Origin of the sequence: Sphingomonas endolithica (assembly GCF_025231525.1) — a bacterium.
Taxonomy (GTDB): domain Bacteria; phylum Pseudomonadota; class Alphaproteobacteria; order Sphingomonadales; family Sphingomonadaceae; genus Sphingomonas; species Sphingomonas endolithica.
Genome location: NZ_CP103057.1, coordinates 1,915,851 through 2,030,079, shown reverse-complemented (window position 1 = coordinate 2,030,079; position 114,229 = coordinate 1,915,851). Strand labels below are relative to the sequence as shown.

The 114,229-nt window shown below is 62.1% G+C and carries 103 protein-coding genes and 6 pseudogenes (1 of these 109 running past the window's edge); 53 read left to right on the top strand and 56 right to left on the bottom strand.

All coding sequences use genetic code 11. The features are described from left to right. Together NV382_RS09520 and NV382_RS09515 are read right to left on the bottom strand one after the other, a co-directional pair. Window positions 1–285: the beginning of a sensor histidine kinase gene (locus NV382_RS09520; protein ID WP_260600373.1), read on the bottom strand. Its footprint begins 1,191 nt before the window's first position; only the first 285 of its 1,476 coding nucleotides appear in the window; its start codon is at window positions 283–285; its stop codon lies beyond the left edge, outside the window. Window positions 286–435: 150 nt separating this feature from the next. Next, a complete protein-coding gene (locus NV382_RS09515; RefSeq protein ID WP_260600246.1) occupies window positions 436–1,071 on the bottom strand; it encodes a sensor histidine kinase in 636 nt (211 codons plus the stop codon). Between the two features lie 284 nt (window positions 1,072–1,355). On the opposite strand from NV382_RS09515, the pseudogene NV382_RS19765 reads away from it, so the two are divergent. Continuing rightward, window positions 1,356–1,580 (top strand): annotated as a pseudogene (locus NV382_RS19765) (IS6 family transposase); the annotation flags it as partial. A 66-nt stretch (window positions 1,581–1,646) separates the two neighbouring features. Here NV382_RS19765 and NV382_RS09510 read toward each other — a convergent pair. After that, window positions 1,647–3,020, bottom strand: a complete 1,374-nt coding sequence (locus NV382_RS09510; protein WP_260600245.1) for a sensor histidine kinase — start codon at window positions 3,018–3,020, stop codon at window positions 1,647–1,649. 20 nt (window positions 3,021–3,040) lie between these two features. Beyond that, entirely contained in the window at window positions 3,041–3,763 is a 723-nt protein-coding gene (locus NV382_RS09505; protein ID WP_260600244.1) for a response regulator, read from the bottom strand. 153 nt (window positions 3,764–3,916) lie between these two features. Between NV382_RS09505 and NV382_RS09500 the strand changes: the two genes are divergently transcribed. Beyond that, the gene (locus tag NV382_RS09500; RefSeq protein WP_260600243.1) at window positions 3,917–4,903 is read left to right on the top strand and encodes a hypothetical protein; all 987 of its coding nucleotides are present in this window, start codon (window positions 3,917–3,919) and stop codon (window positions 4,901–4,903) included. 624 nt (window positions 4,904–5,527) lie between these two features. On the opposite strand, the gene NV382_RS09495 is transcribed toward NV382_RS09500, so the two are convergent. After that, window positions 5,528–5,731 (bottom strand): hypothetical protein, encoded by a 204-nt coding sequence (locus NV382_RS09495; RefSeq protein WP_260596614.1) that lies wholly within the window; start codon window positions 5,729–5,731, stop codon window positions 5,528–5,530. 166 nt (window positions 5,732–5,897) lie between these two features. On the opposite strand from NV382_RS09495, the gene thpR reads away from it, so the two are divergent. Beyond that, window positions 5,898–6,455, top strand: coding sequence for an RNA 2',3'-cyclic phosphodiesterase (gene thpR / locus NV382_RS09490; protein ID WP_260600372.1), 558 nt, complete (start codon window positions 5,898–5,900; stop codon window positions 6,453–6,455). Window positions 6,456–6,774: 319 nt separating this feature from the next. Here the strand turns inward: thpR and NV382_RS09485 are convergent, their stop codons facing one another. After that, window positions 6,775–8,331, bottom strand: coding sequence for a CYTH and CHAD domain-containing protein (locus tag NV382_RS09485; protein ID WP_260600242.1), 1,557 nt, complete (start codon window positions 8,329–8,331; stop codon window positions 6,775–6,777). A 528-nt stretch (window positions 8,332–8,859) separates the two neighbouring features. Here NV382_RS09485 and NV382_RS09480 point away from each other — a divergent pair. The 4 genes and pseudogenes from NV382_RS09480 (at window position 8,860) to NV382_RS09465 (ending at window position 14,793) form a co-directional block, all read left to right on the top strand. Next, window positions 8,860–12,084: an amidohydrolase family protein gene (locus NV382_RS09480; RefSeq protein WP_260600371.1), complete on the top strand. Its 3,225-nt coding sequence runs from the start codon at window positions 8,860–8,862 to the stop codon at window positions 12,082–12,084. A gap of 72 nt (window positions 12,085–12,156) precedes the next feature. Continuing rightward, window positions 12,157–12,780, top strand: a pseudogene (locus NV382_RS09475) (IS6 family transposase); the annotation flags it as partial. Between the two features lie 446 nt (window positions 12,781–13,226). Then, window positions 13,227–14,330: a Na/Pi cotransporter family protein gene (locus NV382_RS09470; RefSeq protein WP_260600240.1), complete on the top strand. Its 1,104-nt coding sequence runs from the start codon at window positions 13,227–13,229 to the stop codon at window positions 14,328–14,330. A gap of 82 nt (window positions 14,331–14,412) precedes the next feature. After that, window positions 14,413–14,793, top strand: a complete 381-nt coding sequence (locus NV382_RS09465) for a hypothetical protein (RefSeq protein WP_260600239.1) — start codon at window positions 14,413–14,415, stop codon at window positions 14,791–14,793. A gap of 329 nt (window positions 14,794–15,122) precedes the next feature. Here NV382_RS09465 and NV382_RS09460 read toward each other — a convergent pair whose 3' ends face one another. The 10 genes from NV382_RS09460 to NV382_RS09415 form a co-directional block, all read right to left on the bottom strand. Beyond that, entirely contained in the window at window positions 15,123–16,070 is a 948-nt protein-coding gene (locus tag NV382_RS09460) for an SGNH/GDSL hydrolase family protein (protein ID WP_260600238.1), read from the bottom strand. A 260-nt stretch (window positions 16,071–16,330) separates the two neighbouring features. Beyond that, a complete protein-coding gene (locus NV382_RS09455) occupies window positions 16,331–17,380 on the bottom strand; it encodes an alpha/beta hydrolase (RefSeq protein ID WP_260600237.1) in 1,050 nt (349 codons plus the stop codon). A gap of 4 nt (window positions 17,381–17,384) precedes the next feature. Continuing rightward, a complete protein-coding gene (locus NV382_RS09450) occupies window positions 17,385–20,006 on the bottom strand; it encodes a glycoside hydrolase family 95 protein (protein WP_260600236.1) in 2,622 nt (873 codons plus the stop codon). Continuing rightward, complete coding sequence (locus NV382_RS09445; protein ID WP_260600235.1) at window positions 20,003–20,905, bottom strand: glycerophosphodiester phosphodiesterase family protein; 903 nt, start codon at window positions 20,903–20,905, stop codon at window positions 20,003–20,005. Before NV382_RS09445 ends, NV382_RS09450 begins: the two co-directional genes overlap by 4 nt. A 72-nt stretch (window positions 20,906–20,977) precedes the next feature. Continuing rightward, window positions 20,978–23,950: a TonB-dependent receptor gene (locus NV382_RS09440; protein WP_260600234.1), complete on the bottom strand. Its 2,973-nt coding sequence runs from the start codon at window positions 23,948–23,950 to the stop codon at window positions 20,978–20,980. Between the two features lie 81 nt (window positions 23,951–24,031). Continuing rightward, the gene (locus tag NV382_RS09435) at window positions 24,032–25,021 is read right to left on the bottom strand and encodes a FecR family protein (protein ID WP_260600233.1); all 990 of its coding nucleotides are present in this window, start codon (window positions 25,019–25,021) and stop codon (window positions 24,032–24,034) included. Then, window positions 24,984–25,592, bottom strand: a complete 609-nt coding sequence (locus tag NV382_RS09430; protein ID WP_260600232.1) for an RNA polymerase sigma factor — start codon at window positions 25,590–25,592, stop codon at window positions 24,984–24,986. The genes NV382_RS09435 and NV382_RS09430 overlap by 38 nt, the downstream gene beginning before the upstream one ends. A gap of 460 nt (window positions 25,593–26,052) precedes the next feature. Continuing rightward, window positions 26,053–27,132 carry a ferritin-like domain-containing protein gene (locus tag NV382_RS09425; protein WP_260600231.1) on the bottom strand — a complete coding sequence of 360 codons (1,080 nt, stop codon included), beginning with the start codon at window positions 27,130–27,132 and terminating at the stop codon, window positions 26,053–26,055. 58 nt (window positions 27,133–27,190) lie between these two features. Then, the gene (locus NV382_RS09420; RefSeq protein ID WP_260600230.1) at window positions 27,191–28,195 is read right to left on the bottom strand and encodes a ferritin-like domain-containing protein; all 1,005 of its coding nucleotides are present in this window, start codon (window positions 28,193–28,195) and stop codon (window positions 27,191–27,193) included. Between the two features lie 177 nt (window positions 28,196–28,372). Next, window positions 28,373–28,576, bottom strand: a complete 204-nt coding sequence (locus NV382_RS09415) for a hypothetical protein (RefSeq protein WP_260600229.1) — start codon at window positions 28,574–28,576, stop codon at window positions 28,373–28,375. A 172-nt stretch (window positions 28,577–28,748) separates the two neighbouring features. Here NV382_RS09415 and NV382_RS09410 point away from each other — a divergent pair, with 172 nt between their 5' ends. The 3 genes from NV382_RS09410 (at window position 28,749) to NV382_RS19685 (ending at window position 31,088) form a co-directional block, all read left to right on the top strand. Next, entirely contained in the window at window positions 28,749–29,273 is a 525-nt protein-coding gene (locus NV382_RS09410) for a PEPxxWA-CTERM sorting domain-containing protein (protein WP_260600228.1), read from the top strand. A gap of 666 nt (window positions 29,274–29,939) precedes the next feature. Then, a complete protein-coding gene (locus NV382_RS09405) occupies window positions 29,940–30,620 on the top strand; it encodes an IS6 family transposase (RefSeq protein WP_260600227.1) in 681 nt (226 codons plus the stop codon). 207 nt (window positions 30,621–30,827) lie between these two features. Continuing rightward, the gene (locus NV382_RS19685) at window positions 30,828–31,088 is read left to right on the top strand and encodes a DUF6894 family protein (RefSeq protein WP_418066783.1); all 261 of its coding nucleotides are present in this window, start codon (window positions 30,828–30,830) and stop codon (window positions 31,086–31,088) included. 47 nt (window positions 31,089–31,135) lie between these two features. Here the strand turns inward: NV382_RS19685 and NV382_RS09400 are convergent, their stop codons facing one another. From NV382_RS09400 to NV382_RS09390, 3 genes are all read right to left on the bottom strand, one after another. Next, the gene (locus tag NV382_RS09400; RefSeq protein ID WP_260600226.1) at window positions 31,136–31,381 is read right to left on the bottom strand and encodes a DUF6894 family protein; all 246 of its coding nucleotides are present in this window, start codon (window positions 31,379–31,381) and stop codon (window positions 31,136–31,138) included. Between the two features lie 284 nt (window positions 31,382–31,665). Beyond that, on the bottom strand, window positions 31,666–32,073 hold the full coding sequence (locus tag NV382_RS09395) for a nuclear transport factor 2 family protein (protein ID WP_260600225.1): 408 nt from the start codon (window positions 32,071–32,073) through the stop codon (window positions 31,666–31,668). Between the two features lie 61 nt (window positions 32,074–32,134). Then, a complete protein-coding gene (locus tag NV382_RS09390) occupies window positions 32,135–32,716 on the bottom strand; it encodes a TetR/AcrR family transcriptional regulator (RefSeq protein ID WP_260600224.1) in 582 nt (193 codons plus the stop codon). Window positions 32,717–32,830: 114 nt separating this feature from the next. Between NV382_RS09390 and NV382_RS09385 the strand changes: the two genes are divergently transcribed. The 4 genes and pseudogenes from NV382_RS09385 to NV382_RS09370 form a co-directional block, all read left to right on the top strand. Next, entirely contained in the window at window positions 32,831–33,229 is a 399-nt protein-coding gene (locus tag NV382_RS09385) for a RidA family protein (RefSeq protein WP_260600223.1), read from the top strand. Between the two features lie 66 nt (window positions 33,230–33,295). Then, on the top strand, window positions 33,296–33,997 hold the full coding sequence (locus NV382_RS09380; RefSeq protein ID WP_260600222.1) for a CPBP family intramembrane glutamic endopeptidase: 702 nt from the start codon (window positions 33,296–33,298) through the stop codon (window positions 33,995–33,997). 168 nt (window positions 33,998–34,165) lie between these two features. Beyond that, entirely contained in the window at window positions 34,166–34,504 is a 339-nt protein-coding gene (locus tag NV382_RS09375; protein WP_260600221.1) for a hypothetical protein, read from the top strand. A 413-nt stretch (window positions 34,505–34,917) separates the two neighbouring features. Then, window positions 34,918–35,127, top strand: a pseudogene (locus NV382_RS09370) (IS6 family transposase); the annotation flags it as partial. Window positions 35,128–35,168: 41 nt separating this feature from the next. Here NV382_RS09370 and NV382_RS19680 read toward each other — a convergent pair. Next, window positions 35,169–35,228 (bottom strand): annotated as a pseudogene (locus NV382_RS19680) (Atu4866 domain-containing protein); the annotation flags it as partial. Window positions 35,229–35,257: 29 nt separating this feature from the next. Further along, complete coding sequence (locus NV382_RS09365) at window positions 35,258–35,980, bottom strand: SDR family oxidoreductase (RefSeq protein WP_260600219.1); 723 nt, start codon at window positions 35,978–35,980, stop codon at window positions 35,258–35,260. A 95-nt stretch (window positions 35,981–36,075) separates the two neighbouring features. Between NV382_RS09365 and NV382_RS09360 the strand changes: the two genes are divergently transcribed. Both NV382_RS09360 and NV382_RS09355 read left to right on the top strand, forming a co-directional pair. Beyond that, window positions 36,076–36,972: a LysR family transcriptional regulator gene (locus NV382_RS09360; protein ID WP_260600218.1), complete on the top strand. Its 897-nt coding sequence runs from the start codon at window positions 36,076–36,078 to the stop codon at window positions 36,970–36,972. Between the two features lie 159 nt (window positions 36,973–37,131). Then, window positions 37,132–37,848, top strand: a complete 717-nt coding sequence (locus NV382_RS09355) for an IS6 family transposase (protein ID WP_260600217.1) — start codon at window positions 37,132–37,134, stop codon at window positions 37,846–37,848. On the opposite strand, the gene NV382_RS09350 is transcribed toward NV382_RS09355, so the two are convergent. Further along, window positions 37,845–38,135: a hypothetical protein gene (locus NV382_RS09350; protein ID WP_260600216.1), complete on the bottom strand. Its 291-nt coding sequence runs from the start codon at window positions 38,133–38,135 to the stop codon at window positions 37,845–37,847. The two genes, NV382_RS09355 and NV382_RS09350, sit on opposite strands and share 4 nt — an antisense overlap. A 418-nt stretch (window positions 38,136–38,553) precedes the next feature. Here NV382_RS09350 and NV382_RS09345 point away from each other — a divergent pair, with 418 nt between their 5' ends. Beyond that, window positions 38,554–39,705 (top strand): glycoside hydrolase family 68 protein, encoded by a 1,152-nt coding sequence (locus NV382_RS09345; protein ID WP_260600215.1) that lies wholly within the window; start codon window positions 38,554–38,556, stop codon window positions 39,703–39,705. Between the two features lie 24 nt (window positions 39,706–39,729). Here NV382_RS09345 and NV382_RS09340 read toward each other — a convergent pair whose 3' ends face one another. Next, window positions 39,730–40,827 carry an alpha/beta hydrolase gene (locus tag NV382_RS09340; protein ID WP_260600214.1) on the bottom strand — a complete coding sequence of 366 codons (1,098 nt, stop codon included), beginning with the start codon at window positions 40,825–40,827 and terminating at the stop codon, window positions 39,730–39,732. Window positions 40,828–40,946: 119 nt separating this feature from the next. On the opposite strand from NV382_RS09340, the gene NV382_RS09335 reads away from it, so the two are divergent. The 3 genes from NV382_RS09335 to NV382_RS09325 all read left to right on the top strand — a co-directional run bounded on the left by NV382_RS09335 (window position 40,947) and on the right by NV382_RS09325 (window position 45,816). Further along, complete coding sequence (locus NV382_RS09335; protein ID WP_260600213.1) at window positions 40,947–42,320, top strand: hypothetical protein; 1,374 nt, start codon at window positions 40,947–40,949, stop codon at window positions 42,318–42,320. A gap of 91 nt (window positions 42,321–42,411) precedes the next feature. Continuing rightward, a complete protein-coding gene (locus tag NV382_RS09330) occupies window positions 42,412–43,464 on the top strand; it encodes a LacI family DNA-binding transcriptional regulator (RefSeq protein ID WP_260600212.1) in 1,053 nt (350 codons plus the stop codon). A 165-nt stretch (window positions 43,465–43,629) separates the two neighbouring features. Beyond that, the gene (locus NV382_RS09325) at window positions 43,630–45,816 is read left to right on the top strand and encodes a TonB-dependent receptor (protein ID WP_260600211.1); all 2,187 of its coding nucleotides are present in this window, start codon (window positions 43,630–43,632) and stop codon (window positions 45,814–45,816) included. Window positions 45,817–45,860: 44 nt separating this feature from the next. On the opposite strand, the gene NV382_RS09320 is transcribed toward NV382_RS09325, so the two are convergent. After that, the gene (locus NV382_RS09320; protein ID WP_260600210.1) at window positions 45,861–46,763 is read right to left on the bottom strand and encodes a GDSL-type esterase/lipase family protein; all 903 of its coding nucleotides are present in this window, start codon (window positions 46,761–46,763) and stop codon (window positions 45,861–45,863) included. A 412-nt stretch (window positions 46,764–47,175) separates the two neighbouring features. On the opposite strand from NV382_RS09320, the gene NV382_RS09315 reads away from it, so the two are divergent. Then, window positions 47,176–48,240, top strand: coding sequence for an SGNH/GDSL hydrolase family protein (locus tag NV382_RS09315; protein ID WP_260600209.1), 1,065 nt, complete (start codon window positions 47,176–47,178; stop codon window positions 48,238–48,240). A gap of 15 nt (window positions 48,241–48,255) precedes the next feature. Here NV382_RS09315 and NV382_RS09310 read toward each other — a convergent pair whose 3' ends face one another. Beyond that, entirely contained in the window at window positions 48,256–49,560 is a 1,305-nt protein-coding gene (locus NV382_RS09310; RefSeq protein WP_260600208.1) for an MFS transporter, read from the bottom strand. A 138-nt stretch (window positions 49,561–49,698) separates the two neighbouring features. Between NV382_RS09310 and NV382_RS09305 the strand changes: the two genes are divergently transcribed. From NV382_RS09305 to NV382_RS09270, 9 genes are all read left to right on the top strand, one after another. Next, window positions 49,699–50,763 carry an alpha/beta hydrolase gene (locus NV382_RS09305; RefSeq protein WP_260600207.1) on the top strand — a complete coding sequence of 355 codons (1,065 nt, stop codon included), beginning with the start codon at window positions 49,699–49,701 and terminating at the stop codon, window positions 50,761–50,763. A gap of 29 nt (window positions 50,764–50,792) precedes the next feature. Further along, window positions 50,793–51,701, top strand: coding sequence for an ROK family protein (locus NV382_RS09300; protein ID WP_260600206.1), 909 nt, complete (start codon window positions 50,793–50,795; stop codon window positions 51,699–51,701). A 281-nt stretch (window positions 51,702–51,982) separates the two neighbouring features. Further along, the gene (locus NV382_RS09295; protein WP_260600205.1) at window positions 51,983–52,354 is read left to right on the top strand and encodes a DUF485 domain-containing protein; all 372 of its coding nucleotides are present in this window, start codon (window positions 51,983–51,985) and stop codon (window positions 52,352–52,354) included. Next, window positions 52,351–54,054, top strand: a complete 1,704-nt coding sequence (locus NV382_RS09290) for a cation acetate symporter (protein ID WP_260600204.1) — start codon at window positions 52,351–52,353, stop codon at window positions 54,052–54,054. The genes NV382_RS09295 and NV382_RS09290 overlap by 4 nt, the downstream gene beginning before the upstream one ends. A gap of 74 nt (window positions 54,055–54,128) precedes the next feature. Beyond that, window positions 54,129–54,323, top strand: a complete 195-nt coding sequence (locus tag NV382_RS09285; RefSeq protein WP_418066782.1) for a hypothetical protein — start codon at window positions 54,129–54,131, stop codon at window positions 54,321–54,323. A gap of 24 nt (window positions 54,324–54,347) precedes the next feature. Further along, window positions 54,348–55,064 carry an IS6 family transposase gene (locus NV382_RS09280; RefSeq protein ID WP_260600203.1) on the top strand — a complete coding sequence of 239 codons (717 nt, stop codon included), beginning with the start codon at window positions 54,348–54,350 and terminating at the stop codon, window positions 55,062–55,064. A gap of 188 nt (window positions 55,065–55,252) precedes the next feature. Continuing rightward, window positions 55,253–55,546 carry a hypothetical protein gene (locus tag NV382_RS09275; RefSeq protein ID WP_260600202.1) on the top strand — a complete coding sequence of 98 codons (294 nt, stop codon included), beginning with the start codon at window positions 55,253–55,255 and terminating at the stop codon, window positions 55,544–55,546. Window positions 55,547–56,024: 478 nt separating this feature from the next. After that, window positions 56,025–56,402 carry a glutathione S-transferase family protein gene (locus NV382_RS19675; protein ID WP_418066791.1) on the top strand — a complete coding sequence of 126 codons (378 nt, stop codon included), beginning with the start codon at window positions 56,025–56,027 and terminating at the stop codon, window positions 56,400–56,402. A 24-nt stretch (window positions 56,403–56,426) separates the two neighbouring features. Then, window positions 56,427–57,143 (top strand): IS6 family transposase, encoded by a 717-nt coding sequence (locus tag NV382_RS09270; protein WP_260600201.1) that lies wholly within the window; start codon window positions 56,427–56,429, stop codon window positions 57,141–57,143. Window positions 57,144–57,228: 85 nt separating this feature from the next. Here NV382_RS09270 and NV382_RS09265 read toward each other — a convergent pair whose 3' ends face one another. Both NV382_RS09265 and NV382_RS09260 read right to left on the bottom strand, forming a co-directional pair. After that, a complete protein-coding gene (locus tag NV382_RS09265) occupies window positions 57,229–57,579 on the bottom strand; it encodes a hypothetical protein (protein WP_260600200.1) in 351 nt (116 codons plus the stop codon). A 467-nt stretch (window positions 57,580–58,046) separates the two neighbouring features. Continuing rightward, on the bottom strand, window positions 58,047–59,834 hold the full coding sequence (locus NV382_RS09260) for a serine hydrolase domain-containing protein (protein ID WP_260600370.1): 1,788 nt from the start codon (window positions 59,832–59,834) through the stop codon (window positions 58,047–58,049). A 428-nt stretch (window positions 59,835–60,262) separates the two neighbouring features. Here NV382_RS09260 and NV382_RS09255 point away from each other — a divergent pair, with 428 nt between their 5' ends. Continuing rightward, window positions 60,263–60,823, top strand: a complete 561-nt coding sequence (locus tag NV382_RS09255; RefSeq protein WP_260600199.1) for a TetR/AcrR family transcriptional regulator — start codon at window positions 60,263–60,265, stop codon at window positions 60,821–60,823. Between the two features lie 25 nt (window positions 60,824–60,848). On the opposite strand, the gene NV382_RS09250 is transcribed toward NV382_RS09255, so the two are convergent. The 6 genes and pseudogenes from NV382_RS09250 to NV382_RS09230 form a co-directional block, all read right to left on the bottom strand. Next, on the bottom strand, window positions 60,849–61,556 hold the full coding sequence (locus NV382_RS09250; RefSeq protein WP_260600198.1) for a class I SAM-dependent methyltransferase: 708 nt from the start codon (window positions 61,554–61,556) through the stop codon (window positions 60,849–60,851). A 3-nt stretch (window positions 61,557–61,559) separates the two neighbouring features. Beyond that, window positions 61,560–62,453 (bottom strand): NAD(P)/FAD-dependent oxidoreductase, encoded by an 894-nt coding sequence (locus tag NV382_RS09245; RefSeq protein ID WP_260600197.1) that lies wholly within the window; start codon window positions 62,451–62,453, stop codon window positions 61,560–61,562. Continuing rightward, the gene (locus tag NV382_RS09240) at window positions 62,443–62,907 is read right to left on the bottom strand and encodes an Rrf2 family transcriptional regulator (protein ID WP_260600196.1); all 465 of its coding nucleotides are present in this window, start codon (window positions 62,905–62,907) and stop codon (window positions 62,443–62,445) included. Before NV382_RS09240 ends, NV382_RS09245 begins: the two co-directional genes overlap by 11 nt. Window positions 62,908–63,050: 143 nt before the next feature. Beyond that, window positions 63,051–63,140, bottom strand: a pseudogene (locus tag NV382_RS19670) (short-chain dehydrogenase); the annotation flags it as partial. A 325-nt stretch (window positions 63,141–63,465) separates the two neighbouring features. Next, on the bottom strand, window positions 63,466–63,894 hold the full coding sequence (locus tag NV382_RS09235; protein ID WP_260600195.1) for a GNAT family N-acetyltransferase: 429 nt from the start codon (window positions 63,892–63,894) through the stop codon (window positions 63,466–63,468). A 325-nt stretch (window positions 63,895–64,219) separates the two neighbouring features. Then, a complete protein-coding gene (locus NV382_RS09230; protein ID WP_260600194.1) occupies window positions 64,220–65,005 on the bottom strand; it encodes an AraC family transcriptional regulator in 786 nt (261 codons plus the stop codon). 92 nt (window positions 65,006–65,097) lie between these two features. On the opposite strand from NV382_RS09230, the gene NV382_RS09225 reads away from it, so the two are divergent. Then, window positions 65,098–65,382 (top strand): hypothetical protein, encoded by a 285-nt coding sequence (locus NV382_RS09225; RefSeq protein ID WP_260600193.1) that lies wholly within the window; start codon window positions 65,098–65,100, stop codon window positions 65,380–65,382. Between the two features lie 163 nt (window positions 65,383–65,545). Here NV382_RS09225 and NV382_RS09220 read toward each other — a convergent pair whose 3' ends face one another. Together NV382_RS09220 and NV382_RS09215 are read right to left on the bottom strand one after the other, a co-directional pair. Further along, window positions 65,546–66,859, bottom strand: a complete 1,314-nt coding sequence (locus NV382_RS09220; protein WP_260600192.1) for an FAD-dependent oxidoreductase — start codon at window positions 66,857–66,859, stop codon at window positions 65,546–65,548. A 28-nt stretch (window positions 66,860–66,887) separates the two neighbouring features. Beyond that, window positions 66,888–67,466, bottom strand: coding sequence for a TetR/AcrR family transcriptional regulator (locus NV382_RS09215; RefSeq protein ID WP_260600191.1), 579 nt, complete (start codon window positions 67,464–67,466; stop codon window positions 66,888–66,890). On the opposite strand from NV382_RS09215, the gene NV382_RS09210 reads away from it, so the two are divergent. From NV382_RS09210 to NV382_RS09200, 4 genes and pseudogenes are all read left to right on the top strand, one after another. Beyond that, window positions 67,451–68,173, top strand: a complete 723-nt coding sequence (locus tag NV382_RS09210; RefSeq protein ID WP_418066781.1) for an IS6 family transposase — start codon at window positions 67,451–67,453, stop codon at window positions 68,171–68,173. The genes NV382_RS09215 and NV382_RS09210 overlap by 16 nt on opposite strands. A 187-nt stretch (window positions 68,174–68,360) precedes the next feature. After that, window positions 68,361–69,082 (top strand): annotated as a pseudogene (locus NV382_RS09205) (IS6 family transposase). A gap of 139 nt (window positions 69,083–69,221) precedes the next feature. Continuing rightward, window positions 69,222–69,662 (top strand): UvrD-helicase domain-containing protein, encoded by a 441-nt coding sequence (locus NV382_RS19665; protein WP_418066779.1) that lies wholly within the window; start codon window positions 69,222–69,224, stop codon window positions 69,660–69,662. Next, window positions 69,556–71,097: a UvrD-helicase domain-containing protein gene (locus NV382_RS09200; RefSeq protein ID WP_418066778.1), complete on the top strand. Its 1,542-nt coding sequence runs from the start codon at window positions 69,556–69,558 to the stop codon at window positions 71,095–71,097. The genes NV382_RS19665 and NV382_RS09200 overlap by 107 nt, the downstream gene beginning before the upstream one ends. A 386-nt stretch (window positions 71,098–71,483) precedes the next feature. Here NV382_RS09200 and NV382_RS09195 read toward each other — a convergent pair whose 3' ends face one another. Next, the gene (locus tag NV382_RS09195; RefSeq protein WP_260600189.1) at window positions 71,484–72,722 is read right to left on the bottom strand and encodes a histidine-type phosphatase; all 1,239 of its coding nucleotides are present in this window, start codon (window positions 72,720–72,722) and stop codon (window positions 71,484–71,486) included. A gap of 226 nt (window positions 72,723–72,948) precedes the next feature. On the opposite strand from NV382_RS09195, the gene NV382_RS09190 reads away from it, so the two are divergent. From NV382_RS09190 to NV382_RS09180, 3 genes are all read left to right on the top strand, one after another. Next, complete coding sequence (locus NV382_RS09190) at window positions 72,949–75,744, top strand: TonB-dependent receptor (RefSeq protein WP_260600188.1); 2,796 nt, start codon at window positions 72,949–72,951, stop codon at window positions 75,742–75,744. Between the two features lie 322 nt (window positions 75,745–76,066). Then, window positions 76,067–78,727 carry a TonB-dependent receptor gene (locus NV382_RS09185; protein ID WP_260600187.1) on the top strand — a complete coding sequence of 887 codons (2,661 nt, stop codon included), beginning with the start codon at window positions 76,067–76,069 and terminating at the stop codon, window positions 78,725–78,727. Next, window positions 78,727–79,821 (top strand): phosphatidylinositol-specific phospholipase C1-like protein, encoded by a 1,095-nt coding sequence (locus NV382_RS09180; RefSeq protein WP_260600186.1) that lies wholly within the window; start codon window positions 78,727–78,729, stop codon window positions 79,819–79,821. Before NV382_RS09185 ends, NV382_RS09180 begins: the two co-directional genes overlap by 1 nt. Window positions 79,822–80,186: 365 nt before the next feature. On the opposite strand, the gene NV382_RS09175 is transcribed toward NV382_RS09180, so the two are convergent. Further along, window positions 80,187–82,412: a S9 family peptidase gene (locus tag NV382_RS09175; RefSeq protein WP_260600185.1), complete on the bottom strand. Its 2,226-nt coding sequence runs from the start codon at window positions 82,410–82,412 to the stop codon at window positions 80,187–80,189. Between the two features lie 245 nt (window positions 82,413–82,657). Here NV382_RS09175 and NV382_RS09170 point away from each other — a divergent pair, with 245 nt between their 5' ends. The 6 genes from NV382_RS09170 (at window position 82,658) to NV382_RS09145 (ending at window position 89,707) form a co-directional block, all read left to right on the top strand. Further along, window positions 82,658–84,967, top strand: a complete 2,310-nt coding sequence (locus NV382_RS09170) for a VIT domain-containing protein (protein WP_260600184.1) — start codon at window positions 82,658–82,660, stop codon at window positions 84,965–84,967. Beyond that, window positions 84,967–85,218, top strand: a complete 252-nt coding sequence (locus tag NV382_RS09165) for a hypothetical protein (protein WP_260600183.1) — start codon at window positions 84,967–84,969, stop codon at window positions 85,216–85,218. The genes NV382_RS09170 and NV382_RS09165 overlap by 1 nt, the downstream gene beginning before the upstream one ends. Before the next feature lie 73 nt (window positions 85,219–85,291). Further along, window positions 85,292–86,122: a 23S rRNA (adenine(2030)-N(6))-methyltransferase RlmJ gene (locus tag NV382_RS09160; protein ID WP_260600368.1), complete on the top strand. Its 831-nt coding sequence runs from the start codon at window positions 85,292–85,294 to the stop codon at window positions 86,120–86,122. A gap of 425 nt (window positions 86,123–86,547) precedes the next feature. Then, the gene (locus NV382_RS09155; protein ID WP_260600129.1) at window positions 86,548–87,354 is read left to right on the top strand and encodes an ATP-grasp fold amidoligase family protein; all 807 of its coding nucleotides are present in this window, start codon (window positions 86,548–86,550) and stop codon (window positions 87,352–87,354) included. Between the two features lie 218 nt (window positions 87,355–87,572). Beyond that, window positions 87,573–88,955 carry an RNB domain-containing ribonuclease gene (locus tag NV382_RS09150; protein WP_260600182.1) on the top strand — a complete coding sequence of 461 codons (1,383 nt, stop codon included), beginning with the start codon at window positions 87,573–87,575 and terminating at the stop codon, window positions 88,953–88,955. 227 nt (window positions 88,956–89,182) lie between these two features. After that, a complete protein-coding gene (locus NV382_RS09145; protein ID WP_260600181.1) occupies window positions 89,183–89,707 on the top strand; it encodes a DUF937 domain-containing protein in 525 nt (174 codons plus the stop codon). A 155-nt stretch (window positions 89,708–89,862) separates the two neighbouring features. Here NV382_RS09145 and NV382_RS09140 read toward each other — a convergent pair whose 3' ends face one another. Continuing rightward, window positions 89,863–90,081 carry a hypothetical protein gene (locus tag NV382_RS09140; protein WP_260600180.1) on the bottom strand — a complete coding sequence of 73 codons (219 nt, stop codon included), beginning with the start codon at window positions 90,079–90,081 and terminating at the stop codon, window positions 89,863–89,865. Window positions 90,082–90,667: 586 nt separating this feature from the next. On the opposite strand from NV382_RS09140, the gene NV382_RS09135 reads away from it, so the two are divergent. Beyond that, a complete protein-coding gene (locus NV382_RS09135; protein WP_260600179.1) occupies window positions 90,668–91,375 on the top strand; it encodes a PEPxxWA-CTERM sorting domain-containing protein in 708 nt (235 codons plus the stop codon). A 334-nt stretch (window positions 91,376–91,709) separates the two neighbouring features. Here NV382_RS09135 and NV382_RS09130 read toward each other — a convergent pair whose 3' ends face one another. Both NV382_RS09130 and NV382_RS09125 read right to left on the bottom strand, forming a co-directional pair. Beyond that, complete coding sequence (locus NV382_RS09130; protein WP_260600178.1) at window positions 91,710–92,093, bottom strand: DoxX family protein; 384 nt, start codon at window positions 92,091–92,093, stop codon at window positions 91,710–91,712. 279 nt (window positions 92,094–92,372) lie between these two features. Next, complete coding sequence (locus NV382_RS09125; protein ID WP_260600177.1) at window positions 92,373–93,308, bottom strand: hypothetical protein; 936 nt, start codon at window positions 93,306–93,308, stop codon at window positions 92,373–92,375. Between the two features lie 720 nt (window positions 93,309–94,028). Here NV382_RS09125 and NV382_RS09120 point away from each other — a divergent pair. Further along, window positions 94,029–95,255: a M48 family metallopeptidase gene (locus tag NV382_RS09120; protein WP_260600176.1), complete on the top strand. Its 1,227-nt coding sequence runs from the start codon at window positions 94,029–94,031 to the stop codon at window positions 95,253–95,255. A 461-nt stretch (window positions 95,256–95,716) separates the two neighbouring features. On the opposite strand, the gene NV382_RS09115 is transcribed toward NV382_RS09120, so the two are convergent. The 5 genes from NV382_RS09115 to NV382_RS09095 form a co-directional block, all read right to left on the bottom strand. Further along, complete coding sequence (locus NV382_RS09115; RefSeq protein WP_260600175.1) at window positions 95,717–96,121, bottom strand: ImmA/IrrE family metallo-endopeptidase; 405 nt, start codon at window positions 96,119–96,121, stop codon at window positions 95,717–95,719. A gap of 573 nt (window positions 96,122–96,694) precedes the next feature. Beyond that, the gene (locus tag NV382_RS09110) at window positions 96,695–98,359 is read right to left on the bottom strand and encodes a recombinase family protein (protein WP_260600174.1); all 1,665 of its coding nucleotides are present in this window, start codon (window positions 98,357–98,359) and stop codon (window positions 96,695–96,697) included. Then, window positions 98,356–98,748 (bottom strand): DUF2924 domain-containing protein, encoded by a 393-nt coding sequence (locus tag NV382_RS09105; protein WP_260600173.1) that lies wholly within the window; start codon window positions 98,746–98,748, stop codon window positions 98,356–98,358. Before NV382_RS09105 ends, NV382_RS09110 begins: the two co-directional genes overlap by 4 nt. A 20-nt stretch (window positions 98,749–98,768) precedes the next feature. Further along, window positions 98,769–99,290, bottom strand: coding sequence for a DUF3489 domain-containing protein (locus tag NV382_RS09100; RefSeq protein WP_260600172.1), 522 nt, complete (start codon window positions 99,288–99,290; stop codon window positions 98,769–98,771). Window positions 99,291–100,490: 1,200 nt separating this feature from the next. Then, the gene (locus NV382_RS09095) at window positions 100,491–101,414 is read right to left on the bottom strand and encodes a LysR family transcriptional regulator (RefSeq protein ID WP_260600171.1); all 924 of its coding nucleotides are present in this window, start codon (window positions 101,412–101,414) and stop codon (window positions 100,491–100,493) included. A 95-nt stretch (window positions 101,415–101,509) separates the two neighbouring features. Here NV382_RS09095 and NV382_RS09090 point away from each other — a divergent pair, with 95 nt between their 5' ends. The 4 genes from NV382_RS09090 to NV382_RS09075 are packed head-to-tail and all read left to right on the top strand — an operon-like array spanning window position 101,510 to window position 104,407. After that, entirely contained in the window at window positions 101,510–102,706 is a 1,197-nt protein-coding gene (locus NV382_RS09090; RefSeq protein WP_260600170.1) for an MFS transporter, read from the top strand. A 51-nt stretch (window positions 102,707–102,757) separates the two neighbouring features. Next, complete coding sequence (locus tag NV382_RS09085) at window positions 102,758–103,216, top strand: ester cyclase (protein ID WP_260600169.1); 459 nt, start codon at window positions 102,758–102,760, stop codon at window positions 103,214–103,216. 57 nt (window positions 103,217–103,273) lie between these two features. Next, window positions 103,274–103,705, top strand: a complete 432-nt coding sequence (locus NV382_RS09080; RefSeq protein WP_260600168.1) for an alcohol dehydrogenase catalytic domain-containing protein — start codon at window positions 103,274–103,276, stop codon at window positions 103,703–103,705. A 36-nt stretch (window positions 103,706–103,741) separates the two neighbouring features. Then, a complete protein-coding gene (locus NV382_RS09075) occupies window positions 103,742–104,407 on the top strand; it encodes a zinc-dependent alcohol dehydrogenase family protein (RefSeq protein ID WP_260600167.1) in 666 nt (221 codons plus the stop codon). A 141-nt stretch (window positions 104,408–104,548) separates the two neighbouring features. On the opposite strand, the gene NV382_RS09070 is transcribed toward NV382_RS09075, so the two are convergent. The 8 genes from NV382_RS09070 to NV382_RS09035 all read right to left on the bottom strand — a co-directional run bounded on the left by NV382_RS09070 (window position 104,549) and on the right by NV382_RS09035 (window position 110,163). Further along, window positions 104,549–105,232 (bottom strand): glutathione S-transferase family protein, encoded by a 684-nt coding sequence (locus NV382_RS09070; RefSeq protein ID WP_260600166.1) that lies wholly within the window; start codon window positions 105,230–105,232, stop codon window positions 104,549–104,551. Then, complete coding sequence (locus NV382_RS09065) at window positions 105,229–105,612, bottom strand: hypothetical protein (protein ID WP_260600165.1); 384 nt, start codon at window positions 105,610–105,612, stop codon at window positions 105,229–105,231. Before NV382_RS09065 ends, NV382_RS09070 begins: the two co-directional genes overlap by 4 nt. Before the next feature lie 129 nt (window positions 105,613–105,741). Further along, window positions 105,742–106,116: a DUF427 domain-containing protein gene (locus tag NV382_RS09060; protein ID WP_260600164.1), complete on the bottom strand. Its 375-nt coding sequence runs from the start codon at window positions 106,114–106,116 to the stop codon at window positions 105,742–105,744. A 66-nt stretch (window positions 106,117–106,182) separates the two neighbouring features. Further along, window positions 106,183–106,818 carry an NADPH-dependent F420 reductase gene (locus NV382_RS09055; RefSeq protein ID WP_260600163.1) on the bottom strand — a complete coding sequence of 212 codons (636 nt, stop codon included), beginning with the start codon at window positions 106,816–106,818 and terminating at the stop codon, window positions 106,183–106,185. An 81-nt stretch (window positions 106,819–106,899) separates the two neighbouring features. Continuing rightward, the gene (locus NV382_RS09050) at window positions 106,900–107,871 is read right to left on the bottom strand and encodes a zinc-binding dehydrogenase (RefSeq protein ID WP_260600367.1); all 972 of its coding nucleotides are present in this window, start codon (window positions 107,869–107,871) and stop codon (window positions 106,900–106,902) included. A gap of 68 nt (window positions 107,872–107,939) precedes the next feature. Further along, on the bottom strand, window positions 107,940–108,752 hold the full coding sequence (locus NV382_RS09045; protein WP_260600162.1) for an SDR family NAD(P)-dependent oxidoreductase: 813 nt from the start codon (window positions 108,750–108,752) through the stop codon (window positions 107,940–107,942). 56 nt (window positions 108,753–108,808) lie between these two features. Next, on the bottom strand, window positions 108,809–109,477 hold the full coding sequence (locus NV382_RS09040; protein ID WP_260600161.1) for a glutathione S-transferase family protein: 669 nt from the start codon (window positions 109,475–109,477) through the stop codon (window positions 108,809–108,811). A gap of 35 nt (window positions 109,478–109,512) precedes the next feature. Then, window positions 109,513–110,163: a peroxiredoxin-like family protein gene (locus NV382_RS09035; protein WP_260600160.1), complete on the bottom strand. Its 651-nt coding sequence runs from the start codon at window positions 110,161–110,163 to the stop codon at window positions 109,513–109,515. A gap of 131 nt (window positions 110,164–110,294) precedes the next feature. Here NV382_RS09035 and NV382_RS09030 point away from each other — a divergent pair, with 131 nt between their 5' ends. After that, window positions 110,295–111,191, top strand: a complete 897-nt coding sequence (locus NV382_RS09030; protein ID WP_260600159.1) for a LysR family transcriptional regulator — start codon at window positions 110,295–110,297, stop codon at window positions 111,189–111,191. A 69-nt stretch (window positions 111,192–111,260) separates the two neighbouring features. Here NV382_RS09030 and NV382_RS09025 read toward each other — a convergent pair whose 3' ends face one another. Further along, window positions 111,261–111,638 (bottom strand): winged helix-turn-helix transcriptional regulator, encoded by a 378-nt coding sequence (locus NV382_RS09025; protein WP_260600158.1) that lies wholly within the window; start codon window positions 111,636–111,638, stop codon window positions 111,261–111,263. Between the two features lie 95 nt (window positions 111,639–111,733). Between NV382_RS09025 and NV382_RS09020 the strand changes: the two genes are divergently transcribed. Then, on the top strand, window positions 111,734–112,654 hold the full coding sequence (locus tag NV382_RS09020; protein ID WP_260600157.1) for an MBL fold metallo-hydrolase: 921 nt from the start codon (window positions 111,734–111,736) through the stop codon (window positions 112,652–112,654). Window positions 112,655–112,828: 174 nt separating this feature from the next. Here NV382_RS09020 and NV382_RS09015 read toward each other — a convergent pair whose 3' ends face one another. Continuing rightward, complete coding sequence (locus NV382_RS09015; RefSeq protein ID WP_260600156.1) at window positions 112,829–113,602, bottom strand: alpha/beta fold hydrolase; 774 nt, start codon at window positions 113,600–113,602, stop codon at window positions 112,829–112,831. A 32-nt stretch (window positions 113,603–113,634) separates the two neighbouring features. Further along, window positions 113,635–114,060: an organic hydroperoxide resistance protein gene (locus tag NV382_RS09010; protein WP_260600155.1), complete on the bottom strand. Its 426-nt coding sequence runs from the start codon at window positions 114,058–114,060 to the stop codon at window positions 113,635–113,637. Window positions 114,061–114,229 lie beyond the last annotated feature (169 nt).

The following is a 114,229-nucleotide window of genomic DNA, read 5'->3' as shown; positions in this document are numbered from 1 at the left end:
GGCCGTGATCTGCCGCACGCACAACAAGCTGGTGGTCACGATCGTGATCAGACTGACGCCCAACCTGACGGCGGGCGATCCCAGGGGAACACCACCATGGCTAATACCGTAGCCGAGAAGCGCGAGCGCCCCGCAGCTACCGCCGGTTTTCAGCACCAGGCTGCGGACCTGAGCCCGCGCGGAAATAAGAATAACGATGGTGTACAGCACGGCCACTGCTCCTTGCAGCGGACTGAGCACGTCGAGCGCGAAGATACCGAGCGCCAACGCCGCCGCAGCCGGCATCTGCAAAGCGGCTACCCACCGTTTCGCGGCTACATCATCCTGCATTTGTCCCCCGAGCGATCTTTAATCCTCATAAGGGATCCGCTGGTCCGATTGGCGAAATGGTTCAACTCAGAAGGGAGACCACCCGGTGAAATTACCCCTGCGTCCTCACAAGCTCAACGTCATACGGAAGCGCGTGCCCGGCTGCGCGTCCTCCCAAACCGCCGTTCCGCCGAGCCGCGCGACCGTGGCGGCGATAAGCCGCGCACCCAAGCCAGAGGCTGGCGGTGCGCCATCCAGGCCGCGCCCGCGATCTTCGGCGACGAACTCGTACACCCCGTCGGCCAAGCGGTGCAGGCTGACGATGACACTGGCCGGGGCGCCGGCCGCATAGGCGTGCTTGAAAGCGTTGGTGGCTAGTTCGACCGTCAGAATACCGATCGAAGAGGCCGTCTGGCAGTCGGTGTGGACCGGCTCGGCAGCGACGATGACTCGCCTGTGATCGGCGCCACCAAGCACGATCTGTTCGCCCAGGGTTCGAAGATAGCCACCAAGGTCAAAAGTTGACGTGTCTGTGCCGAGGTACAGGTGCCGATGGACGCCCCCTACCGCAGCAATCCTGAGGCGCATCCGCTCCAGAACCGCGACCGCAGCCGGATCGGTGACGTCACGTGCTTCCATCGCGAGCAACGCGGTAAGCAACTGCAGGCTGTTGGCGACTCGGTGGTTGGTCTCGTCCGAAGTGCTCGGTAGCACTGCCGCGCCCGCAATCGCCGCTTCGCGACTCAGAGTGGTAAGGTACATGATGCCTCCCGTGGATTACAGCTATACCCCGCTTTTTGCCGATCCTTCAGTCCGCAACTATTATACGGAAGTTTGTAAGTATCCGCCTCCGAGCAATGCGCATCATCACCCTCGATGTCACCGATGACGTTAACACCAATATACGAGGGGGCTCTGTCAGAGCAAATGCACCGATCGTTAGGCGGGGCAGGCAATAGGGCGAATGCCATGCCCCGCCCCCGCACACCTGCCAGCCCATTCCGCTACTTCAATTCATCAGCCGAGGTGATCCGCCTGGTGGTAATGATGTAGGACGCTGGTCAAACAACCGGTCTAGAACAGCCATCTATCGTTTCGAAGACGGGAGCGAGCGATGCTCAGGTTCAGGCGGATGAAGACGCTCCGAACGTTTGCCAGCGTGCGCCAACGTCCACAACCACTTCAACCTCGAACGCCATCTCGTCGACCGTGAGACCTACAAGGAACGTCGCTCAGCCGCGCTGGCTGAGTGGGGTCAGATCGCGAGCTAGGCTGTCGTGCTCAATGAGGACAGTCCGGAATAACAAATGAGCGCTGTCAGCACGTATCCTCTTGGATCAGCAGTCAGACCGTTTCGGCGTCCTGAATGTCACACTTGGCGAGGCAGCAGGAAGATCGAGGACGGCCAGCGTACCGCCGCCCGGAGCGTCGGTCAGCGTTAGGTCTCCTCTGAAACGCGTAGCGAACTCGCGGACAATGCTCAGGCCTAGACCAGCCCCTCCCGTGTTGCGGTTGCGCGATGCTTCGCCGCGCTCAAATGGACGGAGCAACCGCTCCCGATCAGCAACCGGAATACCGGGGCCTGAGTCGGCAATCGCAATGCGCACCAACGTCGCGACGCGCTCCAATGACACTATACCGCCGCCTGCGTAATCAATTGCGTTCTGGAGCAGGTTCTCGATGGCGCTGCGAAGAGCGGGAGCGGGTGCTGAAACACGCGCATCGTCGCCGTCCAACAGGCACAACGCAGTCCCTTGTCCCTGCATCTCTCGGACGACCTCGGCCAACAACGGCCGCACATCGAGTAGTTCGGCCGGCACTGCTGCGTCTCGCGCGAAGGTCAGGACCTCGCCAATCATCGCCTGCATGCGTTCGACATCAGCGACCATGCGGGTGCGCTGAGGCTCAGGTGCGGCCTCGATGCGTAAGCGGAGCCCGGTCAGCGGCGTCCGCAGGTCGTGCGCGATCGCCGTCAGCATGCGCGCGCGTTCCCCCGCCTCGCTTGCTAGGCGGTTGCGCATCGCGTCGATTGCGGCGGCGGCCTCGCGCAGTTCGCGCGGTCCTTCTTGCGGAAGGGCCTCGGGGCGATCGCCCAGCGCGTCCGCAAGAGCGCGGAAAGGCCGGGTCAGACGCCGGGCAAAGATCCAGGCTAGCGGCATGAGCATCAGGAGCGTGACACCTAGCGAGATCAGGATGTTCCGCCGCCAGACGCTGAGTAGTGGCCGCTCTGGCGCAACGGTCAACCATTGCTTATTCTTCTGTCGAACACTGACAGCGAAGGCAGGCCGGGCGAGCTCAATCTGCGACTTTCTAAACGCCGCGTCGGTGTCTGAGCCGATCATTTCGAAAAGATTTGGCCCACGTTGTTTGAAGGTGATTGCCTCACCATCGGGCAACGCGGGGCGAGAAGGCTTTCCCTTGAACGCATCTATGGCGGATGAGCTTAAGTCCTCCGCCCACGTAACCCTGACGGAAGCGGGCGTTCTGTGCAGTTCCGAGGCGATGAGTTTCTCAATGCTGCGTATGCGCATGCCCGCCGGGGGGAAGGCTACGATGCTGCGTTCGAAACCGGGCGTGGGATCGCGCAGCGCCGCAATCGCGTCGCGGGCGCTCATCCGAAGTGCCGGCGGTGACGGCGACAGAACAACGATCGTCGCAGTCGTGGCGACGCTAAGCATCGCCACGGCGACTCCAAAGCCGCCGATCAACATCAGAGCGCTCGGCGCACGCCTCATGCCGAGCGGACCGTTGGAGTGAAACGATAGCCAACTCCGCGCACCGTCTCGAACAGCGGGGTAACATCTCTGTCCGCGAGCTTTCGACGCAATCGGCTGATAGCGATGTCGATCGCCCGATCGTAGGAAACCGCGTCCACGCCGCGCGCTTGGTCGAGCAGCGCGTCACGTGTCAGAATCCGACCCGGCCGACGGACGAAAGCCGCAAGCAGCGCATGCTCACCTTCGCTGAGCGAGACTAAGCGTCCGGCGGGATCGCGTAGCCGCCGCTCCCCAGCGTTGAACCGCCAGCCGGCGAACGTCACGTCGCCACCAGCTTGCCTGTCGTTCGCCTTGTCGGCTGTGGGGCGACGCAGCAGTGCGCGAATGCGCGCCAGCAGTTCGCGCGGCTCGAACGGCTTTGTCAGATAATCCCAGGCACCGACTTCCAGCCCGACGATCCGATCAGTGACATCGTCCAGCGCACTTAGCATCAAGATGGGAACGCCGGCAGGTGCGAGCCGGCGACAAAGCGATACGCCGTCCTCGCCCGGCATCATCACGTCGAGCACGATCAAGTCGGTGGGGGCATGCGCCAGTTCACGCTCGCAGGCCGCAGCATCGCTGGCGGTGCGGACAGCAAAGCCATGGCCGCCTAGAAAGTCCGCGATCGCATCACGGATGCTCGCGTCGTCATCGACGACGAGGATTGTGCTGCCGACAATGACTCGATGATCCATGACAAGGGCTTACCAACCTTATGTAGCATTTGCGTATCGTCGATCGCTACCGTGCGGTCATCAGGACGCTACCGGACCCCGCTTGAAGGCACCCGAGGCATTTATTTTCGGGAACCCGCTGACTGGGTTTGAGTCCTAAGACAAGGATCGTGTATGTTGACTGCGTCGTTCGCCATGGCCGGGATGGTCGTGCATCCGCTGCCCGAGATGAAGTTTGTTGCGGAGGCTCGCGTTGCGTGTGCCGCTCCCGTCGGCAAACGCCCAAAAATAAAAGGTATTCGCATCGAGCGCGTCATCGCGTCTGCCGGCGACCTGCCCAAACTGCGGATCACCGACGTGGAAAGTGGAGGGTGGATGTATGCGTATTACGACGCCACATCCGAGCGGGCCGCCTGGGCGCGGGCGGCTTGCCTTGGGGCTCAACTCAGGCTGCTCGATGCTGAGCTCAGCGGCGCTCGACGGAGTGCTCAGTGGTACGGTGCTGTATTCGCCGCGGTCGCCGCATACGTGCCGCCTGCGAGCGAGACCGTGACTCGCTGGCATGTACCGATTCGATCGGATGGCGCTTTGCTTGAAGAAGGTCAGGACATGGTGGTGCTCACCATGCCGCACGAGCAGCTCCACGGCTTCCAAATGCGAGCCGGGGCTCAAGGACCCCGCTGGTTCAGCGAAGGGCATGCCGAATGGCTCAGCCGCTCTGTAAAGCAGGCGATTGCGCCAGCAGCGGCGCAGAAAGATGCGCTTGGATACGAAGCAGACCTCGCCGCAGCGACGATGCCGGTGGCGCTGGAAAGTTGGGGAGGGCTGAAAATCAAGCGCGAAGCCATCTTCCGGCAGGTCAGCAAGGAGGAGCGACGCAAGATGGAGGCTGACCTGCGTTACTATCCCCCTATGAACGCGCGAAGCTTCAAGTTCGGGCCGAACGATTTGACGGGAGACGAAAGCGATCCGAGCTTCAACAGAGCGCGCTACGAAGCCGCATGGCGGACCTTTCGTGACCTTGAGGCTGCTCACGGTAAGGCGGCTGTACAAAGATGGGTAATGAACCTGACATCTCAGGCGGGAAGTGTTCCCGCCACCAGGATAAAGGAAGAGGCGCAGTCGCAGATGGGCGAGGATCTTTCCGCTCGACTCAAGTGAGCTGCAGACGCCTCACCTCGCTTGGCTGCTCTGTTAGAGCAAATGCACGCTTCAGAAGGTATGCTCGGGTAAGGCGATCGGCATGGCCTGCCACCCACAGGCCTGCCAGTCCGTTTCTCTGCTTCAACGGATCACCTGAGGTGATCCGTCAAGTAGTGATGATATACGTGCGTGTCCTGCCATCACTGCGCAACATCGAGGATCTGCCGTTCAAGCGCGATAACATCACTGGGCAGAATGTAAATTGCTCGATTCGGTAATCGTCCTTGAACTCTGGCCTCGTGTGGTCATCGGTAACCGCGTCATCTCTACCATCTCGGGCATGGTTTCTTCTGGCACAGTGCAGCATGTGCACTGTCGGCTCGCCGCAGGCTTTGTTTGCGCCGCAAGCGCGCGGCGTTCCTGTCGACTCATCCCTTTGGTCACCCTTCCTTCTGGTGTGCTACCAACCCGGGTAGCCTGATGCGTATGTGCGAATACCGGGATCGATGATCGCTTCGACACAATCTGTGCAGACCTGCCAGGATCTGACTACGCCGGTTTTGCTATCAGCGTAGTCACCGATCATCGACCCTAGCACGTGGCCTGAGGAAACGAAGGCCGATCGCTGCAACCGGTCTGCGGTCAGCCGCGACCCCTTAGGCTGTTCATCACGGCGATCGCAGCCACGCCGAGGAAGGCAGCGCTCGTCCACGGGCGCGCCTTGGCGAAGTTCGTCGCCTTCTCGGTGATCGGCGCGTCGCCAGCGAAATGCGTTCGGAACGCGTCAGACAGACCAGTCTTGCCGTTGCTCGTTGAAGCCTCAGGTGTGGCAGCGGTATCGGTCATGTTTATCTCCATCAGGTCGCTTTATGCGCCTTGCGGCAGGTTAACGCGCAAATTCCTTAGGCGGTCCGGGGAGCGCGAAAATATCCCGCTCCGTGGAATCCGCCCCTTCTCCTCTCTTCTTGCTAAAGGCATTAGCAGGTCGGGTTTAGCGTGTTAGGTGGCGAAGATGTCCCACCGCTTGTTCATCGGCATCCGGCCACCCGCCCATGTGCGAGAAGCGCTGATCGACACGATGGAAGCGCTGGAAGGCGCACGCTGGCAGGACGACGAGCAACTGCACCTGACGACGCGCTTCGTCGGCGAAGTCGAGCGCGAGGCCGCAAACGACCTTGCCGCCGCCTTGGCGAGTATCGCATTGCCGTCCTTCGAATTGGAGCTTGAGGGGGTGTCGCACTTCGAGCGCAAGGGTATGCCGACCGCCATCTGGGCGCGGGTTCGGCCCGCGCCCGAGCTTGAGCGGCTCCGGGCGAAGATCGAGCGGGCGTGTGATCTGGCCAGACTTGGTGGCGAAACCCGGCGCTTCACGCCACATATCACGATCGCGCGCCTGAACAGTCACACCGGCCCGATTGTCGATTGGTTGACGCGCAACTCCGACTTGCGGGCGACCTGGCGAGTTGACGGATTTAGCTTGTTCGAGAGCCACTTGTTGGCGTCCGGCGCGCAGTATGAAGTCGCTATGCATTATCCGCTTCAGGACACCGCCCTCTCAACGACTTTTTAGAATTCTACTGGCTTCTCCCACTTCTCACCGTCGATGGTGACCATGGCCGCGCGACGTCCGCTACTTTCCTACGACATGCCCCAATGATGTGTCGTGGAAGGGCAAGGTGGATCACGCCGCGCGAGCACATCGTTCGACCAGTCACCGGTTCTTCGGTTCTTCTTAGTGGAGTCCATCTTCAACGTCACAGAGGCGTAGCTATAGTCGGCCGGCCTTAGCAATGCCAGAATGTCGTTCTGCCTCAGGCGCGGGAAGACGGCCGCAGACCATTCTGATTTCAAGCCATCCTGGCCGAGCGGCGACTTGTTCAGTGCGATGGTTAGCCGCGCCAAAAGCGTTTACTGTCCATCAGCTCGGCATAGGCATAAACCGAGTGTTCGAGCAGAGGACCGTGCAGCGTCAGGTCTGGCCGAAGGGCGTCTGCCGTGGGCGTGCCAATGAGGTTCAGTTCGGCCAACACCGCTGTCGCGGTAGCTAGATCGTTCAGATCGCCAAGATGCGCCTGCAGCTTTTCCAGCGCGTCATGAAATCCCCGGTGGCGCCGAGTGGCCTTCTTGCCTTGAAACAGGCTGGCGAAGAACTCGGTCGCGTAGCGCAGCTTCTTCGCCTCGATCCGGGCCTCGTGCCGTTCTTCGTCCCCCACCTTGTCGAGCTTGCGGCCAAGTCTCTTCAGTCGGCGCCGATGTTTCTCCAGAGCATCCGCGGCAAATTGTTCAATTGGCTGCGCCCGTGCCTTGGTATGAGCCGCGTTGGAAGACCAGGGGCCCATTGCCGTCCATTCGGACACATCCAGCATCAACGCGCGCAATCGATCGGATGCGAGGGCCGTCTGTACGGCAGCATATGCCTTCTTGCGCGCTGCCCGAAGCGGCTTCGCTGCCTCCTTGCCTGACACCCGCTCGAGCAAGACATCGAGATTGCGAGCCTGGCCGAGCTCCGCGGCAATCCAGCGCAGCTCTGCCCGGATGTTATCGTACCGTTCGTCGCGCACGACGCCCTTGAACGTCGACAAGGCGGAGCGCAGCCGTCGTAGCGCCACGCGCGCCTGATGGAGTGCGCCGGCGCTCCCGGTACGTACCAGGATAGCCTCGTTCAGGCGAAACTGACGCATGCATGCACCGACGATCGCCTGGAAGCCCGCGGCGGTCGACATCCCCACCTGCAGTTCAAGCGGACTGGTTTTTACCGGCTTATCTGGAGCAGTGGATGCCAGTCTATACCCGCGCTGGGACTTGGTGAGCACGCCCAGCCGCATGGGCGCGGATTGATCAAGTTCCCTCGCCAAGGAGAATAATGCCGCAGGAGCGCCGCCCTTCAATTCCAGTTCGATCTCGTGGACGCGATCCGAGCGATCGCCGGCTAGAATTTGGCCGCGGTCAAGCACGACTTCGATGATCGCGTCTTCCCGCGACACCAAGGCGACCGTCCGGACGACCTTGACCTGGAAGACGGGTTCAAGCCGGTCGAGCTCGGCGTGCGGGATCAAGCTGCGAAGAGGAGAGGCATCATCATCCAGCGTCGGTTCCGCGCCATCGATCACGCGCTCCCATTCGGGACGGACGAACAGCCCGGCTGCGGCCGCGCTCTCCGCCTTCATGGTCTGGATCCGGTTGTCTCCGACCGTGCGGACCCGCAGCGAGAACCCTGCCTTGCGAAGGAATTGCTCCGGCGTGTCGAAGTAGACCGAGTCCTGCTCACGATCGACCGCCTCGTCGCTGCCCAGAGGCGAGGCACCGAGGAGCGCGGCGAGGTTCGCCGGATCGACCTCCAGCTTCAGTTCGAATTCCTCGCTCGGCGGGATGCTCTCAAATCCGTTTGCGTTAGCGTCCTCGGGGATCGTCGACCCACCGCGGTCACGCTTCGTCCTCTTTCCCAACACGGCCTCCAGTCACAGACGAGCACTCGCTCGTACCAAGGCCACATACAACTAACGGTGCTCGGCGTGGGGTCCGTGCAGTGCTGCGGACTGCTTCAGCTTGTTCCCGGATGTGCTGACGATTGCTTGCCAAAGGGCAAGCAATCAGGGGTAAAGCTTGCCTGGCTTTCGGCCGGAGCGGTTGCTCTGACAAGACCCTCAATAGATATGGTCAGATCTCATCCGCGCTCTCTCCGATCGCACCGGACCCCCGCACCGTCGATGAAGCAGGTGTATTTTGGCGGGTGACGGCGACGGTCAATCGGCTAGGTTGCGGCCAGCAAAGGGGAACCATCTGTGAATCACCGCGCCTTAACTGCCGTCGCACTCTGTCTCTGCGCCAGCCAGCTGGTCGCGCAAACCGCGCCGCCGACGCAGAAGCCGGTTCAGGATAGTCAAGCGCCGGAGGACAAGGTTACGGCGCCAATCCCCAGCGCCGCCGAGCCGCTCCCGCCGACGGGGCCCGCGCCGGACGTCGCCGCCACGCCGATGACGCCGTCCGCCGCGGCTGCGAAGCCGCCCAAGTGGGACGTCAACAAACCGCGTGGCCTGCGCACCCGCGACGTGTCGATCCAGGTCGACGAAGGCAGCTGGATGAACGTCGACGTGTCGCCCGACGGCCGGTTGATCGCGTTCGATCTGCTCGGCGACATCTATACCATGCCGATCGCCGGCGGCACGCCGACGCGCATCGCCGATGGCCTCGCCTATGAGCATCAGCCGCGTTTCTCGCCCGACGGGCGACGCATCGCCTTCACGTCCGATCGTGGCGGCGGCGACAATATCTGGGTGATGAACGCCGATGGGCAGGACAAGAAGCAGGTGACCAAGGAGGACTTCCGCCTGCTCAACCAGCCGACCTGGAACCCGGACGGCCGCTTCATCGCCGCCAAGAAGCATTTCACCACCGGCCGCTCGCTCGGCACCGGCGAAGTGTGGCTGTACCACGTGTCCGGCGGCGGCGGCGTGCAATTGGTCAAGCGCGCCAGCGAGGAGCTGCAGAAGGAATTGGGCGAGCCGATCTACGCGCCCAACGGCAAGAGCATCTATTATACGCGAAACGTCACGCCCGGGCCCGTCTTCGAATATGCGCAGAATTCGCGCACCAACCTGTTCAATATCGAGCGCTACGACGTCGACAGCGGTGAGGTGACGACGGTCGTGTCGGGCGTCGGCGGGTCGGTGCGGCCGACGCCTTCGCGCGATGGCAAGCGTATCGCCTTCGTGCGGCGCGAGAACAACGTGTCGAAGCTGTGGGTGAAGGACTTCGCCACCGGCATCGAGCGCATGGTCTATGGTCCGCTCGACCGCGACGTGCAGGAAACCTGGGCGGTGACCGGCGTCTATCCGAACATGGCATGGACCGCCGACGACAAGGCGGTGGTGTTCTGGGCCGGCGGCAAGCTACGCCGCGTGACGGCGGATGGCGCGGCGACCGCCGCGGTGATTCCGTTCCGCATCAACGATACGCGCGTGGTGGTCGACGCGGTGCATCCGCAGATCGAGGTCGCGCCGGATCGCTTTGCCACGCACATGCCGCGCTGGGCCAGCGTGTCGCCTGACGGACGCATCGTGGTGTTCGAGACATTGGGCAAATTGTGGCTGAAGCCCGCCGCGGGGGGGGCGGCACGGCGGCTGACGCGTGGTGGCGACGAGCTGGAGCTGTTCCCGACCTGGTCGCGCGACGGGCGGCAGATCGCCTTTGTCGGCTGGAGCGATGCCGGTCTGGGGCAAGTCCGCACCGTGGCGGCAGGCGGTGGCGCGGCGCGCAACGTTACGACGGTCGCCGGCCATTATGCCCGGCCGCGTTTCTCGCCCGATGGCAAGACGATCGCGTTCGAGCAAGGTGAGGGCGGGGGGCTGACCGCGTCGCGCGGCAATCCCGGCACCGGCGTGTACCGCGTGTCAACGAGCGGCGGCGCGCCGATCCGTCTCATGACGGACGCCGCTGGCCCGCAGTTCGGTGCGGCCAACGACCGCGTGTTCGTGATGGCCAACGACAAGGGCAAGCGCCAGTTGGTCAGCGTCGATCTTAGCGGCCAGGATCGCCGCGTCCACGCTACCGGCGAACTGGTCAACGATTACCAGGTCGCACCGCGGGGCGATTATGTCGCGTTCCGGCAGAATTACGAAGCGTTCGTCATGCCGTTGATGCCAGGTAAGCAGGCGATGGAGATCGACACCAAGGGCACCGCGATGCCGGTAACCCGCGTCAGCGGCGACGGCGCCGATTTCATCAACTGGTCGAACGACGGGCGGCAGATCCATTGGAGCGCCGGACCGACGCTGTTCACCGCGGAGACGGCGGCGTTGTTCCGCCCGGCACCGGCGGGCGAGGATGCGCCGAAATTCCCCGCGCCGCGTACCGGCGTGTCGCTGTCGATGGATGTCACCGCCGACAAGCCGACCGCCACCGTCGCGCTGACCGGCGCACGCGTCGTCACCATGGCGCGCGCCGATGGGGGAATCATCGACGACGCCACGGTGCTGATCCGCGGCGATCGCATCGTTGCGGTCGGGCCGCGCGCATCGGTCACCGTGCCGGCGGGCGCGATCACGGTCGACGTGCGGGGCAAGACGATCATCCCCGGGCTGGTCGATGCGCATGCGCACGGGCCGCAGGGTGAGGACGAGCTCGTGCCGGAACAGAACTGGTCGGCAATGGCCAATCTGGCGCTCGGCACCACGACGATCCACGATCCTTCGTCCCGTTCGGCGGAGATTTTCCCGGCGGCGGAAATGCAGCAGGCGGGGATGCTGCTCGCCCCGCGCACCTTCTCCACCGGCGAGGTGATCTACGGCGCCAAGGCGGCCGACGTGTACGCGCAGATCGACACCTACGAGGATGCGCTGGCGGTGGTGCGGCGGCTGAAGGCGCAGGGCGCGCATAGCGTGAAGAACTATAACCAGCCGCGCCGCGAACAGCGCCAGATGGTCGTTGCCGCGGCGCAGGCCGAGAATATGGAAGTGGTGCCGGAAGGCGGGTCACTGTTCACGCTCGACATGTCGCTGGTTCAGGACGGCAATGCGACGGTCGAGCACAATGTGCCGCTCGAGCATTTCTATGCCGATGTCGTCAGCCTGTGGTCGCAGACGACGGTAGGCTACACCCCGACCCTGGTGGTGGCTTATGGCGGCCCGGCGGGCGATCCCTATTGGCGCGCACATAGCGATGTGTGGCGGCATCCGCTGCTCAGCCGTCACGCGCCGCCCGCCTTGCTCGCCGCGCAGAACGCCCGGCGGGAGATCGCACCGGAGGAGGATTATGCCGATGCCGCCACTGCACGCGAGGCGAAGAAGCTTGCCGACAAGGGTGTTCCCGTCGCGATCGGCGCGCATGGTCAGCAGCCCGGGCTCGGCGCGCACTGGGAGATGTGGAGCTTTGCGCGCGGCGGGTTCAGCCCGATCGAGGCTCTGGGCGCGGGCACGATCGCCGCGGCCAGATCGCTCGGCTATGCCAAGGATGTTGGCTCGCTAGAACCCGGTAAGCTCGCCGATCTTGTCGTGTTGGATGCCGATCCGATCACCGATATCCGCAACAGCGACAAGGTGTCACAGGTGATGCTCGGCGGACGGCTATACGATGCGGCGACGCTGAATGAAGTCGCCACCGGGACGCGGAAGCGCAAACCCTATTGGTGGGAAAACGGAACGGGCGGCGCGGACACCGGCTCCCGGCTTACCGTCGGCCACGGCTTTGGCGACGTAGACTGATCAAAATATGGGAGCGGGACTCTGTCAGAGCAAATGCACCTTTGATTAGGAGGGGGAGGGTAGGGCGTTGGCATGCCCCGCCCCCGCAAGCCTGCCAGCCCGTTTCGGTACTTCAATTCATCACCCGAGGTGATCCGCCTGGTGGTCATGATGTACGTGCGTTTTCCGCTGTCGCTCCGCAATGTCGAGGACCTGCTGTTCGAGCGCGGTATCGACATTTGTCACGAGACGGTACGGATGTGGTGGAACCGGTTCGGCCCGATGTTCGCCGGCGACATCCGCCGCCAGCGTATCTCGCGCATGCGCGGCTTTCGTCACTGGCGCTGGCACCTGGACGAGATGTACGTGAAGCTGAATGGCGAGATGGTCTACCTCTGGCGAGCGGTCGACCACGAGGGCGAGATCCTCGAGAGCTACATCACCAAAACCCGCGACAAGGAGGCAGCGCTGCACTTTATGAAGAAAGCGCTGAAGCGTCACGGTAGCCCTGAGGCGATCACGACCGACGGTCTGCGGTCTTATCGTGCAGCGATGAAAGAGCTCGGTAACGCCAACAAGCAGGAGGTCGGGCGCTGGGCTAACAACCGGGTGGAGAACAGCCACCTTCCGTTCCGACGAAGGGAGCGGGCAATGCTCAGGTTCAGGCGAATGAAGTCCTTACAGAAGTTCGCCAGCGTGCACGCCAACGTCCACAACGGCACTGTCAGACCAAATGCACCAGGCGAGAATGGTGGGGTTGCTAACGGTAGCTTTAGACCTCGGTCCTACTCTGAACTGGCTGTCAGTGCTGCGGACTCCTTCGGCTTGTTCCCGGATGTGCGTACGATTGCCTGCCGAAGGGCAAGCAATCGGGGGTAAAACTCGCCTGCGTTTCGGCTGGTGCGGTTGCTCTGACAACACCGTCGGGATCTCATCCCGACCTGGAAGCACAGCGAGAACATAGGCGGATCTTGCCCTGAACAAAGTGATAGCGACGGTGATCAACTTGCTGTCCTAACCAAATGGGAAATCAGTGGTGCATTGGGTTTGACAATGCCCTTAAAAGCATAAGCGGCAGTTTTTGGTCTTCTCTACGTGACATACTTCCGTGGGCGGCATTTTGTTGTCATTAGCGAGTCATATCACGATGCGACTTAGCGTTCATGAGCAAGGCTTATGACTTCGTTTCGTCCCGCGCGGCTGTGTTCTCCGCCGCTATAATGGCGGCGATGCTACTGGGGGTGCCCCACGCGAGCGCGCAGCAGCATCAGGCGTCCACATCGATCGACTGGGTTGCATTGGCCATGGGCGCGATCGGCGGGCTCGCGCTGTTCATGTACGGGGTCGGCATCCTTGCTGAGAGCCTGAAGCAGGCCCAGGGCGGACGCTTTCAGGCGCTGCTGAAACGATGTTCCTCGAACCGCTTCGCGGCTTTGGCCAGCGGCACTGCCGCCACGGTGGTGCTAGATTCCTCATCGGTGGTGATCATCCTCCTTATCACGATCATCGATGCAGGCCTGATGCCATTCGCCAATGCCCTGCCAGCGATTCTTGGCGCCAATATCGGCACGACGTTCTCGAGCCAGGTCTTTGCCTGGAATATCGACATTTATGCGCCTGTCGCCATCGCGGCCGGTCTGCTGTGGAAAGTTCTGGGTAAGTCGGACAAGGCAAAGCAGCGGGCCGACATCCTGCTGGGGCTGGGGCTGGTGCTGTTCGGGCTCAACATCATTGGCACCGCGGCCGAGCCTCTTCAGGACCATCCCGAGATCATCGCGCACCTGAAGCAGCTGGAGAATCCTTTGCTCGGCGTCGCTGCAGGTGCGCTTCTGACGATTGCCATCCAGTCGTCGTCCGCGATGATGGGCATCGTCATTACCTTGGCCGGGGGCGGATTGATCACGCTGCCCGCGGGCGTGGCGATCATGCTGGGCGCCGAGATTGGCACCTGCGCCGACACGCTGATTGCAACGGTCGGACGTTCTCGGTCTGCCGTCAAGGCAGGGATCTTTCATCTCGGCTTCAACGTGGTCTCTGTCGCGTTCGGCGTTCTCCTGATCGATCAACTCGCCAAGTTCGGCGCGGCGACCGCGACCGACACTGGACAGCGCATCGCCAACGCGCATGTGCTCTTTAACGTCGCTGGTGCGTTAATCGCGTTGCCGTTTGTTGTCGGCTTGTCTCGGCTGCTCGATCGGATCGTGCCGGAGCGGGCCGGGGAAGATACGCCAGGTGACGCCGAAGAGGCGATAGTGCAGGGGGCTTGAAGAACTTAGTATGTCTAGATACCTGAAGGCGTTACTTATCTTTACTGCCGTTATGCCAGGCGCGGCGAGTGCTGGATGCGTAATGAGCAGCATTGTGTCCATGGGCCCGGAAAAGCTTTACATGGATACTATGAAGCACGCGGATATCGTCGGGTTCGCGCGTATTATTCCCTCATCTCCTGATGAGCCATATCGGCAAAAATTAGAGATCGTAGACGCCGTTAAAGGAGGTCGTGGTATTATATCAATGGCGCCATGGCGTAATGATGTCGCCGAGTTTGGGGGTGAAGTAGGCTATCGGTTTTCTGAAACGAATAAATCTCCGTTCCTCGTAGCATTGACCCTCAGTGACAAAGGATATTATGTCCAGGAGTGTGTTCAGCTTCAGGCGGATGAACTAGAGAAAAGAGGATTGCTTCGGCTTAGGGAGCGTGGGATCAAACCTTTGAGCCGATCGCGGTGAGCAAGCGCAGATCAACGAGCGGACCGCGTCCGATTTGCGCGATATCGATTATCGGCTAGGTGCAGGGCCGACCTGCTGGACCGCCGCCCGCGATTAGCTGAAACGCACGCAGGTCGCGTCCCAGCCACCAGAACGATGGTGGGTTTTCACGGCCGAAGGCGTGGTCGCGCCTGCCAAAAAGCTGATGGATATTGTGCCAGACTATACGCCACTCTGTTATCCAAGCACCGGCCGCGCCTGAGGCTGCTGACGGCCTTGGGACCGGCCAGCGCACGTTGCGCGGCGTGGCCAGCCTGTCCGCTTAAACTTTCTTTCGTAGATCCACCACTTTAGCGGAATAGGTTCAGGTTGATCGCGTTCGCCATGGCCAAGAAGCCTTGGTCGTTCGGGTGAAGTTTATCGGTACCGTTGAACTGCTTGGCAATGGCCTGGGGGTTGGCCGGGTCGGAGACCGATTTGTCGAAATCGACGAACCCGTCCGCCTCCTTGTTCTCGCGGATCCAGCCGTTCACCGCCTGCCGCACCTTCTCGCCATCTTCGCTCCAGTAGCGCGCGCCCTTGTACGGCGTGATCGTTGCCAGGATGACCTTGACCCCGCGGGCATGACCAGCCGCAATCATCTGGCGATAGCCCGCGATCATCTGCTCAGACGTGGGCAATGGGAGCTTGGCATAGGCAGCGATGCCTAGATCATTGACACCTTCCAGCACGATGACATGGCTGACGCCCGGAACGTTCAGGGCATCACGCTCAAAGCGATTGACTCCGCTTAGCGCTCCGCCGTCGCGCAGTAGTTGATTGCCGCCAATCCCGGCATTGGCAACGCCGATATTTCGCTTGTTCTGCTGCAGGCGCCGGGCGAGCAGATCGGGCCAGCGTCGGTCGAGGTTCAGCGTGGCGTGAGCCCCGTCAGTTATCGAATCGCCAAACGCAACGATGGTCCTGACAGGCTTGCCATTTTCGACATCAATTCCGGCGAGGACGGCCATCGAGATGAACAAGCTGGGATCGCGCAGCTTTGCCGCCGCCGTTTGATCGCCGGGGGCGATCCAGTGCGTGGCATTGGCATAATCGTGATATGTCGGTGCGGCGATTTCATCTGGGAAATAGATGCTGACGGCGACCCGATCGAACGGTGCGGTCTTCATATCGATCGCATCGCCGAGTACCGTGCCGTTCGCCGGCATCGTCGCACCCCCCTGACCAGAGAAATAAACCACCCGCTCCGTGCCAGGCACGATCGTGCCCCGCTCATCTACTTTCGCGATGCGGACCACGCCAAGCCGGGTCGGCGTCGGCGTAAGCTCGTTGGAGAAGCGTAAGCGAAGATGATCGCCACCAATGCTGAGCCGCACGATCTGGCGCAGCGTGTGGTCCTTAAACTGCGGGTGAGCACGGGCGAGCGACCGCGGCGCCGACTGCATCGCCACTTCCCAACTCCGCGTCCAATGCTGCGCCGCCGCGGGGCCGGCAGCGGCAAGCGCCATACCGATCGCCGCTAATGCGAACCGAATTTTCTTCATGCTTGTTGCTCCGATCACTTGGCGAGATTGCTGTTGAAGAAGGTCGCGATGTCCTTCAGCGCCGTCTTGGTCTCTTCGAAATCGGGACCTGCGATGTAGCGGCCGTGGCTCAGCCCTTCGTAGACGATCAGTTCGCTATGACGGCCCGCATCGCGCAACTTGCGATCCACACGGATCGTGTTCGACAGGAACAGGTCGCGGGTTCCGGTGAGTAGCAACGTGGGCGGGAAGCCGGTGAACGAGCCGTAGATCGGCGAGACCCGCGGATCCTTGAGGTCGATGCCGTGCGCGTACTGCGCGGCCGAGATGCTCAGGCCGTCCTGATACACCATCGGATCGACATACCGGTTGAGGAAATAGCTGTCTCCGGTTTCGGACAAATCCGACCAGGGAGTTCCCGCCATGATCGCGCCAGGGACAGGCAGCCGCTCGGTGATCGCGCGCTGCACTGCCGAAAGCACCAGGCTGCCGCCGGCCGAGGTGCCGAACATGCCGAGCTTGTTCGCAGGCATCTTCGCGCTGACCGCTTTCCACACGGCGATCGCGTCGTCCACCGGCACCGGATAGGGGAAGTCCGGCGCCATGCGGTAATCGACCGCGATCGTTTTCATACGCGTGGCACCGGCGACGAAGATCGCTTCGCCGACTGCCGCCTCGCCCGCACCAGAGGTGTAGCCGCCGCCGTGGAAATGGACGAGCACCCGTCCATGGTTGGTTTTCGGAGCATCTGTGGGGGTCAGGACGTAGCAGTGAACCCCGGCTATCGTCTCCTCCCGCATCGCAAGCTTGTAGCGCGCGAGAAGCATCTCGACCGTCTGGTGTTTTTTAGCGGGGTTGGGGTTCGATCGCTTGTTCCACCCTTCGTTGGTGGTCGGCACGCTCGCTGGCGCCTTGGACGGGCCGGACAGAGAGATTACCTTCTGCATCGCCGGGCTGGCCGTGGTGGGCACGGGCAGATCATGCGCGGGGATGCTGCGTGTGGGCAGGCTCTGCGCGGCGCACACCATGGGGGTCAGCAGGGTTGCTAGCGACGCCCCCAGCATGGCGGAAGAAACAAACTTCATCGGGTTACTCCTGGGAGGCACGTGCGATGCGAACCCGCTCGCCTTTGTTGGTGTCGAAACGGAGATAGTCGCCTGCCATGCGCACATCCGGGCGGCCCGCGCGTCGCACGACGGCCGGAGCGTCGAACGGATTGCGCAACGTGCAGCGCGCTCCCGCCTGTGACAGGATGGCGAGAGCATCGATCTTGCCGCCCGCGATTGTCGCCTCGACGACGAAGCCCCCGCGTGCCGCCAGTTTGAAACTAGCGTCCCAGCCCCTCGGCAGAGCAGGAACGAGGTGGAGCACCGGATCCTCTCCGGGTGCCGGCGGGTTGCTTTGGAGCAGCGCCATCTGGAGCGCCTGCGACGCGCGGCCGAGATGCTCCGCTGCGAGCGCCTGCGCGCCCTCCATCATGCTCATCCGGTTTCGCAGGGCCGCGCCGTTCTTGTAGGTGCGCGACTGTGGGAAAGCCCTAGGCTCCATCTGGTTGGGTACCAGGATAGCGACCGCTTGCGCACGTCCGAGCGTGGCGGCCGCGATGCCGAGCTTCGACAGAACCCCAGGGGACGCGCCGGGCTTCGGCCCATCCGCCGTGACCAAAGCATCGAACGTCGCCTGTCCGATGTCGCGCACGACGCCGTCGGCGGCCTCCACGCCGCACGTGTCGAAGAACCAACTCGGCAGGCTGTTAACGTCGGGACGCAGGAAAACGGGGTTTGCTTTCACCACTGGCGTCCGCGCCGCAGCGAAGGTCGCGGGGCCGGGCGCTTCCTTGCGACCGAGCGCGTCGGAATCAGTCGTCAGCGGCAACGGCGCGAGATGATCGAGGAACTCGCGCCAAGTGGCCCGCATCCCCGTGTCCGATCCCAGCAGTTGCGACGCGCGGAGCAGCGCGCCCAAGACTCCGCGGATCGCGAACATGTCTTCATTGGTGTCGCGCGCACCACGCACGGGCTCGCTGTTGTTGGCGCCGCTCAGATGGTAGCGGCCGTCCGCGCCCTTCTGCATGCGCGGATGGTGACGATAAAATTCCACCGCGCCGCGCAGCATCGGATAGGCGCGCTTCTCCAGCCAGTCGCGGTCGAGCGTGAATTCATACTTCTGCCAGAAGAGGTAGGCGACCTTGGCGGTTGCCGCGAAGATGTGGCTGGTCGGGCCGTAGCAGCCGTCGCCGCGCTCGGGCACCACATAGACCCCGTCCTTCCACTGGCCCGTCGCCTTCCAGTTCCATACGCTGGAATGGGCGTGCTTGGTGGCGCCATAATCGAGGAACGCCTTGGATCGCTCCGACCACGGCTGGCGCTCGAGATAGAGGTCCTGAAGCTCGGCCGCAATTGTCGGGGGTAGCGGTTCGAGGCCGTCGAAGTAGACGGTCTCGGGGATGAAGATGCCCTGCGATCCCCATTGTTGCTTCGCAGCGGTGGCGCAGGAGTCGAACATCGCCGAGTACATCGCGAACATTGGCTCCATCAGCTCGAACCGGCCGGTACCTGGCATCGTTTCGTAGTAACAGCTGAGATTGGTGAACCAATGCTGCGCGCCCCAGGCGCGCACATCCCCGCCAGTATTCCACAGCATACCGTTGAACTTGGGCGGGTATGGGCCACCACAGGAGGAGGACGCCATCAGGTAGAGGAAGTAGTGATAGCCGGCCTGGGCACGTTCGGCGCGGCCATCGGCACTGCGCAGTTCGATCGAGCCCTGATCCCAGAAGCGGTGCCACCAACCCTGTGTTTCGGCCGCGACAGCGGCGAACCCCTGTGTCCGCACGGCCTGTACGGCACTCCACGTCGTGGCGAGTACATCCGCCTTGGGATCAAAGCTGGCGGACGAGCCAACGAAAAGCGTTATGGCGCCGGTACGCGTAGTGGTGAGCGATACGCCTGTTTCGTCGATCAACTCGCTCGCTGCACCCACGTCGTCAAACGTAAGCCCGACGGCGGAGCGGCAGCTATGACCAGCCTCACTGAAATCCTGGGTCAGCGCGATGCGCCCCGGCATTGCGTGGCGGGTCGATGTCGCACGATGATTGCGCGTCTGCACGGTGCTGGCTTGGCAGACCGCATCCGTCTCGCTTTGGGCGCCAAGATATTTGGATTCATAGCGCAGCATGCGCAGCACCGCCGAGACGCGTGCCGGGTGGGCGCGACGGTCGTTGATCGCGATAGCGAACACATCGTGGGTACGGCTCGGCACGATGCGAACAGTGATGCCTTCACCTTCGATCGTCATCACGCCGTCGTAAACTGACAGGTGCTGCTTCGGGCTGGCGAACGGCTGCCCGTCGAAGGCAATGTCCAGAAAGGCGCAGCCGCCGCAATAATCGTTGTGTGGCTCGAAGAAGCTGTTGGACGCCCTGTTGCTGGGGTAGACGTCGACCCGGTTGATCTGCAGGCGCAACCGCGACGGTGTCGTCCAGACCAGACTGCCCATGCGGCCGTTGCCGATGGGTATGCCTTCCTCGCTCCGCGTGACCGGATCCGTGTAGTGTAGATCCGACAGGGCGATACGACGACCGATCGCGCTGGCGGGTGGCCGGGGCTCCGACGAGTTGAAGTTTTCAGCGGCAACCGGAGCAACGGACAGCCCGGTGGCAACTGCGCCGGCGGACTTGATGAAGGTCCGACGCGAGAGCGGATCGGTCACTGGCGCGCTTCCTTTTGCTGAGCAACGCGACTGGCGCGCCATGCGAGCAGTGCCTCCGGCTCGTCGGTCTGAAAGATGGTGATGCCGGCCTCGGCCATTCGGCCCCACACGGCTTGAGGGTCGCGCAAGGCGGCCTTGTCGCCGCCCCAGCCCTGGATGAAGCCAGACCACAAGGTATTGACCCAAAGCGGCACGCGCCCACGCTTGGCCATCGCCGTAACGGCAGGCAGCTGTTCCGGACGCATCGACGGCAGTTCGATGGCGACCGGTTTTGCGCCATTGATCTGCCGAGACAGGATAGCTGGTAGATCAGCGCTTGTGTCGGCATTCGTCAGGATCACGCCGAACGGCACGAGATCATAGGGCGCTAAGCCGGCCAGCGCCGGGGTGGTGGGGCCGGCGACGTTCTTCACTACCACCTGGTCCTGCATGCCGGCACGGCGCACGGCATCCACCACTTCGGTATAGATACCGTCTTTGATGTCGAGGTTGAGCAGGATGCGCCCGTGCGCTGCTCGCAACATCTCCCCCAGTGTCGGGATACCATGTTCCGTCTGCGCTACGTTGCGGCCGCCCAGATTGTCGCGCAGCCGCAGCGTCCGCAGCTTGGCGAGCGATGTCGCCGACACATAGCCTTGTCCAGTGGTGGTCCGGTCCAAGGTTTCGTCGTGCAGCATCACCAGTTCGCCGTCGGACGTGCGCCGTACGTCTACTTCCGCCATATCGACGCCAAGCCGGATGCAGTTCTCAAGCCCGGCAAGCGAGTTCTCGGGCGTGGCCGGCAGGCCGTGTACCGGTGCCGCGTTGTGGCAACCACGGTGAGCGACGACGACAAACTGCCGGTTATCGACCGAAAGTCGCTTACGCGCTGACTGGGCTGCGGCAGCCGCCGGATCCAACAGCCCGAAGCAGAGGACGCCGCACAGCAGCCAGGATCGCTCTCGAAACATGCCAAAGCCTCTCTAGTCAGCTCAAAAAGCGAAGCGTAGCGCGGCGGAGAAGGTGCGCCCTTCGTAGTAGACGCGGTCGACAAACTGCGGTGTGCCGTAATAACCGTGCTGGGGCATGTTCAGCAGGTTGGTGCCGTCTATCGTGATCGACGTTCCAGGCATGATCTTGTATCCGACCGAAAAGTCGAGACGCTCGATTGGATAGTAATATTGGTCATATGGCCGGCTTGCCGTGTTGTAGGCGAGCAGGAACTTGCTACGCTTGGCATAGGCGATACGGATACGTAGCCGGCTATCGTCGTAGAAGGCCGCTGCGTTGAAGCTCGTCTTTGACACACCGGCGATCGGGCCCTCCGTCCCAACGTTGGTCTTCGTCGTCGGCAGGACCTGATGGCTGTCCGCGTAGGTGAAGTTCGCCGACACGCCGAAATTGCGAAGGATGCCGGGCGCAAAATCGAAGAACGTGCTCCCGCTGATCTCTACCCCCTTCACCGTTCCTTTTCCGGCATTGATGGGCTGAGTGACGTCAACCGCGCCCAGCGCCCCCTCCAGATCCTGCCTTTCCTGCGTGCTGACGATGAAGCCATCGATGTCTCGCTTGAAGCCAGCCACGCTCAGCGCACCCGCCCGACCGAAATACCATTCCAACGAGGCATCCCAGTTCTGCGACCGCACCGGCTGAAGGTCGGGATTTCCCTTTGTGGCAAATCCCACATAGGCGTCGCCGTTCTTCGCTTCGGTCAGCGTGGTGCTAGGATTGAGCTGGGAGAAGTCGGGGCGCGAGAACGTCTTGGTCCAGGTCAGCCGCATCTGCACGTTGTCCGCGAAATGCGCCACCGCGCTCGCCGACGGATCGAAATCCAAATAGTTCTGTCGGCTGTGGATCGGTTCGTAGACGATGGGGTTCGCGGGCGCGGGATTTAGCCGCGTGGTCCGACCCCGTGTGCCGTCGATCGCCAGTTGAGTGTTGACGATGCGTGCGCCGATCACGCCATCGACGGGGATGCTCGCCAGCGACAGGTTATACTTGAACTGGCCATAGGCGGCGTAGCTGGTTTCCTTCCCGTCAAAGGTCTGGATGGGATTGATCGCCGGGTTCTGCGTGGCGAAAAGCGGGAAAGACGTCGTCAGGTAGCGGTTCAGCGCTTCGGTGGTGGTGCTGCGACCAAGCAGGCTACCGTCATAACCGATCCAGCTGGAGGGCACGTCCGCATTGTCTCCGCCGAACCCGGAGGCGACTAGCTTAAGCGCATCGCCGCCGGGGATCGCCGACAGCGGCAGCCGAGCCGCTGCCGTGGTCGGGAACGCCGCCGTCCGCGAACCCGAGCGAAAATGCGCGGAGCGATCTGCATAGCGAAAGCCGGCTTTGATGTTGCTGAAGAAGCCCGCATCGGGGGTCAGTTCGAGGTCAGTCCGCCATTGCAGGCCGCCGCCCTTGTTGCGGGTAACTCCGTCGGCATAGGACGCCAGATAGAAATTCGCCGGATCTTCCAGATCGACGCCGAGGTATTGATAGGCGAGCCCACCATATTGCGCATCGCTCTGGAAGTCTGCGCGAACCCTTGGTGCCGTCCTGAAGGCAAGCTGCACGTTCTGAGCATAGGTGTCGTTCACGGACGTCGTGTACACCGCGCGCGTGCTAAGCTTCGCGATGCCGGTGCGCCAGGCGGCGCCAATATCGACCTGCGTCGTTTTGATATCGAGCTTGGTATGTGATGAGTAAGGGCCGCGCGCATTCGACGGCGTGAAGGTCGCGCTTTTCACGATGTTCGTGTCAGGCACCAACACGACGTCCGAAAGCACCGTCTGGGCCATGAGCGATGTCGCGAGGTAGTTGTCGGTATATTCGTTCTTGTCGATGACATGCGTGACACGGGCATCGACATCGAAATTCGGCGCCGGCCGCCACTGCGCCGCTGCTGTAAGAACCGGGCGCCGGTAATTGCCCTCATTGTGCCGGATGAGCATCCCCACCGGGATAATGAGCCCCTTGGCCAGCCCTGCCGGAGAGGCAGGGGCAACAGTGGTCGCGGTGGGACTCAGGTTCTGCCGATAGGATTCGAGATAATCACGGCGCATGTAAGACGCATTCACAAGCACACCGAGTTCGCCGATGCCGGTGTCCCAACGGCCGTTCAGCAGCACATCGCCGTTGTAGTAGAATTTGTGGTCCTGGTCCTCGGTGGTGCCACGCAACGTGCCGGCGACGGTGAGGCCGCGTTTGTAGTCCAGCGGGCGACGAAAGTTGATGTTCACCGCGCCGCCAAGGCCGCCCTCGATGAGATCCGGGGTCAGTGCCTTGTACACCTCGGCGGACGCGATCAAGCTGGCGGGATAGCTGTTGAGCAGGCTCTGCCGGGAGGTGCCGTAATAGGCTTCCTGACCATTCACGGTGGTCAACACCTGCGACAATCCGCGCACGGTGAAGCCTTGCGCCTCACCGCGAAACCGCAAAACCTGCACGCCGGGCAGGCGGGCGAGCGCTTCCGTTGCGCTATTATCCGGCAGCTGGTTTAGATCCTCGGCCGCCACGGCGTCTACGACGGCGTCGGAGTTGCGTTTGATCTCGCGCGCCGTCTGAAGGCTGGCGCGCAGGCCTGTGACGACGATGTCGTCTCCGGCTCCGGTTTGCGCCTCACTCGACGTCCGCGACGTCGTCTGCGAGGCCGCTGGCTTCGGTGCTGCAGGACGCGTTACCTGGCGCAGGACGATCTGGCCTCCGCTTTCCGAGGCGATCGCAAGGCCAGTGCCCGCGATCAAGCGGCGGACTGCGGTGCCGGCGTCCATGCGACCGCGCACCATGTTGCTGCGGACGCCGCCCATGCCGTCGGCTGGTGCGATGATCTGCAGGCCGGACTGCCGGCCGAACGCCGCGATGGCGGAAGGCAGCGGCCCCGCCGGAATGTTGAACGACACCTGCTGCGCGCTGGCCGACGCAGGCGACAGAAGAGCGGCCGCGGCAACGCCGCAGCCCAGCAACAACTTGGCATTCATGATCTTCGACCCCCGGAACGCACGGCGCCCCGCGCCGCATTCACCACCTAGATGCAGTTCGGTCGAAGTTCCTCTATCACCCTACGAGATTTTTTCGCCGGGCAACGGCGCGCGCAATTGGACAGCGCCATCTTCCTGTGAGGCCGTAAGCCCGAGGCCGAGCGCTACGGCGCGCGCGAAGCCAAGGGGGTCGCTGGTGGAATAGACGCCAGCTACTCGCCGAGAGGCTACCGCCGGGTCGGCAATCATGATGCGCTGGTCGGAATAGCGTGCGAACTCGGCCGCGGCCTCGCCGAGCGTCATCCCAGTCAGATCGAGCCGACCATCACGCCACGCCATCGATCGCTCGAGTTCCTGATCGGGAATCTGACGTGCTGCAAGCGGTCGACCGGCCTCGGAGAGCGCGTATTCGCCCCGCCGCAGGCGCAAGGACGGCTGCGCTCCTCGCGTCACCTCGACAATACCTTCACGTACCGAAACGGCCACGCCGCCTTGTTCGTGTAAGCGCACGTTGAAGCTTGTGCCGACGGCACGGACACGAGTGTCACCAGCATAGACAACGAACGGGCGCGCCGGATCCTTTGCAACATCGAAGAGTGCTTCGCCGCGCACAAGGTTTACTCGCCGAAGCTCGGCGCTGAGTAGCGGTTCGATCGCGGAGTCGGTATTCAGCGTGACAGCCGATCCCTCCGCCAGCGGCACGCGACGGATGTCTCCCTTGATCGTCGCAAGACGCGCTGGGTGTGGGAGCAGGCGGAGACCGAAGACGCCCGCGACGATTGACGCTGCCAGTGCCCCGCCAGCGGCAGCTAGCATTCGGCGGCGACCCATGGACGCCAGCAGCGGGACACGCGCGGGCTGGTAGTGCGCACCCAGCGCGGCGGTACGGTCCAGATACGCGTTGGCCGCCATCGCCCGGGCGAAGGCTCCGGCTCGGCGCGTGTCTTGGGCCACCCAAGCGTTGAGTTCAGCTTCTTCCTGGTCGTTCAGTGATCCACGATCGACGCGCGCCGCCCAGACCAGAGCAGCCTGCTCAATGGATTGCGCGCTCTCGCGATTGGTGTCGAGCATGGCGGTCGTTCTTCTGTTCACGCGCAGTAGATGCATCAACGGCTCGTTTTCCGCCACGCCCAATCGCGTGAGTAAGGATGCCAAGAGCCTTGATGACGTGCTTCTCTACCGTACTTTCGGATAAACCCAGGGTTTGTGCGACGTCCCGCTGTGACAAGCCCTGGATCTTGCGGAGCAGGAAAACCTCGCGACACCTGCTGGGTAGTGTCGAGATCACAGCTTCGACCCGCCCCAACTCCTGCCGATCGGCCGCGATCTGCTCGGGGTCCGGATCGTTCGACGGAATCTGCAGGGCGTCGGCATCGGCCAGCGCATCGAGCGAGACCATGCGGGAGCGGCGTAGAGCCTGCAGCACGGCGGATTTCGCTACCTGAAAGAAATAGGTCCGCGGCGTGCAGATATGATCGACCCGATCGAGGCCCGCGAGGATCGCGTAGCTTTCCTGTATGACATCATCGATGTCGAGCACATGGGTCAGCGCCCGCCGCGATAACCAAGCGCGAACCGCCGCCTCATGCGGAAAGATATGCTGGCCCAACCAAATGGCCCGATGGCGAGAAACCGGCTTCATGCAAGGCGGCCTAGCCGCGCTTCATGACAATCTTCGTACAGCAGCGCCTTTCCCCTAGGCGTATTGTGAAAGTGGCGTCGCTTAGACGGTTTGCCATCCGCGCCCGAACGGGGCTGTGCAATTTGAGGTCAAGCTCTTTGCCCGCCGGCCGCAGCACCGTCGCCCGTACAGCTAACCGATGCGCCGGCTCCCTCAGACCAAACACACCGCTGATCTCCTATTTGGTTAGAGGGGCAAGTTGATCAGTTTACAGTCGATTTGTTCCGTCAAGGACCCGTCTATGTTCGCCTTGCGGCGCCGGCGCGGGACCGAAATTACCACCGATCGCCGTCCAGACTAACCAGATCTGGTTAGTCTGGCAGTACCCCACTAAGCTACCCGCGACGTGCCATCCCTGATTTGCCAGTGTTACAAAGACCTGCACGAGGGACTTACTCGTGCAGGTCTTTGTTTGAACATCTCAGGCGTTTGCGCTGCTGGTTTTAAACGCTGCGAGATTGGCGTTCAGCCCGTTGGGGAAGAACGCTCCCATCGAGGCCCCCGCCGTTTTTGCCGCAGTGTTGAGATAGACGATGTTGAGCACCTGCGAAACGCTGCGGCTGTACGCGATCGCGTTGCTGTCGGCCGGAACCAGATTCGCCGAACCGTCGGCATTCGTGATCCCCTGATCGTCATCAGCAGCTGATACGGTTGCCGTGGCTGGCGTATTGGCTGGGCTGACGGCGGTGCCATCGACACTGTCCCGGGCATCCGAAATCTTGTTGGCGTTCGTGATAAGCACCGGTGCCGCGATACCCTTATTGTATAGGACGGTGCGAACCAGGCCGGCATGGTATGCCTCGGCCGCAAGGATACCCGCCGCCGCCTCAAGATACGTCTTACTGGTGATTAGCGGGGCCGCGCCCTTGTAGGCCGATACGCCGACATCCTCGAAAATGAACGCGCCAAGTAGGAACGCTTCTGGTGAAGAATACGGATTAAAAGCTCCTGCCGTCTGGTCGATCCCCGCAGCCGTGGCGAGCGCACCAAACACCGCAGGGCTGATGTTGATGTTGGGCATAGCAACTGCGGCAGAGCCGATCGCCTGGCGCAAGAACGTAACGTGTGCGGCCTCGTCCGCTGCGATCTCGCGGGCGTACGCAGCAACAAGAGCGTCACCCGAAAAGTTGACCGCTGCTCCGCCCGTGACCGTGCCACCAGCGCTCGTACCGGCGCCATTTGCCGTCATCGAAGCCGGCAGCCCCGCACCGCTGACCGCATAGACGTAGTATTGCGCCTCGAGATATTCGAGATTCAGCGCGAAGTTCAGGATGTCGAGATCTAGGTTCGCAGCGCTTGGCGTCGGAGAGGGGGAGGCAGTTGGTGTAGGTGTAGGAGTCGGAGCTGGATTGTTATTGTCATCGCTGCCGCATGCGGACAGCATGGCCAAGCCACCGATCGCAGCGGTACCGCCGCCAGCGATTTTGATGAAGCGGCGGCGCTCTTCGCGTCGCTTCTCAACGGCGGCGAAGATGTCGATGGCGTTGTTTTGATCGATCATGTGAAGATCCCTTGAATGCGGTGATGAACTGATTGGGGAAAGAAGGCGTCAACGCGCCTCAAGCATTCGCCTTGAATGTTCCATTCACACCGTTGGGGAAAAACAGGCCGGACGGCGTCGTCGTGTTGCCATAGACGATATTGAGCACTTGCCCGGTCGAGCGGCTAAAGGCCAAGCCGTTGGAGTTGAGCGGCACGATGTTTGAGCCAACACCGTAGGCACCCGCAATGTTCGCCACGCCCTGGTCGTCGTCCGGGCCAATTCCCTTGACCAGATCAGCTGTCGGACTGCCATCTAGTGTGTCGCGTAAGTTCGAAATCGCCTCGGTCGCTTCAATCAGCATCTTGGCCGGGGCGGCGATACCCTTTGAATATAGCGACGTGCGCACGATCGAGGCGTGATACGCCTCGACTGCCAGGATGCCAGCGGCGGCCTCGAGATAAACCTTGCTGGTCAACAGCGGGGCGGCGCCTTTGTAGGCGGTGACCCCAACGTCTTCGAAAATAAACGCGCCAAGCAGGAAATTCTCCGGTGACAAATAGGGATTGAACGGTGCTGCAGCGGTGGCGATGCCGGCAGCAACGGCGGCCTTGTTAAAGGCAGCGGGGCTGACGTCGATGTTAGGCATCGGCACGCGAGCGCCGTTCAACTGCGCACGCAGAAAACGAACATGCGCTAGTTCGTCCGCCGCGATTTCCTTGGCGTAGGACGCGACGACCGCGTCGCCGCTAAAGTCGACCTTTTGACCTGCGACTACAGTACCGCCGGCCACGAGCGTGCCAGCGGTCAGGTAGCCGTCAGTATCGGCAGCGGCGAGGCCCGATCCATTCAGCGCGAACAGATAGAACTGTGCTTCAAGGTATTCGAGGTTCAGCGCAAAATTCAGGACATCAGCATCGGTAATGGTCTGCGCAACGGCCGGCCCGGCGAGCGTCACTGCCGCCACACCTGCGCCAGCCACTGCTGCGGCGCCTAACGCGGCCTTGAAGAAGTCACGGCGCTCGTTGCGTCGCTCGACACGATTGTCGAAGGCCTCGATTACATGCTGGTCCGTATCGGTCATGCCCGTCTCCCTTTTGCGCGACGGATCATCGATATCGGCGCACCCTGAGCCGTCGCACCAGGGGCATCTGCATTCTCCGGCCCTTGAGTTTCGAAGCAAAATGATTGGAAACTGAGAGGCTTTCATAGATACGTTCAGAAAACGCATTAGTTGCGCGAAAATGCACACGAAAAAGTGTTATGATCGGTTCTGCGTGGCGCTTTCCACCACGATCGAGTCATGCATCGGGCAGCCGTTGAACTGCCCGCGGAGATCGGCCGACATCTCGTATTCCTGACGTCGCGCTCGGTTCACGGAGCCGAGCGGCTGATGCGCGGCCAGCCCATGCCATGCACTAAAGTACGTTTGATCGTCGACCTCTCCGGCAAGGTCGGTGCCCATCGACAGTCGGGGTTGGGTTCCGTCCTCGCGCCTTGCGCCGTGTCAGATCAGCCGATCCAAATGGAACCGCGGCTTAAATCGGTTAATACGTGTGCAACCTTTTCCAGACTGCGCCGTATCTCAACATGTCATCGCGCCTGCGAAGTGCGGCTGTGAGAGGCAGGGAGTAGACATGAAGAAGATAGCACTTGGGATGGCGGCTGCGATGGTCGTGGCTACCTCACCAGCATACGCAGCACCGCTGCTGTTCAACTTTTCCGGTCCTTCGGGCACGGCGATCTTCCAACTCGACTCGAACCCGACGCCCGACTTTTCGCAGACATTCATTGGATCGGATCAATTCTCGTTCAGTAACGTCGCCGGTACATTCGCCGGAATTGCTGGAACGGCGTCGACGGTCAGCTTTGGCAATGGTATCTTTTCGAGCCTGAGCATTGCCGCTACCAACCTAGGCTTCACGCAGTTCAATTCTCCGACGTTGTTTACGGGCTCACCCAGCAATCCGATCTTCTTGACCGGCTCTTTTACGCTGGTCAATCCGTTCTTCGGTGATGGAACGCTGACCATTTCCCCGGCCGCTGTCGCCGGTGCGGTCCCCGAACCAGCCACATGGGCGATGATGCTCGTGGGCTTTGGCGGGATCGGCTTTTCCATGCGTCGTCGATTGAAGGTCCGTACGACGGTTTCTTACACATGACGCGCTTGAGGTTGTTCGCTTGATGCACCTTGCGAACACTACGAAAGGTCGCCAGCTGACGCTGGCGGCTTCTTCGTTCACCTGAATGCCGATTACGCAACTTCCTCCTAGGGCTCAAACCGGCTTTATCAGAGAAAATGCAGCTCTCGTCGGAGATGGTGGGTAGCCGTTGCTAAGCGACCGGCAATGACCAGTTTAATGGTTAAGTGCTCGTTAGCTGTGGCCCGAGCTTCGGGCACAGACAGGTGTGCTACTGTCCAACTGCTTCTCATTCGTCATGACGCTACATATCGAGCAGCTAGCCCGCGACCTGCACGTACAAAGGCCTCGTTGCTCTACAACATGGCGCGGTCGCGAAATCAGGGCCGAGACGTTGGCGCGGTGTAACCGGACCTCTAATCTCGCGCGACGTTCCCGGCGCAATAGCCGGAAGCCTCAAGACGACCCGCCCGGCGAGTCCGCGCGCCGAACGGGTCGCCCCTGTTCGGCAGCGGGGCTACTTGGGGGAGACCTTCGCTGCCGCCCTGAGTGGAGCACGCAGTGAACCTGAAATCAACAGCGGCAGTGGTCGCTCCATTGAGTGCGGCCCGCGCGCCGACTAAGGGTAAAGGGCTTTGTCAAAGCAAATGCACCAATCGTTAGGCGGGGCGGGGTAGCGCCATCGGCATGCCCCGAGCACGCGAGCCTGCCAGCCCATTTCGTTACTTCAACTCATCGCCCGAGGGGATCCGCCTGGTGGTGATGATGTACGTGCGGTTCCCGCTATCGCTGCGCAACGTGGAGGATCTGCTGTTCGAGCGCCGGATCGACATCTGCCACGAAACGGTGCGGATGTGGTGGAACAGATTCGGGCCGATGTTCGCGGGCGACATCCGCCGGCAGCGTATCTCGCGCATGCGCGGCTTCCGTCACTGGCGTTGGCATCTCGACGAGATGTACGTGAAGCTGAACGGCGAGATGGTCTACCTCTGGCGAGCGGTCGATCACGAGGGCGAGATCCTGGAGAGCTACATCACCAGGACCCGCGACAAGGACGCGGCGCTCCGCTTCATGAAGAAGGCGCTGAAGAGGCATGGTAGCCCTGAGGCGATCACTACCGACGGTCTACGTTCCTATGGTGCTGCGACGAAAGAGCTCGGCAACACCGAGAAGCAGGAGGTCGGACGCTGGGCTCACTACAGGGTGGAGAACAGCCACCTGCCGTTCCGACGACGAGAGCGAGCAATGCTAAGATTCAGACGAATGAAGACGCTAGAGAAATTCGCCAGCGTCCAAGCTAACGTTCACAACGGCACTGTCAAACCACATGCACCGCTGATTTCCTATTTGGTTAGAGCCGCAAGTTAATCAGCCTTGGTGTTGATTTGTTCCGCCAAAGGGCCGCCCATGTTCTCACCGTCGGACCGGCTCGGAATCGAGATTACGGTCGGTCGCCGCCCAAACGAACCAGATTCTGGTTAGTCTGACGGTACCCTGATCAATGTTAGTAAGATAATCGGTGGGCCTTGATGTGGAGAAATAGGCTTCGTTGGTGTTAGCTGATAACTCTGAAGAATGCCTCTGTTCTACTTCGACTTGGACGAGTGTGGGTCACTGACGTGCGATCGTGAAGGTCGTGTCTTTTCCGATCTTGAGGCCGCCAAGGGGGCGGCTATCGCGGACGCGCGGTCGATAATGCGGGAGGATATCGCTGAAGGAGCGCTCTGCGTCTCGTGCCATATCAACATTTCGAACGCGGATGGAACTCAAATTGCGCGGGTGCCGTTTTGCGAAGCAGTAGAAATTTTCGGCCTGCCGGTTGGGTCGTACGGATAGTCGGAAGTGCCGAAATGGGTGCTTGAGCAACGATGACGGCGACTAGCTCAACCTGCAGGGAAGATCTCGATCTCAGCGTTTGCCCTGACGACGGCTACTTTGGTCCCGTCGCTCCGCTCGACTGTCACTACAGCCCGCGGATCCGGCCGGCTTAAAGCGAGTTCCTCCATAAGGACTTCATCGGCCGACTTGCCAGCTTCGTGCATCGCCGTGGCGTCATCTGCCAGTTCACGATCGCCCACGTTACCGCTGGTGCCGGAGTTGCTTTCCAGGTGGAAGTGGTAACGGGGCATAGTTATCGCCATTACGTAATTTATCTGAGTAAGGTGAACCACCTGCTGCGGTCCCGTCAGACTAACCAGAATCTGGTTAGTCTGACGGCGACAGGTCGTAATCTCGGCTCCCAGCCGGCCCCACGGCGAGAACATAGCCGGACCTTTCGCTGAACAAATTTGACAGTGATGCTGATCATTTTGCCGCCTTAACCAAATAGGAAATCAGCGGTGCATTTGGTTTGACAGAGCCTCCCCGAGCGGTGCAGATCGTGGACAGATCCTGGTCAGGGCGGAATCCGTGATCAGAACATGTCGTTATCGTTCTCCGCTTGCGCCGGCACTATCTGAAGGACGTCCCAATGCTCGACGATCCTGCCATCGTCATCAAGCCGGAATATATCCATCCCGGCATAATCTGAAGCGTTTGGCCAGTGCTGAAAGCAGTGAAGAACAACGAGATTGTCCTCAGCAATAGCTCGCTTGATATCAACACGCTTGCCGGGATATTCCCGTGCCATTCGTTCGAAATACTCGACAAACGCATCTTTACCCGTCGCAACACCGGGATTGTGCTGAATGTAGTCGGCACCGGCGTAGAGCTCCAACGCTTCTCGCGGCTGGCAGGCGTTGAACATCATCTCGTAAAACGCGACAACGGTCTTCTTGTTTTTCTCCAGATTTTGCAGGTTCGCCTCCCTTAGAAGTATCAAACAAGTCTCCGAACGTGCACGCTACGCCGATCCCCAATCAATCTAGTATGGGCTCACCGAGCTATCGCGCGATCAATCCGCTGGCCAGACGGATAAAGGCATCGATGGCCCTTTGCGCGACTGTTGCTGGCTCGTCGGACGCGGCAATCCACATCGCGGCGTCGAGGACTGCTCCGTCAAGCAGGCGGGCGGCCGCCTCCGCGTCCACCGGAGCGATTTCACCGGCGTCCACCAGTTGCTCTATCCTCTCGATCGTGCCGGCGAGGCACGCATTCTGACTAGGCCAGTGCATGGGCGCCCCTAGCACCGCCGGACCGTCGCGGAGGACGATCCGCTGAAACTCCGGCTCCAGAGCGAGCTTGATGTAGGCCACCCCCTCGTCAAGCAGCGCCTGCCGCTTGTCAGTCGAGCCCTTGAGCGCCTCTCGCAACCGTGAAGCCATTTCCGTATCGATCTGCTCGACGACGGCTTCCATCAAGCCCCGCTTACTGCCGAAATGATGGTAGAGCGCGCCGCGGGTCAGGCCGACCTCGGCGGTCAGCTGATCCATGGACGCGGCATGGTAGCCGTCCCGCGCGAACGCCTTGCGTGCTGCCGCTATCAGCTTTCGCCGGGTCTGCTCGATCGTTTCCGCGCGTTTCACGCCACCTACATAGTCAATTCTATCTCTATTGACATACGGGACGTATCACTTATTTAGCATACGCGTCGTATGTCTCTGTCAGCAGGTGGCGGGTTTCACAAATGGAGATTTTTCATGGCCCAGCACACCGCCATCTTTCCTCCCGGTCGGCATGACCTCTACACTTCGCAGACCTACTCGGCCGCGATTCGATCCGGCGACCTATTGTTCGTGTCCGGTCATGTCGGCAGCCGCAGCGACGGATCGCCCGAACCCGACTTCGAAGCTCAAGTCCGTTTGGCTTTCGCCAATCTTAAGGCGACACTGGCGGCCGGTGGATGCGGGTTCCACGACGTCGTCGACGTGACGACCTTCCATATCGATCCCGAGACTCAGTTTCCCTTCGTCATGACCGTCAAGGCGGAGACGTTCTTGGACGAGCCATACCCGAACTGGACGGCGGTCGGCGTGAACTGGCTCGCCGGCTTCGACTTCGAGATCAAGGTCATCGCGCGCATCCCGACAGCGAGCTGAACTTCACTCGCAGCAACGTCACGTCGGGGTGATGTCTATCCACCGAACGCGAGAGGAAATCTGGTGATGGCCGGGCAAGTTGCTGAGGGCGAACCGGAAGTCCAGTCCTGGCGCCCCGGCTGGCCGGAGTTGACGGCCGGCTTGGCGGTTACGGCGATCGTCGGCTTCGGGCTCGGATCGCAGATCCAGCGTCTGGGGCTTGGGGCGATGGCATACGGTCTTGTTCTCGCGGCTTGGTCGGGGCTAGCGTGCCTCGCCGGCTTCGCGGGCGCCTGGCTAATTCGGAAGGCTCCCTTGGCTTCATTCGGCGTGCAGGCGACATCGCGGCGATGGCTGCTTATCGGGTTCGGCGCCGGCGTCGCCACCTTCGCGGCCAAGGGGGTCGTCGTCCTCGGCTTCACCGCGCTGACGGGCATTGGCGACAGCCCACAGGGAGTCTATGCGGCGGGCGGCAGTGGCGGAGCGCTGTCGCTGGTGACCGCCACGTTCCTAATCGGCATCATCGTTCCCATCGGTGAGGAGCTCCTGTTCAGGGGCGTCGTGACAACTGTTCTCCTTCGCTACGGCGCTGTCGTGGGCGTGGTAGGCGGCGCCCTTCTATTCGCATTGCTGCATGGAATAAGCATCGTCTTCCCTGTGGCGGTGTTGCAGGGGCTGGTGGCAGGGGAACTATATCGCCGCTCCGGATCGCTCTGGCCTCCCATCGTTGTGCACATGATGTGCAATCTGCCGACAGTCCCGGTGCTGGTTCTCACAGCCGCTTCCTGACGCCGGGTCGCAGTAGAAAATCTAGAGCAATGGCAGAGCGACCCCGCGCCCAAGCCATGTTCGCGTAACTTCCCAATGCTTTTTTTGCGCGCCTGATTTCGCGGCATTGCATCCGGGAGCGTCTCTCGTCGCTACGGACGACCCCACAGTTGAAAGAGGAAAGCTAATATGATCACGGACCGTTTCGATCGCATGCGTCCAGCTCTGATCTCGCTGGGCCTGCTCGCCATATTTGCTTCCGGCGCTGTGGTGAGCCCGGCGAGCGCTCAAAGCAAAAAGCACCACAAGGACGCGCGCACCTGCGAGAGTTTTGGAGCGAGTTACGGCACGCCCGCTTTTAGCAATTGCATGCTAGACCAGCAGCGCCGACGCGACATCAAGGAGCGGGACACGCTGGAGAAGATGGCGCTGACCTCGCAACTCGCCAAGGACGGTCAAATTATGGCTGATCGAGCCCGCAGGCAGCGCTGCGACCGAAATCCGGCGCGGCGCGAATGCCGTCGCTGAAGACGAGCCGGTGGCTTGCGACTAATCCCACGACGGCCTTCAACGATATCGTCAAGGAGCATCTTGTCGCAGCAAACGTCCATCTTGTGGAGGCCGGTGCGCCTGAGGAAAATACCCGATTGTCGGTGGTGACGCATTTTGATTTTCTGGGGTCAGGGAAACTAACATCCGGAAATCGTGAAGGTGATCCCCGGTTCCTAGCGCGGCCCACGGTAGCCTCCTTGGTCGCGATACGAGCCGAGACACATTTTGCAGATGTTATGACGATCCGGTTCGAGCGAAGCAGCGGCGGCCAGCGCGTCGCTGAACGAACGATAGCCCGTCCAGCTTCCATGTTTTCCGCCGCTACGCTCTGGCTGGCTATGTCAGAGCAAATGCACCGATCGTTTGGCTAGGCCGGGTAGGGCAGTGGCATGCTCCGTACCCGCAAACCTGCCAGCCCGTTTCGCTACTTCAATTCATCGCCCGAGGTTATCCGCCTGGTGGTGATGATGTACGTACGATTTCCCCTGTCACTCAGGAACGTCGAAGACCTGCTGTTCGCGCGCGGTATCGACATCTGCCATGGGATGGTGCGGAAGTGGTGGAACAGGTTCGGTCCGATGTTCGCCGGCGACACCCGGTAACGTCCCTGGTAGGCGTGTGCGCGGCCATCCCGAGCCTCGTCGTAACGACCATCTGGACGCAGTTCGTGGCGAATGCCGCGATCGGCTGTGACCCACATGCCGACCTAGGGGTGGGGTGCCACAATGGTCACGCCGGGTTGCCGACCGGGCGGACCACGATCTCGGTCGTATCGACGTCAGCCGGCTGCGTTATTGCATGAAGGATGGCGCGACCGATCGCCTCGGGCTTGAGTGCGACTGCGCGGAAGCTCGCCATCTCGCGACGTGCTGCTTCGTCCGAAATGCTGTCGGCCAGTTCGGACTCGACGACACCGGGGCAGACGCTGGTCACACGGATGCGATCATTCTCCTGACGCAACCCGTCCGAGATCGCACGTACCGCGAATTTGGTGGCGCAGTAGACGGCAGCTGTGGGCGAGACCTGAAGACCGCCGATCGAGGCGATGTTGATGATGTGGCCCGAGCCTTGTGCGTTCATCGTCGGCAGGACCGCGGCGATGCCCCACAAGACGCCCTTAATGTTGACGTCGACCATCCGTTCCCACTCGTCGACCTTCAGCGAGGCCATCGGCGACAGCGGCATGACGCCTGCATTGTTGATGAGGACGTCGATACGTCCGAACGTTTCGACGGCGTCGTGGGCGAAGGCAGCGACATCGGCGCGGTCGGTAACGTCGAGTTTGGACACGCGCGCGGTGCCACCGGCGGCCGTGATCTCGGCCCCAAGGCGGTCAAGACGGTCGGTCCGTCGCGCACCAAGGACAACGGTCATGCCGGCCTCTGCCAATATACGGGCAGTGGCCTCGCCGATGCCGCTGCTTGCTCCAGTGATGAGTACGATCTTGTTCATGAGCTTCACCTTTCTTGCTGGAACACAAGATAGATGGGCGCTGAGCAGCCGACTATTGCGTCAATGCTGCATGGCTTGGTAAGCTGGGCTGTACAATGCAAATTGACCTGAACGCTCTTGCCACCCTAGCGGCAGTCGCACGCGCCCGCAGCTTTCGCGTGGCAGCGGAGCAACTCGGCGTCACTCGGTCTGCCGTGAGTCAGGCCGTCCGCAAAGTGGAAGACTCGCTCGGCGTAGCGGTACTGCGTCGAACGACGCGCAGTGTCACGCTGACCGAAGCAGGCGAGGCGCTGCTCGACCGGCTTGGGCCTGCGCTTGCTGAGATCCGCGCGGCAACAGAAGCGGCGGCGGACGCCCAGGCTCGGCCAACCGGTGTGCTGCGCGTCGCAGTGTCTTCCATCGCCGAAGGCTTTTTGTCAGGCGACCTGCTTGCATCGTTCCGGGCAGCGCACCCGGGTGTTCGGCTCGACATCCTGGTGACCGATGAGGAGTTCGATATCGTCGCGCACGGCTTTGATGCTGGCGTACGGCTGGGTGAGGTGATCGAGCACGACATGATCGCGGTGCCGGTCGGCACCGATCAGTGCCAGATCGTTGTCGCCGCGCCTGCTTATCTGGCAGCAGCGGGGACGCCGCTCCACCCACGCGACCTGACCCAGCACGCCTGTATTGGCTGGCGATCCGCTACCGATGTTGCGCCTTACCGCTGGGAGTTCACGGAGGAAGGGCGTGAGTTCGCCGTCGCGGTCGACCCGGAAGTGACCACCAACGACATGGGTTTGATGGTCAGGATGGCACTCGCTGGCGCGGGGCTGACGGTCGGCATGGCGGATACGTTCGCGCCGTGGTTGAAGGATGGTCGGTTGTGCGCGGTGCTGGACCCGTTCTGTCCATCGCTGCCCGGATTTTTCCTGTTCTACCCAAATCGCCGCCATCTCGCACCCAAGCTGCGGGCGATGGTCGACCATGTAAAGGACTGGCGCATACGCTGAGCCGCCCTAGTCATGCCGATGGCCCAATATTGCGCATCCTCGGTTTCGAACGTCTCGATTACCGTCACTCCAAAGCTGCAGCTAGGTGGCGATGGCTTTTGAGGGCTCTGTCAAAGCAAATGCACCGATCGTTAGGCGGGGTGGGGTAGGGCGCTTGGCATGCCCCGTCTCCGCAAGCCTGCCGGCCCGTTTCGCTACTTCAACTCATCACCCGAGGTGATCCGCCTGGTGGTAATGATGTACGTGCGGTTTCCGCTGTCACTCAGGAACGTTGAGGATCTGCTGTTCGAGCGCGGTATCGACATCTGCCACGAGACGGTGCGGATGTGGTGGAACAGGTTCGGGCCGATGTTTGCCGGCGACATTCGCCGGCAGCGTATTTCGCGAATGCGCGGTTTTCGGCACTGGCGCTGGCACCTGGACGAGATGTACGTGAAGCTGAATGGCGAGATGGTCTACCTCTGGCGAGCGGTCGATCACGAAGGCGAGATCCTCGAGAGCTACATCACCAGGACCCGCGACAAGGAGGCAGCGCTACGCTTCATGAAGAAGGCGCTGAAGCGTCACGGCAGCCCTGAGGCAATCACCACCGACGGCCTGCGCTCTTATCGTGCAGCAATGAAAGAGCTGGGTAACGAGCAGAAGCAGGAGGTCGGACGCTGGGCCAACAACCGGGTTGAGAACAGCCACCTGTCGTTCCGAAGAAGGGAGCGAGCGATGCTCAGGTTCAGGCGGATGAAGTCGCTACAGAAGTTTGCCAGCGTGCACGCCAACGTCCACAACCACTTCAATCTCGAACGCCATCTCGTCGACCGCCAGACCTACAAGGAACGCCGCTCAGCCGCACTGGCTGAGTGGGGTCAGGTGGCGAGCTAGGCGATCGCGCTCAAAGACCAAAGTGCATCGTGTGGAGAGCGGTTCGCATTAGACTGACAGCACCGCGCGAACCGCTCGTCGCCATCGCTGCGCCAGGCAGGACCTGTGGTCAAGCCGACCACCTCATCGACCAGCTTGTGCTTCAGCAGGGCAGGGAGTGCCTTTGTGATCCGATCTCCCTGATCGGCGATGGTCGCCGCCACCGGCAGTACGTTGCCGTTATCGCGCTGTGTGGCGGTCGACAGCAGGATGAGGTGAAGGTCGTCTAGCTTCAAGGTGCGTGCCATGGGGGCTCCTGTGATCGGAGCAGCACCGCGCTGCTCCCACCACCCACAGCCCCGCCGGGCGCACCCGGTTCAGGGCTGCCGCCGGACTCCTCCGGCGGCGTTCACGAGCACACCAATGCTCGGCTTCCAGCGGAAGTCGAATGGTATCTGCTCGGCGGTCGGAAGCCTCCGCTATGCGCCACTGGGTAGGTTAACGCCTACAGGCCGCCTCCCGCGACGCCGTCTATTCATATTTGTCTCACGTGTCATGGTACGTGCTAACGTTGGCGATCAATGATCACGAATTTTAGCCAGCTTGCACGCATCTTCAGCCGTACGCGCTTTTAACGTCTTGATGTTTCTGCAATCGTTTGCCACGGCAGCCTCTGCTCGCAGAAAACCTAAGACGCAGCTGCAAGCGAGAGGAGGGCGCGGAGCCATGTCAGTCAGTGCGATCATTCATCAGAGCGCTTTCTCGCCGACCTTCTGGCGACAAAATCATGTCGTTCGAATCCCTCTACAAAACTGGGCAGTGGCACCGGTGATCAAAGCCGAGGCCGTGCGGCGCATCGCGCCTGAGCTCGACATCTGGGATGCATGGCCCATCCAGGACGACAATGGCACCCCGGCCAGCTTTGCTAACGGCGAGACTTTGTGGATGGCGCTCGGCGCACCTCGCTTCGAGGACCCGGATGAGCGCCATGCCCATGCGCGCATTCACCTTTTACAAAAGACGTCCCTTGGCTGGCGGCATCTTGGGCCGGCGATGCCAAATGGCTTCTCTCCCGGCAGCCGCGAATGGTCGGGCTCCGCCCTGCTTGATGCCGATCGTAGCACGCTCACACTGTTCTTCACCGCGACAGGGCGTCTTGGCGAGGAAACACCGACGTTCGAGCAACGCTTGTTCAGCGCGACTGCAACGCTCGTGGCGGATGGTCAGACGGCTCGTCTGTTAGACTGGCGCGACCTGCAGGAGATCGTGCAGCGCGATCCGACTTACTACATGGCCGGTGAGGCGGGCGGCGGAAAGGTCGGGACGATCAAGGCGTTCCGTGACCCAGCCTATTTTCGAGATCCAGAAAGTGGCAAACGGTACCTTTTTTTCGCTGGTTCGCGTGCGCATACCGACAGCGAGTTCAATGGTGTCATCGGCGCGATCGAGGCTGATCCAAACGGCGCTCCTGCCTGGTCGCTGCTCCCACCCGTGATCGACGCTACAGACGTTAACAACGAGCTCGAACGGCCTCACGTCGTCATATTTGAAAAACTTTACTACATGTTCTGGTCGACCCAACAGCATGTGTTCTCTCCAGCGCATGGATCATTGCCGACCGGTCTTTACGGCATGGTAGCGTCCAGCCTCAATGGCGATTGGCGTCCGCTCAACGGCACGGGATTGGTGTTCGCCAACCCCGCTGCCGCACCGCATCAAGCGTATAGCTGGCTTGTTCTGCCCGACCTTACCGTCATAAGCTTCATCGATGACTGGGGGGATGACCGCCCAGCAGGTGCGTCGAGACGCTTCGGGGCCACCTTCGCGCCTCTACTGCACCTGCATCTTTCGGGCGATATCGCCAGCCTAACAGAATAGGTCGATCCGCCCGGCTTCTTCCGACTATCGCGTCATGTGCTTGTTGAAAAATGCGGCCATGACCGCGTATGCGTCCCGGGATTCCGGCAGCTCGGAATTGTAGAAGAAGCCGTGGAACATGCCGTCCCAAGCGTGGAACTGCGTCTCCACCCCCGCCTTGGCGAGCGCATTGTGCGAGTTTAGTGCCGCACTCATCTCAAACGCGCGGGTGCCGCTGACGAACAGCGTCGGCGGAAAGGTGCGCAGCGTCTCCAGCGAGGTCAGCGGATAGGCAAGAGGGTCGGTCGGCGATGCTTTCGCGAGATAGCTCATCGTCGGAATCGCCATGCGACGACCATCGGACGGTGGTAGTTTGATTCCGCTGAGCGGCGCTGCGATAACTGCCGAGTCACCCGCCGTCAGCGCCCCGAGCGTGGCACAGAAGACGCCCGCCGCGGCCGGCATCGGCAACCCGCGGCGATGCAGGCGCGCCAGCACCTCGGCCGTCAGCATGCCGCCTGCTGAACAACCGTATATCACGATATGCTGCGGCTGATAGGATTTGAGCATTTCGCGATACACCGCCTCGACATCTTCGCTGGCTGCGGGAAACAGATGCTCGGGCGCCATGCGATAGTCGATCGACACGACTTTGATGCGCATGATCGCGGCGAGCGGCACCGATTCCACCAACGATGCCGATCTGCCGCCGGTGGTGAAGCCCCCGCCATGGAGGTTGATGAGCACGCGATTGCGATTTTCCGGTGAAATGCCGCCTGCCGGCGTTACCACGTCGGCGACGACACCGCCGATCCGCTGTTCGGTAACGTCAACCTTGTAGCGGCGCCTCATCGGTTCGAGGAAGCCGCGCATGATCGTGTCCTGTCGTGCCCGTTCGGCGGTGATGTCGGGCAGTGGCGCACCGAACGGCCGATCGACGATCAGGTGTCGGAGATACGCTTGAGCCTCCGGGCTCATCAGGTCGGACGGCGGTACGCGGAGGCCGTCCATCGATACAGTTCCGTCGTCCGGTGCCCCGGCCGACGCGGTTTGCGCTCCGGCATTGTTCGCCAGCATCGCAGCTAGTGCCAGTGCCAACAGCGGCCGATCCTTCCGCCCATAGCGTCGTGCTACATTCCCCATGTCTCTCTCCATCGCTCGCAAGGTGACCGCGTCCTAGATCTCGTATCACTCCGTGTTCCGTCATTGCAATCGATTGTCGGAAGGCTATGCTGATCCAAACGATAACTAGGAGAGGCACTTTGAAACACGTTTGGCTGGCCGCCGTAGCTACCTTCGCAACCGCGCAAATACCCTTGGCTGCAAGGGCTCAGCAGACGCTTGCCTCTCCCACGCAGATCGCGTCGGCGTTCCGCGCTGGCGCGGCTAAGGTAGACATCACCCCTAACAAGAACGCGCTTCCTAAAGGGTTCGAGGGCGTTAACGATCCGATATATGCGCGTGCCGTCGTGCTAGACGATGGCATGACCAAGGCGGCGCTCGTCACCGTCGATGCTGGCGCGATTGGCGATGACACGTGGACCGCGGTGTCGCTGGCGGCGCAGAAAGAACTGGGGATCGCCCCGGAACGCTTGCTGATAACGGCGACGCACACGCACAGCGTGCCGTTCCGCATGGACCCAACCGCTCAGATCCTGAAAGCGCTCCGTCAGGCTGCGGGTGCGCTTCAGCCGGCGCGCGTCGCCTTCGGCCAAGGCGTTTCGTATATCAACGTGAACCGCAATCTCATCGATCCGGCGACGCATCGGTGGTGGGAGGGGCCCAATTACGAGGGGGCGTCGGATAAGACCGTTGGCGTCGTTCGGATCGAAACACCCGTAGGGCAGCCAATCGCGATTTACTATAATTACGCGGTCCATGCTGTCATCAACGGGCAACTGGACCAAGTGAGCGGTGACATTCCAGGTGCGACGTCGCGCTATATCGAGAACGCACTGGACGACAAAGCGGTCGCGCTGTGGAGCGAAGGTGCGGCTGGCGACCAGAACCCGATCTTCTTCCAGCAGACGTACGACCTGCGTACGATACGCATCGCTGATTACGCAAAGCGCGGGCAGGACATCAGCAATACGATGCCACCCGGAGGGCAGGGACTTAACAAGCGCGATCCCCAGGTGATGAAGCTGATGACTCAACAGCGGCAACTGACGAATTCGATGGGGCAAATGCTTGGCGAAGAGGTCCTACGAGTCAACCGCGACACGCTCGACCGGCCAGAGGTGAGCCCCCGACTGTTCGGCGCGACGAAGACGATAACATGTCCCGGCCGGACGCGCACCGACCAAGGCCGGGCCGGTTATCCCGGCACCTATGTGGATGGGGATCCCATCCCGATCCGACTGAGCCTGTTGAAAATCGGCAACATCGAGATCGGCGGCGTCAATGGCGAGGTTTTCAACCCCATCGCACAGCGATTCAAGGCGCGGTCGGCCTCGAGTCGTACGATGATGGCAACGCTGACCAACGGCATGGCGCCGTCAGGCTATATCCCAAACGACGAAGCTTTTACGCAGAACACTTTCGAGGTCGTATCATCGCGACTAAAGCAGGGCTGCGCCGAGGGAAGCATCATCAACGGCCTGCTCGATCTCGAGCAGGCATCCGAGCGCCCGTAGCCGCCGACGGCGCCCGATCGCGGTGGCGACGTCTTGACGGACACGCCGCCATCGCCTTGGGTATGCCGATACTCACGTATGAGGCTCCTTCTTGACCCGTAAGTCCGCCCCACCTCCTGCCGCGGCAACTGGCCGGGCCAAGCCGCAGAATATCCAGGAACTGGCGCAGATCGCGGGGGTCTCTACTGCCACGGTGTCGCGCGCACTGGCGGGTACGGGTAATCTGTCGGCGAAAACCAGAGAGCGGATCCGCAGCCTCGCGGACGAGCTTGGCTTCAAGCCCAGCAACATGGCGCGCAACCTGCGCACCGGGCGTACCGGAGCCATCGGTGTCGTCGTGCCCCTCGGGCATGAGCGGACGCAGCATATATCCGATCCGTTTTTCATGACTCTGCTCGCCAACATCGCTGACAATCTTGTCGAGCGCGGCTTCGATCTGCTGCTCATTCGGGTCGTTCCCAGCGATCCGGCTTGGCTTGATACGATCATTGATGCCGGTCGCATCGACGGGATGATCGTCGTCGGCCAGTCGGATCAGGCCGAAGTTCTTGACGCGGTAGCCCAACGCTACCGCCCGATGGTCGTGTGGGGCGCTATACTCGAGGACCAGCATTACAGCGCAGTCGGTAGCGACAATTATGCCGGTGGAATGCTCGGTACCGAACATCTCCTGGCACAAGGGTGCCGCAAGCTTGCGTTCTTCGGTGACCCGCGCGTGCCCGAGGTCGAGCAGCGCTTACAGGGCTTCCGCGCCGCGATCCGTGCGGCTCAGCCCGGCCCAATCGGTGCTTTGTTGCCGGTCCATTTCACCCCCCAGATGGCGCTGGAGGCGATTTCGGAATATCTCGCCCTGGCCGAAGGCATCGACGGCATTTTCGCCGCTTCGGATACCATAGCGATGATGACGATCCAGGCGCTTGCCCACTTTGGCCGTAGCGTGCCCGGAGAGGTCAAGGTGTTGGGCTTCGATGATCTCGATCTCGCCCGTCACACGCTTCCCCCACTTACGTCGGTTCGGCAAGACCTCGCACGCGGTGCGGAGGCGCTGGTGGACTCCCTGCTCCGCCGCATGGCGGGCGAACCGGTACAAGCGGTCAAGCTGGAACCGACATTGACCGAACGCGCCTCCACCCGCCCGCGCTAAGCGGCGGCACAGCACGCTGCATCCGGCGGACGCCTCCGGAAGCACACATCAAGGCTCCACTTCGCAATCGTTTGGTAGATTTGCCTTATCTGGCTTGATTCACGTCGTAAAACGTTTAGGCAATCGATTGTACAAGCTCGATCAAGGGCGATGGGGAGAGGAACGATGCGTTTCGACGTTGGAGTGGCTACACTCGCGATCGCTGCAGGACTGTTTGCGGGAGGCGCCTCGGCGCAGACGGGTGGGAACACGGTGCCCGAGACGGTGACCGGACAGCCGGTATCGAACGGCGCCACCGCGCAGGAGACGGCGCCTGCGACACCGGAGGAGCGCCCCAGTCTTACTACTGAGCAACAGGATATCGTCGTCACCGCGCAAAAGTCCGGCGCCACCACGCTGCAAAAGGTCCCGCTCGCGATCCAGGCGTTCAGCGGCGAAGATCTGAAGGAGCGCAACATCAACTCGGTTGCGGACCTCATCTCCAACATCCCGGGTGCGTTCGAGAGCCAGCGCCAGTCGGTCGCGTCGCGTTCGTACAGCATCCGTGGCGCTGGCGCGGGCGCCGCCAACGGCGACTCGCCTATCGGCTATTACATCGACGACGTGCCGTTCGTCGTCACCAACTTCGGCATTGCACCGCCGATCCGCTTTCTCGACATCGACCGGGTCGAGGTGCTGCGTGGGCCGCAAGGCACGCTTTATGGGCAGGGGTCCGCAGGCGGTGTATTCATCTTCCACACCCGCGATCCGGATCTAACAAAGATCGAGGGCGCGTTCGAGGCCGAGATGTCGAGCACCCGCGGTGCGGAGGGCCTCAACTACGGCATTGCTGGAGTCATCTCCGTACCCATCATCAAAGATGTGCTAGCAGTACGGATTAGCGGCGGCCATTCGTTTAACCCCGGCTGGGCAGACGAATATTATGGCGCATTCGACGGCATCCCCGATCGCAAGGGCGTCAACAAGGTGCGTAACGATGACATCCGCGTTGTCGGATTGCTCAAGCCCACAGACAATTTAAGTATTCGAGCACAATATTGGCATTTCCGCCCGCGCCAGCAGTTCCTTGGTGGGCTTCAGTCGGTTAGTCCGCCCTATTACGACGATACAGCCGCACAGCCGAGCTTTGGCAACGGCAATTTTAAGCTGTACAGTCTGTCCGCAACCTGGGATCTTGACGCCCTGTCGATCACCAGCGCGACGAGCAAGATTGATGGTAATTTTGGTATCAACGTTCCGCTTTCGCCAGCCGGGTTCTTTTCCAGCCAATTCTACCCAACGATGTTCAGTCAGGAAGTGCGGGTTAATTCCAACTCAGCAGGCCCGTTTCACTGGCTGGCCGGGGGCTCTTATCAGAATGGCAAGGGCCCACAGGCGAACCAGCTCGAGATCGTACCGGTCGTGTCGATCAACGCCGACAACAACACGATCACGAAGAACTATGCGCTGTTCGGCGAGATCAGCTATGAACTGTTTGACGGCAAGCTTGTGCCGCTAGGTGGTCTCCGTTTCTACCACGACAAGCGCACGTTCGAGGATGCAACCACCTCGAACAGCAACATCAGGAACGTGACCACTTGGCGCGCCAACCTCTCGTATCTGCCCAGTGATGCGCTGACCGCGTTCGTGACCGCGTCTACTGGGTTCCGCGCGGGTATCGTCCAATCGCAGGTTCAGGCGGACCTTCTCGCGCAAGTTGGCGTACCCGCCGGCACGCAGACCCAGCCGGAGCGTTCGCGCAACTATGAGATCGGCGTGAAATGGCGAAGCCCGGACCGGCGCGTGTCGATCGGACTGAACGGCTATATCACTCAGTATAAGGATCTGCTGACTCCGACACCGACGCTCAACACGAACGTGTCTGGCTTTTCTAACTTCGGTGACGGTACAACGAGAGGCGTCGACATCGACATCCACTGGAACACGCCGGTCGTCGGCCTGAAGCTCGGCGCTGTCGCGAACTTCAACAAGGGCGAGTACGATCGGGTTGATCCCGCAGTGCAAGCCGCCTTGCCCTATCTTCAGAAGGGCGGCCGCCTGGTGAACACCATCCAACAGAACTGGCGCCTCGATGCCTCCTACGATCACCAGATCAGCGGCGACTATAACGGGTTCTTCAATATCGCCTGGAGCCACACGGGCAACCGACTGCAAAGCCTAAATCTGGTCGCCGACCCGTACGAGAATTTCACCGCGACATTCGGCGTGCGCAATGGCCCGTACGAGCTCGTGCTCTTTGGCGACAACCTGTCGAACGTGAAGGGGCCAACCATCATCCAGACCATCCCGACTGCGGGCGTGCGTCCGGTGCCGCGGACGATCGGGCTGCGGCTCCGCGCCAATTTCCAATGACCTGAGGGCCGGCCGCCGCACAATGGCGGCTGCCGGCCAACGGTTCAGCGTCGCGCGGCGAGCACATTGGTCAACGTGCGCTGCGCCAAGGGCTCCATAACAGCGTAGCCGCTGCGGGTCGGATGCACGCCGTCATTGGCATAGCGTGGATCAAATGCGCCATCGGGCTGCGCCAGCGGCGTGTAGTAATCCACGAACGCAATGCCGCGTTCGGTCGCTAACCTCCGCAAGCGCGCATTTAATGCGCGCACCACCGGTCGCAGGTTGAACTCGGGGCGCGGTAGCAGCCGCGACATCGGCGGAATCGCCGCCAGTACGACGCGGATGCCGTTCGCCTGCGCCAGATCAATCATCGCGCGTACGTTGTCGATCGACTCGTCCTCGGTGATTGGTCCCGTGGCTCCCCCGATGTCGTTGGTCCCGGTCATGATGTGGACGACGCGTGGATGGAGCGCCACTACGTCGGCGTAGAAGCGTGCCACCATCTGACTGCTGCTTTGCCCGCTGATCCCACGATCGACATAGCCGTTGCGCACGAAGAGCTGCGGATCGGCATTGATCCACCCCTCGGTAATTGAGTCACCCATGAACACGACGGACGGCCGCTGCCCTGACGCCTTCAGTGCGGTGTTTGCATCACGATAGCGGCACAGGAATGGCCAGTCGGTTGCACGCTGTTCAGCCTGCTGCTTACGGAACTCCGTACCAGCAGGATTGGTCGGATCCATCATGCCCTTAACTATCGTAGACAGCGCATCAAGATCCTGAGGACGCGTGTCGAACTGTCTACCCATCTGTTCGGGTGACGGTGGTAAAGGCACCGGGCACCGGATCGTGGTGCCGTTGACCGCCGGATAGGCACGGCCCAGTTCCGGACCGCTGGGGCGCACCTGCGCGGCCGTTGGTAATGCGCTGAACAGGGCAGCGGTGAGCGCGATCGTCCTCATGGTCATCCTCCCGTAGGGTTAATCAAAGCATAGACGAGGTCCGCTCAACTGCAATGGATTGTCACGACATCAAGCGAGGTGCTCGTGTACCTGGACACTTGGATCACGCAAATGATTGCAGAAGGTGGAGAAGCGCGATTATACTGAAGAAAGGGAGAGAACCGACATGAAGCACCGTCTCGGGTCCTTATTGGCAGCAGTGATAATGCTGCCGCTGTCCGCATATGCCCAGTCCGCTCCGGCGCCACGCTGGATCGAAACGTGGGGTACGGCGCAGCCCCTGGCCGTTCCACCTCCGACTCCTGCCTTTCTGCGGACTACCGCCCCTGTGCAACCCGAGCCAAAACGCCCTGCGCCGCCGCCGTCTCCGATGGTCCCGTTTCCCCCCACACTGTCGGCGCAAACGGTAAGGATGATCGCACGCGTCAGTACGGGCGGGGCGCAGATCCGCTTCGCTTTTCGCAACGCCGCAGGAGGCGATGCCGTAACCTTCGGGGCGGTTCACGCGGCGCTCGCCAGGACGGATGCAGCTGCGCTCGCTGACGGCGCGATCGATCCATCCAGCGATCATGGCGTGACGTTTGGAGGAAAACCGACCGTCACGTTGTTCCCCGGCGCAACGGTGTGGAGCGATCCGGTGGCACTCGCCGTCCCGCCGCTCGGCTCTGTCGCGGTATCGGTCTACCTGCCGCACCCGACCGCCACGAACACGGTGCACGCACTTGGCCTCAGCCCCGCGTTCGTCGTTGCCGGGGATGCCACCTCCGCCCCGCGCCTCGCATCGCCACAGCGGCTCCGGTCCTATTTCTGGCTGGAGGGAATGAGCGTGCCCGCAACCGATCCTTCTGCCGGCACGCTGGTAGCGCTCGGTGACTCGATCACCGACGGCTATGCGACGACGCCGGGGCTGCATCAAGAATGGCCAGCGTTGCTTGCCGAACGACTGCAGCGCGAGGGCAAGGGTGGCTTGTCGGTCGTGAATGCCGGCATATCGGGCAACCGCATCCTGAAGACCGGAGCGGGGGAGAGCGCGCTGCAACGTTTCGACACCGACGTGTTGGCCCGACCGGGTGTCCGATGGGTGCTGTTGATGGAGGGCATCAATGACATCAACATGAGCATCATCCCCGGCGTGCCCGCGTCCGAGGGCGTTGAGGCTAGGCAGATCATCGCCGGTATGAAGCAGTTGATCGAGCGCGCGCACCTGCACGGCATACGTATCGCCGGCGCTACGATCCTTCCGACCAAGGGGCTGCCCTTCTATTCGGCCGGAGGCGAGGCGATGCGCAGCACGGTCAATCAGTGGATCCGAACAAGCGGCTGGTTCGATGCCGTCATCGACTTCGATGGCGTAGTGCGCGACCCCGCCGACCCCATGCAGCTGCGGCCAGCCTTCGATCCAGGGGATCACGTCCATCCCAACGATGCTGGCAATCGAGCGATGGCGGAGGCGATCGACGTGTCGCTGTTTCCCTAAAAAACGCCCCCAGGATTAGGCCGAGGGCTGGGAGGCAAGCTCCTCGTTAGATGCCGCGGCATAATCCGCGCGGTTGCGCTCCACCAATCGCGCTGCTGCAGGCTTAGCTAGGGCGTTCCACACGCACATCCCGGCGAGCAGTGTCGCGAACACCCCGCCTAGTACGATGCTGAACACGCTGGTTCCCATCAGATCGCCGATCAGCCCCATCGCCAACGGCGCAAGAACCGCGCTGATGCATGTGAAGAACAGGAGAAGCCCGGCAATCGACCCGTGCCGTTGCCGCGGGAAACAGCTGATACCGGTCGAATTGATCGTTGGATAAAGGACCGACATGAACAATCCCGTAGCCGGCAGCGCAAACGCCGCAACATCGCGCCCGAACAGGACCGCGAGCCAGAACAACAATGCGACTGCGCTACTGCAGCTCGCCAGAACGATCATCCAGTCGAACTGTTGGAGCAACCAAGCGCCGAGGAACCTTCCGCCTGCGCGCAGCACAAAGAACAGCGACACGGTATACCCGACCAACCACGCGTTGGTGCCTTCATAGCCCGCGAAATAGGTCGGCGCCCAGACATAGATCGCCGCTTCCGCCCCGACATAGAGCATCAGCAGCACCGCGAAGAACAGCGCCATCGGGTCACCCAGCAGGCGCAGGCTAGTGCGCATGCTGGTCCTTTCCTGACGCCCGGAATCCTGGTCCTGGATTCGCGACGTCGCGGGGAAGCGCGTCAGCAGCGCTCCGGCGATTAACAGCGCACACAATGCGGCCGCGAACAGGTATACCAGCTTCCAGCTCGCGCCATATGCTAGCGAGCCCGCGACGATCGCGGGCCCGACGATCGCACCGACCCCAAAGAACGCTTCGATCAGGTTCATCGTGCGCGCATGTTCGCGCGTGGACGTGGAGATGTCGCCGATCAGTGCAAGCGCGGCTGCCTTGAATATCCCAATTCCAATACCGCCGACGAACAGCAGCAGAGCGAAGAAGCCGAAATCATGTCCGAACGCGAACAATGCGCAGCTCCCGCAGAACAGCACCAGTCCCGCCAAGATCGCATTGCGCCGACCAATGCGGTCGGCGAGAAAGCCGAGCGCGATGGCTGACAGTCCGATACCGGACATTGTGGCATATTGGAACGTCCCTGCCGCGGTGAGGCCTAGGCCGAAGTCGCGGATGATCTGCGGGATCACGGTACCGACGGAATCGGTCGTCATCGCGAAGGCCGCGAACATCAGGAAGACGAGCGCTTTCAGGGTCGCCGTCGTGCTTTCGGTCGTTCCGCCGGAGGTGTGTCGTGTCGCTGCCTTCGCCATGTATCCCCGCCCGTTTGTCGCCTCCAGCACATTCTTGGCCGTTGCGAACCATGAAAGCAATCGGTTGCTTTGTTTCTGCTCGAGGTTAGACCGGGCTGTGCCGTTCGTAGAAGACGGCGGCTCTGTGGGGGTAGTATCATGGACATGACTAGGCGGACGTTCGCGGGGCTGGGAGGGATTGCGGCGCTGAGTACGCTACCGCAGGCGCGCGCTTCAGTTGCGATCGGCCAGCCTGCAAAAATGCCGGCCCGCGCTCTCGCACACGTCGCCCCCGAGTTGCGTCCGGCCGCGCTGCGGATGCTGGCGATGGGGCAATTGCCGACGCTGACCGCGGCATCCCTGCCCGGCGTGCGTGCCGGCGCCGTTCGGTTCACGACCGCACCACTCGCTCAGCCCTCGGTTGAGGAGCGGATGGTCCCCGTACGGCCAGGCTCGAGCGAGGTGCGCGTGTACGTGGTGAACGCCAAACCGGGCACGCGGCGTGGCGCGATCCTGCACACGCACGGCGGCGGCTTCATTCTCGGTTCCGCGCAGCAAGAAGTGCCGCGTCTGCAAGCAATGGCGTCCATGCTCGATTGCGTTATCGTCAGCGTGGACTATGCGCTCGCGCCTGAGGCGCGCTACACGACGTCGGTCGAACAGAATTACGCTGCGTTGCGATGGCTGCATCGCCATGCCGATACGATCGGTGCCGACCCGGCTCGGATTGCTTTGATGGGAGAAAGTGCGGGCGGTGGCCATGCCGCGATGCTCGCCTTCGCCGCCCGCGATCGCGGGGAGGTGCCGGTTTCTTTTCAGTTACTGGTTTATCCGATGCTGGACGACCGGACCGGCAGCACGCACCATCTGCCAGCCGCGTTCGGATCGATCGGGTGGGATCCTGTGTCCAACGTCTTCGGCTGGAGTGCGCTGCTGGGGATTGAACCGGGCAGTACAGGGGTACCCGCCACCGCAGTGCCGGCGCGTCGTACGGATCTTAGCGGGCTTCCGCCGACCTTCATCGGTGTTGGCGGTATCGACCTGTTCGCCAGCGAGGACATCGAGTTCTCGCGCCGGCTGCTCGAGGCCGGCGTACCGACCCAGTTGGTCGTCGTGCCGGGCGCGTTTCACGGCTTCGATGCAGCGGCGGCGGACACGGTGCTCGCGCAGGATTTCAACGCGGCCAAGATCAAAGCGCTGCGTCGCGCCTTCGTTATCGTCTGATGCCGGACGCGGCGCCTGAGGTCTCGTCGTTGGCGAACGCCGCTCGTACTCGGCCGCTGTTCGGCTGCATCGAAGCGGGCGGAACCAAGTTCGTGCTCGGAGTCGCGCGCGGTCCGCGCGCGATCCTTCGGACCGCACGCATACCCACCACGACGCCTGCGGAGACGCTTGACGCCGCTCTAAGCTATTTCGAGACCGCCCGTGAGGAGCTCGGACGCTTCGATGCATTTGGCATCGCCTCCTTCGGTCCAGTAGACCTAGACCCCCATTCGCCTGGCTACGGCTCCATCACGAACACACCCAAACCCGGATGGAGCGACACCAATCTTGCGGGCGTATTCGCGCACAACTTTGACTGTCCGGTAGGCTTCGACACCGACGTGAACGGCGCCATATTAGCAGAAAGCTTGTGGGGCGCGGCTGCGGGCGCAGGGGTCGCGATCTATGTCACCATAGGTACTGGCATAGGCGGCGGTGCCGTGGTTGATGGGCGCCCGATACATGGATGGCGCCATCCGGAAATGGGGCACGCCCTGCTGCGCCGTCACAGCGATGACTTAGACTTCGCAGGCATCTGCCCCTTTCATGGCGACTGTCTGGAGGGACTGGCAAGCGGTCCCGCAATACAGGCGCGATGGGGCGCATCCTTGTCTGAGCTTACGCTCGACCATCCGGCTCATGACATCATAGCTTACTATTTGGCGCAACTGGTGGTCGCGCAGCAAGCGCTACTGTCGCCGGAAAAAATTGTACTCGGCGGCGGTGTGATGGCAACGCTAGGACTCATCGAGCGTGTTCGTTCGGAGGCGCAGCGGCTCGGGGCCGGCTACTTCGGCAAGCAGGACTATGCTGTTCTCGTAGTATCGCCCGGTCTCGGTGAACAAGCCGGCTTGTTCGGCGCGTTGGCGCTGGCACAACTGCGCTTAGAAAAGAAATAAACCTACTTACGGCTGGGCAAGGCCAGGATGTTTGCGAGATAAGCAGAATGATTGCGCGTTCGACAAGCCGCAGAGCAACCGCTTTCCTGCTTCGCCGAGTCGGAACTCGACTGTCAGCTTACGGCCGGTTCAGGCCAAAGGCAGGCGCCTGAATTAACGGCCGCTTTCAGGAGAGGCAAGACCACGACTGTTCAATAAAAAACAATCCTTCTCAAATCAAGGAATACGCCGATGCAAATAGGATGGTGCGTTTTTGTCCGCGCGCAGGGCTGGGATCGGGCTTGCGCAATGTTGCCATCCGGCGCTGGCTCGTGGATGAAGAAACAATGTCGATAACTCCCACACTTCAAAATGCGATTGAGACACGTGTGGCCGCCGATCCGCGGTACTTGGCGCTGGTCCGTGACCGGCAGCGATTCACCTGGCTGCTGACGGCGATCACCGTGATTGCTTATAGTAGCTTCATTTCGTTGATCGCGTTCGACAAGCCGTTCATGGCGCAGCCGATAGGTGACGGAACGATCGGCATCGCGGTGGTGCTGGGCTTGGCGATGTTGATCGGCACAGTGGGTATCTGCGCCGTCTATGTGCGGCGCGCGAATGGTGAATTCGACAGCCGCATCGCCGCCTTGCTCGCGGACGTTGCCTCGTGACGCGCAGTATGGTGCGCAGCGCAGCGCTGCTCGCATTGCTAGGCTGGGCAACGGGTGCAAACGCGGCGATCGCTGGCGCGGTGCAGCAGCAATCGACCAACTGGACCGCGATCCTCATGTTCGTTGGCTTCGTCGCAATCACCCTGTGGATAACGGGCGCTGCTGCAAGGCGGACGCGCACCGTTTCCGACTTCTATACCGGCGGCGGGATCACCGGCTTCCAGAATGGCCTCGCCATGGCCGGCGACTATTGCTCGGCCGCCTCGTTCCTCGGCATTACCTCGCAAATCTTCAATGACGGCTATGACGGATTGATCTACGCGATCGGTTTCCTTGTCGGCTGGCCGATCGTGCTGTTCCTGGTGGCGGAGAAACTGCGCAATCTCGGCCGTTTCACTTTCGCGGACGTAGCGTCCTACCGATTCCTGCAAGGGCCGGTGCGCAGCTTTTCGGCGATCAGCACCTTGTTCGTGGTGTCGTTCTACCTGATCGCGCAGATGGTGGGCGCTGGGCAATTGATCCAACTGCTGTTCGGGCTGCCCTATCTCTATGCGATCATCGTCGTTGGCGGCCTGATGATGGTTTATGTGCTGTTCGGCGGGATGCGTGCGACCTCCTGGGTGCAGATCATCAAGGCCGTGATGCTGCTGTGCGGCGCGACCTTCCTCGTGATCGGCGTGATGGCGCATGTCGGTTTCTCGTTCGAAAGTTTGTTCGCCCAAGCGGTCGCTGTGAAGACAAAGCTTGCGCTCGACAGCGGCTTGTCGGCAGGGGATGCCGCCGCCAAGGGCCGCGCCATCATGGGACCGGGCGGGTTCATCAAGGATCCGATTTCCGCGCTGTCGTTCGGCTTCGCGCTGATGCTGGGTACGGCCGGCCTGCCGCACATCCTAATGCGCTTCTTCACCGTTCCAGACGCGCGCGAAGCCCGCAAGTCGATCATGTGGGCGACGGTGTGGATCGGCTATTTTTACGCGCTTACCTTCGTGCTCGGTTTTGGCGCGATCGTGATGATCTCGTTCAACCCCGATTATGTCGATGCGGCAGGTGCGCTGCGTGGCGGCAACAATATGGCCGTGATGCACCTTGCGCACGCGATCGGCGGTAACCTGTTCCTAGGCTTCATCTCGGCAGTAGCGTTCGCCACGATTCTCGCCGTCGTGGCGGGGCTTACGCTGTCCGCCGCCTCGGCGATTTCGCACGACATCTATGCCAGTGTGATCCGCAAGGGCGCCGCTGATCCTTCCAAGGAACTGCTCGTCTCACGGATCACCACGATCCTGCTTGGTATTGCCGCGATCGTTCTCGGCATTGTGTTTCAAGAGCAGAATGTCGCGTTCATGGTCAGCCTGGCTTTCGCGCTGGCAGCATCAGGCAATTTCCCTGTGCTGGTCATGTCTCTGCTGTGGAAGGGATGCACTACCAACGGGGCGGCGTGGGGCGGGGCCATCGGGCTGGTCGCTGCTCTCATGCTGACCATCCTGTCGCCGGTGATCTGGGTAGCGGTGTTCGGGTTTGCGCAGCCGGTCTTCCCGTACAGCTCGCCCGCGCTGTTCTCAGTCCCGGCCGGGTTCTTGGCGATTTGGCTGATCTCGGTGTTGGACCGATCACCGCGCGGGGCGATCGACAAGGCTGGTTATTCGTCACAGCGATTGCGATCGGAAACCGGCATTGGCGTCGACGATCCCGTCGCGCACTAAAGCCGATTCGGAAGCTTGGGCTCTGTCAAAGCAAATGCACCGATCGTTAGGCGGAGCCGGGTAGGGTGATTGGCATGCCCCGTCCCCGCAGACCCGCCAGTCCATTTCGCTATTTCAACTCATCGCCAGAGGTGATCCGCCTGGTGGTGATGATGTACGTGCGGTTCCCACTGTCGCTGCGCAACGTCGAGGATCTGCTGTTCGAGCGCGGTCTCGACATCTGCCATGAGACGGTGCGGCTTTGTCAGAGCAAATGCACCGAAAGTTAGGTGGGGCGGGGTAGAGCGATATGCATGCCCCGCCCCCGCAAACCCGCCAGCCCGTTTCGCTACTTCAATTCATCGCCCGAGGTTATCCGCCTCGTGGTCATGATGTACGTTCGATTTCCACTGTCGCTGCGCAACGTCGAGGACCTGCTGTTCGAGCGCGGCATCGATATCTGCCACGAGACGGTGCGGATGTGGTGGAACAGGTTCGGGCCAATGTTCGCCGGCGACATCCGACGGCAGCGCATCTCCAGGATGCGCGGCTTTCGTCACTGGCGCTGGCACCTGGACGAAATGTACGTGAAGCTGAACGGCGAGATGGTCTACCTCTGGCGTGCGGTCGATCACGAAGGCGAGATCCTCGAGAGCTACATCACTAAGACCCGCGACAAGGACGCAGCGCTACGCTTCATGAAGAAGGCGCTGAAGCGGCATGGCAGCCCCGAGGCGATCACGACTGACGGTCTGCGCTCCTACCGTGCAGCGATGAAAGAGCTCGGTAACGCCGAGAAGCAGGAGGTTGGACGCTGGGCCAACAACCGGGTCGAGAACAGCCATCTGTCCTTCCGAAGACGGGAACGGGCGATGCTCAGGTTCAGGCGGATGAAGTCGCTACAGAAGTTCGCCAGCGTGCACGCCAACGTCCACAACCACTTCAACCTCGAACGCCACCTAGTCGACCGCCAGACCTACAAGGAACGCCGCTCAGCCGCGCTGGCTGAGTGGAGCATGATCGCGAGCTAGGGTGTCGTGCTCAAAGAGCGAACTGCATCGTGTGGAGAGCGGTTCGCATTAGACTGACAGCACCGCACTGGGAGCATTTTCACGGCTTTCCCAATGGACAGCCGGCGCGCTGCGTTGACCCCGCGAAGGACGGAAATAAAGACGGCTACGTCGACCTGATTGAGACGGAGTCTGTCTCCGGAACCACCATGGTCCCCTTCAACGATGCGCCAGAAAAAATGGAAATCCCAACCCATACTTATCCGCGCGCCAATGCTGCGGGCATGTTTGAGTATACCAAGTTGGTTCCTCTGACTGAGCTGTCTGAAAAATTTGGAAAAGTTTATCCAGGCGGGCGCATCGACCTCGCCAACCGAGTAGTCTATGTGCATGGTGTGCCAAGCACCTCGAAGCTTCCAGTTTCAGTCAATTCGCTGGGACCTATTCCGTCGCACGTGACTCTTCCAATTGCCTGTGGAAAGATCGTCCGAGTGGGGCGCTAAAAGTCCGTACAAGCGTGCAACCTTCGCCGGCAATTTTACCCTGACCTTCGTAACACGCGTAAGGGCGAGATTACTTGGCCCGAGCGCTGGCGATAGTCTATGGGGTCAGCCTGTTCGACGCGTGGACGGCGGAGCGCTGCGGTTAGGCTACTCGAGCGGAGCAGCAGGCACGCTAGATGGCTTCGTGAATAGGCGCGCTCGCCATAGCGCGCAATTACTACATGGCGTCATTGCGGCAGTCAAAGTTGCGATCGACACCGAGGCGCGCACTCCCAGTTTCAGCTCTGCTGGAACAAAGTCACTTACTTGGCGAGATCTTCGGACCTGCTGCGACGATGCTGACGCGTTAGGCGCTACGTAATGGCGCGCAAACCCGCACAGGCGAGCAGAAGTTTTGAAGCCATCCTTTTAGGTTAAAACAACCAATCACCCCGATGCTGACGTGAAATGGAAAACCCGCAATCTATGGAATGAAGCAATGATAAGAGTAAAGCTTTATCACTACCCAGGCTCACGCAGTACGAGAATCGCCTGGCTCTTACATGAACTCGGAGAGCATATAGTTCACGAGGTCACACTCGTTGATCTTTATGATGGGGATCAGTTCCGGCCCGAGTACACATCGCGGTTTCCCCTTCATTCAGTTCCGGCTGTTGAAATCTTAATGACCGATGGCGCACCGATCAGGATGACCGAAAGTGGCGCAATTATTATCGCCCTTTCGGACGCGATACCCTCTGCTGGGCTCGCCCCATCCCAACATGGTTTGTCTGCTGAGCGAGCTGACTATCTCAACGTTATCCACATGTGTGGTGCCTCCCTTGGGCTCTGTCAGAGCAAATGCACCGATCGTTAGGCGGTGCCGGGTAGGGCAATTGGCATGCCTCGTCGCCGCAAACCCGCCAGCCCATTTCGCTACTTCAATTCATCGCCCGAGGTTATCCGCCTCGTGGTCATGATGTACGTTCGCTTTCCGCTATCGCTGCGCAACGTCGAGGACCTGTTGTTCGAGCGCGGTATCGACATCTGTCATGAGACGGTGAGGATGTGGTGGAACAGGTTCGGCCCGATGTTCGCCGGCGACATCCGCCGGCAGCGTATCTCGCGCATGCGCGGCTTTCGTCACTGGCGCTGGCACCTCGATGAGATGTACGTGAAGCTGAATGGCGAGATGGTCTACCTTTGGCGAGCCGTGGATCACGAGGGCGAGATCCTCGAGAGCTACATCACTAGAACCCGCGACAAGGAGGCAGCGCTACGCTTCATAAAGAAGGCGCTGAAGCGTCACGGCAGCCCGGAGGCGATCACGACTGACGGTCTGCGCTCCTACCGTGCAGCGATGAAAGAGCTCGGTAACGCCGAGAAGCAGGAGGTCGGACGCTGGGCCAACAACCGGGTGGAGAACAGCCATCTGCCGTTCCGACGACGAGAGCGAGCGATGCTCAGGTTCAGGCGCATGAAGTCGCTACAAAAGTTCGCCAGCGTGCACGCCAACGTCCACAACCACTTCAATCACGAACGCCACCTAGTCGACCGTCAGACCTACAAGGAACGCCGCTCAGCCGCACTGGCTGAGTGGGGTCAGGTCGCGAGCTAGGCTGTCATGCTCAAAGAGCGAAATGCAGCGTGTGGAGAGCGGTTCGCATTAGACTGACAGCACCGTTCCCGGTAGTCACGGGCATTCAGGCTTGCGCCTCCTGCCAGTGTGGATAGGTGACGTAAGCCGTAACGGCGCCTTGTTCATGCGAGCGGATCGCGACCCGTTCGCCCTTCGGCATATAGACGATCTCGCCGGGACCGGCGGTAACCGTGCTGGCGTTGGACGTGACCGACAGCCGCCCTTCCAAGACCACCATGACGTCGTCCACGGCGAGGGTCTCTTCAATGCTCTGGTTGGCGCCGTATCGCCCGAACCCGATGGTGATCGGCGCCCCGTTTCGTTGGTCGATAACGTTTCCCGCAGAGACGTCTCCGTCCTGCCCAGGCGAGCGCTCGAACGATGCGTCGGCAATCGCGAATTTGCGAACACTCATGGCAGTCCCTTCTTGTCGCGTACGTCTGTTAGGGGGCGATGATCGATACCTAAGTAGGTGTTTGTTCAACAATCGATTGCAGATGTGAAGCTGGCATGCCGCTCTTGGGCAGCTCCTATCGATCACGAGTGACATCCGAGCAGGGACGGTGGGCAGCCACTTGTCAAACTTCTGGAATTGAACGCTGCGGGGTTCGCCAACGGCTCGCCGCCGAGGACCATCACGGTGGACTGCTCGATCGACAGGGCGTGCGGCGCGGCTGAGCCGCGTACCAGCTTAAATTCCGTCGCGTACCGCCCGCCGGCGATCTCGACTGCGCCGGCTGCTACGTAGATCGCGCGTTCCTTGTGGCCGCAATGGTTCTTTGCCCACGGCATATTCGGCAGGAAGCCGCCACAAGCCCTCGTTCTCTCTGCTCCTGGCATTTCGTTCGCTGTCTCTTCGTGCTCATTTCTAGGGGCGTCGCGTCAGTAGTTCAGGCTCCAGCCGATCAGATTGCCCATCCACGCCATCCACAAGAAGCCTGAGAGTGCTACGGCAACGATGACGCTACGCAAACGCGCGGCCCAATTGAGCGGCTCACGGAAGGCCAGCCAGACGTTCCAAATGCCGATGAGCGCGCCGACCACGGGAATTATCGCAGCGATCTGGAGCGAGCGGAGTGTACCGTCGAGCGTCTTGTTGTAGACGTCGACCTCGATGCGCAGGATTGGAGCAAGTACCGAATACCAGCCGGCAAAGTAGACGAGGTCGGCAATCGCGGCGATGCGCACGGCGCGTCTCACAATTGCGCGTCTGCCGGTGGCGAGTGGAGGCAGTTTGTAGGTGCGCAGCATCCATGCCGCGATCGGCCAGACAAGCACGGTCATCAACAATATGATGAGCGATCCACCGACGATGAGTTGGAAGATCGTGGAGTCTCGTTGAAGCGGCACAGCTTGAAGGATCTGGATCGGGTTGGTGCTGTCGATGACGGCGCGGCGACCGCCGATCGTGGTGACGAGCAGGCGGTGCGCGCTCTCGACATCCTGCCACAGATTGGGCGCGATCTCCCGGAATCGCTTGCCTTGTGCCGAGGAGAGACTGACAGTTCCATCACTGTTGGCGGTCAGCTTGTCCTGCTGGAGGAGATAGAAGAGGCTGATGAAGCCCGTCTCGACGCGGCGAGAGCTCTCATAATGGCCTTGGATCGCCTGGGCATCTTGGACCGCGGTCGCGATTGCGGGTGGGGTGATCACCTTGGGACCGGGAAAGTAGCGGTCCAGGAACAGGTCGATAAGGCGCGACCGCATCCCATACACGGCATCGTTCTCACCGCGGCTGTTGAAGCTCACGAAGATGCCCACGCCCTTATGCGGTAGGAGGTTCAGGTCCGAGTGGAACACCATGGTGTCGCCGCCATGGCCGATTACCGTCGTGCCGTTGCGGATGCCGTAAAAGAATCCGTGCGCCAGGGTGTCGAACCCGGCCGGTCCCGTCAGAGACGGCGTGTGCATCAGACGCGCGGTATCGGGCCTGAGGATCTGTGATCCATCGAACCGACCTTCCTGAAGGTGGGCGAGCATGAAGTTGGCCATGTCGGACGCCGTGGAACTGGCGCTGCCGGCAGGTGCGGTCACCGCCAGTTCGAACTTGGTCGCGGGGCCATCGCTTTGACGATAGCCTTTCGCCACGAACGCCGCGAAGGCGGGAGGAAGGGGTTGGACGAAGGTCGTCCGTGTCATCTTAAGCGGCGCGAGGATATGTCGCTCCACATACACCTCGAACGGCTCCCCCGACACACGCTGCACGATATAGCCGGCAAGTGCTGCGCCGTAGTTCGAATACGCCGGCGCGACTCCCGCGGGGAACAGCGACGGTCGGGTGTTCTCCTTCAAATAGCGTTCGGTCGTCTTCATCAGCGCAGGGTTGGTCGCGAGCAGGTCCTTCAGCCCCTCTTCCAGACCGCCGCGATGCGTCATCAGGTCGGTCATGGTGATGGCGCGGCCGACCTTCGGCGTGACCTTGAAGTCGAGGTAGCGGTTTACGTCGGCATCAAGATCGATCTTCCCGGCCTCGACCAGCTGCATCACCGCCGTCCAGGTGAGAAGCTTCGAGGTGGAGCCAATTCGCATCAGCGTGCGATCCGGATCCATCGGTGTCTTGGCGGCAACGTCGGCATAGCCATAGCCCTTGGCGAGTATGACACGACCGTCTTTCACCACCGACACGACAGCGCCGGCCACCTTTCCCTGCTGCAGCGCGGAGGGGATCATGCCGTCGAGCCAGCTCTCGAGATCCGCCCGGTCGAGCGGCGACGCCGTCGGCTGCGCCTCGGGGAGGGCACCGGCAGTGGGGTGCCGCGACGCTGCTCGATCCGGAGCGCTCGGTGAAGGTTCTTGTGACGCGGCGCGACCCACCAGCGCGAACATGGCGCACAGCACTAGAAGCAGGAGGAAGCGGCCAACGGGGTAGGGGCCGAACGGACGCCGGACAGCCTTCCCGATGCGATCAACCTTCGCTGCTGGCCCGCCAATTACGAATTCGACATTTCGAACGATGTTCATCGGACATCTCGTCTAAGGAAGCACCGAGGCGGCGCTTGTAAACGAATGATCGTTCGTTTTACGATCTTCGTCAAGCTCCGTTGTGAGTGCAACTCAAGTGAGAAGGCAGGTCAGTGCCGAAGCGTTCGTCCGAACACATGGCAGCGCAGCGCGAAGCGATCCTGCGCGCTACGCTGCACTGCATCAGCGAATATGGTATCGAGGGAGCGTCGATTGCCGCGATCCGGCGGCAAGCTGGCCTGAGCGCGGGCGCGCTCTACGTCCATTTCGAGAATAAGGAGGCGATCATCGCCGCGGCGCTGAGCTTCGCGTCCGTGACGGAATGGCGGCTGCCCGATACCTGGCCTGAGTTCGTGCGAGCGATCGCCAACATCGCCGATGATGAAAATTTCGACATCAATCTCGTCGCTCGCACCCAGCTCCAGGTACTTGCGACGGCCATAAGGCCCGGGCCGCAACACGAGCTGCTCAAGCCGATTATCCAGAGCTCACTGAACTTCATCGTTCGTCACCTGACGATCATGGAAGAAAGTGGCCAGATCAAGCTGAGAATGGCGCCGCTGCAAACTGCATTCGCGCTTGGCGCAGTACGCGACGGTATTCTTTGGATGGGCCTGGCGCTGGATCGGTCTTCGCAGGAGATCGAGGCAGACATGGTGGCGGCATTTTACTGCTTCATCGAACCGGTGAGTGGATGACGTCCCTAGGTACTTTCAAGTTCAGTCAAGCTGAGAAGGCACCAGGCGCGAGTGATCCCGCGGTGGCGACCCAGCCCCGAAAGCTGAAAGCCGCATAGAATAGGGAGACGTCCGAGTAGCCCGCCTCGCGCAACAGTGCCTCCTCCTCATCCGAGAAGAGGATCGGCAGAACGGACACCATGGCTTCGGCAGATACACAGGCCGCTTGCAGATCATTCCGGCCGGTGTCCGAAAACGCGATCGAGCGCGCTATCCAGGGCTGTGCGTTTACCCCTGCGGGGCAGCTATGGTGCGCGATTACGAGCCTCGCGCCCGGCTTCAGCCGCAGACGCAGCTGTCGGAGCGCGTACAGCCGCGCCGCCCGGTCGAGGAAGTGCATCGTCAGCAGGCAGGTCGCCCCATCGAACGGCCCGCCCGGCGCATCATCGATAAAGCCCTGCTGCAAGATGACACTGTCGATGATCGGGCCCAGCACCTCTCGGGCGAGATCAAGCATCTCCGCCGATGGATCGACGCCGGTGAGGCTCCAGCTCGGTTGCGCCTCGGCAAACGCCTTCAATTCCAGGCCGCCACCCGCTCCATAGACCAGAATGTTGGCCGCCTCCGGTGCGGTCTCGGCGAGCAGCAACATCGCCATGCGGTGGAGGTCCGCATAGCCGGGCACCTTGCGCGGCGTGTCCTCGGCATACCGGGCGATGGCAACTCGGTCAGTGAACGGCTGTAGCGTGTCCATCGCTTAGCCAAACACGAGTGCGCGATGCGCCGACACGCCGGCAGTGACACCGTCCGCGACTGCCCAGCTTACGCTGTGCGGCATCCTGGCTATGTCGCCAGCCGCATAGACGCCGGGAACCGAGGTCATCTTGTCACCATCGGTGCGGATCACCTGCCCCAATGGACCGTCTTCGACCACGACGCCCAGCTGCTTGGCCAGCGGACTGCTAAACGAGCTCTCAGGTGCGAGGTAGAGCGCAGCAATGGCGCGGCGCCGCCCGCCGGCAAGTTCGATCTCGGCGAGGCTTGTGCCTTCTCCGATCAACCGCGCAACCGCCGCAGGTTCAATCGTCACGCCACGCTGGGCGAGCATGGTGGTATCGTCTTCGGCCAAATCGGCACCGTTCAGGTAGAGGGTGGTCGGACCCCATTCGGCGATCAGGCTGGCCTGATGCACAGACATCGGCATGCGGTAGAGCACACCAAGCGGTTGGTCGCTGAACTCGACGCCGTGGCAATAAGGGCAATGCAGCACGGTCTCGCCCCAGCGTTCCTGCAGGCCGGGCATGTCGGGAAGCGTATCATGGAGGCCGAAGGCGAGGATGAGCTTGCGTGCGGTCATCTCCTCGCCCGTGGCAAGCGTGACGGCGAAGCCGTCGTCGATGATCCGGGCCGCACTTGCCGCGGCGTCGATCAACTCAGCCGTCGGGTAGGCAAGCAACTGCGCACGCGCATCGACAAGGATGTGGCGCGGATTGCTTCCGTCGCGCCCCAGGAAGCCATGGGATGTGGCGGCAAAGCGGTTGCGCGGCTTGCCTGTGTCCAGAACACAGACGCCGCGGCGGCCACGCGCCAGGTAGGTCGCGGCCGCCAGGCCGGCAAAGCCGCCCCCGACGACGATCGCATCATGCTGCATGAACGTTCTCCAGGGTCATGTTCCCGCCGCGACCACCAAGCCGGGCGTGGAAGTCGGCACTCAGTTGCGCCAAGGTGATTTCGCCAAACCGTTGCAGAAGAAGCGCCTCGGCATCGTTGAAGGCTTGGCCAAGCGCCGCGTTGACCGACTGCTCGACCAGGCATCCCGGCGCGTCGGTGCGATTGCCCATTGCGAGGATTTCCGGCCGACCCAGCGCCTCGTAGATGTCGCCAAGGGTGACTGCAGTCAGATCGCTCGCGATCGTCCAGCCGCCGCCATGCCCTTTCTCGGAGCGAACAAGTCCCTGTTCGCGCAGGCCAGCCATGATGCGCCGCACGACTACGGGATTCGTGTTCATCGCCCGTGCGAGCGTTTCGGATGTCTGGGGTCCAGGTTGTTCAGCCAGGTGCAGCAGCACGTGGAGCACACCTGACAATCGGCTATCGCGTCTCATGTAACTTTATATGCTACATGACATCATCAAGGTCAATGCTGAGGTGTCGATCTGGATGTAAGCAGGCCAAGGCACCCGCCGCGTCTCTCCTGCATCGAGTGACAATGTGACTCTGAGTAAACGGCCAATGTTGGGGAAATGCCGCCTTCTGCGTGGAAACGCTCTGCGACGGCGCGGCCGATGCCACGCGCAGCGCCGGTGACGACGCACGTCTTGTTGTTCAGTCGTTGCATGATGTTCTCAAAACAGAGTCGGTGTGCGGATCACTCCGCCAGCGAATGCCTTGCCGCTCTAGCGGTGACGCTTGATCATTTCGAAACTCCCGAGAACGCCTCTGTTTATGGCGGCCTGTGGTGATGAGCAAGGCTCGATAGCAGCGTCCAGTTGGCTCAACCGCACGACAACTTGCTGTTAATCCAGCAGATCGCGTTAGGTGGAATCAACGGAAGATTTAGGTGAATGGATGTCCGCTTCCGGGAAGCCGCAGAGAGGCTCTGAATGGCCGATTGTGGGTCTTGCTACCTCGAAGTGGCCTACTCGGCGTGCAGCATTCAGGCGCTACAGCCGCTTGTTCATCAGCTCCAGGCTGAGAACTGATCCGTTAGGAAGCTGCATGTTGAACGTTTCCACCGGGCAGTACCCGAATGCGGCATAGAATGGGACAGCGGGAAGGGTGGAGGTCAGTTCAGCTTCCATGAAGCCTGCTTCTCGCGCAGCTTCCTCGCTGACACGAAGCAGAAGGGCGCCGACGCCCCGGCGCACATATTGGGGGTCGACGTAGAAAGCCCGTACACGCGCCGCATCATGTGCGGGATCAAGAAGATCGGCTGCGGGGTCATCCGGTCCATGAGCGCCGGCAATGGTCTGTCGGTAGCTCCAACCACCTGCGCCCACTACCATAGGACCATCTTCGGCAACGAAATATGTGCCGTCGCGAACGAGCTGCCAGTCTACCCCATAGGCGTGGCGGACGGCCTCATCGATCACTGCACTGTCGTAGCTTTCGGCGTGAAGCGCTCGGATTGATCGAGCGGTTAACGCATTTACGGTGGGTACGTCAGCCGGCTCGGCAAGTCTCCACGTCAGTCCCGTTGTCACGTCAAATCTCTCCCAAGATCAAGCTCGTCTGGCGCAGGCGACACAATCCGACGAACCAACTCGCATCCACTATCTGCATTTTAGCGATGGCACGTTTCGCAGATCTGCTGGGCAGAGATCCAGCAGCGCTCGCCGCTACTGTGCGGCACCCTCTGCCTTTGTCGATCGTTTGTGAGATGGTTGGGGAGCATCGCGGAGGCGGCGGTCGATCGTTTTATCCGCTAGCCTGCGAGCGGCTGTAGCGCCCGGGCGTGACACCCATCGTGCGACGGAACATGGCGATGAAGGCGCTGACATTGTCGTACCCGAGATCCATCGCGATCGTCGTAACCGGCAATCCCTCCGCAAGCATTTCTATCGACCGCAACGCTCGTGCCCGCTGACGCCATTCGGAGAAGCCGAAGCCGGTTTCGACAGTGAAGCGTCGGGCCAGTGTGCGTGGCGTGACTCCAGCCCAGTCCGCCCACGCTCGAAGCGGACGATTGTCCCCCAGATTCCCGAGCATCGCGTCGGTGATACGGCGTACCCGCGGGTCGGATGGACGGGGCAGGCCGAGCGGCTCGATGGGAAGGGCGACGATTTCGTCGAGCAGAACACCCGCCAACCGGTGCTCTGCTTCGGTCTGTGGCGTGTGTCCCCAGCCTGCGGCGCGGTGCACCGCTTCGCGCAGTAGACCGCTGACGCGCAGCGTGCGGGGAGTGTTGGGAAGCCGCACGCAGGAGTCCTCTGTTACATACACGCTCCAACCCTCGAACGGTCCATGCGAGCGCAGCGCGTGCGGAACCTGCGGTGGGATCCAGATCGCGTGTGTCACAGGCACCACCCACGACCCATCCTGCGCAGTGACCGACAGGAGGCCGGCGAGGCTGCCGATCAACTGCCCTGGCGCATGCGTGTGCGACGGGGTGTCGCGCAGATCGCCCTTACGCTGCTCGATCACCAGGATCGGGCCCGTGCGCGCCACTTCGGCGATATCAGGAGCAACGAGCGGCATGGTCATGGCAGATACGCAGCACTTCTTGGCAAGGATGAGGCGGCACCGCCACCAATTACAATCTACAAGGGCGGCACATCCTAATGGAGCCAGCCACCATGACTACTCAGTTCCCACCGACGACGACCCCAACGCGGCCTGAAGACGTACTGGCCGACGGGGCTGATCGCACTGAAATCGACGGCATGACCGTGCGCAAGGGTACCGTCGCGGCATTTCTGCAGAACGCGATGAAATGGAGCGACCCCAGCACCGCAGACCCGGAGCGTGACGCGCTGGGCCGTGAAATCACCAAGTCCGTGTCCGCACTGAAAGTGCTTGGCGTATTCGACGTATTCGAGGTTCGGGACGAGCGCCTTCGTGCCTTGATGGAGAGCTGCTGATCTGGCGGGCGGGGCGGCAGCGGGCCGCTCCGACCGTTTCCACCTCTTGGTAACCTGCGCGTTTCGCTCTCCCTAGCGTAGCCCGGCAGGATCGCGCCCGCTTTCCCGACTTGCCGTGCCTTCGCGGGAGGCTGAGTTGCATAGGCGCGGTTTAGGCGGCGGGTCATGCGTCAGGTGCGGCAAGCTTGCCGAACAGATCGACCAGCGCCTGCGGAGAGGTTTCTCCGAAGAAGAGCGTCAGGTTCTGCGCCGACCTGCGCGCCACTTCTCGGCTCCGCGGAAACAGCGCGTCTTCATACGCCGAAAGGGCGGATTCCACGTCTTCGGGGTTGTCCAGGATTGCCCGAGCGAGTTCCGCACCATCGTACATGGCAAGGTTTGCCCCTTCGCCTGCGAAGGGCGACATGAGGTGGGCCCCATCGCCAACCAGGGTCAGGCCGGCCATCCGTGGCCACTCGTGCTCGACGGGCAGCGCATAGATGGGGCGGATCGTTGGATCGGCGATGCTGCCAGTGATGAAGCTGGTCAGGCATGGCGCCCAGCCTGCAAACTGCGCCGCGATGAAGTGCAGTGCTACGCGCGCGTCGGTGAAATCGATCGCCCTGATCCACGCCTCGGGCTCGTTGAGAGCAACGTATCCGGCCACGCTGCCATCCGCGTTGCGGTGAACGATGATGCCTTTGCCCGGTGCCGCTGCTATGAGGGTGCCGGCTCCAAACACCGCGATGTTTCCGGCCCGACGCGCGTCGCTGGCAGCAAGCGCGATCTCGATGAAGCAGGTGCCGGAATATTCCGGTGTGGCATGGGACAGGAGTGGGCGGACCTTCGACCAAGCGCCATCCGCACCGACGAGCAGGTCCACCATTGCCTGTGTACCGTTGGCAAAGCAGACTTCGTGGCGGCCAGCGCCGATCTGCTTCAGGGATACGGCCTTGTGATCCCAGCGGATCGCATTGTCCGGGAGCGAGCCGATCAACATGGCACGAAGCTCACCCCGATCGACCTCCGGACGCGGGGATAGATGGTCCGGTGCCTTGTCGAACAGGATGATCCCATCCTTGTTCACGATGCGCTTTGCATCCTCGCCCGGCCTAACGAGCCGCAGAAATGCATCGTACAGGCCGGCCGCTTTGAGTGCAGGCTGGCCGTAATGCTCGTTTATGTCGAGCAAGCCCCCTTGCGTCCTGGCCACAGGCGAGCGTTCAGCCTCGTAGGTCGTCACTTCGATCCCGTGCCAATGCAGCGTGCGGGCAAGGGTCAGGCCGGCAAGGCCGGCACCGATGATGGCAATGGTATTTTGCATTGTGCGCTCCAGCGTCGCCGCATCCTTCGATGCGGGCGGTTGTTCGGAGACGCTGGGCGACCACGCGGGTGCGCGGACGACGTATATGCGGCGGCTTGCGGAGCGTGAGCTATCTGCAAAGGCGGCCGTTTTTCGCGACGTTTGCTCAGTAAAGGAGAGAAGCGGGTTCGACAAGGTTACACGTTACTGATCAGCACGACAGTCACGATAGATAGGAGGAGAACATGTCGGCCATCGCATCGGCAAAGGTGGTTATCTCTTGGCTTGTTCGCGGTTTCTCCGAAAACCGGCTGCCAACCTGTGTGAGCGTCAACTCCACTAACTCGGTCACCAGCCTCACATCCGCGTCTGAACGATCAGGCAGCGTCTTCCGCATGAAAGCGAGGATAACCGACGACCCCGCCTCCCGCGCTTCGCCGGTTTCCGGAGCGTCACGGTAGAGCGGTGCCGCGTCTGCAAGCGCCGTTCGTACCTCAGCCTCATCGCATTCCGAGCGGAGAAACGCGTGTGTGAGCGCTCGAAGCCGCGACGTTGGCGTGGAGCCATCATCTTCCAGAATTTCGCGTAGCAGCGCACTCGTCCGCCGCCATTCGTCGCTTTGAAGGCGAAACAGGATCGCCGCCTTGTTTGGAAAATATTGGTACAGCGATCCCACGCTCACGCCCGCACGCTCCGCGACCCGGGCGGTCGTAAATCGGGAAGCACCTTCGGTGGCTTTGTCAGACCAATGTGGCAGCGGCAGCGTACCGCTGTTAGCGGGCGTAGATGAGCCGAAAATCAAGGGCGCTTCCACCGAGCCCGTTCCGTCGTTTCAACTCATCACCCGAGGTGATCCGCCTGGTGGTCATGATGTACGTGCGGTTCCCACTGTCGCTGCGCAACGTCGAGGACCTGCTGTTCGAGCGCGGTATCGACATCTGCCACGAAACGGTGCGGATGTGGTGGAACAGGTTTGGGCCCATGTTCGCCGGCGACATCCGCCGGCAGCGTGTCTCGCGGATGCGCGGCTTTCGTCACTGGCGATGGCATCTCGATGAGATGTACGTGAAGCTGAACGGGGAGATGGTCTACCTCTGGCGAGCGGTCGACCACGAAGGCGAGATCCTCGAGAGCTATATTACCAGGACCCGCGACAAGGAGGCAGCGCTACGCTTCATGAAGAAGGCGCTGAAGCGGCATGGCAGCCCCGAGGCGATCACGACTGACGGTCTGCGCTCCTACCGTGCAGCGATGAAAGAGCTGGGTAACGCTGAGAAGCAGGAGGTGGGACGCTGGGCCAACAACCGGGTCGAGAACAGCCATTTGCCCTTCCGAAGACGAGAACGGGCCATGCTGAGGTTCCGACGTATGAAGACGCTACAGAAGTTCGCCAGCGTGCACGCCAATGTGCACAACCACTTCAATCTCGAACGCCACCTGATCGACCGTCAGACCTACAAGGAACGCCGCTCAGCCGCACTGGCTGAGTGGGGTCAGGTCGCAAGCTAGGGTGTCGTGCTCAAAGAGCGAAATGCATCGTGTGGAGAGCGGTTCGCATTAGACTGACAGCACCATCGTGACCGATGAGGAGAGGGTGGTCATTGCCGGCCACGCCAGGTTGGCGGCAGCGAAGTCGCTGGGCAGGCTTTGTCAGACCAATGTGGCAGCGGCAGCGGGCCGCTGCTAACGGGCGTGGATGAGCCGAAAATCAAGAGCGCTTCCACCGAGCCCGTTCCGTCGTTTCAACTCGTCGCCCGAGGTGATCCGCCTGGTGGTGATGATGTACGTGCGTTTTCCATTATCGCTCAGGAACGTCGAGGACCTGCTGTTCGAGCGCGGGATCGACATCTGTACGAGACGGTGCGGATGTGGTGGAACAGGTTCGGCCCAATGTTCGCGGGCGACATTCGCCGACAGCGCATCGCGCGCATGCGCGGCTTTCGTCACTGGCGCTGGCACCTGGACGAGATGTACGTGAAGCTGAATGGCGAGATGGTCTATCTCTGGCGTGCGGTCGATCACGAGGGCGAGATCCTCGAGAGCTACATCACTAGAACCCGCGACAAGGAGGCAGCGCTACGCTTCATAAAGAAGGCGCTGAAGCGTCACGGCAGCCCGGAGGCGATCACGACTGACGGTCTGCGCTCCTACCGTGCAGCGATGAAAGAGCTCGGTAACGCCGAGAAGCAGGAGGTCGGACGCTGGGCCAACAACCGGGTGGAGAACAGCCATCTGCCGTTCCGACGACGAGAGCGAGCGATGCTCAGGTTCAGGCGCATGAAGTCGCTACAAAAGTTCGCCAGCGTGCACGCCAACGTCCACAACCACTTCAATCACGAACGCCACCTAGTCGACCGTCAGACCTACAAGGAACGCCGCTCAGCCGCACTGGCTGAGTGGGGTCAGGTCGCGAGCTAGGCTGTCATGCTCAAAGAGCGAAATGCAGCGTGTGGAGAGCGGTTCGCATTAGACTGACAGCGCCTTCCGAGACGCTTACCGATCCGATCGAGGAAGTGGCCGCGATCGTCATGGCGGTCGCCGGCGGGGAGGGAATCGCATGACCAGCCGGATCGGTAGTCCCGATACGCAGGCTGACATCGATGTGCGCGCCTGTCTGGACCGCAAATCTCCGCGTTCATTCGTCATGGTCGCCGGTGCCGGATCGGGCAAGACAACCTCGCTCATCAAGGCGCTCGCCCATCTCGGCGAGACGCGCGGAGCCGATCTGCGTCGCGCAGGTCAGAAGATCGCATGCATTACTTACACCGAAGTCGCGGTCGCAGAAGTCTCCGGCGATGTCGGCGTCTCGCCACTGTTTCATGTCTCGACGATCCACAGCTTCCTGTGGTCTGTCATTCCGCCCGTTCAAGACAGACATCGCTGCCTGGGTCGTGGCGCGGATCGAGGAAAAGATTGCCGAGAAGCGCGAGCATTATCAAAAACCCCGGACCCAAGCGAAGACGAAGGAGCGGCTCGAACGGGAGATCGCCGGCCTTGAGGAAGATCTGGCGGCGATCGATCGGGTCGAGACGTTCACCTATGGCACCGGCAGCAGCTACGCTGAGGGCATCCTCGGCCATGATGACATTCTGAAGCTGACGCCTACTTGCGTCGCGCAGCATCCGTTGCTGCGCCAACTGGTTGCCAGTCGCTTCCCCTTCATTTTCGTGGACGAGAGCCAGGATACAAACCCGCATGTCGTCGAGGCATTGCGCCAGATCGCCAGCGAACAGCCGCTCTGCATCGGGTTCTTCGGCGACCCAATGCAAAAGATTTATTCGACCGGGACAGGCGTCGTGGAGCTGCTCGATGATTGGGCGGATATTACCAAGCCCGAGAATTTCCGCTGCCCAACCAGCGTGCTCAGCGTCATCAATGCTGTCCGGCAACCAGCGGACGGCGTGGAACAGACCCGCGGTCGCACGCGAATCGTCGAGGGCGTTGAAGAGCCTGTCGCGGGAACGGCGAATCTCTTCATCCTGCCGGCCGATGATCAGCGGACCGCACGGCTGACTGCGGTGCGCGCCTGGCTTGCCGCGCAAACGGCTGACGATCTGTGGCTGAGCAACCTTCGTGAGAGCGATGTCCGACTTCTTGTACTGGTCCATCGCATGGCCGCGACGCGCCTCGGCTTTCCCAACCTTTATGGCGCTCTCAACGACAAGGCGCCGCAAAGCCTTAGCGAGGGGCTGGGGGACGGCAGTGCCTGGCCGCTACGTCCTTTCGTACAGCATATCCTGCCGATGATGGCGGCGGTCGGGTCTAACGACCAGTTCACCGTCATGTCGATCGTGCGTGCAGAAAGTCCGCGCCTGGAACCGGCGCTGTTGGCGGGGCAGGTGGTCAGTGAGGTGCTCGCTGCCTTGCAACAGGCGGTCGATGGGCTGGTCGCGCTGATGGCGGAAGGCTCACAGGCTTCCGTCGGTGATGTGCTGCGCCATATCGGTGACACCGAACTGCTGAGACTCGACGATCGGTTCGCGCCGCATCTCCTCGCCGAGCCGATCGACGACGGGCATAGCGGCTTTGCCAATGTGCAGGCATTTCTTGCCTGCAACGTCGCCGAGCTCTGGTCTTACCGGCGCTATATCGACGAAGAATCGCCGTTCGCCACGCATCACGGGGTGAAGGGCGCACAGTTCGAGCGCGTCCTAGTGGTGATTGACGATGAGGAAGCCGCCTACAACCTCTACTCCTACGGCAAGTATTTTGGGTTCCTTCCATTGTCGGATCGGGATCAGGCGCATATCGACGCGGGCGAGGAGTCGGTGCTCGATCGCACCGCCCGCCTATTCTACGTGTGCTGTTCGCGTGCGGCGAAGGATCTCGCCGTGGTCGTGTTCGCGCAAGACGTCGACGCCGCGCGCGCCGCAATTGTTGGTAAGAAGCTGTTTTCCGAAGCGGCGATCAGCGGCATCGAGGCCCTTCATTAAGCCAGTATATCGCAAGCCGGCAGCGGAACCCGCTTCTACGGCATTTTGTATATTTGAGCTGTTCCCTGGCCAGTCGGTCAGGCGTTCACGGGCGGTAGCGTATGCGGCGAATCGCATACCCGATGCCAAGCGCTCGGCTTGGCGCCGGCAACGACGAGTATGCCGGCCATCAAATGCAACAGCGACGTAAAGCGGCCGTCTTCGCCGCCCGTTTGTCGAGTCCCGAAACACCGTCCCTTGTTGAGCGGGCCGGTCGGGTGAACGGAAGCGGTTCGCCGCCGACGTTACCTGCGCCGGCGACATGAACGAGCGACCGAAGTTGGGGCGCCTGATAAGGGCCACGAATGTCCGGGAGTGGGTATTAGGGCGACCGAGGCAGCCAGATCTTACGATGTCGTCGCATGCTTGTAGATGGACGAAGCGAGGTTGTTGCTTAGCAGCATCGTAAATTTCGCAAGCGAACACCATCCGCCCTTCATCTGCGTGCAGCCGGGTATCGGCAGCGGTGTGCGATCCACTGCACGCGTCCCCGTCCGCAGGGCATCAGGCGACTGCGTACGGTAGAACAGGCGGACGAAGAGTATACCCGCGGAATCGTGCCCCCGCTCGATCAGGATCGCACCGCCGGGCGCCACATCGTTGGTCGCATAGCCAGGTGCGGTAAGGTCGATCCGCAATGCGGCAGCCAGCGCCGTGACGTTGGTGTCGTGACCCATTAGGATGCGCAGCCGCGGCGCGTCGGCGGACAGCGTCTCGAGCACATCGCGACCGAGCGCCGACGCCTGATGCGCGGCCATGTACGGCGGGCGGGTGAACACATCGAACAAAGCGGCGTGCAAGGTGCCCAGCCGCTGGAGCTTCGCGGCATCGACCCGGCCCCAGCCGACGGAACGCAACGGCATTCCCTCGATATATTGCAGCAGCAGGACCTGCGCGATCCCGGATGTGGTGCGGATCGGCCCGCTCAGATCGACGCCCTTGCCATCGCCGGAAGACGTGACGGCTGCCGGATCCGGAGGCGCGCAGCCATTGGCGCGCGGCGAACAGGCGAGCACGTCGTCAAGCAGCGCAATATTGCCCGCGTGACGCACGGCCATCGCCTTCATGCCGCCCGTGCTCCGATCGATCGACGCGATCGCCGTCTTGGGATCGAACCCTGTCGTGCCGGCACGCAACGGTTCGAAGATCGGGTCGATCCGGTCCAGCGCCAGATGATCTACGGCGAGTCCGCAGCCGCGTGCCAGCCCATCGGCATATGCTGCGCCGCTGACGATCGTGCGGTCGGATGTATTGCTGTGAATGGTAATGCCTCGCGCGGAGGGGCAACCGGTGGCAGGGATCAACCCCTGACGAACGAAGCGGCGGCGATCCTCTTCGGCGACGCGGATCAGCGCAGACTTGCCGTGATCGGTGATCCGGCTTTCGGCGACCGACCAGCGCGGCCATGGCTGCCCGGTGCGCGTGCCGGCCGGCACCTCCCCCGACAGTGGCGCGCGGATACCATGGCGCATGACGAGGATCGCCTGGTCCACGGTGACCGCAGTACGTGCCACCACCGATGCCGGCGCGACAAGGGTGGCGAGAGCGCCGGCGATCGTCAGGAGGCGGGAGCGAAGGTATCTCATGTCGCCCCCCTGCGCCGGCAAAGCGGCACCGCGATGACAATCTGATCCTCAGCCCCGGTGATCGGCTCTGAAAAACGGCTGGCGCTGGCACCTGTATTGGTCTTGCCGCGGCATTGTATTCACCGTGCCGTCGTTTCGTCACCGCGGCGTCACTGCGCCTCCCTAGGGCCGCCGCTGACGGGTCGTTCAGACCCGCGCCAATCCACATTTCTCCGGGGGGAACATCATGAAGATGTCGAAAACGCGCCTGCGCGCGTTCCATTTGCTGTGCGGGACGGCCATCGCGCTGCTCGCACCTGTTTCAGCATCGGCTGGGACCATTCCAGACGAACCGCAAGCGACGCTGGGCGAGAACGAGGATACTCAGACGAGCGGCGACATTCTGGTCACCGGCCGCCGCGACACCGTCCGCAATGCGCAGGATGAACAGGTGAAAAGCCAGTCGTTCGCGACCATCGTCTCGGGCGAGGAATTGCGCGCCCAGCCACAGCAGAACCTGGCGGACTTGTTGACCCGGCTGCCCGGTATCAGCTCTTCGGTCGATCAGTCGCGTAACGCCGCCGGCACGGGTGAAGCGCAATATCTGTCGATCCGCGGGCTCGATACGGCATACAACGCCTATCTGCTGGATGGCGTTCGGCTGGCGCAGACCGATGCGCGCACCCGCGCCATCTCGATGAACCTGCTGTCGCCCTTTGCGCTGGCGAGCGTCCGGGTGGACAAGGCGCCTACCGCCAACTTCGATGGCGACGCGATTGCCGGCCTGATCGATCTGCGCACCGCCAGCGCGTTCGACCTGCCCGAACATCACTTCCAGATCCGTGCACAAGGCCAGATCGCCGGCCGCGCGGCCGCGCGCGATCAGAACCCGTGGGGCGGCACCGTGCAGCTTGAAACGGCGCAACGCTTCGGCGATTTCGGCATCTACGCCTCCGCATATTACGGCCTGAAGCATATACTGGGCGAGTCCACCGCCATGCAGCACGACTGGGAAAAGTATAACAACAACATTCCCGGCATGATCCGCGACAATCTGGACAACCTCGCCCCGCGCGGTGTGCAGTGGCAGGCGTTCCGCAATCGTATCGAACGCATGGGCGGCACGCTGAACCTCGATTGGAACAGCGAGGATATGAGCCTGTATCTCCGCTCGACCTATGGCCGCTACAAGCTGAAGAGCTGGATGGATCAGACGGCATTGCGCCAGACCGATCTAGCGCCCGACCAGATTAATCCCAATCCCAACAAGGGCAATTACGACGCCGCGGGATTCCGGGCCGACTATGGTCTGACGGCGACGCATTATTTCCGCACCGAACATTCCAACCAGGAACTGATCAGCACGAAAGTGGGCGGGCAGTCGCGGCTCGGCAATTTCACGTTCGACTATCACGGTGCCTACTCGCGTGGTGAACAGGATTACCCGCTGCGCATCCAGTCCGGCTTTTCCGGCCGTCCCTATATCGGTACGCCGACCGGCACCGGGGTTGCCATCGATCGCCTGGTGACGTCGATCGGTGACCGGACGAGCCCGCAGGTTGTATTGAGCGATGGTGCGCGCGCGGCGTTGACCGATCTGTCGACGCTGAAGCAATGGTATGTCACGCAGCAGTTCGAAAACGCGCACGAACGGCGATTGGAGGGTGCCTTCGACGCCACCTGGCATCACGCCGATCAGGGCCTGGTATCGATTGCCACCGGTGCCAAGGTCGAAGATGCCAAGCGCTATTCCAACAGTCTGGGCGACGACGGGGCACTGCAGTATTACTTCCCGACCAGCTCCGGCGCCAACTCGCCGCGTTATGCAGCGACCGGGCCTTCGATCGCCGATCTGCCTGGCGAGATGCTCGGCGGCTTCATGCACAATTCGGCGCAGGTGCCGATCAAGCTGCTAGACACCCGGTACATCGAGGAACAGGTGCGGCGCTTGTCGACCTCGAAGCTCGCATCGCTCGACCCGGACAAATTGCGCGAGAACCGGCTGGACGGTACCGAGAACCGGGTCGGCGCCTATGTTATGACGACGCTCCAGTTCGGCGATCTGCAAGTCGTGCCAGGGGTGCGCTACGAATATAATCGCTTCAAGGGCACCTACTGGCAGGACCAGGGCGCGACTGCCGGTTTCGTCACCTCGTCGCGCAACTACGATCAGTGGTTGCCCGGCGTCATCGCCAACTATCGCCCGAACGATCAGATCGTCGTGCGTGCATCGGTCCGTAAGAGCTATTCGCGGCCGGCGTTCGACCTGCTGCTCGGACCGACCCAGATCGAGCGCAACGATGCGGGTCAGGTCACCGGCATCTTCCTTCCCAATCCCGACCTCGACGCCCAGGAATCATGGAATTTCGATACGTCGCTGGAAGTGAAGGGCAGCGGCACCGATTTCTTCTCGGTCAGCCCGTATTACAAGAAGCTGAAGCACGTTTTGTTTTCGACGGGCACCACCAATGCTGGCGGCGACCTCAACATCTGGGGTCCTCCCCAGTCCGAGGAACAGGGCGGCGTCGAGGTTTCGCAGCTGTCGACCAATGCGACCGGCAAGGTCTACGGTGTGGAGCTGTTCGGCCGTTACAGCTTGAAGGGTCTGCCGAAATGGCTTTCCGGCCTGGGCCTGCAGGGCAACGTCACCTTGCAGCGGGCGGATGCCAAGGTGTTCGTCAACGGCCAGGACCGCAGCCAGCGGATGCCACAGGCGCCGCGTGTCATGTACAATGGCGCGCTCTTCTACGCGCACGCCGGCATTTATGCGGAGCTCAACTACAATTACACGGGGGATCGGCTGTATGATCTACGCTCGGATCGCCCGGATACGTACATCCAGCCCGTGTCCAAGGCGAACCTGATCGTCAATTATACGATGCCTTCCGGGCTGACCGTCGGCGCTTCGGTGGAAAACCTGTTCGATGAGCACAATTACTGGGCCACGACGAGTGAACGCAAGGCGTACCTCTCGAACGACCGCAAGGGCGGCTATGTCGAGACCGGGCGCGTGTACATGCTGAACGTGTCCTACGCCTTCTGATCGGTAACACGGGCGGCACCTTTCCATTGAAGGTGCCGCCCGCATGTTCGGCAGGGCGCGTTTGCAGGAAGCAGCGCATAAGTGATCCGCGGGAGAAGGCTGCACGATTAGGATGGCGGCGCGGTCATCGACTATGGACACCAGAGGGAGCCAAACGCGGTGCTGCCGCCGATTGGGGGTGCCATTGCCGCTCAGGTCAGCCGTAATGCGTCAGACGTATAACCGTCACGACACGGCAATGGGCGGGCCGCCAAAGTGCAACAGGCGCCCTCTAAAGCCACGCCTGTTCGGGCCGCGTGGTCCGAGGGGGAGAACATTCGACATGTCGCTACATCCGCGCCTGCTTTGGGCGACGCTGCCGCTTACCTTCGCAGCATTGGGCGTGCCTCAGCGGGCCTGTGCGCAGACGGGCGCGAGCGCGTCCAGCACGGGCGAGCAGACACCCGATGCGGTCACTGACCAAGAGGACATCGTCGTCACGGGATCCTACGCCCAGAGCCTCGCCGCCGCCACCGAGACCAAGCGGCAGGCTGGGTTCGGCGTGGACGCGATCAATGCGACGGACATCGGCAAGTTCCCCGCGCAGAATGTGGCGGAAGCGCTCCAACTGGTGCCCGGCGTCGCCATTACCCGCCCGCGTGGTGAAGGGTTGTACGTCAGTGTTCGCGGCCTAGGGCCGCAGTTCCAAAGCACGTTGCTCAACGGACGGCCGATCGCGATCAACGACCTGATCGAGAATGGCGGCGCCAACGGCCGCCAATTCCGCTTCGAGATGCTCCCCGCCGAGTTTGTCTCGCAGATCGACGTGGTCAAGACCCCGACCGCGGACATGACCGAGGGCGCGCTCGGCGGCAACATCGACGTCAAGACCTTCCGCCCGCTCGACGTCGGCACCAAGACCACGCTGAACCTGCGCGGCACCTACACGACGCTGACCGAGAAGGTGAAGCCGAACGCCACCGCGCTGACCAGCTTCAAGAACGAGGACGGCACGTTCGGCATCCTCGCCGGCGCGCAATATTGGGCCAAGGAGGTCCGCAACGATCGATCCTACAATACCGGCTGGTACCTCGATAAGTTCAGCTCGGCCCTGGGCACCGGGTTCTACACGCCGGGCCGCACTCGACCGACCGTTGAAACCGAGAATCGCAAACGCCTCTCGGGCATGATCTCGGCACAGTGGAAGCCCAGCCCCGAGCTTGAGACCACGCTCGACGTGCTCGCGACGCGGCTTGACGTCGCCTATGACGAATACGGCCTCGACATCTATCCCGACGATGCCAGCGTCGCCGGGCACAAGCCGGTGCTGGTGCCCGGCTCAGTCAAGCTCGACGGCAACACCGTGGTCGCCGCGACGATCAACGACGTGCGCTTCATGGGCACGCGCGAATACAGCCTCAACCGCCACGATCTCATCACGGTGGGTCTGAAGCAGGCATGGAACCCCGAAGGCTGGCACGTCGTCGCCAACGCCAACTGGTCTTATGCGCATAGTTTCCATCCGAGCTACGCCGAGGGCACGGTGCGCAGCCGCATCCAGTTCTTCGCCCCGCTGAGCTACGACTCCTCGGGCGGCTACAAGGTGGCGCCGACGCTCTCCACCCCCGTCAACGTGCTCGATCCAGCGAACTACACGCTCTACCCGTTCAACATCGCGCCCAAGAACAGCAAGGACTGGGATACCTACGGGCGGCTCGACGTCGATCACGAGATGGACGGCTTCATCACGAAGCTGTCGGCCGGTGGCGAATATCACCGGCGCAAGCGCGACTACCGCCGCCGCGACTTCACGGTGAACCCCGCGGCCAACACGTCGCTGACCGGCTTCGCGCCCAACGGCTTCGAGCAGATCCCGTTCGACAACTTCCTGTCAGGGGTCGACGGCAACATACCGCGCACGTGGATCGTGCCGATCACCGACGTATTCTACGACAAGCTGTTCACCGATGCGATCGCCAACGGCCCCCTGACGCCGGGCGACCTGCGCGCCTCCTACGTGGTGACCGAGAAGACCGCCGGTGGCTATGTCCGTGCCGACTACGCCTTCCCGGTGGGTGGCGTCGCGGTCACCGGCAACGTCGGCGTGCGTTACGTTCATACCGACCAGGTGGCGAGCGGCACGCTGACGACCGGCAACGTCGCCACGCCGGCGCGCTTCCCGCAGACCTTCAGCGACTGGCTGCCGAGCTTCAACCTGCGCGCCGAGCTGACGCACGATCTGGTTGGACGCTTGGCCGCCAGCCGTGTGCTCACCCGGCCGAACGTGACGCAGAGCGCACCGCAGATCAGCGTATCCACCGACCAGCCGACTGCGAGCGGCGGCAACCCGGCTTTGCAGCCGTTCCTCGCCACGCAGTTCGACGGATCGCTCGAATGGTACTTCAACCGCTCCGGCTCACTGACCGGCGCGCTGTTCTACAAGAAGATGGACGATTATATCACAGCGCAGAACATCAACGTCGAGATTCCCGGCCGCGGCACCGTGCTGCTCAGCACGCAGGTGAACGGCGGTAGCGCCAAGGTCTACGGCGCGGAGGCCGCCTACAACCAGGTGTTCACCTTCCTGCCGGCGCCATTCGACGGTCTCGGCTTCCAGGCGTCCTACACCCACACCTCCGTGCAGGCGAGCTACACCGCCGGCGCGCGGCCGATCAAGGACCAGCTGGTCGGACTGTCGAAGAACAGCTTCAACGTCGTCGGCTTCTACGACAAGGGACCGCTTTCGACGCGGCTTTCCTACACCTGGCGCGACAAGTACCTGACCGGCATCGGCAGCACCACCCAGGTGCCGACCTATCAGGCGGCGTTCGGTTCGCTCGATGGGAACCTGTCGGTGCGGGCGACCGAGCAGCTGATGTTCAGCGTCGAGGCGATCAACATCGCCAACGCCAATACCTACAGCTACAATGACAGAAAGCTGCAGTTCGGCGAGATCAACAATTACGGCCGGACCATCCTGTTCGGCGTGCGGGCGCAGTTCTGATGATGAAAGCGATCCTCGTCGCCGCGGCCGCGCTGGCGTTGGCTGGCGCGGCTGCCGCCCCGCGGGCGATGAACGACATCCAGGTTGTCGGTTCGCACAACAGCTTCAAAGCGCGCATTCCTGCCGCCGTGATGGCGAAGATCCGCGCCGCGGAGCCACGCACGGCGGAGGGGCTGGATTACTATCACCTGCCGTTGGCACAGCAACTCGACCGCGGCGTGCGCCAGCTTGAGATCGACATCTTCGCCGATCCAGAAGGCGGGCGCTATGCGGCACCACAAGGCGAGGCTTGGGCACGTGCCGCGGGAGAACTTACCGGCTTCGATCGAGCGGCGATGCTCAAACCCGGGTTCAAGGTTTTTCATATCCCCGACATCGACTATCTCAGCACCTGCCCGACGTTGGTGCGCTGTCTGGGCGAGATCGACCGATGGTCGCGCGCGCATCCGCGGCATCTGCCGATCATGATCACGATCAACGCTGCCGACATGTCGTCCGGGCGACCGGGGATCAGCAGCCCGCTACCCCTAGACGACAAGCGCCTGCTCGACGCGCTCGATGGCGAGATCCGCTTGGTGCTGCCCGGTCGTCGGCTGATCACGCCGGACGAGGTGCGCGGTAGTGCCGCGAGCTTGCGCAGCGCGGTCCATCAACGTGGCTGGCCATCGCTGGCGGCAGCGCGCGGCCGGATATTCATCCTGTTCGACGTGCGCAAACCGGTCTCCGACGTCTACCGCGACGGTCATCCCTCCCTTGCGGGGCGAGCGATGTTCGGATGGTATCCTGAGGGATATCCGGAATCCGCAATCCAGATCGTCCAGGACCCGATCGCCGATGGCGAGCAGATTCGCCGCTGGGTGGGAGAGGGGGTGATCGTCCGCACCCGCACCGACGCCAACACGGTCGAGGCGCGCAGCCATGACCTCACCAAGGCGCGCGCCGCCATGGCGAGCGGCGCCCAAGCGGTCAGCACCGACTATTATCCAGGTGCCCCTGACCCGCTGCGTGCCCGCTTCGTCGTGACGCTGCCGGGTGGGGCGATGGAGCGCTGTAGCCCCGTGCGTGTTTCCGACCGGTGCAGTTTGCGCCCGTGAGCGTGGGGGACGGCGGAATCCGAACGCCGGGGATGCCGATGAACGGATCGCTGCCGCCGGGCCGAGGGGCAATGTGGTAGAGCACGTAGTAGTGACAATCCGTCGTCCCGGCGCTCAATCGCTAAGTGCAGCTGGGCGCTCGCACCGATAGCCCTTACGGTTGGTCAATAACAATCACTTGGGCAGCGAGGCCCCTTGAGGCCGCCATCTCCTTCGGCCGATCCAAGCCCTGATTCGCAATGAACGAGTGTTTGGTTTTAGGAAGCGGCAGGGACGGCGTGAATGCCCGAATGTGGGCCTATATGCGGGTCAAAGCGTGGGATGGTTTGCCGCCGTGCGATCCGGCACGACGGCAAGCGAAAGTCTCAGCCGCCTGGGATAGGCTTGGTTGTTGTTGTTGCTGCACCCTCGACAACGCCGGCGCGAACCTGCGCAGTCGACGCCGCAAGGGCGCCGCCAACCGGCTCCGCGCGGCCTCCGAGACACTTGGCGAGGAAGTTCTCCGCCACTGCGTTGAACGCGATGTTGTTGACCGGCCGCGCGAAGCCGTGGCCCTCGTCGGGGAACACGACGTAGGTAACCGGGATGTTCTTGGCCTTCATCGCCGCGACGATCTGGTCGCTTTCGGCGACGTTCACGCGCGGGTCGTTGGCGCCCTGGCCGATCAGTAGCGGCTTCTTGATCGCATCGGCGTAGGTGAGCGGGCTGCGCTCTTTGAGCAGTGCCTGCCCCTCAGGCGTGCCGGGGTCGCCCATCCGTCGGTACATCTGCTGCTTGCCCGCTTCCCAATAGGGAGGGATCGTCTTGAGGAGCGTGAAAAGGTTCGACGGGCCGACGATGTCGACGCCGCAGGCGAAGGCGTCGGGTGTCATCGTCAGGCCGGCAAGCGTCGCGTAGCCGCCGTAGCTGCCGCCCATGATCGCCACCTTGTCCTTTGTGGTCACGCCGCGCTTCACTGCCCAGTCGACGGCGTCCAGCAGATCGTCGTGCATCTTGCGGCCCCATTGCCGGTCGCCCGCCTGAACGAACTTCTTACCGAAGCCAGTCGAGCTGCGATAGTTGACAGACAGCACCGCGTAGCCGCGGTTGGCGAGCCACTGATGTGTGCCGTTGAAGCCGTAGCCGTCGCGCGCCCAGGGGCCGCCGTGGACGAGAAGCACCATTGGCACGGGGCCGGACGCGTTCTTAGGCCTAGTCAGGTAGCTGACCATCGACAGTCCGTCGCGGCTAGGGATGTCAATCGTTTCCATTGCGACGAGCGGTGCGCCGACGAGCTCCGGACGGGGGGTATACAGCTCGGTCAGCTTCTTCGCCGGGCGGTCGTAGAGCCAGGTCGATGATGGAGCGGTGACCGGGTCGAAGGTGACTAGCCACTTGTCGTCGGCATCGGTCCTCGTGCCGATGGTGAACTGGCCCTTGTTCTGCGCCTTGAGGAAGGCGAGGTCTGCCGTCACCGAGGTGTCGACGGGGACGTACTCGTTCTGGTGGAAATAGACAGAATAGGCCTCGATCCTGCCTGTCCGGGGATTGGTTAGCCCCCCATCGACGTCGGCGCGGTCGCTGGTGCCGACGGTAGTGAACGTGCCCGTGGTCATGTCCTGCGCGAGTAGCGCAGCGGTATCGCGGCCGCGCGCGTCGGTCCAGTAGAGCGTCCTGCCGTCGGTCGTGAAGCCGAGCGGCGAGGTGGAGGACGCGTCCTCATAATCGACCGAGGTGAAGGGCTTGGCCTCCACCTTGTTGTCGACGACCCGGTAATAGTCGACGCCGCTGTCGGGCCGTGTCTTCACTGCGATGCGCAGCTTCAGCTGGTCGTCCGTAACGAAGCCGGCCCAGCCGTCATTCTGAAAGACGGAGGTGAGCTTACCGGTGGCAAGGTTGAGTTCCTGCACGTCGTGCCAGCGCGGGTCGCGGTTGTTGACGCCGACGAGGATACGGTCCTTGATCGTGTCGGACATGCCGACGATCTCGACCCGCGTCTTCTCGAACGGGGTCAGCGCCTTTTGCGTGCCTGTGGCGAGGTCGACGCCGTAGAGCAGGAAGTTCTCGTCCCCGCCCTTGTCGTTGACGAACAGCACCTGCTTAGAATCGGGGGACCAGAAATAGGAGCGGATCGGACGCATCTTCTCGGCGGTCAGCGGCCGTGCGTCTGCCGGGCGATCGACAGGCGCTACCCAAATGTTCAGCACGCCATCGCGCGGGGCGATGAAGCCGAGCCACTTGCCGTCGGGCGACAGCTGCCCGCGCGTACGCGTCGGGTTGCCGAAGAGTTTGGTACGTTCGATGAGGGGAACATTAGTCATCTGAGACGAAGCACTCACCGTCATCATTGCCGCTCCCGTCGCGATCGCCACCCAAATTGCCCTGCGCATAGTCGTCTTCCCCGCTACTGCATTAGCAGTACAGCACGCCGCCTCGCGGTCGACAAGCCGCTCAAAACTTATGTGGTTGGACCCTGCTGTGTGCTGATCGGCCCTGATGAACGAATGGCGGGTTTGAGGAAGCAACAAGCCATCGACGAACGTCGCCTTGTGGGTCTCAAGCGCCGCCGCGCCCGGTCCGCTTATTTGAAGGTTCCGACCTCGATCCTGCATGCACGGACATGATCCGGTTCGCGAGAAGGCGGACGCTGCTTCGGGGACTGCTGCGGGGCCACTTCGCGCGAAACGGGCACAGACCCGCCACCATCATCGTGGCGCCCGCCGTTAGCTGAGTGGCTGGCGCGCCCTTGAAAGGGCCTGCACCATCTGTGCACATCGTCTCCTGATAGGCTCCACGGCACCGCCATCAAGGCTCGGCATCGTTGCGGCACATCGGCTCCACAAAGGAGACGACCGACATGTCCTACCTCGACCGATCCCGACCAGGCGCAGGTTCGCTCATCATCGCCAGTGTCTTTCCCATCATCGTCATCGTGGTCGAACTCTTGACCGGACTGTGTGCAGGGGCGTTCTTTGATCCGGTGCCGACGATCGGTCATCTCGTGCTCATTGCCATCGTGCCGTTCGCCAACTTTCTGCTGTGGCGAGCGCTGCAGGGCGAGGACACGCCCCCGACATGGCTGCTGGTCGCCGGCGGCGCGAGCATCGCCATTGCCGGGAGCTACAGTTTGTTATTCCTGACGATGCTGCCGTTCGCGCTGATCGCGATTATCTTCTTCGGCATCGGCCTGCTGCCATTCGCGCCACTCGCCGGCCTTGTCTGTGCAGTCCGTTGGACCATCGAGGCAGCGGCGTCCCGTCCGCGCGGCGGCCGTGTGGCGGTCGGGGGCGTCGCAGCGGGTACGCTGGCGCTGCTTCTGGTCGACCTGCCCGCCACGATCACGCAGCTTGCACTGGACCGTTATGGCGAAAGCGCGGCTGATCGGTCGAGCGCCGTCACGCTGATGCGCTCGCTTGGCGACCGCGACATGCTGCTGCGTCAATCCTACGGCGACACGGCCAGGGCTAGCGGCATCGCCAGCTTCCTGATCTCCGCCTGGAGCAACGGCATCTTCTGGAGCGAGCGGCCACGCACCGACGCGGCGCGCGAACTCTACTATCGGGTGACGGGAAGGGCGTTCAACGCGGTCGCGCGGCCGGGACATGGCGTCGGTGACCGGATGCGGCTGTTCGGCTGGGACGACGATCAGGGCGGCGACGAAGTCGGCGGTCGCGTGCCCGATTTGTCGCTGGCCGGGTCCCGCATCGACGGCTCGGTGACCGCGCGCGACAACCTGGGCTATCTCGAATGGACGATCGATCTCACCAACAGGGGAGACATCCAGCGGGAGGCGCGCTTCACGGTCGCGCTGCCCGAAGGCGCGGTTGCCTCGCGCGCGACGCTTTGGATCAATGGGGAGCCGCGCGAGGCCAGTATCGCCGGGCGGGGCGAGGCGCGTAGCGCCTACGCCGGCATTGTTAGCGCATCGCGCGATCCCCTGCTGGTCACCACCGACGGCGCGCAGCGACTGCTGGTGCAGGCGTTCCCGATCCAGCCGCATGCTGCCATGCGGCTCAGGATCGGGGTGACCGCACCCTTTGCAATTGCGCCCGACGGACGGCGGACGCTGGCCCTCCCCGCCATGGTAGAGCGCAACTTCGATCTTGCTCCCGACCTGCGCCACGCGGTCTGGATCGAGGGTGCCGGAACAACGCGCGCGGCGCTGCCGGACCCGACGCTGCTTGCGGGGCGGTTCCGCGTTGCCTTGCCGCCGGTGACGATGCCGTCGGTGGCGGTCGGCGGCGTGGTGGCGCAGGGCAAGGGTCCCGCCTTGTCGGTCGAACAGCGGATCGAGCGGGCTGCCGCATCGCGCGGGCCGCTGATGATGGTCGTCGACAGTTCGGGCGACATGGCCGGGATCGCGACCGCGCTGCCCTTGGCGCTGGAGGCGATCTCGCCCGGTCGTCTCGTCGGCTTGGTCGTTGCTGGCGACACACCCGCGTTCGTCGCGCCACGTCGCTGGTCGCCCGAACAGGCGCAGCGCGTCGGGACGGCGCTGGCGGCGATCCGCTTTGGTGGCGGGCAGGACGACCGCGCCGCGCTGGCGACCGCTCTTGAGGCGATGCCGCGCGCCGACGCCACGCTGCTGTGGCTTCACGGCGCGCAGCCGATCCGTTTCACCTCACCCGAGCCGGCGCTCGATCAGGTGCTCGACCGGTCATCCGCGTTGCCCCGATTGGTGCGCTACCAGGTGGCGCCTGGCCGTGCGATGACGCTGGCCGGGTATCGCTGGTTCGACAACGCACGCCTGCCTCCGCCGAGCGGCGACCTCGCTGCGGACTTGCGTGCCATCCTGGCGGATGTCGCCAGCGACGCACCGCGATGGAGCGTCGTGAAGGTGCCGGTGGCGGGCAGCGGGCGGACGGGATCGGCCCACCTCGTCAGGCTCTGGGCGGCGGAACAACTGGCCGGGCAGGGCCGCAGTCGCGGCAAGGAGCGCGAGGCGGCGATCGCGCTCGCCCATCGACTGAACCTGGTCACACCGGTCAGCGGTGCGGTCGTGCTCGAGAGCGAGCGGGACTACAAGGCGAACGGCCTGCCGGTTCCCGATCCGGACGCAGTGCCGACAGTGCCCGAGCCCGAAACCTGGGCGCTGCTGATTCTCACCGCGCTCGTCGGCGCATGGCTGCTGAAGCGGCAGCGCGACTTGGCGCGAGCGGCGGCGTGATGTCGGCGCGAGGCGCCGCCGTGCTGGTGGCGGCAGCCGGCTGGCACGCGCTTTGGCTGCTGGCCGGGCGGGCGGACGGGGTTGGTGTGGCGACGACGCTGGCGTTGCTTGCGGCGCTCGGCTGGTCGCTCGGGCAGGCAAGGCACCTTGTCGGAGCCGGTCGGCTGATGGCCGTGCTTCTCGCAAGCGGGGCGCCGTATGGCCGCGACGGCGCGATCTGCGTTGAAGGTTTTTGCCCGACTTTATACTAGCACCGGATTGGTGCTTGAACGCCTCGCGCTCCAAGGCACGTATAAAGGCAAATCGTCAGATTTTTTGAATTCAATGAATTATCGACATTCATTCCATGCTGGCAATAGCGCCGATGTCGTGAAGCACAGCCTACTGGTCGCGCTTGTGCGGGCCTTGCAGCAAAAACAGAGCGCGCTGACCCTAATCGACACCCACGCGGGCTGCGGGCTGTACGACCTTGGCAGCGAGGAAGCACGACGCACCGGCGAGTCCGCGCAGGGCGTGCTGCGCGCCTTTGCCGACCCAAATCCCTTGCTGAACGACTACCGCGCCGCCGTACAGGCGGTGAATGTCGGGCTCGAGCCGCACCTCTACCCCGGCTCGCCCAGGGTTCTTGCGCAGCTTCTGCGCCCACAGGATTTCCTGATCCTGAACGAGAAACACCCCGAGGACGTTCAAGCCCTGCGCCGCGTGATGCGCGACACATCCGCTGCCGTGCATGAGCGCGACGCCTACGAGCTTTGGCTGGCGATGCTGCCGCCCCGCACCGCGCGCGGCGTGGTGGTGGTCGACCCGCCGTACGAGCAGCCCGAAGAACGCGCACGTATCACAGCCACTCTCGCCGCCGCTCACCGCAAATGGGCGCATGGCGTGACGGTAATCTGGTTTCCGCTAAAAGAACGCGCCACGCATTGGCGGTGGAAGGAGCAGTTACGCAAGCTCGGCATCCCGAAATTACTGCAGGTGGAGCATTGGTTGTACGATGGCGATCAGCCCGGCATCTATAATGGCGCGGGCCTTTATATCGTCAATCCGCCCTACGCCTTGATGCAGGCGCTGCCGCCTCTGCTGGAAGCCCTGCGCGCCGTGCTGGCGCCGGAGGGGCATAGAGGCGAGATCACAGCCGATTGGTTGAGCGATTGAAGTAAACCCTCATTGATGCCTTCTTCTAAAGGAGGAATTGCCGCGCTGCTGGTTTCGAACAGTGCATCCCCCAAAAAATTCGCTCGCTTTCGGAGGTTGGCTGGTGACCATCGCTACTTGTGCTCCGCGTTCACCGGGAGCGCTGGTAGGGGGCTGCTTGCTCTGGAAGCAGCCGACTGCCGAAGACGCTGGGAATGGTATCTCCAGTCCCGTAGAGCGTCATCGAGCTTGAGGTCAGCAGCCCCGATGCAATCGCTCAAGCGAGCTGAACGAACGACCGGAGTCGGGGATACGAAAAGAGGCTGCGAACGGCCGAGATTGGGTCGTCGCATCGGTCAAGCTGCCGGTCCTGCGCAGCCGTTATGTTGCTCATGGCCCACCATCCTTGCGTCCACCCGTCCGAACGCACAACGTAAGCGTCCGTGATGGTTCTTGCCCTGCTACGTGTGCATCTCACCTACCTGTGGCAGCACCGTCGTGCTCTGCATCTAAGTACGCCGCAGCGGTTCACCGAATGGGTGCAACACCGCAAGCTCTACGACCGCGATCCTCGGCTGCCGGAACTTGTCGACAAGGTTGCGGTCAAGGCCGTAGTCGCCCTCGCGCTCGGACCTGAGTGGGTGATCCCAACACTGTGGGAAGGCCGCTCGCTGCCGGACCAACCGCCGGCCCCGTTGCCGCTAGTGGTCAAGGCACGGCACGGCTGCGGGCACATTGCGTTCGTGCGGACGCTGGCCGAATGGGAGGCGGCACGTTCGCAGACGGCATCCTGGGAGAATATGCGCTATGGCCGCTGGTTGGACGAGTGGGCCTATGCAAGCGTGCCGTCGGGGCTGCTAATTGAGCCCTATCTGGGCCAAGAGGAAGTGCTGCCCATCGATTACAAGCTGTTCGTGTTCGGTGGCCGTGCGGCGTTCGTGCAGGTCCATCTCGACCGAGCGACCTCGCACCGCTGGATCGTTATGGACCGCGACTGGCTGCGAGTTTCACCACCAAGCCGCGATGCCGATCCGGCCCGCCCGCGCACCCTCGATCGGCTGATCGCTGGGGCTGAGCGGCTGGCGCGCGGTCATCAGTTCCTCCGCATCGACTGCTACGAAATAGCCGGAAAGACGCTATTCGGCGAGGTGACCGTTTATCCAGGCTCCGGACTGCTGCCGGTGGTGCCGGCTTCGCTCGACCGACACATGGGCGAGCTCTGGCGGCACGCGCGAGATCTGCGCAATGGCTGACTGCTCTACCTGAACGGACGGCGGAAGTTGGGAAGGAGCCCGAAGCAACTGAATGGCGGGAAGTGGGTCGCTTCGGACATCCGGTCATCGTGGATCGTCGCATTGCCGTACGCCTGATCAGCAGCGTGCGTACGCCGCGAGCGGGCGCCGTCTTGCGCCCGGATAGGGCGCAGCAGCTGCTATTTCCGCGCGTGGACCGCGCGTGTAGTCTCGCCGCCATGAAAGCACTTGTCGATCCCGATCACGCGCTCGCCACCGGACTGGACGCGATCCGCACCGAATTCCAGGTTCCAGGAGACTTCCCGCAGGAGGTTCTAGCGGCTGCCGAACGCGCGTCGATGCGCGCTCCGACGGCGCACATCGATCGACTCGATCTCCCGTTTGTCACGCTGGACCCGGCAACCTCGACTGATCTCGACCAAGCGTTCTGCATCGAAGCGTGCGGCGAGGATTTTCTGCTGCGCTACGCCATCGCGGACGTTAGCTGGTTCGTCGAGCCTGGCGACGTGATCGATGCCGAAGCATGGCGACGTGGAGAAACGATGTACCTGCCTGATGGAAAGGCCGGCCTGTACCCTCCGATACTGGGAGAGCGCGCGGCGAGCCTGCTGCCGGACGGACCGCGACCAGCGATCGTGTTCATTGTTCGCGTCGCACCTGACGGCGGGGTCAGGCTCGACGGCGCTGAGCGCGCCATCATCCGCAGCCGGGCGAAGCTGTCGTATGACGGCGTCCGCCCCTCCGACCTGCCACCGCAGATGGAGGAGCTGGCGCAACGCATTGCCGAGGCGGAGCGCCGCCGCGGTGCCTCGCGCGTGGACCCGCCGGAGCAGCAGGTGGAAGCGGCGTCTGGCGGCGGTTTCGAGCTGTCCTTCCGTCCGCGTCTTGTCGCCGAGGACCGCAACGCCGCCCTCTCGCTCGCCACAAACCTCGCCGTTGCGGACGCGATGCTGGCGCATCAGACTGGTTTATTCAGGGTCATGCCAGAACCCGATACGGCAACAGTCGCCCGTCTGCGCGTCAGGGCCGCCGCGATCGCTGTCGTCTGGCCGCCGGAGATGCCGCTTCAAACTTTCGAGCAGGCGCTCAGCCCCGAGGTGCCGAGAGACGCTGCGATGATGCTGGCGATCCGGCGTGCCGGGTCCGGTGCGAGCTATGAGCCCTATCGATCTGGTGCAACGCCCTGGCACGCGGCGATGGGCGCAACCTACGCGCACGCCACGGCGCCCCTGCGGCGTCTCGCCGACCGTTACGTCGTTATGGCCGCGCTCGCTATTGCGAACGGCCAAGATGTCCCCGAACCCATCGCCGCGGCGTTCGAAACGCTGCCCCCTGTCATGGCACGCGCCGGTGCGCGGCAGGGCCAGATCGATCGAGCGGTACTCGATCTTGCAGAAGCAGTGATGCTCAGCGGCGAGGTGGGCAAGACGTTCTCTGCAACGGTGGTAGAGGCTGACCCACGCCATGCCCGCATCCAGCTGTTTGACCTGCCGGTACTCGCCCGCATCGCGGCGAAAGATCTGACGCCCGGCGATCGCATCGATGCGCGCCTCATCGGGGTGGATCCAGCGCGGCGCAGGATCGACTTCGATGTCGTCTGAGCTTGTCTGCCAATCGACGTGGCTCCGAGTTGCAGCGCCGTGCAAGAAAGCGTCGAGCACCTCCACCACCACCATCATGTCCTCGGTGCCGGGAGCGGATTAGACGACTAAGTATCAGTGCAAGGTGCGCTACACCTTCTAATGCAACCGTCGAACCCGCGCAAAAGAAAGCATAGGACCCATGCGCGCCCGCATTTGTTGATGCTCGTCACGAGAAGGAAACCAGTATGAACCTCAACGAGCTACTGCCAGATGGCGGCATTGAAGCACTTGCTACTCAGCTCGGAATACCGCGCGAGCAAGCCCAGCGTGGCGCCGAAGCATTGCTGCCTTCGGTTCTGGGCGGCATGGGAGACAACACAGCGCAGTTGGATGCCCACGTAAATGCACTTGGCGGCGCAGACCTCGCTGCCAACGTACTGGGCACCGAGCCAACGCAAATCGATCGAGGCAATCAGCTTCTCGGGGGTATCTTCGGTTCCAAGGACGTTAGCCGGGAGGTCGCTAACCACGCCGCGCAAGGAAGCGGGCTTACCCCCGAGCTACTGAAGCAGATGCTGCCGATCTTGGTGATGCTGGTAGCTGGTCATCTGACGGGACGCACCGGCGGACAGCAGGGCGGCCTTGGCGGGGTCCTTAGCTCCGTGCTTGGCGGCCTTGGTGGTGCTGGAGCTACGGGCGCGGCGCCTGGTGGCGGCCTCGGCGGCGGTCTCGGGGATATTCTCGGTTCGATCCTGGGCGCGCGGCGATAGGGCGCCCGCTTTCAGGGTGCGTTCCCGCCAGGCATTCGCATGGCCAAATGTGGGGGGAATGGGACGAAGCGGCACAGTGTGCCGCCCCGTCCATTGCATTCAGGTCAGTTGCGCAGGCTGTCTGGGACGATATCGATCTAAGCCTGGCGCCGAGATCACTTGAGTCTCTCGGCGTGGCAGTCGGCCCAGACCTTGCCCTTGTCGCCTCCCCAGAGCAGCCACGCGACGTAGCCGGCGGAGGGGTCCGTGTCCGAGCCCCGCTCGTGCGACTTGCCCTGTTTGTCGATCTCGTGACGAGCGAAGTAGCTGTGCATCGACTTAACGTCGTCCGCCGAGAGCTCCTTCCGATCCGCGAGCCGCTGCGCCCGGTTCACGCCGACGTCTGTACCGCCGCGCCCGAACGCCTTGCGCAGCTTCAGTCCTTCTCAGCGTTGGCGGCCATTTTGGTGTTCGGCTTGAACGTTTCTGTCATCGTGCGCTTCTTGTGATCGCGTGGACAACGCGTCGGCCCGATGGCTTATTCGCGCAATTCATTGTAGGAGCCAAGATAATGCCCATTCCGTGCCGCGAGGCATATTGAGCACTGGCCACATATACCAACGTCCGGTTCCCGGAGCCAGTCTAGGCGTGCCGAACGGCCCTTTCTAGGTGGAGCAACCGTCACAGGCGCAACGGCGACTGTTGCCAGTGGTGTCCTGAAACCTATAAGCTCGCGAAAACCCACTTTGCTAATATCGGCAACGTCCTTCTTGCCGCTGAATCAGCGACGCCGGAAAGATCTTCCTACATTCGTAGTCGCAGAAAAACTTTCCTTAAATTTTCATTAAAGCGTCATCACCGAATGCAACGGTGGCAGGGTCGACGTCCGTGCTCGCCACCGCATCAACTGCCGGTGAGCTCGGAAGCCGTATGGTTTCCGAGAGGAACCTTCGTCACAATGTTTTAACAGGGATGGCTTTGATGAAGATGGTTTTTCTCGCAGCTGCTGCAGCAATAGCTTTCGGCGCCAGCTCGGCTCATGCAGGCACGGTCAGCAACCCAAACGGCGGTTCCAACGTCGGTCCTCTCTGTGGCTGGCCATATCAGGGCGGCGCCTGCCAAACGGTCTTTATCGGCGAGAGCTTTGCCGCTCCAAACACAGGTAGCCTGACCAACCTCCAGTTTGGTTTACTCGACGGCTCGACGCTGACCTCGGTTCAAGCCATCGTCTATGCTTTGAACGGGCCACTAGCTTCGACGTTTACGCCAGGTGCGGAAATTTGGCGCAGCGCAGCCGTTGCAGGCACGTCGGGGGTTCTGGACTTCAATCCCACCGGCGTCACGCTGACGGGGGGGCAAAACTACGTTGCGTTTCTAAGCACGTACTATTCGATCGGCACGGGTCAGGCGAACGTCGCCTCCTGCAATCCATTCACCAGCAGCACGTGCGCTGTTTCGAATACAAACCCAAGCCTCGGCAGAGCGATTATTGGCAGCGCTCGAGGGGCCAACCTGGACGAGCTGACGTTTGCACAAGTGGTAAACGGCTCCCAAGACCTTACTTTTTCAGCGACTATCGCGGCGGTGCCGGAGCCGGCGACCTGGGGTATGATGATCGTGGGCTTTGGGCTTGCCGGCACTGCGCTGCGCCGCAAGCGCAAGGTCAGTACCCGCCTCCACCTCGCATAAGACGCGACGGTCAGGCAACCGGAGAGCCGCTGGTCAAACGGCCAGCGGTTTCTTGCCGTGACAGGATGGACTTACAGTTATTCTCCCTTCCAGTGTCGTTCAGATGATCGACTGCAGCTGCCACAAAGCTGCAGTGACGATGATGAATAAGCATCTGGAGTTGGCAGCCGAAAACTTTCCGCGGATGTTTGAGTGTGGGTCCACCCCCTCAACACAAACCGGACGTTACTACTGACGGGCTGATCCGCAGCGACGCGCCAATAGCAGACGTAAAAACCGCTTTGTTAGCTTCCCAACGCCGGACATTGGATCAGCTGCATTCAGTACGATTTGATTAGCGTAGTGGAAGCAGCGCGCGCAGGCGGGGGTCACGCAACCACAGTCCTCCCCAGGCGCCAACGCCCAGCGCCACGTTGATGATTTCGGGCACGATCACCGCCTGTGTAACGCGCAGATGCGCGGCCAGCGCGCCGCCGATAAAACCTGTGATGAGGATAGCGCCTAACACTGCTGTGCGCGGAACCGCGTAGAGCACACCACTGATGAGGGCGAGCATGGCAACGGGAAGTAGTGTCTCCGAACCCCAGCCATCTGATGCCATGTCAGACGCGAATACATTCGGCTGCAACAACCCGATCAGCCCATCTGCAATCAAGATGAAGGCCACTATTGTGCTCATTAGGAGACCGGCGCGATGCTGGATCGTTCTCTTGATCATCTTCAATCTCCTCGCTGCGATCGATTATAGTATGAGGGAGACTATTAAACGACGCTAGCCGCTTGCCTGCGCTACAATTAAATTCGCTATTCCCGATCATTGCTCGAAAGCTGCCGTTCGCCTTCCTCCAACTATAGCAAAATTGATAGGTGAACGAACGTCGAGTTTTGAGGTGCGGGCAGGGGGGGGCTGAGTGTCGTATAATGGGTCGACGCGGTCACCGTTGTCGCTAGGTTGATGGCAACGGTCTTACCGCCATCATCGTGTTTGAGTATCCAATCAGTTCATGGCGTAAGAGCGTCCTGACTGGATCAGCCGTTGACGCGAGGTGTTACCAGGTACGGCGATGTGGGTTGCCGGGTCATACTCCTTTCCGATGCCGGGCGATCCTACGGGCGCCCAAATCTCAACAACCGTGTTCGAGTAGCTGTTGGGGAGGTAACGGATCCAGTAACCGTCGGGATGAAGGCTCCACCGCCCGTTCGGTACCCGGATGCTGCCCGGTCCAGCCGGTGCCATGCCAGCAAGGACCGCTACCCGTTCCAGCTCGGCGAAGCTGGTTCCTGGCGTTGTAAGCATGCGGCGCAGGTCCGCCTCAGCCTGCATGACTGACCGGACCTCGCGGGGGAGGTTTTGTGAGATTGGGCCGCTCGACAGAACGTCAAGCACATTTCGATTCAGACCGGCGAGCTGGCGCGGCGTCAGCAGCTGCGATGCCGCCATCTGCTGCTCGTTCGACAAATCTTCGATCTTGGCGCGCGACAGGATCGCCCAGAGCAGCGCTTGGATGGCATGCTGGTCGATCTCCGGATGCTGTACCGAGTTCCGGACGATAGTGATCACGGCGTCTTTTGCTCCACCAATCGGGGGGGCGTAGAGGTAACCGTCGCCACCTCCTGGACCATGGGTGCCGGCGTGCAAACAATAGCTTTGGTCGTTAAAGCGGTAGTAGCCAGCCTGAAGGACGAACCCGCCATTCGCCGTTCGCTGCAGCTGCGTCAGTTCGCGCCGCGGCAGGGGCGGGACGAAGCGATCTTGGCTCGGGTCACCCCAACGTGCATCAGGTAGGCTGGTGGAAATCGGTTCTTTGCGCAGGTTGGGCAAGGATATTCCGGCGCGCTTCGCCAGGTCTCCCAACTTCAATCCACCGAACTGCGCTTCAGCCGGCGCCAAAGAACAAGAAAGGACGACGGCGAATGCCGCTGCCCGAAACAAATGCCTATTCATTATGCCCCCCGGCGAAAAAATTCATCATAATCATAGCGCGCGCGGACCTAATTGTGAAGCTGGATCAGGACGTGGCGTAAAATGGTCTGACGCGGCTCGGCACATGGTACCGTACGCCTTGAGGCAGCACTGGCTTCGCCGAATTGGCCGACGCCGTCGGGTTGGTTTAACTTCGACAAGAAGGGGCAACGGAATTGGGGAAACGGGAATTAGTCCCGAGCGCGGGATCTGGGTCATGCTCGCTTGTCGGCACGTCGATGTCAGTGGCAGGAGGAAAGATGGATTGAAATCGAACATCTTAGTAGGCGCTGGCACGTATGGTAGCAGCGGAGGCGGCGGGATGTACGCGTTGTGCCAACGCAACGATGGGAACTAGGCTCTAGCGAACGCACAATCACACGCCGCGAATGCGTCGTTCAGCGTGTACTTCGCGCGTCATGACCTTCCTTATCTCATCGAAGAAAGCGCAGGCAGCGTCGGAGCCCATCCTACGCTGAAAGCAGTCATTCGTCTTCGATGCCTATTTCAGCCTAATCAGAATTGCCAAGCTTCCTGCAGAGCGACCGTTGCTAGGTCTATGAAAATGGGTAGCCTTTTCAGGTGGCAGTTTACAGGATATAATCGGCGCAGCAGGTATCGTGATGTTGATCTTGGGGGGGGGCGATGCGCAGAGGTATAGCAGCTTGGCTGACGCTTGGCGCAGCTTTAATGCCTGCCGCCGCAATGGCGCAAAGTTTCGACGTCGAGCAGGCGACGCGCGCCTATCTTGGGCTGCTACACGGACCAGCTAGGGTAAAGTCGGACAACTACTTCGAAGGACAAAACTGGCTAATCTTGTGGAGCGCGGTCGTCGGTGTACTCATCTATTGGGCAATGCTGGCGAGCGGTTTGTCAGCATGGATGCGCAGGTGGGCTGAAGCCAGAACTAAGCGCAAGGCGCTTGCGACAATGCTGTATGCCCTGGGATTCACGTTAACTTCTACGGCGCTGATGCTTCCGTGGACGATTTACACAGGGTTCATTCGCGAAGCGCAGTACGATCTCATGAGCCAAGCGTTCGGCCTCTGGATCATCGATCAGGCCAAAGCACTGGCTATTGCGTTGGTGGTCACGCCGCTGGTGCTCGCTGCGATCTTCGCCGTAATTCGACGGGCGCCTCGCTTCTGGTGGATCTGGGGTGCGGGATTGGCGTGGGTGTTCCTGATGATCACAACGGCAGCTTTGCCTGTGCTGATTGCGCCGTTGTTTTTCAAAATGAGCGAACTACCGGAGGGACCGCTGCGGGAACGGATCGTCGCGATGGCGCGGACCCATAACATCCCCGCAAAGCATATCTACGTCGCTGACCTTTCACGGCAGACAAAACGCATTTCGGCCAACGTTTCTGGGCTTGGTCCGACCGTACAGATTACGTTGGCAGATAATCTCCTCACTCGCACCAGCCCGGACGAGGTTGCAGCGGTTATGGGCCACGAGATGGGGCATTATGTGCTGGGGCATGTCTGGCGCAATTCGGCCTTCTTCGCAGTGCTGTTCCTCGCTATGTTTTTTGTCGTGGCGAAAGCCACGCCATTCCTTATCGCGCGAAACCCGCGCTGGCGTGTAGCCGGTGTCTCCGACGTCGCGGCGACTCCGGCGCTGCTATTGATCGCAACCCTCGTAATTACACTCGCTACGCCACTGCAAAGTAGCATAGTACGCACGGCCGAGGCCGAGGCCGACGCGTTTGGTCTCGACACGGCACGCCAGCCTGATGCTTTCGCGATGATTGCAATTCGCCTCTCGGAGTATCGTAAGCTGGAGCCGGGGCCAATTGAGGAATTTCTGTTATTCGATCACCCTTCGGGCGAGACGCGCATTCGCCGCGCCATGCAGTGGAAGAAGGATCATATCTTGAACGCGGAGATGGTAAAGCCGAGAATACTCACCTCGTGAATTGATCTAAGTTCAATTGGCGTGGGGATGCTTAACAGCTAAATGTTCCTGTCCCACAAGCGTTGCTAGTCCGCCGGGAGGAAGGGCTGTTCGAAAGACATCTGTTCCGACGAGATGAACCATGGCTGGCTTCCAACGCAGTAGGCCCCGCTTGTTATGGAACTGGTTCCGAACTGGCAATTCTACCCGAAAGCACGAACTCAGGCGATTGACGAGTGCTGCGCCGATCGTCTTGAAGGAACGGCTTTCCCAGGAAGGTGAATAAGGGATCGCCGAGGTACCGTCAGACTTACCAGAATCTGGTCCGTTTGGACGGAGACCGGCCTAAATCTCGATCCCGCTCGGAGTGACAGCGAGAACATAAGCAGGTCTGCCGCTAAACAATATGATAGCGAAGACGGTAAACTTGCTGCTCCAACCAAATAGGAAATCAGCGGTGCATTAGCTCTGCCAGTGCCCGGCTATTTGATGTGGGACATCGATTGGGGCGGGTTCAAATGCACCCACTGACAGAACGTTCGGCTATTTTGCTTTTCCCACGCCGTGCGCAAGAACGTTCCCTGGTACCAGCTGTAAGCAGCGCCGTTGGCGGCCACAGCTGAGTAATTCTTTTCCAGGTAAGCACGAGGTTCTTTGCCATTAGGCACCGGGTTGGGGAGAGCGTAGAGGAAGCGCGTCAAATTTTCGAACCGCCGGGGTAGCTTATCGGCATCACGCCGATCCAACGACCAGAACGCCAAGGCAATCTGGTTGGCTTCCGTTTCGCTGTCGGTACGATCAAGCTTCTGCATCCGTCCGGACATATGCTCCAGATAGTGTCCGAGTTCATGTGCGACGAGAAAGTTGTCGAAAACCTCTTCAAACATGGCTTGTGGGCTCAGTCCCATAGTACCCTGAGCCGCTCACGCCCCCATCATACCCTGCAACGGTGGCGGCAACTCGGACCATCGGGGAAGGTGAACCGACCGGTCCGCGAACATATACGAGACCATAGTTGGGTCGGTTTTCACAATCACGCCGGGGATGAAGCTCGGCTCGATGCCGCACTTCCGGACTGCGGCGACAAACCGATCTCTTATGGCAGCCCCACCTTTCTCGACCGGATCGTCGGCGCGCTGAGCTTGAGAGGCGGGAGAAGCGGCGAATAGACCCAAACACATCAATACTGACCAGACGCGTCTTGCACCCATTGTCGATCTCCCGCCTCGCAGGTGAATGTCTGCTTTGAGCTTGAGCTTTATGAACCCGAAAGCCGTCAGACTGCAAACACAACACCGCACCACCGAGTCAGCAGGTGTCGGAAAGCTGTCGTTCGGCCGAGATGAACCAGTCGTAGGTTTCGTGACGCGCATTGGGAGGCCTGAACTTCGTCTCATAGGCCGAAACGGCGGTTGGTTGGTCGTCGAAAAGCAGCAGCGCTATTTCGATCCAGGACGCGGCTATGGGTCGATGGCGAAATGCCGCAGCTGCTCGGTCCAGCAGGTGGGTAGATCAGCGGTGAACGCCAGCCGCTTGGCATCGAGCGTGGCGGGCTGCCGACCAGCTAATACATCGTCGATGATCGAGGGTGCCAGAAACGCCAGCCGCACGACGCGTGTGACGTAGGATTTCACGACCCCGTCGGCTTGTGCCAGTTCCTGTACGGTGATCTCGCCGCGTTGAAGCTGCGCCCACCAGCGCTGCGCTTTGACCAGAAGCTTGACCATCGAGGCATCAGGTGGCGCCGGTGCGATCGCGCGACCATCGTTCTGCACGATCCGGAGCCGGTGGCCTGTCCGCGTCAGCCGTGTCGGGCAGGTGAGCAGCAGGTTCGCGTCGGCTTCGGCGCTCGTTGCAACCGACAGGTGTTCTGCCATTGCCGCGGTCACAAGCTCGATCTGCAGCATGGTGGGATGCACGATGACCTTGGCGACAAGCGCGCGCAGCATCTCAGGATCCCGGCACCGTATTGCCGCAGCAGCGATACCTGCGGCGCTGAAGATGCGTGTAACGTCCGCCGATACGAGCGGGATCGACGCGCGTGCCAACAGCGCGATCGGATCATCGAACGCGGCCGCCAGAGCTTCGACGGTTGCGGTCTCGATCTCGCGTGCCGGGATACGTAGCGCCTTGCTGTTGCTGACCCCGTGGTGCGTTGAGTGGCTGACGTAATAACGATAGCGCACCTTGCCCTTGCAGGCATGCGCCGCGATCAGCTTCTCGCCAGCATCGTCGACGATCAACCCGGCAAGCAGGCTGCCGCTCGCCGTGTTCACAGCCCGTCGCAAACCCGGCACATGGCCGGCGAGCATAGTCTGTGTCGCGTCCCATACATCCTGACCGATGATGGCCTTGTGCAATCCCTTATGGCGCTGGTCACGGTGCGGGATGTCCCCCACATAGATCGGGTTCTTGAGGATGGCGTAGATCTGCCCGCGGCTGAACGCACAGCCACCAAAGTCGCGACCGTTGGCCATGCGTCGGACAGGCGTGTGGATCCGCTCGGCAGTGAGCTGGTCAACTACCAGACGGACGTTGCCGAGATCCAGGTAGCGTCGGTAGATGTCGCGCACGATGTTGGCATGAGGCTCGACGATCTCCAGTGTGCGTCCGTCAGGCCGGTAGCCAAGTGGCGGGACGCCGCCCATCCACATGCCCTTGGCCTTGGAGGCGGCGATCTTGTCGCGGATGCGCTCGGCGGTGACCTCGCGCTCGAACTGTGCGAACGAGAGCAGCATGTTGAGCGTCAGGCGTCCCATGCTGGTGGTGGTGTTGAACGACTGGGTGATTGAGACGAACGATACGCCTGCCTTGTCGAACACCTCGACGAGCTTGGCAAAGTCGAGCAGCGAGCGGGTCAGGCGATCGACCTTATAGACGACGATTATGTCGACACGGCCAGCGGCAATGTCCGCCAGCAGCCGCTGCAGGGCAGGGCGCTCCAGCGACCCGCCCGATAGACCCCCATCATCATAGACCTCCGGCAGCGCACTCCAGCCTTCGCTGGCTTGTGACAGCACATAGGCGGCACAGGCCTCGCGTTGCGCATCGAGCGAGTTGAACGCCTGCTCCAGACCTTCCTCGCTCGACTTGCGGGTATAGATCGCACAGCGCACGCGGTTCATGCCGCCAGCCTCTTCTTGAGGCCGAAGAAGGCTGGACCCGACCAGCGCGTGCCGGTGATCTCGCGGGCGACCTCCGATAGCGAGCGCCACTCGCGATCGTTCCAGCGGATCGCTCCGTCATCGCCGATCGTCACGATGTGCGCGGTGCCGTTCCACTCACGGATCAGCCGGGTGCCGGGACGTGCTGCCTGGGTAACCGTCTTTGCGCTCCCGAGCTGGGCGAGCCGCTGCTGACTGACACGCGAGAGGCCACCCAGCGCTTGCGCCTGCAGCTCGTACCCCAGCGCCAGCCGCAACATGCTCGGGCTGATCAGCGGCACTGGCGATACCTTCATCGCGCGCCACGCATCACGCAGTTGCGCCGACGACATCGTCGTCAGCGCAAGCATCTTGTCCTCCAGACCTGCCATTACGCAGCCACCGCCGCGATGCGGTAGCAGGTCTGGTCACCGCGTTTGGACTTCTCGAGTGTGTGCCCTTTCTTGCGCAGGCCGGTCAGCGCTGCGCGGGTAGTGTGCGGTAGCCACCCCGTGGCGGCGATCATGTCGGCAAGCGTTGCACCTTCTTCGCGCTGGAGCAGCGCCAGCACGGAACTGGCCTTGGTCACCCGCGGCACGTCCGGCTGGGCGGAGGGAGCGACGTTACCTTCACCTTCGCCGTCGTTTCCATTGTCGCCGCCGATGCCGATCGCGGCATTGCCGGCGTCAGTGATGAACACGCCGTATGCCACATCAGCTTCGGTGCGGCGTGCCGCCGTCTTGTCGCGGGTCTCACGTTCTTCCGCCAGGCCGTGCTTGATCAGCCCGGTAATCGCCTTGGTCAGGCGTGTCCCGGCGCCGCTCACACTTTCGGGGACCGGCAGCAGGCTGCCCGTGTCACGCTTGGCGGCGCCGGACAAAAGGATGGCGTCGAGATCGGTCAGTTTGGTCATGGGGGTGGTCCTTGTTCAAAGGCGAGCAGCACCTTGCTGCTCCCACCATCATCAGCCCCGCGGACCTTCATCGGCGGGGCGGGGCGGTTCCGTGCGGGCTGCCATCCAGTACGCCGACATTGCTCTGCTTGCAGCACAAGTCGAATGGTTTGTGCTGGCATAAGATGCGATCGGCATCCTTACTCGCGGCATGAACTTAGGCCGTACAGAAGTATAGAAAACGAGCAGACCGGGACGTTGGTCGCTACAAGGCTGCAAAAACTCAGCGTAATAGCATTTAATTCAAAGATAAAGTTGACCGTGCGGTCAGAATGGGACTTATCAATGATAAATTCTCTGATGATATAAACTCAACCAATGATCTCAGAAACCCAGCGCGTTTGGAAGCAGAAGCATCGCAGGCCGGGTTTTTGAATCACCAAAGCAAGGCCGGATACTGGAGAATGAAGCCTTTTCTTGAGAGTGTCATTCAAGCTGTCACGTCTGAACCATTGAAAAGCCAGATTGAGGGATGGCGAAGTTTGAGGCCGAGCAAAATGAACAAGTCTGTGAATCTGTAATGCGGCATCGGCCTTGGGCGATTGTCGCTTTCGGGTCTTAGTCGTGTCGTGGATTGCAGCGAGGCGAAGAAGCTCGCGCCGTGCTATCTCCCGATCTCGTTCGACAGGCGAACGTATCTGCCCCGAAAGTTCGTGGGATCCGAAACAAAGGCATTGGAAATCCCAAGCTGTAAGAGAGGCTCAAGCAATTTGTTCTGACTATCCGCAATTAGGCCACTCCGCGACGGACCCTTCCAACCCTCAGCGGGATTTTCGCCATTGATCGTGTAGATCTACGCCGCAATCACGACGAAGTCCGCCCAGACCACAACAGCGGGGCGGGCCTTCCTCTAGCAACCTGCCAGCTGTGACCGGCGCCGGCCGCTGGGTCGTCGGGCCGCAATGGCCCGCAGCTCGCGGGGAGGTAGCTGGCGTCGACGCCTTCACTCAGATCGACGAGACCGGCTGACGATGGGAGCGCTTGGCGATCGGCCGTTTGCGACGCAGCGCACTGAGATGCCTCCGCGGGAGAGGTGCTTACGGTCCCCGTCGTGGACCGTGATACCCGCTGGCAGGTCGTCGTGCGCGTCTCGCAGTCGGTCTTCCAGCCAAAGCCCGGCTTGAGTTCTTCTTTGAAGACCGGTCAACCTTTGGGCTGCCCTCAGCTGAAAAGCTGAGCGTTTCTCTGCAGGAAGGCGATCGCCAGGGCGATCCGCTGGGGAGTGTGTTCCTGTGCCCGTCGGAGTATGGTGATGTCCATCGTGTGAGCGATTAGATCCGTAAGGATGGGCTGGAGGCGGCCGGCCTCGATGGCCTCGATCGCGTTCCACTTGGGCGTCCAGATAATGCCCATGCCCGCAATGCCGGCTGCACGGATCGCATTGCCCTCGTTGACGATCAGCATCGGCGTCGGATCCCTTCGGATCGCCGTCTCGCCAGAGGCGGTCGGCATGCGGTAGCGCCACGTTTCGATCAGGCCGGTACCCTGATTGCGGAAGGCGATGAGATCGTGATGAGTCAGATCGTCCAACGTCATCGGCGTCCCTCGCGCCGCCAGGTAGTCGGGCGATGCGCATGTCACCCAAGGGAACGTAAACCAGCTCTGGCGTAGATGACCAGGGATCCCGCTGATCGGCCCGGCACGCAGCGCGAGGTCAATCCCCTCGTCCGCCAGATCGTCCATTGCGTCGCTGGCGCGGAACTCGAGCACTATTTCGGGATGCTCGGTCCGGAAGCGGGCTGCCAGTGGAATGAGGCAGGCGCTTAGGAATGCTATCGGCGCGCTGATGCGAACCTTGCCACCGGCCCCTCTTGTCGCGACATCCTGCATTGCCGCTTCGACGCTGTCGATCCGGTCGAGCGCTTCGCGCACCGAGGGCAGCAGGCGCTCACCCTCCGGCGTCAGCGAGAGCGCGTGCGTTGACCGGTTAAGCAAGCGGATCGATCCAACCTTCTCCAGCCGTGAAATCGTCTTGGACACCGCCGACGTCGAAATGCCGAGCTGACGACCGGCTGCCGCGAACGACCCTCGATCGACGATCGCCGAGAAACATCGAAGCTGGAGAAGCGTCAGGTCCGCGATCATCGGTGTTGCTACCATGGCAACACTGAATAGCTTGGTAGACCGCTACAGGAAATACCTCGGAGCGCGTATTTGGATGTCGCTTTGGAGCGATATTCATGAGCCTGCCGTCCAGTGATACCGACATACCGACGACGACTCGTCTCTCAATCGCATGGCCTGCGATCATGTCATTGTCGCTGGGCGTGTTCGGATTCGTAACTTCCGAGTTCCTGCCGCCAAGCCTGCTTACGCCGATGGCGCGAGATCTGGGAACCAGCGTCGGCATGGCCGGGCAGTCGGTCACGGCAACGGCCTTCGTAGCAGCGATCGCAGGCCCAACTGTCGTCATCGGCACGAGCCGCTTCGACCGACGTACGACCCTCCTTGCGCTGACGCTATGCCTGATCGTGTCGAGCGTGCTGGCCGGACTGGCTTCCGATCTCACCGCACTCATCGTTTCGCGCGTACTGCTCGGCGTTGGGCTCGGCGGCTTCTGGGCGATGTCCGTGGCGCTCGTCATCCGGCTGTCTCCTCCCGGATCGGAGGCGCGCGCCATGGCCGTCATCATGACGGGCGTCTCCGTGGCAACCGTCTGCGCGGCTCCGCTCGGGGCCTGGATCAGTTCGACGCTCGGGTGGCGCCTCGCCTTCCACCTGACTGCAATTGTGGGCGTAGTGGCGCCTGTCGTTCAGATGGCAACGGTGCCGTCGCTGCCTTCGATGGGCAGCACAAGCCTGTCCACGCTCGGCGCTGCGCTGCGACGGCCCGCGATCAGGATCTCGCTTTTCGCGACCTTCTGTATCGCCAGCGGCCACTATGCAGCCTTCACCTACGTTCGGCCCTTCCTTGAGGACATTTCGAGGCTTGACGCGCCATCTCTCTCCCTGCTTCTGTTGGGGTTCGGTATTGCCGGCTTCTTCGGCAATATCCTGGGCGGCGTCGTCTCACAGCGGAGCGCTCGCGTCGCCATCGCCGCTGCGGCAATCGGCATCGCCGGCGCGATGGCGGCCGCAGTCGTTGCAGGCACGTCGCATCTGGTCGCCTCGGCAGCTGTCGTCCTCTGGGGACTCTCGTTCGGTGCCTATCCGGTCAGCATTCAGACTTACCTGACGCAGGCCGCGCCTGACGATGCGGAGAGCGCCGGAGCAGTCCACCTAAGTGTCTTCATGATCGCCGTCTCCTTGGGAGCGATCTTTGGCGGCATTCTAGTCGACCGCCTCGGCCCCGTCACCACTTTCGCCGTGGCAGGTGTTGCCGCGCTTTTCGGCGCGATCCTGATCTCGGCGGCCAAACCTCTCCGCAAGGCGGCCTAGGCCTGACCGCGGCCGAAAAATTCTCATCTTAACGTAAGAAGGATAATCATCATGACGACGCCAGAAGTCCAAGCCGGCCTGACGATGGAAATCTACGAAGGGTTCAAGCTCAACCAGACCAAGCGTTGGAACGCCATTGTTCATCCCGACGTCATGACCAACAGCCCGGCCGGTCGCGACATTGCGGGCCGCGAGGCGCTCCAGAGCTGGATCAAGGCCTTCCACGTGGCTTTCGATCTCCGTGTTGATCTGATCGATCACTATCTGGCAGGCGACCGAGGGCTGGTGACGATCAACCTGCACTGGAAGCATGACCGGGGTGCGTTCTTCGGCCTCGAGCCGACCGGTCAGAGCGGCACGTCGATCGAGAGCTTCATCCTTCAGTTGAAGGACGGACTGGTGACGCATTTCACCGTCGCCGACCAGTCGCTCGACCTTGCCATCTATCTTCACGAACAGGGCATGGAGATGCCGCGCCGAGCCACGCCGCCGGCGCTGATCGCGGGCTGATCACCGTGCGCGCCCGATCGGCAGCGCAACCGCTGTCGATCGTATCAGAGCCAAAGGGTGCCCAAACAGGCCCTGATCGTCGTTCCAGTGGCCATCAGCGACAATCGCCCGCACGCAGCGGAAGCCTCGCGTTCGAATGGCCGTATTGCGACGTTCTGCGGCGCTGCTCAGAGCTTACCGAGAGGAGACGAGATTTTGCCCTGTCATATAGAGTTCTTCGAGTTCGGCGAACCCGAGGTGCTGACGTTCGTAGAGGCGGAAGCAGGAAAGCCAGGCCCAGACGAAGTGCTGATCCGCATACGCGCGATCGGCCTGAACCGGGCCGAAGCCATGTTTCGTCGCAACGAGTACATCAAGGCGCCGACCCTCCCTGCAGTGCTCGGAAGCGAGGCGGCGGGAACCGTCATTGCCGTTGGCCAGAACGTCACGCATGTCTCTGCAGGTAATGACGTCAACATTGTGCCCGGCTTCCCGCTCGGAGACTACTGAATCTACGGTGAGATCGCGACCGCGCCGGCGCGTGCGGTGATCGCCAAGCTGCCCACCTTGTCCTTCGAAGAGGCGGCATCGCTTTGGACCATGTTCCTCACCGCCTATGGTCCTCTGATTGAAGAGGCGTCGATCCAGGTCGGCGAGCACGTGCTGATCTCCGCCGCGTCCAGCAGCACCGGCCTCGCGGCCATCCAGCTCGCCAATCTTGTTGGAGCCATCCCGATCGCGCTGACCCGCACCAACGCCAAGCGGCAGAAGCTCCTCGAGGCGGGTGCAGCTCACGTCGTCGCCTACGACGAAGACGATATGGTGGCGGAGGTGATGCGGATCACCGACGGGCGTGGCGCGAGTGTTGCCTTCGATCCGGTCGGGGGTTCTCTCCTGCCCAGGCTTCTGAAGGTGATGCCGTGGAAGGGCACCATCTATCTGTACGGGGCGCTCGGCGGCAACACCATGACGATTCCCGTGCTGGAGCATCTTGGGCAGATGGCGACAATACGGGGATGGATCGTCGCCGACCTGCTGGCGGATCCCCTTCGGATGGACGCCGCGGTCGCCCATATTGGGAACGCTCTCGAGGCCGGGAAGATAAAGCCCGTCATCGACTCAGTCTTCGGCTTTGACCAGATGGTCGAGGCACACCGTTATCTCGAATCTGCGCAGCAGTTCGGGAAGATCGTCGTCACGGTCGCTGATTGACCCAAATCGGCGCAGGTCTGGCCGCCTCGGCTACCGCTCGCATCCCGTATGCAAACGGTCACGATGCCAGCTTGACCGCTTTGCACCGGAGACGCGCATCAATCAGAACCTGACCGGATCAGTCGTTGCGGGCAGTCCGGCTTACCGCTGCAACAGGTTTCTTGCGGTCTCGATATGCTTGCTGGCCGAAGCGAGGAAATCCGATGGTTCGGGCACGTCGACGCCGCGGATACACCCCGGACGAGCCGCCATCCGTGCCTCCCATGTCAGGAGATTGTCCAGCCCGCTCACGTCGATGCCGCCCCACTCATGGATGCGGATCCAGCACCAGTGTGCGATATCGGCGATGCTGAACTCGTCGCAGAGAAAGTCCCGCCCCTGCAATTGCCGGTCGAGCACCTCGAAAAGCCGACGGCATTCATTCTGGTAGCGCTCGATCGCGATCGGGATCTTTTCGGGCATGTAGCGGTAGAACACGTTGGCCTGTCCCATCATTGGCCCCACACCCGACATCTGGAACATCAACCATTGGAGGACACGCGACTCCCCGTTCGGGTCCGACGGGAGAAACCTGCCGTATTTGCGCGCAAGATAGATCAGTATCGCGCCGCTTTCGAACACCGCGAAGTCGCCGTTCGAACGGTCCACGATCGCCGGAATGCGCCCGTTGGGATTGATCTTGAGGTACGCTTGCTCCTTCTGCTCCTTGCCCGCCAGGTTCATCGGCGACACCTCGTAGGAAACGCCGAGCTCCTCCAGCATCACCGATGCCTTCCACCCGTTTGGCGTGGGCGCTGTGTACAGCAGGATATCGGGCTTGCTCATTGCGCCGTTCCTTGGTTCGCGATCGTCGGGCCAGCAGCGCCGCGATCGACTTGCGACGTCGACAGCAGCAGGGTCACCCGGCCAAGTGCCAGGCAGACGGCTCCGACGAAACGGACGATGTCGAGGCTCTCTCCGGGCGGCCAGGAGAGATAGACCGGGACGCTGTAGAAGACCGTTCCGAGCACAAACAACAGCGGCACCCGCGCTGCGGAGGAAGCGCCCATGTTCATGAAGGTCGCGCAGGCGATCGTGCCCATCGCGTGCATCAAGGCAATCTGGGCAGCCTGGCGCAGCAGCGCGCCATGGGCGCCTTGCCCAAGTGCGGAATGGTCGATCATCATGATCCCGGCGATGAAGGCGTTGATGACCGCCGCACGCAACCACGTGCGCCGCGACCACCATCGATACGGCGTGAACCGGCGCAGGATGTTCGGGCCGGCACCGACCTTTGACCTGCGCGTCATTCAGCGCCCCGCAGTGTCAACCGGCCCGACGAAGACACGCCGTTCCTAATCGGCAAGCTCGATCGACACCCGGTCCGGATAGAAAGCGAGGTGGTTCGCGATCTCGCCCACGGCCTTAAACGGCGCTTCATAAGTCCACACGCTGTTCACGCCTGCCTCGCCGAGCGCCGGGATGCTGTAATAGTTGGCGTCGCCCTTGTACGGGCAATAGGTCGTGTGTGTGGAGCGCTCCAGCTGCGACATGTCGACGTCACCGCGCGGAATATAGCGAACCGGCGGGTAGGACGCCTCCGAAAGCGTCAGCGCTCTGCTCGTCCGGGCAATTTCAAGCGGGCCCTTGCTGACGATGACCGTCGACGAACAGTCCTCGATCTCGATCGGGTGACTGGCATTCGGGATCAGTATCTTGCGGTCGGTCATCGAAGATCCTTTCGTCAGGGAAGTCATAGCGTTCGAGTCATCAGGAACCGCGGTTTGGCAGAGGCCTTACGCTGCGGGCAGGTCAAGGGCCTTGCGCAGATCAGGCCCGGACATGCCGGTGTCGTAGACGGGCGCACCGAAATCGAACTCGCGCGAGCGATCGAGCGACCCGACGATCACCGGATCGAAGCCCGCGTCGGTCACGAGCGTGGCGGCAATCTCCAGCGCTCCGCCGTGGTCCGAAGCGAGCGGGATGCCGACGCGGGGCGCGGTCCGATGCGCCTCCGTTGCCAGCGTGCGATCCCACACGCTGTTGAAGGCGCGCACGATCCGCACGCCCGGAAACCACTCGCGCAGATAAGGCCCGGTTCCGCGGCCCGATTGCCGCACCTCCTGCGCCATCGGGCCGTCCCGATCCGGATACGGGTTCGCAGTTTCAAGGACGACCTTGCGACCGAGCGCTTCGGTCATGCTGCGCCCGAAGTCCGGCAGGGCAACGAACGGGATCGACAGCAGGACGACGTCGCCAAAGGCGATCGCCTCTTCCGGCGTGCCCGCCCGTGCAGCGCCGCCTGCTTGCTCGACCAGATCGCCCAGGTTCTCCGGATGGCGCGACGAGAACAGCACCTCGTGCCCCGCCTGCGACCAGAGCTTTCCGATCTGTCCACCGATCTGGCCACTTCCCACGATTCCGATCTTCATCGTTCGTCCTGTCTTGTCACGCTTGGGGATTGGAGGCGCCTCAAAGACTCCTGTCGAAGGTCGCAGCCGGTCGAGGGCCGCTCACGGCACCAGCACCGAGATGCCCGAGGCGGCGCGGCTCTCGACCTGGGCGTGGAGCGTCGCTGCCTCGCGCAGCGGGTATCGTGCGGGTGAGATCTCGCCGAAGGCGCCGCTGAGATAGAGGGCGAACACTTCCGCCATGCCAGCGCGAAGCTCGGCCGCCGTTTTGATGTAATTCGGGACCTGCGGTACAACGACGGTGGCGCCGCGCCGCGCGATCGCGTCAGGGTCGGCCCTGGGCCAGCCCCCGGACGCTCCGGACGAGATGATCGTCCCTCCCGAGCGCACGGTCCCAGCGTCGAGCAGGCGGTTGGCGGTATCCGCGCCGATCCCGTCGAACACGACATCGACCCCGTTTCCGTCGGTGAGCCGCGCGACCAGTTCGATCGCTTCGTCCAGCCCGACGGCGACGTCGCCTGCGCCGCTCTCGTGCGCAAGAGCGCGTTTCGCTTCGCTACCCACCGCGCCGATCACGAGCCCGCCGCGATAAGCAGCGAGCCGTGCCGTCAACGACCCGACGCCGCCGGCAGCGGTGGTGACAAGCACGGTCTGGCCGGGCTGAACCTCGAAGAGCTGAACCGAGCAGAGCCAGGCCGTGAAGCCCTTAACGGTCAGCGCGGCAGCGGCCTCGAAGCTGATGCCCTTCGGCAACGGGAACAGCAGGTCCGCTTCCATCAGGCGCGTGGCCGCATAGGCTCCCTGCGATCGGAGATATCCGACGGGACCGCCGACCGCAAAGTCGGTGACATCCGCGCCGATCGCCGTCACCACCCCGGCGCCTTCGATCCCCATCACGCGGCCCGGCTCGTCATCGGACATCGAGCCGCGGCGCTGCAGGACATCGAAATAGTTGAACCCGATCGCCTTCTGCTCGATTTCGACCTGCGTGGCGGCTGGCGCCGCAACGTCGCGCTCCTCGGCCCGCATCACTTCCGGGCCACCCTGTCCGTATTGAGCAACCACCAATGTCATTTCGACCACCTTCAAATCCTGGAGTTGCTACGCGAACGTTGGGCGCAGATCGCTCTCGATGCTGGAGTTCAGGCGACGAACCGCACCACGCCGCCATCCACGCGCAGGGCGGCGCCGCTGGTCGCGGAGGCCTGTTCGGAACAGGCGTAGACGATCATGTTGCCGACTTCCTCGACGGTGGCGAAACGCTGGATCAGGCTCGTCGGGCGGAGCGCCTGCAGGAAGCCTTGCTCGGCCTCCCCGACCGTCATGCCGTTGTCCGCTGCCTGCTGGACCATATAGTTACCCATGATCTCGGATCGGGTCGGCCCCGGAAGCACCGCGTTGACCGTGACACCCGTGCCCGCGACCGCTTCGGCCAAGCCGCGCGAGACGGCGAGCTGCGCAGTCTTGGTCATGCCGTAATCCAGCATCTCCTTGGGAATGTTGACCCCGGACTCGCTGCTGACGAAGACGACGCGTCCCCAGCTTTTGCCGACCATGCGCGGCAGATAGTGGCGCGACAGGCGCACGCCGCTCATCACGTTGAGCTGGAACAGCCCAAGCCAGTCCTCGTCAGGGATGGCTGCGATGTCGTCGATACCATTATATTCCCGCAGGTACGCGGTGCCCACGTTGTTTACGAGGATGTCGGCGTCCGGCGCTTGCGCGATGAAGGCGTTTGCCCCTTCCGCGGTCGCCAGATCGGCAGCGATGCCGGAAATTGTAGTTTGCGGAAACGCAGCGCGCATCTGTTGCAGCGCTTCATCAACCCGCGTCTGGGTGCGGCCATTGATGATCACCGAAGCGCCCGCCTGCGCCAGCCCTTCCGCAGCTCCCCGGCCGATGCCGGCGGTGGAACCTGTTACAATGGCCGTGCGGCCGCTCAAGTCGATCTTCATGGAACTGCCTTTATGGTTTGGCGCCGGTCACCCTTAAAGGTGCCGGCGCCATGGCTTCAGAGCGCGATACCTGCGCCGGCCAGAGCGCTGTCGATGCGATCATCGACTTCGCGCTTCGTTGCAGCCCATGCCGGCACCATGTCCAGCAAGCGCTGCTGCCAAGCGACGAGGTTGGGGAACTCGTTGAACGGCACCTTCGTGCGCTCGTTCTGCGAGAAGGGGGCCGCGATGTCGATGTCCGCCAGCGTCAGATGATCGCCCACGATGAAGGGCCGGTTCGCGAGGTGCGCATCTAGGACGGCGCCGGCGGCGCGGATTTTGGCGAACGTCAGGTCCGTGATGCTCTTGTCCTCGGGCTGGTTCATGAAGCGCTTGCCGATCCGCTCATCGAACGTGAGCACGGAGAAAATCCTCCACTGCTCACCCGACCAGAACATCCACTGCAGCACTTCGTAGCGCTCCTGCGGCGTAGCGCCGAGCAGGTCGCTGCCGACCTTTTCCGCGAGGTAGATGTTGATCGCTGAGGATTCGTAGAGGACGACGTCGCCGTCGACCATCACCGGCGACAGGCCGTGCGGGTTCAGCTTCAGGAATTCGGGCGTGTGGCTCTCGCCCTTGAAGAGATCGATGCCCACGCGCTCGATTTCGATGCCCATGACGGCGGCTGCCGACGTCACGCGGCGCAGGCTGCCCGAACCGGGATCGCCATAAATCTTGATAGCCATTGGAAATACTCCTTCTTGTGAGGTAACTTGGAAAATCAGGCTGGGATGCCGGCACGCAGCCGATCAAGCACCGGCAACAGCTCGGACGGATCGGGTCGCCGGGTGTAGTCGGGGTTGACCTCGGCATAGGCAATCACGCCATCCGTCCCGATCACGTAGCGCGCCGGCATCGGCAGCACCCCTGACGGATCGCCATTGACCTCCGTCAGGTCGGCCCCGAACTGTCGATAGACCTCGATCAGATCAGCGGGCAGCGAGAAGCGCAGGCCGAACTTGTCGGCGACGGCGGCACCGGGATCGCTCAGGATCGGAAAGTCGAGCTTGTTGTCGCGCTGCGACTTGCGGCTGTTCGCCGGCGTCTGCGGCGAGATCGCCACAAGGCTCGCGCCGCGTACCTCGATCTCGGGCCGGACTTCTTCCAGCGCCTGCAGATCAAAGTTGCAATAGGGGCACCAGATGCCGCGATAGAAGGTGGCTACCAGCGGCCCGCGCGTGAGCAGCTCCCGCGAGTTCACGGTGATACCGTCCGCGTCCTGGAGCGTGAAGTCGGGCGCCGTGTCGCCGGCCCTCAAGGCATGATCGGCCTGCCCGCTGTCGAGGAGCGTCTGCGTGGCCCGGTTCATTGTGTCTAGCTGTTCGCGGTTTGGTACGAGCGGAAAACGTCCGTTCTCGAAATCCTCGCGCATCGCGTCGAGCTTGTCCTGCAGCTTCATCGCCATTCTCCGTATTGCGGCAGAGCCGCCGTGGACGAAGATCTAGGTTATCCAAGAGCAACGGTGTATCTACTCGGTGTGGACAACATATATCCGGATATTGAATGAGTGATCGTTGGCAGGAGATGACCGTGTTTGTCCGCGTTGCGGAGAGCGGCAGTCTTTCGCGCGCGGCGCGCGAACTGAAGCTGTCCCAACCTTCGGTCTCGCGTATCGTCGGCACGCTGGAGGCGCGGCTGGGCACAACGCTCCTGTTGCGCACCACCCGCAGCATCTCACTGACGGAAGCCGGCGCTTTGTACCTGGAGCGTGCGAGAAATCTGGTTGCAGAGATGGAGGAGGCCGAACAGGCGACCCGCGGCGTGGACTCGCTCCATGGAGTGATCCGCCTCGCGATGCCGGTACTCTACGGATCACGTGCGGTGATCCCGGCGATGGCGGTCTTCCTGGCCCGGCATCGGGATCTTCGGGTCGAGATGATCATGAGCGACGCGCGCCAGAACCTCATCATGGACGGCATCGATGTTGCAATTCGGCTGGGCGTCGGGCCGCTGGATGACTCCACCTTCGGTGCCCGCAGGCTTGGTCTGGTCGAGCGACTGGTGGTCGCGGCCCCGGCCTACCTTTCTACGAACGGCGTGCCCGCCAATCCGGCGGAGCTCGCCCAGCACGACTGCATCATCCAGCATGGGCTGTTCGGTAGGGAGAGCTGGCGCTTTACCCACAATCAGACCGTCACCTCGGTCAATGTGCACGCGAAGCTCTGGATCAATTCGGCGTCTGGGGTGCTCGCGGCCGCGGTCGCGGGACTGGGCGTCGCGCTGGCGACCCGGATCATGGCGGGGGAGGAACTGCGCACCGGTCAGCTCGCGCAGATCCTGGACGGGCACCGGCTTGAACCCGCCGAGGTCTACGCCGTTTTTCCCGCAGGTCCAAAGCCATCCGCGAAGGTCCGGGCGATCGTGGATCATCTCGAGGCTTCGCTACGCGCCCCAGACTGATCGAGCCTATGTTTTACAGCCGATCACCATGCGGAACCCGGTCTGGTTCCTGATCCGGGCGTCTCCCACTCACGCTACGTCCGGGAGACGGGCGATGATGGTCTCGGCGTGCTGTTCAACCCAGTGATCAAGAGCCTTGACCAATGGGCTCAGTGACCAGCCGAGGTCGGTCAGCTCGTATTCCACCCGGGGCGGAACCTCGGCGTAGCTTGTCCGGATAACGAGAGATGCCGATTCCAGGCGCTTTAGCGTCTGGATCAGCATCTTCTCGGAGATGCCCCCGATTCGTCGCCGCAGCGCGCCCGTCCTCTGTGTGCCCTCGCTCAGGGCGTGCAGGATCAGCATCGACCATTTCTCTGCCAGAAGCGTCAGGACGGACCGGGCCGGGCAGTCCGGCAGGAACACGTCGCAGGGCAGATCGCGGAACGGCGGACGGGTTCCTTCCATGCTTACCTCCGGGTAGGTACTTGAGCCTCAGGATGTGCCGGTTATCTCCTCTGGATGCAATCAGGCCATTACTCGCATGACGGGGAGCTACCCGCATGATCTACCATATCGGCAACGCGACCGTTCAGAGGATCTGGGAGACCGACCTGAACGGCATGGCCTTCGCGCAATTGCTGCCGGGGTTGGATGCCGATGCCCGCCGCGCTTATCCCGACTGGTTTCCGGCCGGAACATTCGACGGCGAAGGTCATGCCTTCATGAGCCTGCATGCCTGGCTAGTTCGCCACGAGGGCCGCGTGATTCTCATCGACGCCGGTGCGGGCAACGACAAGGAGCGTCCGCAGCAGAAGGTGCTGGACAGGCTCTCAACCGAGTTCCTGGCGCGGTTGCGCGAGGCGGGCGTCGAACCGGAGGAGGTCGACTCCATTCTCCTCACCCACATTCATTCGGACCATGTGGGCTGGAACACCAGGTTGGAGAAAGAACGCTGGGTGCCGACCTTTTCCAATGCGGAGGTCATCGTCTCGGACCTGGAATATGCCTATGGCCTGGCCCTTACCAAGGAGGACGAATCCGGGATCAGCGCGGCGCGCGCCCGAGCCGGACTTGGCGATCCGGTTCGCTTGCCCGTGTCGGGCACCTTCGCCGACAGCATCATGCCGCTGGCGGGTAAGATCCCGGTCCGCCGCGTCAAGGTCGACGGGTCGGAAGTGCTGCCGGGCATCCGCTTCCTGCCTACGCCCGGACACAGCATCGATCATGCTTCGATCGAGCTGGTCAGTGGCCGCGAAACCGCCCTGTTCAGCGGCGACGTGTTCCACCACCCGGTCGAAATATACGATCCCGATCTAGTTTCGGTATTCTGCGAGTTCCCGGACGCTTCCCGCCGATCGCGCCGCCGTTTCCTCGACCATGCGGCGTCGACCGGCAGCATGGTGTTCTCCAGCCACTTTCCCAATTCATCAGCAGGCCGGATTTCACGCTCGTCCCGCGGTTTTAAATGGAGCTTCAGCTAAGGTGCCGCGCGGCGCTGTCCTGCGCACAGCCTGCCAGCCCAGGGCATCAAACACCTGGCCTCACGCTTCGGGGAGGGAAGGGGCGAACGCTCGTTCCTGACTTCGCGTGTTGGCCGTGTGGCAGACGGACCCGGCTGCGGATGGAAGCAGCCGGGCACGACGCCCACGTAGGACTTACTTGGCCGGTGCGCCTTGCGCTGCCTGTTCGATCAGTTTCGTCACCGCGTCCGGGTGCGACACGTAGACGGCGTGACTGCCGGGCGATTCCACCACGGTGGCATGGGCGCGGCCGGCCATACTGCGCTGCGCCGGCGGCGGGATCATCTTGTCGTCCGCAGCGACCAGATACCAGCTGGGCTTGGACTTCCACGCCGGCACGCTGACCGTTCCCTGAAGTGCCGCGACGCCCCAGGGCACCTGCGAGTCCGCCATGAAGGCTGCGACGTCGGGGCGCACATCGGCGGCGAAGGAACTGGCGAACTTGGCCCGATCGAGGAGAAGGTAGCCGTCCACCGGTGGCAGGATCGGCGGCACGGGCGCACCAGCGGGCGGGTTGGCGATCAGGCTGGCGACGGACTCACCCACGTCGGGTGCGAAGGCCGTGATGTAGACCAGACCTTTTACCTTGGGATCGTTGCCTGCCTCGGACACGACGAAGCCTCCATAGGAGTGCCCGACGAGGATCACGTCGCCCTTGGCCGAGGCGATGGCGCGCTTGGTGACGGCAACGTCGTCTTCCAGCGTGGAGGTGGGATTCTGGACCACGATGACCTCGTAGCCATCCTTCTTCAGCAGCTTGTAGACGCCGTCCCAGCCGGAGCCGTCGACGAAACCGCCATGGACCAGCACCACCGACATGTCGGCGCGGCTTTTTGAGGCCGCCAGGACAGGGGAGGCGAGCAGCGTCAGGGATGCCGCCGAACCCAGCAGCTTCAACATTTTGATCATTTTCATCTCCATGGACACGGTGAGCGTCTCGCTTACGATTGCTGATCCAGGCGGACGGCGGTGCCGTGGCGTGCCAGGTGGGAGTACGGGCAGACGATGTCGGCCTGGGCGATCAGCTCCTCTGCCACGGCGGGTTCGATGCCGGGCAGGGTGACCGAGAGCGCCACGTCGAGCGCGAAGCCCTGGCCGTCATCGCGCGGGCCGATGCCGACGGTGGCGGTGACCGACGTCTGGTCGGAGACCTTCACCTTCTTCTGGGCAGCGACGTGCTTGAGCGCACCGAGGAAGCAGGCGGCATAACCCGCCGCAAAGAGCTGCTCGGGATTGGTGCCTTCGCCGCCGCTGCCGCCGAGTTCCTTCACGGTGTCGAGGACCACCGCGAGCCGTCCATCGCCTGTCTTGGCTGTCCCGGTGCGGCCGCCTGTGGCGGTGGCATTGGCGCTGTAAAGAATGTTCATGTCGTTCTCCATCGAGCTCAGAATCGTATGCCGCGATATTCGTTATCGTGATAACTGATAAATGGGAGAGGCAGACGGGCTTGTAAAGGCTTTTATTTATCGCGATATCTAGTTCGACGATATGGTTCCGCTGAACCACCGTGGAGACGCGACGTGAACACCCCGCCTG

What these genes read in the sequence shown, in the direction of transcription:
- NV382_RS09515 (WP_260600246.1), bottom strand. Translation starts at nt 1,071, where the DNA reads ATGTACCTTACCACTCTGAGTCGCGAAGCGGCGATTGCGGGCGCGGCA.
- NV382_RS09510 (WP_260600245.1), bottom strand. Translation starts at nt 3,020, where the DNA reads ATGTTGATCGGCGGCTTTGGAGTCGCCGTGGCGATGCTTAGCGTCGCC.
- NV382_RS09505 (WP_260600244.1), bottom strand. Translation starts at nt 3,763, where the DNA reads ATGGATCATCGAGTCATTGTCGGCAGCACAATCCTCGTCGTCGATGAC.
- NV382_RS09500 (WP_260600243.1), top strand. Translation starts at nt 3,917, where the DNA reads ATGTTGACTGCGTCGTTCGCCATGGCCGGGATGGTCGTGCATCCGCTG.
- NV382_RS09495 (WP_260596614.1), bottom strand. Translation starts at nt 5,731, where the DNA reads ATGACCGATACCGCTGCCACACCTGAGGCTTCAACGAGCAACGGCAAG.
- thpR (WP_260600372.1), top strand. Translation starts at nt 5,898, where the DNA reads ATGTCCCACCGCTTGTTCATCGGCATCCGGCCACCCGCCCATGTGCGA.
- NV382_RS09480 (WP_260600371.1), top strand. Translation starts at nt 8,860, where the DNA reads ATGACGCCGTCCGCCGCGGCTGCGAAGCCGCCCAAGTGGGACGTCAAC.
- NV382_RS09470 (WP_260600240.1), top strand. Translation starts at nt 13,227, where the DNA reads ATGAGCAAGGCTTATGACTTCGTTTCGTCCCGCGCGGCTGTGTTCTCC.
- NV382_RS09465 (WP_260600239.1), top strand. Translation starts at nt 14,413, where the DNA reads ATGAGCAGCATTGTGTCCATGGGCCCGGAAAAGCTTTACATGGATACT.
- NV382_RS09455 (WP_260600237.1), bottom strand. Translation starts at nt 17,380, where the DNA reads ATGAAGTTTGTTTCTTCCGCCATGCTGGGGGCGTCGCTAGCAACCCTG.
- NV382_RS09440 (WP_260600234.1), bottom strand. Translation starts at nt 23,950, where the DNA reads ATGAATGCCAAGTTGTTGCTGGGCTGCGGCGTTGCCGCGGCCGCTCTT.
- NV382_RS09435 (WP_260600233.1), bottom strand. Translation starts at nt 25,021, where the DNA reads ATGCTCGACACCAATCGCGAGAGCGCGCAATCCATTGAGCAGGCTGCT.
- NV382_RS09430 (WP_260600232.1), bottom strand. Translation starts at nt 25,592, where the DNA reads ATGAAGCCGGTTTCTCGCCATCGGGCCATTTGGTTGGGCCAGCATATC.
- NV382_RS09425 (WP_260600231.1), bottom strand. Translation starts at nt 27,132, where the DNA reads ATGATCGATCAAAACAACGCCATCGACATCTTCGCCGCCGTTGAGAAG.
- NV382_RS09420 (WP_260600230.1), bottom strand. Translation starts at nt 28,195, where the DNA reads ATGACCGATACGGACCAGCATGTAATCGAGGCCTTCGACAATCGTGTC.
- NV382_RS09415 (WP_260600229.1), bottom strand. Translation starts at nt 28,576, where the DNA reads ATGGGCACCGACCTTGCCGGAGAGGTCGACGATCAAACGTACTTTAGT.
- NV382_RS09410 (WP_260600228.1), top strand. Translation starts at nt 28,749, where the DNA reads ATGAAGAAGATAGCACTTGGGATGGCGGCTGCGATGGTCGTGGCTACC.
- NV382_RS09405 (WP_260600227.1), top strand. Translation starts at nt 29,940, where the DNA reads ATGCCCCGAGCACGCGAGCCTGCCAGCCCATTTCGTTACTTCAACTCA.
- NV382_RS19685 (WP_418066783.1), top strand. Translation starts at nt 30,828, where the DNA reads ATGCCTCTGTTCTACTTCGACTTGGACGAGTGTGGGTCACTGACGTGC.
- NV382_RS09400 (WP_260600226.1), bottom strand. Translation starts at nt 31,381, where the DNA reads ATGCCCCGTTACCACTTCCACCTGGAAAGCAACTCCGGCACCAGCGGT.
- NV382_RS09385 (WP_260600223.1), top strand. Translation starts at nt 32,831, where the DNA reads ATGGCCCAGCACACCGCCATCTTTCCTCCCGGTCGGCATGACCTCTAC.
- NV382_RS09380 (WP_260600222.1), top strand. Translation starts at nt 33,296, where the DNA reads ATGGCCGGGCAAGTTGCTGAGGGCGAACCGGAAGTCCAGTCCTGGCGC.
- NV382_RS09375 (WP_260600221.1), top strand. Translation starts at nt 34,166, where the DNA reads ATGATCACGGACCGTTTCGATCGCATGCGTCCAGCTCTGATCTCGCTG.
- NV382_RS09365 (WP_260600219.1), bottom strand. Translation starts at nt 35,980, where the DNA reads ATGAACAAGATCGTACTCATCACTGGAGCAAGCAGCGGCATCGGCGAG.
- NV382_RS09360 (WP_260600218.1), top strand. Translation starts at nt 36,076, where the DNA reads ATGCAAATTGACCTGAACGCTCTTGCCACCCTAGCGGCAGTCGCACGC.
- NV382_RS09355 (WP_260600217.1), top strand. Translation starts at nt 37,132, where the DNA reads ATGCCCCGTCTCCGCAAGCCTGCCGGCCCGTTTCGCTACTTCAACTCA.
- NV382_RS09350 (WP_260600216.1), bottom strand. Translation starts at nt 38,135, where the DNA reads ATGGCACGCACCTTGAAGCTAGACGACCTTCACCTCATCCTGCTGTCG.
- NV382_RS09345 (WP_260600215.1), top strand. Translation starts at nt 38,554, where the DNA reads ATGTCAGTCAGTGCGATCATTCATCAGAGCGCTTTCTCGCCGACCTTC.
- NV382_RS09340 (WP_260600214.1), bottom strand. Translation starts at nt 40,827, where the DNA reads ATGGGGAATGTAGCACGACGCTATGGGCGGAAGGATCGGCCGCTGTTG.
- NV382_RS09325 (WP_260600211.1), top strand. Translation starts at nt 43,630, where the DNA reads ATGCGTTTCGACGTTGGAGTGGCTACACTCGCGATCGCTGCAGGACTG.
- NV382_RS09320 (WP_260600210.1), bottom strand. Translation starts at nt 46,763, where the DNA reads ATGAGGACGATCGCGCTCACCGCTGCCCTGTTCAGCGCATTACCAACG.
- NV382_RS09315 (WP_260600209.1), top strand. Translation starts at nt 47,176, where the DNA reads ATGATCGCACGCGTCAGTACGGGCGGGGCGCAGATCCGCTTCGCTTTT.
- NV382_RS09310 (WP_260600208.1), bottom strand. Translation starts at nt 49,560, where the DNA reads ATGGCGAAGGCAGCGACACGACACACCTCCGGCGGAACGACCGAAAGC.
- NV382_RS09305 (WP_260600207.1), top strand. Translation starts at nt 49,699, where the DNA reads ATGGACATGACTAGGCGGACGTTCGCGGGGCTGGGAGGGATTGCGGCG.
- NV382_RS09285 (WP_418066782.1), top strand. Translation starts at nt 54,129, where the DNA reads ATGCCCCGTCCCCGCAGACCCGCCAGTCCATTTCGCTATTTCAACTCA.
- NV382_RS09280 (WP_260600203.1), top strand. Translation starts at nt 54,348, where the DNA reads ATGCCCCGCCCCCGCAAACCCGCCAGCCCGTTTCGCTACTTCAATTCA.
- NV382_RS09275 (WP_260600202.1), top strand. Translation starts at nt 55,253, where the DNA reads ATGGTCCCCTTCAACGATGCGCCAGAAAAAATGGAAATCCCAACCCAT.
- NV382_RS19675 (WP_418066791.1), top strand. Translation starts at nt 56,025, where the DNA reads ATGATAAGAGTAAAGCTTTATCACTACCCAGGCTCACGCAGTACGAGA.
- NV382_RS09270 (WP_260600201.1), top strand. Translation starts at nt 56,427, where the DNA reads ATGCCTCGTCGCCGCAAACCCGCCAGCCCATTTCGCTACTTCAATTCA.
- NV382_RS09265 (WP_260600200.1), bottom strand. Translation starts at nt 57,579, where the DNA reads ATGAGTGTTCGCAAATTCGCGATTGCCGACGCATCGTTCGAGCGCTCG.
- NV382_RS09260 (WP_260600370.1), bottom strand. Translation starts at nt 59,834, where the DNA reads ATGATCCCCTCCGCGCTGCAGCAGGGAAAGGTGGCCGGCGCTGTCGTG.
- NV382_RS09255 (WP_260600199.1), top strand. Translation starts at nt 60,263, where the DNA reads ATGGCAGCGCAGCGCGAAGCGATCCTGCGCGCTACGCTGCACTGCATC.
- NV382_RS09250 (WP_260600198.1), bottom strand. Translation starts at nt 61,556, where the DNA reads ATGGACACGCTACAGCCGTTCACTGACCGAGTTGCCATCGCCCGGTAT.
- NV382_RS09245 (WP_260600197.1), bottom strand. Translation starts at nt 62,453, where the DNA reads ATGCAGCATGATGCGATCGTCGTCGGGGGCGGCTTTGCCGGCCTGGCG.
- NV382_RS09240 (WP_260600196.1), bottom strand. Translation starts at nt 62,907, where the DNA reads ATGAGACGCGATAGCCGATTGTCAGGTGTGCTCCACGTGCTGCTGCAC.
- NV382_RS09230 (WP_260600194.1), bottom strand. Translation starts at nt 65,005, where the DNA reads ATGACCATGCCGCTCGTTGCTCCTGATATCGCCGAAGTGGCGCGCACG.
- NV382_RS09225 (WP_260600193.1), top strand. Translation starts at nt 65,098, where the DNA reads ATGACTACTCAGTTCCCACCGACGACGACCCCAACGCGGCCTGAAGAC.
- NV382_RS09210 (WP_418066781.1), top strand. Translation starts at nt 67,451, where the DNA reads ATGAGCCGAAAATCAAGGGCGCTTCCACCGAGCCCGTTCCGTCGTTTC.
- NV382_RS19665 (WP_418066779.1), top strand. Translation starts at nt 69,222, where the DNA reads ATGACCAGCCGGATCGGTAGTCCCGATACGCAGGCTGACATCGATGTG.
- NV382_RS09195 (WP_260600189.1), bottom strand. Translation starts at nt 72,722, where the DNA reads ATGAGATACCTTCGCTCCCGCCTCCTGACGATCGCCGGCGCTCTCGCC.
- NV382_RS09190 (WP_260600188.1), top strand. Translation starts at nt 72,949, where the DNA reads ATGAAGATGTCGAAAACGCGCCTGCGCGCGTTCCATTTGCTGTGCGGG.
- NV382_RS09185 (WP_260600187.1), top strand. Translation starts at nt 76,067, where the DNA reads ATGTCGCTACATCCGCGCCTGCTTTGGGCGACGCTGCCGCTTACCTTC.
- NV382_RS09180 (WP_260600186.1), top strand. Translation starts at nt 78,727, where the DNA reads ATGATGAAAGCGATCCTCGTCGCCGCGGCCGCGCTGGCGTTGGCTGGC.
- NV382_RS09175 (WP_260600185.1), bottom strand. Translation starts at nt 82,412, where the DNA reads ATGCAGGATCGAGGTCGGAACCTTCAAATAAGCGGACCGGGCGCGGCG.
- NV382_RS09170 (WP_260600184.1), top strand. Translation starts at nt 82,658, where the DNA reads ATGTCCTACCTCGACCGATCCCGACCAGGCGCAGGTTCGCTCATCATC.
- NV382_RS09165 (WP_260600183.1), top strand. Translation starts at nt 84,967, where the DNA reads ATGTCGGCGCGAGGCGCCGCCGTGCTGGTGGCGGCAGCCGGCTGGCAC.
- NV382_RS09160 (WP_260600368.1), top strand. Translation starts at nt 85,292, where the DNA reads ATGAATTATCGACATTCATTCCATGCTGGCAATAGCGCCGATGTCGTG.
- NV382_RS09155 (WP_260600129.1), top strand. Translation starts at nt 86,548, where the DNA reads ATGGTTCTTGCCCTGCTACGTGTGCATCTCACCTACCTGTGGCAGCAC.
- NV382_RS09150 (WP_260600182.1), top strand. Translation starts at nt 87,573, where the DNA reads ATGAAAGCACTTGTCGATCCCGATCACGCGCTCGCCACCGGACTGGAC.
- NV382_RS09145 (WP_260600181.1), top strand. Translation starts at nt 89,183, where the DNA reads ATGAACCTCAACGAGCTACTGCCAGATGGCGGCATTGAAGCACTTGCT.
- NV382_RS09135 (WP_260600179.1), top strand. Translation starts at nt 90,668, where the DNA reads ATGAAGATGGTTTTTCTCGCAGCTGCTGCAGCAATAGCTTTCGGCGCC.
- NV382_RS09130 (WP_260600178.1), bottom strand. Translation starts at nt 92,093, where the DNA reads ATGATCAAGAGAACGATCCAGCATCGCGCCGGTCTCCTAATGAGCACA.
- NV382_RS09120 (WP_260600176.1), top strand. Translation starts at nt 94,029, where the DNA reads ATGCCTGCCGCCGCAATGGCGCAAAGTTTCGACGTCGAGCAGGCGACG.
- NV382_RS09115 (WP_260600175.1), bottom strand. Translation starts at nt 96,121, where the DNA reads ATGTTTGAAGAGGTTTTCGACAACTTTCTCGTCGCACATGAACTCGGA.
- NV382_RS09110 (WP_260600174.1), bottom strand. Translation starts at nt 98,359, where the DNA reads ATGAACCGCGTGCGCTGTGCGATCTATACCCGCAAGTCGAGCGAGGAA.
- NV382_RS09105 (WP_260600173.1), bottom strand. Translation starts at nt 98,748, where the DNA reads ATGCTTGCGCTGACGACGATGTCGTCGGCGCAACTGCGTGATGCGTGG.
- NV382_RS09100 (WP_260600172.1), bottom strand. Translation starts at nt 99,290, where the DNA reads ATGACCAAACTGACCGATCTCGACGCCATCCTTTTGTCCGGCGCCGCC.
- NV382_RS09095 (WP_260600171.1), bottom strand. Translation starts at nt 101,414, where the DNA reads ATGATCGCGGACCTGACGCTTCTCCAGCTTCGATGTTTCTCGGCGATC.
- NV382_RS09090 (WP_260600170.1), top strand. Translation starts at nt 101,510, where the DNA reads ATGAGCCTGCCGTCCAGTGATACCGACATACCGACGACGACTCGTCTC.
- NV382_RS09085 (WP_260600169.1), top strand. Translation starts at nt 102,758, where the DNA reads ATGACGACGCCAGAAGTCCAAGCCGGCCTGACGATGGAAATCTACGAA.
- NV382_RS09070 (WP_260600166.1), bottom strand. Translation starts at nt 105,232, where the DNA reads ATGAGCAAGCCCGATATCCTGCTGTACACAGCGCCCACGCCAAACGGG.
- NV382_RS09060 (WP_260600164.1), bottom strand. Translation starts at nt 106,116, where the DNA reads ATGACCGACCGCAAGATACTGATCCCGAATGCCAGTCACCCGATCGAG.
- NV382_RS09055 (WP_260600163.1), bottom strand. Translation starts at nt 106,818, where the DNA reads ATGAAGATCGGAATCGTGGGAAGTGGCCAGATCGGTGGACAGATCGGA.
- NV382_RS09050 (WP_260600367.1), bottom strand. Translation starts at nt 107,871, where the DNA reads ATGACATTGGTGGTTGCTCAATACGGACAGGGTGGCCCGGAAGTGATG.
- NV382_RS09045 (WP_260600162.1), bottom strand. Translation starts at nt 108,752, where the DNA reads ATGAAGATCGACTTGAGCGGCCGCACGGCCATTGTAACAGGTTCCACC.
- NV382_RS09040 (WP_260600161.1), bottom strand. Translation starts at nt 109,477, where the DNA reads ATGGCTATCAAGATTTATGGCGATCCCGGTTCGGGCAGCCTGCGCCGC.
- NV382_RS09035 (WP_260600160.1), bottom strand. Translation starts at nt 110,163, where the DNA reads ATGCGCGAGGATTTCGAGAACGGACGTTTTCCGCTCGTACCAAACCGC.
- NV382_RS09030 (WP_260600159.1), top strand. Translation starts at nt 110,295, where the DNA reads ATGAGTGATCGTTGGCAGGAGATGACCGTGTTTGTCCGCGTTGCGGAG.
- NV382_RS09025 (WP_260600158.1), bottom strand. Translation starts at nt 111,638, where the DNA reads ATGGAAGGAACCCGTCCGCCGTTCCGCGATCTGCCCTGCGACGTGTTC.
- NV382_RS09020 (WP_260600157.1), top strand. Translation starts at nt 111,734, where the DNA reads ATGATCTACCATATCGGCAACGCGACCGTTCAGAGGATCTGGGAGACC.
- NV382_RS09015 (WP_260600156.1), bottom strand. Translation starts at nt 113,602, where the DNA reads ATGATCAAAATGTTGAAGCTGCTGGGTTCGGCGGCATCCCTGACGCTG.
- NV382_RS09010 (WP_260600155.1), bottom strand. Translation starts at nt 114,060, where the DNA reads ATGAACATTCTTTACAGCGCCAATGCCACCGCCACAGGCGGCCGCACC.